Below are 111,179 nucleotides of genomic sequence, written 5' to 3'. Positions count from 1 at the left end.
CAGTAAGTTGGCACCATTACCCAAAAATCCACCGATATCCTGCTCACCAGTACGCAGTACATGGCCAGGCCCGTGCAGTGTAGCGGCGGGATGATAAAGGCCCGGAACAACACCACTGTTGCCACCCGCCCACATAGACAGATAACGTTCGATCAATCCGGCAAGTGGGCCTGTTACATCATCCCCTTCAGGACCACCGGACCAACGGGCATCCATCTCTTCTGCTGAGATATAATCCAGATCCACTTCCCGACGAGCATTCGCTAACTGTTGCGCAAAATCACGCACATTCAACCCAATTTGGGCTGCAATTGCTGCACGGTCTTGCAACAACCATTCCTGACGCACTGCGCCATCAGAGCAGATACGATCCGCCCAGGTGCGTACCCAAACCGTTTTACCACTCGGCCTGCCGAAAAAACCTTCACCCTGATGTTGAATACACGCCAGTGTGCGTTGCGCTGCATAGTACTCAGACTGTGGTGTATGACAGCACAAGATATCTTCCGTTAACACGGTACGCTGGGGGAAACTGTGCATAGCTTCCAGCGTCAGTCGCATAAACTGTGAAAGATCGTTCAACTGCTTTTCCGGGGTGTGAAAAATCACCGGTGTGGCATAGAAATCAGCGAGTTGACCAATGTCTTTCTGTTCCCAAACCACATGGGTCAGCATCAGAATAAATTGCTGAATAGAATCAAACTGAGGGCTAAAGCCCGGCAACCTGGTCATTGAACCTCCTGCGGTTGGAACAGAGACAACCCGTCTATTTCGACCACACCAAAATGTGGACGTCTGGCTGAATGGCGAACCACGAGCGAACCAGGTACTACTATCTGTTTCGACTCAACATTTCCGCTTTCAATTTGTTTCATTAATAGTGCCACTGTCGCACTTACCATCGCATCAACAGGCTGTGAAGCGGAGGTCAACGCGTAAGATGGCCAACCGGACGGTCCGGTATCATCGTAACCGATTATTGACACGTCCTCAGGGATGCGAAGGCCAAATTTGTAGCGAGCAACATCCATCACCATCAGCGCCATATGGTCGTTGGCGGCAAAAATAGCATCCGGAGGCTGCGCCGAGGAAAAGAGTTCACAGGCTGAGAGTGTGGTTTTCTGCGCGTCATAATCGCCCTGCACCACCCGTATATCCTGGATACCTTTCTTCATCAGCGTACTGATAAATCCGCTTTGCCGGGCAACGTTAACGGATGAATTAGCCAGTCCGGCAACGTAGGCAAAACGTTGATGCTCACCAGCCATCAAAAATTCAGCTATCTGACAGGCTGCAGCTTCATTATCTGTATTAACGCTCGAAACAATACCGTTCTCTTCACTGCGGTTAAACAACACCACCGGGATCCCTGCAGCGGCACATTCTTCGGAGAGTTCAATCGACAGCGATACCGAAGCCAGAACAATACCGTCGACCCGGTACTGCATGATCTGGTCAAAAATCCTGTCCACATTGCCGTCACGATCACCGACAAACAGCAGTAAGTGATAATTCAGCTCATCCAGCTTCTGCGCCAGCGCTTCCAGAACCTGTGGGTAAAACTGATTGTCGAAATAGGACATCACCACACCAATAATTCGCGAACGGGCGGTATTCAGTGAGCGCGCGATGGCATTAGGCCGGTAACCCAGTTCACGCGCTACCTTCAACACTTTTTCACGAGTGGCTGGCGAGATGCTCGCACCTGGCGTGAAGGTTCGCGATACTGCCGATTGTGAAACACCTGCGAGTTGCGCAACCTGCTGCGACGTCACGGGTCCAAAAGTCTTACGTTTCATTGACGTTGTTCCTTATCAACATTCCCGCCATGACGCTTATGCTGTGTAAACAAAGCATTGCATTGATGCAACGGACCACAAAGGGTACGCCATTCCGGCGAATTGTCACCCTTGCAGGAATGCCTGTTTTTTATACTTACCTCATTTCTGCATGCGTATGCAACAACAAAAAACATTCTATTTGCATTTAAAAACTTTCCCTTTACAAAATTGAAACCTTTTCGTAGCTTTGTTTTTTGAATACGTATGCACAACAAACCCAAACACCGTCAATTCTACCGGCTACACAGGCTCTCAGCCAACGGAATGAACCGGTTAATGCCGTACTTGATTGGTTATAACCCATTAATACTTAAGAGGTTCCTCATCATGTTTCGTGCACTATTTAGTCGTTCCGAGGCCCGGCTTTTTTTTACGCTCAGCGTGCTGTTTTTCATCTGCATCCACAGTATTGACGCGTTTCTCGCCCCAATGCTGATAAGTGAAGGAATGCAACCGGAAATGGTGGGTATGATTATGGGTGCCAGTGGGCTGGCCACTTTGTTCGTTCGATTTCCGATTGGCATCCTTTCCGATGTGGTCAAGAGCCGCAAAATTTTTATCCAATTCAGTTTGCTGCTACCACTTGTGACATGGCCGATTGCGTATCTGGAACCCAATGCAGTCACTCTCTATCTGGCCAAAGCCGCGGATGGATTCACTGCCGCAACCTGGGTACTTTATAACGTTATGTTTATTCGCTACTTTGATCGAAAAGATGCTCCAGCCGCCGTTGCACTTCTCGCCTTGGCGGGACCGTTAGGCGTTTTTCTCGGCAATTGTATCGGCGGTATACTGATCCACTTTTTCGACAAGAATATTGGCTACTTTGTCTCTAGCATCGCAGCAGCGCTGGCACTGCTTCTCACCTTTCGCATCAAAGAGCTTCACGACACTGCCCAGCCCCCCACTTTAAAAGCGTGCATTACCAGAGCAAAAGACCAATTAGCTGACTCATCCGTCTGGCTAATCGGTGTGTTAGCGACCATAGTCATTCTGATCCCCTTTGCCACCCGCGATACGCTTACTCCCATTTATGCACAACAGCTTGGGGCAAAAGCCGGCATTCTTACCCTGCTCAGTAACCTGCATTTAATTTTCTACGCACTGGCAATCGCGTTATGCAGTTCGGTGTTCTATAAGCGCCTTGGGCTGACAAATACCGCCATCATTGGAATTTTTCTGCAGGTGATCTCCACCATCGGTGTTCCCTTTACCACCAATATCTACCTTATCTATATTCTGCAATCGGTTGGCGGCTTTTCGTTCGGCATGGCCTTCGCGGTGTTTATGTCACTCAGCGTGGTCAATACGGTTGAGGATGAACAATCCACACGAATGGGATTGTTTCAGACCATCTATTCCTGTGGCATGTTTGCCGGTCCAGTATTAATGGGGTTAATGCTGCAGCATGTTAATTTATCTTCCGGTTATTTTTTGATTGGCTCCCTATCCGTTGTTGCCTTATTGCTCACACCGATGGCTGTACGTAGTGTAAATCAGCGCCAGGCAAAAAAAAGTGAAACCATGACTGATAGCCCTGGCATAACTACTGTGCAGGATTTTGGTAATAAGATTTAAGCTAAAAGAAACTACTTAAACCCACATTGTTAACATTACTTGTTTATTCAGGTGGGGAATCTACGCCTTAAAAATTGAAAGAGGACACCATGACCCAATATTTAAAAACCAGTAAAACATTATCTGAGCGTCAGCAGGCCAATAAAAAGGTGAGTCTGGTAGTTGAAAATATACTTGCCGATATTGAGCAACGCGGTAACGCAGCGGTACGCGAATTATCCCTTAAATTTGATAACTATGACCGTCAGGATTATCGCCTGTCGCAGTCCGAAATCAATTCCTGTATCAAGCAACTGAGCCGTCAGGATATTAAAGATATCGAATTTGCCCAGCAGCAGGTGTTTAACTTCGCTACCGCGCAAAAAGCCTGTCTGTTAGATCTGGAAGTTGAAACCCGGCCTGGTGTCATTCTCGGCCATAAAAATATCCCTATCAATTCCGTGGGTTGTTATGTGCCCGGTGGAAAATATCCGTTACTGGCTTCCGCGCATATGTCGATCATCACTGCCAATGTCGCGGGCTGCTCGCGGATTATCAGTTGCGCACCGCCTTTTAATGGACAACCGGCCCCCGCAATCGTAGCAGCTCAAGCAATGGCTGGTGCAACAGAGATCTATGCCTTAGGCGGCATTCAGGCTATAGGGGCTATGGCTCTGGGGACAGATACAATTCAACCCGTCGATATGCTCGTCGGTCCGGGTAACGCGTTTGTTGCAGAGGCCAAACGGCAGCTTTTTGGTCGCGTGGGGATTGACCTTTTTGCCGGGCCAACGGAAACGCTGGTGATAGCCGATGACAGCGTGGACGCCGAGATGTGCGCTACTGACCTTTTGGGCCAAGCTGAGCATGGGGTCACCACTCCAGCGATTTTACTGACCAACTCTCTGAAGCTGGCACAGGAAACGCTACGTGAGATTGAGCGTCTACTCACAAAACTCCCCACAGCAGAGATAGCCCGTCAATCCTGGCATGATTATGGTGAAGTGATCGTTTGCGACAGCTATGAAGAGATGCTGCAGGAAGCAGAACGAATCGCCTCTGAACATGTGCAGGTAATGACTACCCGTGACGACTGGTTTCTCTCCAAAATGACTAACTACGGCGCACTGTTCCTTGGACCTCGCACAAATGTGGCGTACGGAGACAAAGTTATCGGCACTAACCACACCCTGCCTACACAGAAAGCAGCCCGCTATACCGGTGGGTTGTGGGTCGGTAAATTTATGAAAACCTGCACCTTTCAGAAAGTATTGAGCGATGAAGCTACGACGGAGATCGGTAGTTACTGTTCACGTCTGTGCCAGCTCGAAGGGTTTTATGGTCATGCTGAGCAGGCCAACCTTCGTGTACGACGCTATGGCAAACAGGACGTGCCCTACGCAGGCTCAGTAGCTGCTTTCAATGCCGATGGTACCCACTAATGATGGCACTTCCCCACTCCCCCAACTTTCGCCTGGATAATTGCCGGGCGCTGGTAACTGGCGGTTCCCGAGGTATCGGTTTTGCCTGCGCAATAGCCTTGGCTCGCGCCGGGGCCGAGATCTGGATAGTTGCCCGACAATCCGTGCAGCTTCAGGAAGCCGCACGGATTGCAGCAGAAGGTGGTCTCCACTTACACACCATCCAGCTCGATATTACCGATACCGCTCGCGTGGCAGAAACACTTGCCTCGCTGCCGGATATCGACATTCTGGTTAACAGCGCGGGTCTGGCACACCATCAACCGTTTCTCGATGTCAGTGAAGAAAATTTTGACGCAGTTATAGCACTCAACTTGCGAGCGACATTTTTTCTCAGTCAGCAAGTCGCTCGCCGGATGAAAATGCGTCGCATCACCGGCTCTATCATTCATATATCCTCGCAGATGGGACATGTTGGCGGCCCACAACGCAGTGTCTACTGCGCGTCAAAATTCGCGCTGGAAGGTCTGACTAAAACGATGGCGCTAGAGCTGGGAGAATCGGGTATTCGAGTCAATACACTATGCCCGACCTTTATCGAAACTGAACTGTCCCGTGCCAATCTGGCAGATCCTGAGTTCAACCGTTACGTGCTGGACAACATCTTACTCAAGCGGTTGGGCACGCTGGAAGATGTCATGGGTCCTGTCGTTTTCCTGGCTTCACAGGCATCAGCCTTGATCACCGGTACATCATTGCTGGTTGATGGCGGCTGGACAGCGACCTAGAGGGGACTATGAATACTTTCTCTTTGCTGGAAAACCACGACGCACCGCTGGTGTTGCTGGGTGGCACGCTTTGCAACCACCGCCTGTGGCAACCGGTGGTTGAGCAGCTCAATGTCAGCAATGTGATTAGCATCATCGTCACCGGAGCCGATTCAGCATCTGCGGTCGCCCGTCAGTTGCTCGCAACCCTGCCAGCGCGTTTTTGTCTGGTAGGGTTTTCTCTCGGAGCCATTGTAGCGCTACAAATGATGGCAGATGCACCACAGCGTCTCAGCGGGCTGGCGCTGCTTTCCGTCAATCCGTTCACCGATCCTCCCGCCAACGTAACAGGTCGGCGGGGTGCAGTACGGGAAGCCACCCGCCTAGGGATCAGCCACTGGCTGACCACCACGTTATGGCCTCGTTATGTCGCGCCACATCGGCAGTGTGATTTAGCGTTACACAGCACGATCGTAAACATGGCCGTGGAGAGTGGTATCGATACATTGATTCATCAGACCGAAATCGCCATTACTCGAGCAGACCACCGTGTCGTGTTGCCAATGTTCACGGCACCGTTGCTGATTATTAACGGCGCAAGCGACGCCATCTGTACCCCCGAGCATCATCAGGCTATAGCCAGTGCCGCGCCACACGCGCGCTGGATCACCCTGCCGGACAGTGGTCATTTTTTGCCGTTAGAAGCACCACAACAGGTCGCCATCGCCCTGCGAAACTGGATACAGGAGTCAAAATCATGAGAAAAAACCCGCTAAAAGCCGCCTTTCGTCAACAACAGCCGATCATCAACGGGTGGCTGGCCATTCCATCAGGTTACAGCGCCGAAATCACCGGACATCAGGGCTACGATTCGGTCACGGTCGATCTGCAACACGGCATGATCGATTTCGCCAGCGCATTATCTATGCTACAGGCGCTCTCCTCCACGCCAGCAACGCCACTGGCGCGTGTAAACAGCAACGAACCGGCGCAGATCATGCGCCTGCTCGACGCGGGCGCATGGGGAATTATCTGTCCCATGATATCCACAGCAGAGCAGGCGCAACAGTTCGTCTCTGCCTGTCGCTATCCACCAATGGGGACCCGCTCTTTTGGCCCGGCACGAGCACTGCTGTACGGTGGCAAAGATTACCCCGAATATGCTAATGAAGAGATCCTGACCCTGGCGATGATTGAGACCCGTGAAGGGTTAGATAATCTGGACGCTATTCTCGACACCGACGGGCTGGATGGCGTATTTATTGGCCCGAACGATCTCTCGTTAACACTCACAGGTCATGCCAGCGCTGAGTCGCAGCATCCAGATATGCTGGCTGCAGTGGAACTCGTGCTGGCCCGCAGTCATGCTCATAAGAAACTCGCCGGTATTTTCTGTACTTCTGGCCAGGCCGCAGCTAGCCGTCTGGCTCAGGGCTTTCAGTTCGTTACACCCGCCAACGACGTTATGCAGCTTGGACGCGCCGCCCGCGAAGCCGTTGCACTAGCGCGTGGCGAAACACCCACAGCCAGCGGTACATCCGGCTATTAATGGAGAATTGAGCATGCGCAATGTAATACTCACCCAGGAAGAAGCTCAGCGTCGCCTTGTTCGCCCCGAAGACCGGGTTTCATGCAGCGTGGCTTTCATTGACTGTAAACTCCCGGGGTCAAACCTGAAGCAGAACTATTCGTTTATTGGTCCCGGCGTCACGCAGTCTGCATCCCAGATAGTCAATATACCCGAGGCCCACGGATTTAACATTGGTGCCGCGGCGATGCCCAAAGGGGTGACCAACAATTTGCACCTGCATTTTACCGCAGAGGTTTTTCTTATTCATAAAGGGAGCTGGTGTTTTAGATGGGGAGCCAATGGTGAACATACTGCGGAATTGACCGCTCCCGCCATTTTATCGATCCCTACGTGGATTTTTAGAGGTTTTACCAATGTCAGCAAGCAGGATACCTCCGGCATGGTGTTTACCGTTCTGGGCGGAGATAACACTGGCGGTATTATATGGCACCCTTCGGTTCTCCATGCAGCCCGTGAATACGGTATGTATCTGAGCCGTGACAATATGCTTATCGATGTCAATGCGGGTGATTTGCTACCCGCTGAGGCTGATCTGCTACAGCCATTGGGACCGGAATATATCGCTGCATTACGCGATTACTCCGAACAGGAGATGCGCAGTCGAGCGGTAACAGGGGAACAACGGAAATGGTCGTACGACGCTCTGTTGGATGCCGTTTTACCTGATCACGGTGCACAATTAGCGCCGGTGATCGGGTTTGGTATATCGCAGGATCGTAACAGTACTCCCCCCATTGTTAATCCACATGGATTTTCCGTAGAGTGGTTACGCATTAAAGACCAGCAGCACGTCGGTCTGCACTATTGCCCGGATATTCAGGTGTTGATGGTGTTTCAAGGAACGCTGGAAGTTACCTATAACCGGCCAGGTGAAGAAGTGATGATTATTGCCGAGGAAGGTTCAGTGGTTTCAGTGCCAGCGGGTTGCTGGCGCCGATATCGGGCTATTGACGGCGAAATGGACGCAACGTTGACGACTCGTGGCGATCATCGCAAACAGATCTATTGGGACGCTGAAATTATTGACCAGGCGCGACAGCTGGATCGCTGTATTGACCCTGATGGCTATACCACTATTGCCAGTATTTTACCTGCTACGGCACAGCGTGCCGGTCAGGCAACCGCACGCGAGATGTAAAATATTGCTTAAGTCAGCTTGGTTAAATAAATCAGGTTTGATACCCAGGCTGTCTGAGATGTCATTGTCTCAGGCAGCCTTACACTTTCGGCCCCCTGTATTGAACAAAATTACCCTACTGCCCGCTAACCCGGCATCAGGCCGATAAAGCTGGTTTTCTTGCGCGGCCCGGTCATCAGCGCTTCCAGTTTTTCCACGCATTGCAGATAGTGCGGCGTCTTTTTGTGGGCAGCGACGGCCTGCTCATCCCGGTAGGCTTCATAGATATAAAAACGCGTCGGGATGGTTTCATCCTGCAACACGTCAAAGCGCAGATTGCCCGGCTCTTCGATCGCTCCCAGATGATTAGCGCGGAAGACCTCAATAAACTCGTCTACTTTGTCCTGCTTAACGTTAATTTCTACCAGTGTGACGTGCATGGTGGCTCCTTGTTTACCCTTTCCCCGTCATACTTCAAGCTGCATCCTTGTTGGCTGCCTGCGTTTACCCCGGTCACGTACTACTGGTACGCTCTCGGGGATGCACTTTGTTACCGCCTCGATGCAACTCGAATTATTTAGGGTAGTGAAGGTCAATGTGCTTTCCAACCATAGGTTTATTCCCGCGGATTTACCCCCCGCAACGGCAATTTTGCAGCGCAGTTCACAAATCCTGCCGACCCCGCCGCTTCCGCCAGCAGTGCGCAGAGCACCGCATCTATAGTTAAGATCCCAATCCCAGAGAGTGTGAGCTATGGATAACTACTTGATGGCACTGGACGCAGGCACCGGCAGCATTCGCGCGGTCATCTTCGATCTGGCAGGTAATCAAATTGCTCAGGGCCAGGCAGAGTGGCGGCATCTGGCGGTACCGGGGGTGCCCGGCTCGATGGAGTTTGATCTGGCCCACAACTGGCAACTGACCTGCCAGTGCATCCGGCAGGCGCTGCAGAATGCCGGTATCTCTGGCCAGGCGATCCGCTCCGTGGCCTGTTGCTCGATGCGTGAGGGTATTGTGCTTTACGATCGCGACGGCGTGCCGATCTGGGCCTGCGCCAATGTTGATGCTCGCGCCAGCGAGGAAGTCAGCGAACTGAAAGAACTGCATAACCACAATTTCGAACGCGAGGTTTATCAGTATTCCGGGCAAACGCTGGCATTAAGCGCCATGCCGCGCCTGCTGTGGCTGGCGCATCACCGGCCGGACATCTACCGTCAGGCGGCGACGCTGACCATGATCAGCGACTGGCTGGCCAATATGCTGAGCGGCGAACTGGCGGTCGATCCTTCCAATGCCGGGACCACCGGCATGCTCGATTTGGTCAGCCGTGACTGGCGCCCGGCGTTGCTCGACATGGCCGGGTTGCGCGCCGATATGCTGTCACCGGTGAAAGAAACCGGCAGCCTGCTGGGACACATCACCGAACAGGCGGCACAACAAAGTGGCCTGTTACGCGGCACGCCGGTGGTAATGGGCGGCGGCGATGTGCAACTGGGCAGTCTCGGGTTGGGAGTAGTGCACGCCGGACAAACGGCGGTGCTGGGCGGCACCTTCTGGCAGCAAATCGTCAATTTGCCGGAACCGGCCACCGACCCGGAGATGAACATCCGCATCAATCCGCACGTGATCCCCGGCATGGCACAGGCCGAGTCGATCAGCTTCTTCACCGGATTAACCATGCGCTGGTTCCGCGATGCCTTCTGCGCCGAAGAAAAACTGATGGCGGAACGGCTGGGCGTGGATGCCTACAGCCTGCTGGAAGAGATGGCCGCACGAGTGCCGCCAGGGGCTTACGGAGTGATGCCGATATTTTCCGACGCCATGCATTTCAAGACCTGGTATCACGCCGCGCCTTCGTTTATCAACCTGTCTCTCGACCCGGAACGCTGCAATAAGCAGACCCTGTTCCGCGCATTGGAAGAGAACGCCGCCATTGTTTCCGCCTGCAACCTGGAGCAGATCGCCAGTTTCTCCGGCGTACAGGCGCGCTCGCTGGTATTTGCCGGCGGGGGCTCCAAGGGCAAGCTGTGGAGCCAAATCCTCAGCGATGTCACCGGCCTGACGGTGCGCGTACCGGTGGTGAAAGAAGCCACCGCGCTGGGCTGCGCCATTGCCGCCGGAGTGGGTGCCGGGTTGTATGAGTCGCTGGCACAAACCGGTGAAAGTCTGGTGCGCTGGGAGCGTGAGTACCAACCGGATATGGCCAATCATGAACTGTATCAGCGGCAAAAGGAGACCTGGCAGCAGGTCTATGCCGACCAGCTCACCCTGGTAGACCATGGCCTGACCACCTCGATGTGGAAAGCGCCGGGCCTGTGAGCCTCCCCGGGCGCACACCTGATGCGCCCGTCGCATAAGCTTATGCCGATTAAGCCTTTGGCCTGCCGGTTGGCCGCCAACCCCCGATTGACTTGCCCTGCCTGATTGTTCCCCCACAGAAACAGTGTAACTACCGCAAACGGATTTATCCGCCGCAAATGCCTGCGTAAATTGTGATCTCTGTCACTCCGCGCCCGCTGCGCGGTTTACACATTCACCTGGGATGAGCAGTACTATGCTGAATAATAATGATAAACCTGCACCATCAGCCTGGCTGGCGATTTTCTCGCTGACGGTTGCCTGCTTTGTGATGGTCACTACCGAGTTTCTGCCGATCGGCCTGCTGACCAATATCGCCCCGTCGCTGGATGTCAGTACCGGCAGAGCCGGCCTGATGGTGACCGTGCCTGGTATCATCGCGGCGATCGCTGCACCGGCACTGAGCCTGGCAGCCGGTCGACTCGACCGTCGCCTGCTGATGCTGGCGCTGAGCGTGCTGTTGGCCATCTCCAACCTGGTCTCCGCATTGGCGGTTAACTTCCCCATGATGCTGCTTGGGCGGGTACTGCTGGGCATCTGCGTCGGCGGTTTTTGGGCCTTTGCCGCCAACTATGGCCGTCATCTGGTGCCGGAAGCCAGTCAGGGTCGCGCCACCGCGCTGATCCTCAGCGGCATTTCGGTCGGTGCCGTATGCGGCGTCCCCGCTGGGGCATTGATTGGTGACCTGTTCGGCTGGCGCGCGGCCTTCTTTGGCAGCGCGGTGCTGGCGGTTGGGGTGCTATTGGCCCAACTGCGGTTGTTGACGTCGGTCCCTCCCACTCGTCCGGTCACCGCACGCGACCTGCTGTTACCCCTGCGTCTGCCGATGGCACGTACCGGGCTGATTGCCATCGTGTTGCTGTTTATCGGTCACTTTGCCGCCTACACCTATCTGAAGCCGCTGCTGCAGCAGGTGTTCGTCCTCAGCCCCTCGGCGATTTCGTTGCAGCTGCTGGCCTACGGCGCCATTGGTCTGCTCGGTACCTTCCTCGGTGAACGGCTGGCCGAACGTAGCCTGCGCGCCACCTTTATTCTGATCACCGCCATGTTGGCTGCCATCCTGATCGTCTCGCCGTTCCTCAGTGGCATCGCCGGTGCCACGCTGATGGTGATGGTATGGGGGCTGGCATTTGGCGCCGTACCGGTCTGCGCCACCAACTGGATGTTCGCCGCCGTCCCGCAGGCACCGGAGGCCGGTCAGGCACTGCTGGTCTGCGTGATCCAGATTGCGCTGGCTTCCGGCGCGTTGTTGGGTGGCGAAGTGGTCGACTGGCAGGGCGTCAGCAGCGCCATGCTGTTTGGCGGTGCGCTCACCCTCTCCGCCGCGCTGGTTTTCGGCCTGACCTTGCGTTCCGGCATGATTGGCGTTAAACAGTCATAATCATTATTCATCCGCAGAAACACACCCCGGCCTCTGCCGGGGTTTTGCACTGAGAGCGCTATGGATCATCATTTACTCGCTATTCGGGTGTTTAACCGCGTGGTCGAAACCGGTGGCTTCACCCGCGCCGCAGATTCACTGCGGATGCCCAAGGCCACCGTCACCAAGCTGATCCAGAACCTGGAAGATCATCTGCAAACCAAGCTGTTCCAGCGTACCACCCGCAGCGTGTCGGTCACTGCCGAGGGCGAATGCTATTACCAGCGCACGGTCAAGTGGCTGGCGGAGCTGGAACAGATGGAAGGCAGCATGACCGAGTCGCAGAGTGCGCCACAAGGCGTGCTGCGCATTGACGCCGGTGGCTCAACGGCGCGGCAGTTGCTGGTACCGGCGCTGCCGGACTTTATCGCGCGTTACCCGCAAATTCAGATCGACCTGGGGGTGGGCGACCGTCTGATCGATCTGATTAACGACAGCGCCGACTGCGTGATCCGCAGCGGGCCACTGGCCGATTCCACTCTGATTGCCCGCCGGTTGTTCGAGCTTGAATGGGTGACCTGCGCCACCCCGGCCTATCTGGCGCGCCACGGTACGCCGCAACACCCTTGCGATCTGGAGCTGGGTTTTCCACTGGCACATTACCGCCATGCGCTGAACGATCGCATCCAGCCGCTGCACTTTGTCGATCGGGGCAAGGAGATTGATATTCAGCATCGCTATCACGTCAGCGTCAACGAGGGTAATGCGCTGCTGGCGACGGCACTGGCCGGGTTGGGCATTATTCAAACCTTCCGCTTTATGGCCCAGCCGCATCTGGACAACGGCGAACTGGTCAGCCTGCTGCACGACTGGCAACCGCCCTCGGAACAGATGTACGTGGTCTATCCCTCCAACCGCCATCTAAGCGCCAAAATGCGCGTGTTTATCGATTGGGCGGTCGAGACCTTCAAATAAGCGAAATCTGCCGCTATAGTTGGCTGCTATTGGGCAAAAAACGAATCGAATTATGCGTATTGAACCACTGTCTGCGTATCGCCAACGCATTGATGAACTGGCCGCATTATTGCATCTGGAGTGGCAGGATTTCCCGCCGTGGAGCTGTCGCGAAAAAATCAGCCGACGTCTTGAACAGCGTTGCGAACCGCAGCATCCCGGCATGGCGCTGTTGGCTCTGTCGCCGCAACAAGAGATCCTCGGCACTGCCAGTCTGATCGTTTACGAACTGGCGGATAGGCCGGAGCGAAAATTCTGGATGGGTGAAGTCTTTACTCACCCCCAGCACCGTGGGCAAGGGGTGGCTCGCCGCCTGATCGATCACTGCGTCGCCCACTGCCGCCAGCAACAGATCGCCGAGTTGTATCTCTACACTCCCGATCAACAGTTGCTGTATCAAAAACTGGGCTGGCAACCGGTTGAGTTGCGGGAAGTGTGCGGCGAAGAAGTGACGGTGATGTGCCGCACGCTGTAATCCGGCGCGTTGTGGTATTATTTAACGCATTATTGTTATCACCCGACGGGCACACACCATGGCATATATTCCAAAAAACTACGCGAGGCTGGAGACCGGCTACCGCGAAAAAGCACTGAAAATCTTCCCCTGGGTCTGCGGGCGTTGCTCGCGCGAGTTTGTTTATTCCAATCTGCGCGAACTGACGGTCCACCATATCGATCACGACCACAGCAACAACCCGGAAGATGGCAGCAACTGGGAAATGCTGTGCCTGTATTGCCACGACCACGAACACTCCAAATATACCGAAGCCGATCAATATGGCTCTACGGTAGTGGCCGGTGAGGACGCGCAAAAAGACGTTGGGCTCGCGACCCATAACCCGTTCGCCAACCTGAAATCGATGTTGAAAAAGTAGCCATTACCGAACAGCCATCATTGGCAACCTAATAACTTATTAAGTTGCCAAATTATAAAAATCTCCTCCGCATAACCACTTCCCAGAGCATTCCTACTTACCCGCCTACTAAGTTACCAGCAAAATAAGCAGCAAAGTTAACCGCATACTGGCTTGGCAAGCCGTCGCCGTTGGTGCATATTGTTCAAGCGTTGTTGTTGTTAACCTGTTTAATTATCAATCCAATAAGCATATTAACTTAATAAGTTACCAGCTTAATAACTTGAGAGATGGCAGCATGATTGTTTTGATTGGCTCGCAAAAAGGTGGCGTAGGGAAATCGACCAAGGCGGTCAATATCGCCGGATATTTGATCCTCAAGCTGGGAAAAACCGCCATCATCGTTGATGCTGACGATCAGAAATCAATCATGACCTGGTATAACGACCGCCAGAATGTAGAAGGCTTGCCGCATATCCCGGTGGTCGCCGCCTCAGGCAAAATCAAAGAGACCCTGCTGGAGCTGGATCGTCATTACGACTATGTGATTGTCGATACCGCCGGCCGCGACAGCGCCGAGCTGCGTTCCGGCCTGCTGGCCGCCGATCTGTTCCTCTCCCCACTGCGCCCTTCCCAGATGGATCTCGATACCGTCGGCTATCTGTCGGAAATGTTCGCCACCGCGCAGGAATATAACGAGAAGGTGAAAGGCTACATCGTGCTGAACATGTGCCCGACCAATATCTTTATTAATGAAGCTAACGAAGCGGCGCAGGTGTTGAGCGAGTACCCGGAGTTGACGCTGGTCAGCAACCGTCTGTGCGACCGCAAGATTTACCGCGATGCCTGGGGCGAGGCCATCACCGTGCATGAGGCGAATAACCTAAAAGCGCAGGCGGAGATTGAAAGCCTGGTGAAAGAGGTGATCCTGTGAAAAAGCGTACCCCTACCCAGCGCATGTCAGAAGACGAATTTATCAACAGCGCCACTTCACACACCCTGCATGTTCCCGCCCCGGAAGCCAAACCGCAGGGCCGCAAACGCACTTACAAAGCCATTTCAGTCAGCCTGACCGATAACCACGTCGACGCGATCGATGAAATCATTGTGCAGGCGGCACGTAACGGCGTGGTGCGCATCACCCGTTCCGATATCATCAAGCTGGCGATCGACGGGCTGGCAGAAAAGAGTGAAGAGCACCTGCTGCAACTGCTGAAGAAGATGTAATTAGCTTCACAACCTGCCAGCTTAATAAGCTACTCGCCTGGCAGGTTGATAATCCAACTACCACTGCCGGGGAAACGGCATATCGCGATAGGTTTTTCCGGTCGCCTTATGCAGGGCACTGGCTATCGCCGGTGCGACCACCGCAGTGGAAACCTCGCCGCATCCCTGTGGCTCACGCGAACTGTCGAGCACCACGACTTCCACCTTGGGCATCTCGGCAATAGTTATCAGCGGATAACTATCAAAATTCCCCTCTACTACGCCACCCCGCTCAAAATGCAATTCACTTTTCAAACAGGTGGTCAGGGCAAAACCAATGCCGCCCTCAACGTTAGCGCGAACCAAATTAGGGTTAATCACCTTACCGCAGTCAATACCACACACCGCGCGGATCAATTGCAGTTGCCCTTGATTAATCCTCAGTTCGACCACCAGGCACACGTAAGTGGTAAAAGCGTTGTTTCGACCTAGCCAGATATTACAAGACATGCCGCGATAGGTTCCCGTCGGCAGATCCTGCTGCCAACCCGCCGCCGTCGCAGTGGCGTCCAGCACCCGCCGTGCTTCAGGGCTACCCTGCAGCAATTTTCGTCGATACTGATATTCATCTATGTTGGCTTTATAGCTCAGTTCGCTGATGAAGCTTTCCATGAAAAACAGGCTGGCCACGCTTCCCACACCGCGCAAATAACTCAGTGATACCGGCTGCTCGACAATACCGGCCTCCACTTTCAGGTTAGGGATCTGATACGGCGTGCTATAGACACACTCCACCATGCTTTCATCCCAGCCGCCCGCCTCATGCACCGTTTCGCGCCGCATCTGCCAGAACAGCGACTGGCCGGCATAACGCGCCCACAAAGCCTGCGGATAGCCGTTTTCATCCAGCAGAGCCTGGTAATGACTGATACAACCGGGGCGATAGTATTCATGACGGATGTCTATCTCGCGTGGGTAAATAACCTTAACCGGCCTCCCCACCGCTTTGGAGGCGGCAGTGGCGTGCATCACTGCATCCGGCAGGTATTTACGCCCAAAGCTGCCGCCCAGATAGGTGGTGTTAACCACCACATCGGCAGGCTTCAAGCCAAACATTTTCGCCAAGACACTGCGCACCATGTCCTGCCCCTGGAATGGCCCCCAGGTTTCAATGCGGCCCGCCGTATAATGACTGATGGCATTGCAGGGCTCCATGGTGGCATGTGCCAGATAGGGCGCGCTGTAATGCGCCTGATGCAACCGCGTGCTGCCAACAGCCTGCTGAATCAACGCCGCAGCCTGACCGCGATCTACCGCCTGCGCCAGCTCGCCACCGTCGAGCATGGCCTGATTCTCCGCGGCGATTTTATCGCTGGAAAGCGCCGTCCCCTCCCCCGGCTGATACTCAACCTCCAGCAAATCCGCCGCTTTCTTGGCCTGCCAGTAGCTTTCAGCCACCACGATCACCGTATTCAGGGACATATCATGGTCCAGGCCAACCATGTTATTCATTGACCACTGCCGGGTCAGCACCAGATCGATAACCCCCGGAATACCGCGTATCTGCTGTTCGTTACGTATGGCGATAATTTTTCCACTGAGATCCGGTACCATCCAGGGGACGCCGACCAACATTCCCGGCAACTCAATATCGATGCCGTAAATTGCACTGCCGTCGACCTTCTCCGGCGTATCAACCCGTAACAACGGCTTGCCGATAATGCCCTGTTTTTCCTGCTCCTGGTTCTTCAATGTCGGAGTGGGATTCAGCGGCAGCTCCGCCGCATAATGCAGCAGATCGCCATAGGCTACCCGCCGCTGGCCAACATCATCCACTACCCAGCTTTTTTCCGTACGGCACTGCTCCGGCCGTAAAGCCAGATGTTTGGCACCGGCATGCAGGAAAAAATCTCTGGCCTGCGCGCCCGCCAGCCGGGTGCGTTGGTAAAACTTGGTCATTGAGGTTGAGGCCGCGACAAACTGCGCAAAAGACTCTCCCCCTGCAACCTGACGGTAGGCATCACGACCGGTGACAAACTTCACCGTCACCTGCGCCCAATCTGCATCCATTTCTGCCGCCACAACCTCCGCCAGACCGGTGTATATCCCCTGACCAACCTCGCACTGCGACACGCCGATGACGATTTGGCCGTTGCGATCGATCCAAATCCAATCGTTCAACTCATATTGGCTGTCTGGTGGCGTGGTATTTTGAGAAACCACTGCCGCGATACTGCGTAGCGATATCGGCAGGAGCAGAGCACCAACGGCCAGTGCGCCCCCTTTGACCAAGGTACGTCGGCTGATCGTCATGGTTATTTCTCCCCATTACTGACGCGATGTACCGCCGAACGAATACGATGGTAGGTGGCGCAACGGCACAGGTTGGTCAGGCCATCATCGATCTGACGATCGCTGGGATGTGGATTTGCCGCCAGCAGCGCGCTGACCGCCATGATCATGCCGGATTGACAGTAACCGCACTGCGGCACATCTTCGGCAATCCAGGCTTGCTGCACCGGATGGCTGCGATCGGCGGACAATCCTTCAATGGTGGTCACCTTGCGATTCACAACCAACTGCAGCGGGTAGCAGCAAGAACGCACCGCCTGACCGTCGACATGGACCGTGCAGGCACCACAGGCACCGATACCGCAGCCAAACTTGGTGCCGGTCAGCTTAAAATGCTCGCGGATCACCCACAGCAGCGGCGTATCCGGCTCACCGTCAAACTCGACCTCACGGCCGTTCAGATTGAACTTCATACCACCCTCTCTTAGGTTGCGGAGCGAAAAATATCAGCGTGTGCGGCGGCGACGCGCCTGAATCAGCCAGCCCAGAGCCAGCAATACCAACAACAGCCCGCCCCAGAGCAGATAAGGCAACAGCCAGATCAACAGGGGTATCTCTCCACCCGCCCGCAGTTGCGCCACCTGTGCCGGTGTCACCCTGACGGCAGGGTTGCCAAACTGCTGCAACACATAATTACCCAACTCAGCGACCTGTCGATCGTCAAGGCTGTCGGCGAAGCCCGGCATCCAGGTCTGTATATTTTCGCCCTGCCGCTTGACCCCATGCAGAATGACCATCACCAGGTTATTGGCCTGTTCACTGCCGACGGTAGAGTTATGGCGCAAAGCGGGAAAGTGCCCGTCGTAAGCACCTTTGGCGTCAAGACGATGACAACTGGCGCAAGAGATGGCATACAGCGCAGCGCCTGAAGCGCTATCCACTCCACCGCCCTGATACTGATAGGCAGCTTTGGTAGCGCGAACAGTGGTTATCGGCGGGGTTTGTTTTAGCCAATCCGCGATGGCGGTAAGATCGTCATCGCTCAGGAACCTCAGGCTATGCTCCACCGCTTCCGCCATACCACCCGCCGCCTGCGCTTTGTCATTACGTCCGGTGCGCAGGTATTGCACCAGTTCCGTTTGGCTCCACCCGCCGATGCCACTGACGGGATCCGAGGTAATATTCGGTGCTATCCAGCCGCCAACCTCAGCGCCAGCCAGGTAGCGGTCGCCCCGCTCCGCCATCATCCAGTTGCGCGGACTGTGGCAGGCGGAACAGTGTCCCAACACGTCGACCAGATAACGACCGCGCTCATTCGCTCCCGCAGCATGGGTGGGCGTATTCTTCAGGAATAGCCAGTTCCAGCCGAGGATCGCGTAGCGCCAGGAGAAGGGAAAATCCAGTTGAGTGGCTGGCACCGCACGTTCAACCGGAGTGACTCCGACCATAAAATAGCGGTACAAGGCGTGTAGATCGGCATCGCTCAGCCCCTGATAAGCGCTATAGGGCATCGCGGGATACAGCGGTTGACCATCACGGCGAATGCCCTGAGTCAATGCGCGTCGAAAATCCTGTTCGTTATAATTGCCAATCCCGGTCTCTTTGGCCGGTGTGATATTGCTGGCGATGATTTTTCCCATCGGTGAAGCAATCGCATAACCACCGACATAGGGCGCATCGTGTTCAGCACTGCCGCGATGGCAGGCAGCACAGTCGGCGGCAACGGCCAGATATTTGCCCCGGGCGATAATCTGTGGATCCTCAGCGCCGGCAAATGCCGAGACGGCAAAAATGCCCAGTGCAAATGCACACAGCCCCAGCACGACTTGCCGGCGGCCGATCACGATCCGCCGTCCGGGTTAATCTCGTTTGCCTGCTCGCTCGCCAGCAATGCGAACTCCTCCGGCAACAGGTTTTCCTGATCGAGCATGGCGATTGCGTTATGTTTAATGCCAAACAACACGCGGTAAAACGCCTCCAGATCGCTGGTGGAAACCCCTTTGAGCAGCAATTGGCGTGCCTGTTGGCTGGAGTGATCCAACTGCTCCAGCATCTCCTGCCCGGCCGCGGTCATTCTCACCCCTTTGGCGCGTTTGTCCTCCGTCAGTGCAATGCGCGCAATTAACTGATTCTTTTCCAGAAATAACAGCGCGCGGGACATGGTTGAGACCTCGGCATTCAGGTGCAGCGAGATGTCTTTCAGGGTACAACCGTCACCGAGATCGGCGATGGCGCTCAGCGCCAGCCAATGCGGGCGTGTCAGATTGGTCATTTTCACCGACTGATCCATGGCGGTACGCCACAGGCGGTTGGTGACGTCCAGATGAATCCCCAGCGCAGCAGGAAGTTTACGCGGTTTTGACATGCTTGATGGCCTCTGGAAATTTATTTGCTTGTGCAAGCAAATAATAGATCGAACTCACCGGCAGGATCAAGCCGGTGACAGAGATTTAATTAAAGTGATTTAAATACATGATGATAGTGGTGTTCTGGCTGAGTTTATAAGGACAAAAAGCCCTGCTGCCGCAGTATCTCCTGCCCCTGTTCCGCCAGAATAAACCCGGCTAAAGGCTGCGCTCGCGCATCCAGCAGGCACAGGCTGTAATCGGCTTCAATCGCCAACGGTGGCGGTAACTGCCGCACCGCCAGTTTAGGGAATTCCGCCAAGGCTGTGCCATAGCTGGCATACCCGAGGAAGATATCCGCCTGTCCGCTGTTAAGCAAATACTCCGCCGCCAGTCGATGCGGCGGCAACGGTGCGGAGTCGGGCCCACCGACCAATGCCAAAGCCCGCTGCTGCAAGGCGACGCCCTGCCCCGGTGCCAACAGCTCAATACGCTCGAACAACTGCTGCGCATAGTCGCCAGAAGGATCAGCGCCCGGCGTTGATGTCGCCACCCGCCAACGCGAGTCCAGCAACACCTCCAGCAATGGCCGTTCGGTTAAGCCGGCAATATTACGCACAGTGGCGCACAGCCGGTTGCGAGCAAAAGGCTCAACCCGTGACGACAGTTGCAAACTTACCAATCGCTGCGGGTGCGCCAGGTTGGCCGAGGCGAAAATATGCGGGCGCTCCCCGGCTTCAATTCGCTGGCGCAGCAGACCCGCCGGGCCAAATACCGCCTCCACCGCCTCACCGGTTTGTGCCTGAAAGGCAGCCAACAAGGGACCGAATGCGCCACGCAGGCTACCGGCGGCGAACAACAAGATATTACTCACTTTCACGCTCCCGTTGGCTGCGGTACAGGGGAACCAGCGTTTCAAACTGACGCCCGTCGATCTGCAAGGCTACCCGTTCAATCGCCAAATCAAACAGCGGCGACAGGCTCTCGGCCGTCAGCACCTCAGCGCAGGAGCCCAGCTGATGCTGTCCTGCCGCCCCCAGCAACAGGGCGCGATCGGCCACCGCATGTGCATGATTGGGCTGATGGGTAGAAAACATCACCGCCATCTGTCGTTCCCGTGCCAAATGTGAGATCAGGCTCAGCACCCGGTCCTGATGGTGCAAATCCAACGCCGAGGTCGGCTCGTCCAGCATCAACACCTCACAGCTCATCGCCAACGCACGGGCTATCAATACCAGTTGCCGCTGCCCGCCGGACAGGCTGCCAAATTCGCGATCGGCAAAGCCCAGCATATCCAGCGACTGTAGCGCCTCTTTCGCCAGTCGGTGATCCTGCGCCGAGGGGGAGCGGAACAAACCCACGTAACGCGCGCGCCCCATCAGCACGATATCCAACACCCGATAAGCAAAGGGGGCAGCGAACTGCTGCGGGACAAAACCTATGCCGTTACCCCGTTCCACCGCGCCTTGCTGCAATGGTAAGGTACCGAGCAGCAGTTGCATCAGGGTGCTTTTACCGCGTCCGTTGGGGCCGAGCACCGCCAGCACCTCACCGCGCCGTAACTGTAAATTCAATTGATGAAACAGTGGTTTCTGGCCGGGCCAGCTAAAACCCAGCCCCTTCACCCGCAACAATGTCTCAGCCATGCCAGCCTCTCAGTTGCGCGCGGCGCAACAGCAACGCAAACAGCGGCGCACCAATCAGCGCCGTCAGGATGCCCAATGGAATTTCGCTGCTGCTTAAGGTGCGTGCCAAATCGTCAATCAACACCATATACAGCGCACCCAGACACATTGAGGCAGGCAACAGACGACGATGATCCGGGCCGACCAGCAGGCGGGCAACGTGGGGGATCACCAGCCCTACCCAACCGATGCTGCCGCTCACCGCCACCTGTGCAGCGACGATGGCGGCACACAGCGTCAGGATCAGCCAGCGGGTCCCTTCGACATTGATGCCCAGCGCGGCGGCATCCTCATCCCCCAGCGACAACAGATTAATACGCCAGCGTAATGCCAGCAGCAGCCCGCCGCCCAACAGCAGTGGCAAGAACAGCATCAACAGTTTGTTATCGTCGGCGGTAGCAAAGCTGCCCAGCAGCCAGAACACGATGCTCGGCAGCTTTTCTTCGGTATCGGCCAGATATTGCAGCAGGCTGACGCAGGCGGAGAAAAAACCGCTGAGGATCACCCCGGCCAGCACCAGTGACAGAATATTGCGTCGGGCAATGGCGCTGGTGATGGCGAAAATCAGCAGTAACGCCGCCATGCCGAACACAAAGGCAGACAGCAGCAGCGCCGCCATTGGCAGGCTGAGCAAAATGGCCAGCGTACCGCCAAAAGCCGCACCGGAGGAGACACCGATAATGTGCGGATCCACCAGCGGGTTGCGAAATACCCCCTGTAGCGCCGCACCACATAAGGCCAGTGCCGCCCCGGCACCCATCGCCAGCAACACCCGGGGTACACGCACCCCGAGGATCACCTGACGTTGGATCTCATCAATACCGCCGTGCGGGCCAGTCAAGGGCTCCAGCAGGATTAGCAGGCTGTGGGCCGCCGACACCGGATAGCGACCGATGCCCAACGATAACAACGCACAAAGCAACGTCAGCAGGATCAGCCAGCCCAGCCTCATTGCCCACTCTGACAGCAGCTACTGCGGTAATACTGCCGGTAGTAGGCGTCCACCCGCTGTTGCAGATTAACGTCGCTGAAACGCTGCGGATAAAGCTTTTTCGCCATCCACAGTTCGCCCAGCGCCAGCGCTTCCGGCATCGGGTAGCCCCAGGCCTTGGCGTATTCCGGCATCAGATAGACCCGTTTATTTTTCACCGCATCAATCCCCTGCCACTGCGGCGAGCTGAGGATTTGCATCACCACCTCGGGATAGCGTTCCTGCACGAAGATCACCGCCGGGTTCCACTTCAGCACGTCCTCAATCGACACCTGTTTAAAACCGTTAATGTCCTTCGCCGCCACGTTGAGAGCCCCGGCGTGCTGCATCATCAGGCCGGTGTATTTGCCCGAACCGTAAGTGGTTAAGTCCGGGTTGGCCATATAGACCCGTACTCGCTGGTCCTCCGGCAGGTCGCGCAGCCGGTCTGCCACCAGCGTCCGCTGCTGAAATACGTCCTGGATCAGCGCCTCGGCCTGTGGCTGGTGGCCCATGACCGTGCCGATCAAGCGAATGCCATCCTGCAGGCCCAGGTTATAGGCCTGATCTTCATCTTTCAGCTGCGGGTTCATTTTTCCGGCCTGATCCGCCGACTCACGACGCAGTGAAATCGCCACCACCGGAATACCGGCCCGTTCAATCTGGGTAATCATTTCCGGTGGTGCATAGTTGGCAACGAACACCACCTGCGGATGCAATCGGAGCAGGCTTTCGATGTTCACCGAGGTGAGATCGCCCGGCATCGGCATGTTTGCCAGCCCAGGTGCCAAGCGCAGATAATTCGGCCCCAGTTGCTTCTTCCAACTGCTGAGCACCCCAACCACCTGTGGCAGAGCGTCGAGTTGCACCAGCAGGTTCAGCGTCTGATGTTGCAGCACCACGGCGCGGGTGATGGTATCGGGTAGCCTGACCTGTCTGTTGAGTTGGTCAGTAACCTGGCGATCTGCCTGCGCAGCGCAAGAGAACAGAATAAAAAGCAACAGTAGGCGCGGGAAGCGTTTGAACATGAGGGGGATTCCGGTTGATTATCGTTATATATAAAATGATATAGCGATAGCCATGGCGAAACAATCAGCGGGATCAACGATTGAGAAAATAGCCGGGGAATTAAACAAAACAGGTGGGTGTTAAACATCAACAAAACCCTCTCCCACCGCAGCGAGAGAGGGCCAGGAGTGATTACTTCAACGTAAAGCTCTGTGCCTGTACCTCGTCGGAATCCAGGCCGACAAATACATTAAACTTGCCCGGTTCCGCGCCCCATTTCAGGCTGGCGTTATAGAACTTGAGATCCTCTTCGGTGATCGGCAACTCCACCTTCTGCGCCTGACCGGCTTTCAGCATTACCTTTTTGAAGTTACGCAGCTCTTTCACCGGGCGGCTGACCGAAGCCGTCACGTCCTGCAGATATAACTGCACCACGGTGGCGCCATCATATTTACCGGTGTTTTTCAGCGTGACGCTGGCGGTGATTTTGCCGTTGCGCGCCATCGTCGGGCTGGAGAGTTTCAGATCCGACAGGCTAAAGCGGGTATAGCTCAGACCGTAGCCAAAGGGATACAGCGGGCCGTTCGGTGAGTCAAAGTAACGGGAGGTGTACTTGCCCGGGTTTTCCTTGCCGAATGGACGGCCGGTATTCAGATGGTTGTAGTACATCGGGATCTGCCCGACCGAGCGTGGGAAGGTCATCGGCAATTTGCCCGACGGGTTGTAGTCCCCGAATAACACGTCGGCCACCGCATGGCCACCCTCGGTGCCGCTGTACCAGGTTTCCAGCATCGCATCCGCCTGCTGGCTTTCCCAGCTCAGCGCCAGCGGTCGGCCGTTCATCAGCACCAGCACCAGCGGTTTACCGGTGGCCTTCAACGCCGCGATCAGATCACGCTGGCTTTGCGGAATGGTAATGTCGGCACGGCTTGAAGCTTCGTGCGCCATCCCCTGTGATTCACCCACCACCGCCACCACCACATCGGCTTTCTTCGCCGCCTGCACCGCCTCGTCAATCATCTGCTGTGGCGGGCGGGTATCAAACACCACCGCCGGCTCATACTCGTTCAGATAGTCGATAATGCTCTTGTCCTGAGTGACGTTGGCCCCCTTGGCATAGAGGATCTTCGCCTTGTCGCCCACCGCCTGCTCCAGCCCCTGACGGAGAGTCACTGACTGTTTGATCACCCCGGCCGCCGACCAACTGCCCATCACGTCACGCTGACTGTCGGCCATCGGCCCGACCAGCGCTATGGTGCTCTGCTTGCTCAACGGCAGCGTCTGCTTGTCATTCTTCAGCAACACCAAGGTTTTACGCGCAATCACGCGCGCTTCAGCACGGTGCAAACGGCTTTCGGCATTGGTGTCCTGCGGATCGGAGCCGACCGGGCCAAGGTGGGTATAAGGGTCTTTGAACAGGCCCATATCATATTTGGTGTTCAGCACGTCGCGGCAGGCGCGATCGATGTCGCTTTCCGATACCAGCCCGTCTTTGACCAGCCCCGGCAGGTATTGGTCGTAATACTCGTCGCTCATGCTCATGTCGACGCCGGAAGTGATTGCCAGCCGCACCGCATCGCGCGCGTCTGCAGCCACGCCGTGTTTGATCAGCTCTTTAATCGCGCCGTGGTCACTGATAGTGATGCCCTTGAAGCCCCACTGATCGCGCAGCAGGTCTTTCAACAGCCACGGGTTGGCGGTAGCCGGAATGCCGTTTATCGAGTTGAGCGACACCATCACCCCGCCGCTGCCGGCGTCCACCGCCGCCTTATACGGTGGCAGGTAGTCCTGGTACATTCTTAGCGGGCTCATATCGACGGTGTTGTAATCGCGGCCGCCTTCGGTGGCCCCGTACAGTGCGAAGTGCTTCACGCTGGCCATGATGGAACCGGGTTTGGACGGGTCACCGTTTTGGTAGGCATCCACCATCACTTTGGCAATTTTGGACACCAGCCAGGTATCTTCCCCGAAACCTTCCGAGACCCGGCCCCAGCGCGGATCGCGAGTGATATCAACCATCGGCGAGAACGTCATGTTCAGGCCGTCGTCGCTGGCTTCCTGCGCCGATACCCGGCCGCTGAGCGCGATGGCTTCGAGGTCAAAACTGGCCGCAAGCCCCAGGCTGATTGGGAACACGGTGCGTTGACCGTGCACCACATCGTAGGCGAAGAATAACGGGATTTTCAGGCGGCTGAGCTGCATGGCCTGATCCTGCATGGCGCGGATATCCGGCCGGGTAACGGTATTGAAGATGGCGCCAATCTGCCCCTTGCTGATGCCGTCGCGGATCGCCTCTTTCGGATTATCCGGCCCGACGCTGATTAGGCGCAACTGGCCAATTTTTTCGGCCAGCGTCATCTGTTTCATCAGGTTGGTTACGAAGGCATCGCGCTGCTGGGCATTAACGCCCTGGATCACGGCGCTTTCCTGCGCAAAAACCGGGCTGATAGCCAGACCGGACAACATACTCACCACACAAAGCCATTTCATATTATTTGATCTCAGGCATGTTCCCGCCGCAGGCGGCGACGGAGATGATTTATCAACGTGAAAAGGCAGTGTGCCATACTCCTTTTCAGCGCAGAAATAATTTGTAATGTTAAAAGTTACAAGCTGTTAGCGAAGGCCGATCGATAGTTTTGCAGCCTGGCGCGGCTTTGTTCCGCTTCATCACTGAGGAAATTGACCAGTTCGGTTAATGCCTGCGGCACCACCGCCCGTTCAGGATAGACCAAATAGTAAGCCGCACCGCTGACCACGCTGAGCGGGAACGGTGTGACCACACGCCGCGCCTGAATATCTTCTTCCAGCAGGCACAGATCGCCGATGGCAATACCAAAGCCTTGCAGCGCGGCGCTCATCGCCAGATCGAGCGTATCGAAATGCTGCGCCTTGCCGGATGGCAATGCCTCGAACCCCGCCGCCTTCAGCCACAGCAACCAGTCGCGGCGATCGCGCGTGGGATGCAACAGGGTTTTCTCCGCCAGATCGGCTGGCGTGGGTGGGCGTGACAAATCGGGCAAATAAGATGGCGTGCAGACCGGCGTCAGGATTTCATCGAACAGATGATGAACCCGCAATTTTTTGGCCTGTGGCTGGCCGAACACCACCGCGGCATCAAAATGTTCTGCGCCAAAATCCAGCCCGTGCGATACCGAAGCGGTTAGCTCAATATGCATTTCCGGCCGTTCATTTTGCAGCCGGATAATACGCGGCAGCACCCAACGCATGGCACAGGTCGGGCATTTGATGCGCAAGGTACCCGGCTGCGCCCCGACCCGCGCCAGTGCCTCATCCAACTGTCCGAGCGCCTGCTGCACCGGAGCCAGCAGCATCGCGCCCTGTGGAGTCAGCGTCAGGCCGCGCGCCCGGCGGCTAAACAAAGGGTAGCCCAGATGCTGCTCCAGCCCGAGGATCTGTCGGCTGACCGCGCCCTGCGTCAGGTGCAGGCTCTGGGCGGCATGGGTGAAATTAAGCCGTTGCGCCACCACCACAAAGGTTTTCAACACGTCTAGGGAAGGTAAGGACATTGACATAACGGCCTCTCAAGCCATGATTTGGATGCATGGCGAGTATGACAAACTTTCCCTTGTTGGCCTACCCTCAGTGATGCTTAATCAAACCATACTTCCCCTGTTTCCCCTGGAGCCACTCATGCAGAGCGCCTGCTCACACCGCTCGAAGTTGCCGGACGTCGGCACCACGATTTTCACCGTTATCGGCCAGCTCAGCGCCGAACATCAGGCCCTGAATCTGTCGCAGGGGGCACCGAACTTCGCCTGTGAACCTCAATTGGTTGAAGCGGTGGCGCAAGCCATGCGCGCAGGTCATAACCAATACGCACCGATGAGCGGCGTGGCGGCATTACGTACCGCGCTGGCAGACAAATTTGAACGATTGTATGGCGCGCGCTATGACGCCGACGAAGAAATCACGGTCATTGCCAGCGCCAGCGAAGGATTGTATTCCGCCATCAGCGCGCTGGTGCATCCGGGCGATGAGGTGATTTATTTCGAACCGGCGTTCGACAGCTATGCGCCGATCGTACGCTTGCAAGGCGCAACACCGGTAGCGATCAAACTGTCGCTACAGGACCTGCATATTGACTGGGACGAAGTCGCCGCCGCCATCAACAGCAAAACGCGGATGATCATCGTTAACAGCCCGCACAACCCGACCGGCAGCATATTCGGCGAACATGATATTGAACGCCTGACCGCCCTGACGCGCAATACCGATATCGTCATTCTGTCCGACGAGGTCTACGAACACGTGGTGTTCGACGGTGATATTCACCACAGCATGGCACGCCACCCTCAGTTGGCTGAACGCAGCGTGATCGTTTCGTCGTTTGGCAAAACCTACCACGTGACCGGCTGGCGCGTCGGTTACTGCATGGCACCGGCGGCGCTGATGGACGAAATCCGCAAGGTGCACCAGTTTATGGTGTTTTCCGCCGATACGCCGATGCAGTACGCCTTCGCCGAAGCGCTGGGCAACCCGCAAAGTTATCTGGGACTGGCGGCCTTCTATCAGCAGAAACGTGATTTATTGGCGAGCGCGCTGCAGGATTCACGCTTTGAATTACTGCCCAGCCGTGGCAGTTTCTTTATGCTGGCCCGCTTTAGCGGTTTCAGCAGCGAAAGTGACAATGACTTTGCGGTGCGTCTGATCCGTGAGGCCAAGGTCGCGACTATCCCGCTGTCGGCGTTTTACAGCGACGGCACTGATACCGGCATCATCCGACTGAGTTTTTCAAAAGATAATGAGACCCTGCTGGAAGGCGCTCGCCGCCTGTGTCAGGTATAACGCATTCATTTTTTTGCTTTGACCATGGGAAAAAGGCTCCGACTATGAAATCACTGAAAACGTGGATCGCCGCAGGCTGCCTGCTGGCCGCCGGTTCCACGCTGGCGGCGGAAAATACCCTGCGCTTCGGCCTGGAAGCGCTGTATCCCCCATTCGAATCCAAATCCGCCAGCGGTAAGCTGGAAGGCTTTGATATCGATCTGGGCAACGCGGTGTGTGCCGCCGCCCAGTTAAAATGCAGTTGGGTCGAGACTTCGTTCGACAGCCTGATCCCGGCGCTGAAGGCCCGTAAGTTCGACGCCATCAACTCGGCGATGAACGTCACCGACCAGCGTCGCCAGGCAATCGACTTTACCGATTCAATCTATCAGGTGCCAAACCGCCTGATCGCCAAGGCTGACAGCGGCCTGCTGCCAAACGCCACCTCATTGGCGGGCAAGCACGTCGGCGTACTGCAGGGTTCGATTCAGGAAACTTACGCCAAGGCCCACTGGGCACCTCAGGGGGTGGACGTGGTGTCCTATCAGGATCAGAACCAGGCTTATCTCGACCTGACGGCCGGGCGTCTCGACGCGACGCTGGTCATGGCACCGTCGGGCCAAAGCGGTTTTCTGGCGCATCCGGACGGTAAGGGCTTCGCCTTTGTCGGCGATGCAGTCAGCGACGACAAGATCCTCGGTGAGGGCATTGCCTTCGGCCTGCGTAAGGGTGATGACGCCCTGAAGAAAAAGCTGAATGAGGCGATCGTCAAAGTGAAACAGCAAGGCACCGTGAGTGAGCTGGCGAAGAAGTATTTTGGCGATATTGATGTGACAGTGAAGTAAGAAATCAGCTTCAAAAAAGAGCTGAGTGGTTAACTCAGCTCTTGATTAAGTTCCCGCCATTTCCCTATGGACGACGAGTCAGTTGCTTGATGACAACGATAATTTGCAAACAGACAAGAACTGTCTGTAACGTCAATAGAACCAGACTTGCAGTTATCACTTTACACACTCCTTGTGACGGAGGGTGCGCACTTCACCGTAATTGCTCTTGGGTAGCCCCTTACGGTGAGTACCCGTTGGATGACAAGTACATGCAGCACACCTTTGGGTGGGAGCAAACCGGACAGCACCACCCGTATCCAGTTGGGACCAATGGAAATCGTTTGTGATTCACCACCCGTCTTGCACTACTCCGACACACCTGTCATCGTCATTGATTATAAAGCAGGTTGCACAATTTGTAATCAAACAAAACACCGGGTACACTGAAAAGCGGATGACAAGTACATGCAGTACTGCTCTCTTTCAGAGCCGAAAATAGAAGAACCAGGCCACCAACCTGGTTCTTTTTTTATGCCCGTTTACCGATCAAACACCGAGCTGTTCAGCGCACGGTCCTGCTGATGACGCTCCAGCGCCAGTTCAATCAGGCGGGTGATCAGTTGGCTGTAGCTGACGCCACTGGCGGCCCACAGTTTGGGATACATGCTGATATTGGTGAAACCCGGCAGCGTGTTGATTTCGTTGATTACCACGTTGTTGTCTGGCGTCAGGAACACGTCGACACGCGCCAGACCGAAACACTCGAGCGCCCGGAATGCTTTCAGCGCTACATCGCGGATTTTATCACTCACTTCCGGCGTAATCGCCGCTGGCACTATCACCTGAGCACCCTGCTCATTGATGTATTTGGTGTCGTAGGAATAGAAGGCGTCGCTCAGTACGATTTCGCCACACAGGCTGGCCTGAGGTTCATCGTTACCCAATACCGCGCACTCGATCTCACGGCCGACAATCGCCGATTCCACCAGCACTTTATGATCGAAGCTGAACGCCAGCGCCACCGCAGCCTCATAGCCGGCGCGATCCTGCACCTTGCTGACCCCCACCGAAGACCCCTGGTTAGCCGGTTTCACAAACAGCGGCAGACCCAGGCGTTCACTGAGTTGTTCAAAACTGTATTTAGCGCGGTTGTTGCGCGTCAGCGTCACAAAAGGCGCCACCGCCAACCCGGCATCACGCAACAGGCGTTTGGTGACGTCTTTGTCCATGCTAACCGCTGAACCCAGCACGCCGGCACCGACAAACGGCAGGTTGGCCATCCGCAACAGTCCCTGCAACGAACCGTCTTCCCCCAGCGTGCCATGCACAATGGGGAACACCACATCGAGCTGGCCCAGCGCACCGGCGTTGCCTGACTCGATCAGTTGCTGCTTTTCCTGGCCGGGGATCAGCGCCACATTTTTATTTGAGCGGTTCAAGGCAATCAGCGCCGGGTTTTCCGCATTCAGCAGGTAATTGGACGCATCGTTAATGTGCCATTGCCCCTGCTTGTCGATCCCCAGCAGCGTGACGTCAAACTTGTCTTTGTCGATTGCATCCACAATGTTTTTTGCCGACTGCAGCGAAACCTCATGCTCCGCCGATTTGCCGCCAAAGATCACCCCAACACGTAATTTGCTCACGCCCTAAATCCTTCTGAAAAATCAGTGCAAAAAAGTCGTTTATCACAATAAACGCATTGCCCGACGGCGGCAATCCTTGTGATCCGGAATCTTCCTATGCCACAGAAAGCAAAATTCGCACCATCCAAACCATATACACTTCGTATATAAATCGCTTATGGAGCAGCCTATGGGCATAGTAAAAATTTCAGACGCGCTGCATGACGATCTGCGCCTCGCCAGTTTGACGATGACGCGCTCGATCAACGCGCAGGCGGAATACTGGATCAAAATCGGCATGTTGGCGGAGTTCCATCCGGAACTGACCTACCCGCAACTGGTAAAAAAAATGATGAAAGATAATGCACTGACCTTGAAGGAGATTATCGGGTGAAAGAGATTGTGATCAAAACGTCGGAAGAGATTGCCAAAATGCGTCACTCTGGCGCCCTGCTGGCGCAGGTGTTTGCTATGCTCGATAAGGTGATTGTCGAGGGCATCTCCACCATGGAGATCAACGACCGCGCCGAGGCCTTTATCGTCAATGAGCTGAAATCGCGCCCGGCCAGCAAAGGGCAGTACGATTTTCCTTATGTGCTCAATACGTCGATTGACGACGTGATCTGCCACGGCATTCCGTCGGTCAGCAAAATTCTGCGTTCCGGCATGATCGTTAACGTCGACATCACGCTGGAAAACGACGGCTACATCGCCGACTCCAGCAAGATGTACTGCATCGGCCAGACCACACCGCTGGCCAAGCGGTTGGTGAATAACGTGTATGAATCGCTGTGGCAAGGCATCCGGGTGGTTAAGCCAGGGGCGACGCTGGGCGACATCGGCCATGCGATTCAGCAGCACGCCGAACAGGCCGGCTACAGCATCGTGCGTGAATACTGCGGTCACGGCATCGGCCGGGATATGCACGAAGAGCCGGCGGTACTGCACTTTGGCCAGCCGGGTACCGGCATGGTGCTGCAGGAAGGCATGGTGTTTACCATCGAACCCATGATTAACCAGGGCGACCACCGGATTAAGCAAAAGAAAGACGGTTGGACGGTGGTGACCCGCGACAAAAAGCTGTCTGCCCAATGGGAGCACACCGTAGCAGTCACCGCCGACGGCGTGGAAATCCTGACGCTGCGTGAAGAAGAGCGCCAGGCCGGTTACGCAGATCGCTACTAAGTTAATAAGCTATTAGGCTGGCAAGTTAATAAACCATTAAATGATTACCCTACCAATTTCAGGTTGCCGCCAACAACGCGCGGCTTGAAAGACGACGGGTACCACAGGGAGATCGGCATGACGCAGTCCACCAGCGCGACCCACCAGGCGTTTCTCAATCAGCTCAAAAGTATCGTCGGCGGCCCGCAGTTGCTGACCGGCGAACGTAGCACCGAACGTTATCGCAAAGGCTTCCGCTCTGGGGTTGGTCAGGCGCTGGCAGTGGTGTTCCCGACGCGCCTGTTGCAACTGTGGCAACTGCTGGAGGCCTGCGTCGCCGCCGACAAAATTGTCATCATGCAGGCGGCGAACACCGGTCTGACCGAGGGTTCAACGCCCAGCGGCAATGACTACGACCGTGATGTCGTCATTATCAGCACCCTGCGGCTCGATCACGTGCAGGTGCTGGACAACGGCAAACAGGTGGTCGGTTTCCCAGGCAGTACCCTCAATCAGTTGGAAAAACTCCTGAAGCCCTATGGGCGCGAGCCACACTCTGTAATCGGTTCCTCCTGCATCGGCGCTTCGGTGATCGGTGGCGTGTGCAACAACTCCGGCGGCTCGCTGGTCAAACGCGGGCCGGCCTATACCGAAATGGCGCTGTACGCCCAGTTGGGTGAAGACGGCCAACTGCGGCTGGTGAACCATTTGGGGATTAAACTTGGCGATACGCCGGAGGAGATCCTCACCCGATTGGAAAAAGGTGACTACCGCCCGGAAGATGTCGAGCACGGCGAGCTGCGTGCTTCCGACAACGAATATGCCAGCCGGGTGCGCGACGTCGATGCCGATACTCCATCCCGATTCAATGCCGATAAACGCCGTCTGTTCGAAGCCTCCGGCTGTGCCGGCAAGCTGGCGGTATTTGCCGTGCGGCTGGACACCTTTGAGAAAGAAGGTAAAGAGCAGGTGTTTTATATCGGCACCAACAACACCGCCGTCTTAACCGAACTGCGTCGTCATATGCTCAGCCAATTCGACAACCTGCCGGTGGCCGGCGAGTACATGCACCGGGATATTTTTGATATCGCCGAAGTGTACGGCAAAGATACCTTTATGATGATCGACAAACTGGGCACCGATCAGATGCCCAGTTTCTTCACCCTGAAAGGCCGCATGGACGCCAGCCTCAACAAGCTGCCGCTGCTGCCGCACAACCTGACCGATCGGCTGATGCAGGGGCTTAGCCATCTGGCCCCCAGCCACCTGCCGAAACGGATGAAAGAGTACCGCGAACGTTTTGAACATCACCTGCTGCTGAAAATGGCCGGTCCGGGCGTTGAAGAAGCGCAGCAGTACCTGAACCAGTACTTTGCCCAGGCCGATGGCGAGTTCTTCGCCTGCACCCCGGACGAAGGCAAAAAAGCCTTCCTGCACCGTTTTGCCGCCGCCGGTGCTGCCGTGCGTTACCATGCGGTGCATGCCGATAAAGTTGAAGATATTCTGGCGCTGGATATCGCGCTGCGCCGCAACGACACCGACTGGTTCGAAACCCTGCCGCCGGAAATCGATAGCCAACTGGTGCACAAGCTGTATTACGGCCACTTTATGTGCCACGTGTTCCATCAGGATTATGTGGTGAAAAAAGGCGTCGACAGCCATGCGCTGAAAGAGAAAATGCTGGCGATCCTCGACCAGCGCGGCGCGGAGTACCCGGCGGAACATAACGTCGGCCACCTCTACCCGGCCAAGCCCGATCTACAGGCGTTCTACCGCTCTGCCGACCCGACCAACAGCTTTAACCCGGGCCTGGGCAAAACCAGCAAGCGCAAACACTGGGCCGACAATAACCAGTAATGTTATTTCTTTCAGCCAGTGCCCCCGTCATTCGGGGGCCAGGCCACTGGCCGGATACTTTGTTAGTTTTATGTTGCACAGCCCACTGGATTTCACTATCTTGGAATAGTTAATCACTCCCTGCGTTCAGGAATATCAATGACTCAGTTTGCGCACATGAAAGATCCTGCGAACACGTGCCTTCCGGCCGTCGTTCTGCTGTGCGCATCCTCTGCCCCACCCGCCGTTTTCTCTGTCGTCTCTGCGGTTGCTGCTTACCCGCCACGCTCTGTGGTTGTGCGCTAAGCCAAACCGAATTCTCACCTCCAGCTTTAATTGATTTACGTTCAGGCGAAGACCGCCGTGCGTACTGGAGTTTGTTACTTTCACGACAGGTGAAAACCAAATGCGATTTATTTCCCAATGGGCCAACGCCGGCCTGGCAACGCTATTCGTCCTGCTCTGGAGCAGCGGCGCTATTTTCTCTCGCTGGGGACTGGAGCATGCCTCCGCCTTTGCCTTTTTGTTCTTCCGTTGTGCTATCGCGCTGGCGCTGCTATTGGCGATCGGCCTGTGGCAACGGCAATGCCTGCCCGTGCCCGGCACCCGCCGCCGCGTGGCGCTGATCGGGCTGCTGATGATCGGCAGTTACCAGATATGTTATCTGCTGGCGCTGGAACAAGGCATTACTCCCGGCGTATTGGCGACGCTGCTTGGCGTTCAGCCGATCCTCACTCAGTTCATTACCGAACGCCGCTGTTCCGGGCTGCGCGGCCTTGGGCTGCTGCTGGCGATGGCCGGGTTAACGCTGGTGGTGTATCAAAGCCTGATGATTGCGCATTTTTCGCTGCTCGGCATGCTGTGTGCCTTTGTCGCGCTGGGTTGCATGACCGCCGGTACGCTGCTGCAAAAAGGCCTGGCCCAAGCGCCGCTGGCCGTGTTGCCGTTGCAGTATGCCGTCGGGTTGCTGATGTGTACGCTGGTGTTACCCTTTGAACCGCTGCGGGTCGATTGGAGTGCGGCATTTATCGTACCGCTGCTGTGGATGGCGGTGGTGATTTCGGTGTTGGCGACCTTTTTGCTGTACCGACTGATCCAACGCGGCAATCTGGTGCAGGTCACCAGCCTGTTTTACCTGATCCCGGCGGTAACCGCCCTGCTCGACTACCTGCTGCTCGGCCACGCGCTGGCTGCCGTTAGCATGCTGGGAATGGCGGCGATTCTGCTTGGCGTGATGCTGGTATTTCGCCAATCCTGAATAGCAAAAGCCCCTCACGCCAGACCGGCGTGAGGGGCTTTATCAAAACAGATTTCAGAACAACCAGGAACCATACCCCCACAGCAGTACCGTGACCCCAAGCAGCAGCTCAAGCAACAGGATACCGATGGCAAAGGTGGAGCTGGAGAAGATAAACCCTTCCTTACTGTCGATATTCAGGAAGTGCGGGATGCCCAGATTCAGCAGATAGCCCGAATAGCACAGGCCAATCACGCCAACAAACAGACACAGCCACACGACGGGATAAAGCGCCACAATACCGCTGAGGAACATCGGGGTTGCGATATAACCGGCAAACACCATGCAGCGATGCAGACTAGGGCGCACTTCATAACGCCTTGCCATCCAGTGGATCACTTTCCCCATAATGGCTACACCCGCCAGCATCAACAGGTAAAAAGCGACCGCGGTATAGGATGCGGTGAACATATCGAGCCGGATAGCCTGTCCTTCGCCGGAGAGCCAGCCCAGTTGGGTGGTGCCGATAAAGGCACAGACTACCGGGATCAACGCCAGCAACAGCACATGGTGGGTGTAAAGGTGCGAGACGCTTTCGTTCTCGCTTTTAATGTGTTCGAACTCGGTGCTTGGATGCGCCAGAAGTCCCCAAACATGACTAACCATGAGACACCTCCTTCATCGCCGTAGGTCGCGATCGGCGAACGAATTTACCCCTCTGACGGATTGCTAACCGTACGAGGATTGCGGCCACGGGGCTCTCTCCCCTGTACTAATTATAGTCTTTCGCTGAAAAAGCGTTCGGAAAGCACAGACGTGGCGACAGTTTGTTTTATAATTCCCCCCTGCGTCACTGCCGTGAGGAATGTCATGTCATCCGCCATTCGTGTTCTTCAGGCCGGTATTGTCGATGTCGACGCCGGTCAAAATGTCACCGTCGTTCAGCCCTGTAATCTGTATGGCTGTAGACTTGGCGATGGGGTATTTGTCGGTCCCTTTGTCGAGATCCAGAAAAACGTCAGCATTGGCGCCCGCAGCAAAATCCAGTCGCACAGTTTCATCTGTGAATATGTCACTATTGGCACGGATTGCTTTATCGGCCACAACGTCACCTTCGCCAACGATCTGTTTAAAGATGGCGCCCCCAATGCCGACTCAACGAGCTGGGGTCGTACGCAGATTGGCGATCACGTTTCCATCGGCTCCGGTGCCACGGTTCTGTCGGTGAACATCTGCAGTGGTGCGGTGATCGGTGCCGGTGCGGTGGTCACCAAAAATATCACCCGTAAAGGGATCTATGCCGGGAACCCGGCGCGTTTGCTGAGGGAGCTTGCCCCATGAGCCAGGCGATCCAGATTGCCCCGGTCACCCGTTTACCCGACGGCTACCTGACCGGCTGTGACTTTAGCTTTCATATCGCCCACTACGCCCAGCCGGTGTTCGACGCGCCGATCGACAACTGGCCGCTGCTGCCGGTTACCCCCTTTCGCAAGAACTACCCGCTGGCCCCGTTCGTCAATGACGAAAGCGAAACCTTTCTGGCCCGCCATCGCGGCGAGCCGGTTGGCCACATCACGCTGAGCAATAACTGGAACGGTTACGCGCTGATTGAGGAAATTGTGGTCAGCGCTCACGTACGCCGTTTGGGTGTCGCCACCGCACTGCTGGAAACTGCGCGGCAATGGGCGCAACGTCAGGAAACCGCCGGGTTGATGCTGGAAACGCAGAATACCAATCTGCCCGCCTGCCGCTGCTACCAAAGCTTTGGGTTTATCCTCGGCGGCATCGACCACCTGTTGTATCGCGCCCAGCCGGACATCGCCGATCACGAGATCGCCCTGTTCTGGTACCTGCCGTTTAACAGTGAAATCGGTTATTAAGCGTTAGCCAAACGTTGAGGCTATGTTTAACTATTAACCACCCTGGCCATGGTGAGAACTGTTATCATTTGTATGATAACGTGCCGAAACCATTGGAGGGTAAAATGTACAAGGTTGTTTCATTGATATTGGCTATTGCGCTTAGCGGCTGTACCGATAAAATTCAGGTTGGGCAAACGCCTGAACCCATCACTACCCCACCAGCAGATCTCAAGGCCAGCATGGATAACCACACGTTAAACAAACTCAATCAGCTTCTCGCCCTGCGCGCCGCCGCGCCGACAGAGCAGCAGCAGGATAGCGGTCGCATGATCGATCTGCTGTCCCGGCCCTTCCTCGGTACGCCCTACGTTGCCAATATGCTGGTTGGCTCACAGGATACGCCGGAAAAACTGGTGATCGACTTCCGCGGCCTGGACTGTTTTACCTATATTGATTATGTCGATGCCCTGCGCCAGGCAGAGAACCAGGCAGATTTTGTCCAGCGACTGATTAACATCCGCTACGCCAACGGCGATATCAACTTCCAGCATCGCAAACATTTCTTCAGCGATTGGTCGCATCAGGCAAAAACCAACGCAACGGACATCACCGCCACGCTTAGCCCACACACCGTAACGTTGGTGAAAAACCTGAACCAAAAAGCGGATGGCAGCAGCTATCTGCCGGGTCTGAAAAACGTTCAGCGCAGCATTACCTATCTGCCCAGCGATTTTATCGACGACAAGGTGCTGGCCCAGTTGCACACCGGCGATTACATCGGCATTTACACCCATCTGCCAGGGCTGGACGTCACCCATACCGGCATCTATATGATGACCGAAAACGGCCCGGTGCTGCGTAACGCCTCTTCGCGCAAAGAAAATATGCAGGTGGTGGACTCGCCCTTTATGGATTACGTGCAGGCCACGCCGGGCATCGTGGTACTGCGCGCAAAATAAAAGTGCGCGATAAAACTTCCTGTTATTAGCTAGAAGCCTTTGTGCTGAGCAAGCATTTGACTTCCCCACAGGTTCAGGCTTAGCTAACAGCACAAAACCAACTGATTTAATTGTTTTTTTCAGGGAGAAGTCGATGACTCAAAGCTGGCGTTTCACCCCTCTGCTGGCGGCTTTCGCCGCCGTACTGGCGCTGCAAGGCTGTGAGCAAAAAACCGATCAGAATCATATCAAGGTCGGGGTAATCAACGGTGCAGAGCAGGACGTGGCGGAGGTTGCCAAACAGGTAGCGAAACAGAAGTACGGGCTGGAGGTTGAACTGGTTGGTTTCAGTGGTTCGCTGCTGCCCAACGACGCCACCGACAAAGGCGAGCTGGATGCCAACGTCTTCCAGCATCGGCCGTTCCTCGAACAGCAGAATAAAGATCACGGCTACAAGCTGGTCGCGGTGGGCAATACCTTCGTGTTCCCGATGGCTGGCTATTCGAAAAAAATCAAATCGCTGAAAGAGCTGCAGGACGGCGCGGTAATTGCCATCCCGCTGGATCCCACCAACCTCGGCCGTGCGCTGCTGCTGCTGGAAAAAACCGGTCTGATTACGCTCAAACAGGGTAAAGGACTGCTGCCGACTTCGCTGGATATTAGCGCCAACCCGCATAACTACAAGATTATGGAACTGGAGGGAGCGCAGTTGCCGCAGGTGCTGGACGATCCCAAAGTCACCGTGGCCGTCATCAGCACTACCTACATCAACCAGACCGGCCTGACGCCAACCAAAGACGGCATCTTCATCGAAGACAAGAACTCGCCGTACACCAATATCATCGTGACGCGTGAAGACAACAAGGATGCGCCGAACGTACAAAACTTCATCAAGGCCTACGAGTCGGATGAAGTGGCCAAAGCCGCCGAGAAAATCTTTAACGGCGGTGCCGTAAAAGGCTGGTAACTCAGCAGGTTGTTTGCGAGCTCTTGCGTAGGAGCTCGCATTTTTAATCTTCTCATCCCATAGACTCCTACCAATCCCTTTCTCCGGCCTGGCAACAGACTCATTATTACCATTCAGTTCGGTCAGATAGTTTTTGCGTAACAAGGAGAGTTTATATGCCCATCAATTTTGCCCCTAAGGTCGGGGAAATACTCGAATGCAATTATGGCAATTATCCTGTACCCGTTGTCCCTACCCACTTGCCCCATTTTTATAATGGTCACATTCCACCTGAAATGGTGAAAAATCGACTTATCGTGGTACTCAATGGAAAAATCAACGGTAACGCCTGCATTATTGTACCGCTGTCGACCACCAAAGATATCAGCAAGCTTAGCCGGGGTATGCATATTGAGATTGCCGATGAAGTCATTGAAGACATGCGATTCTTTCATCCACAAACACGTTGGGCCAAAGGAGATCTGGTGCAACAGGTGAGCCGCCAACGTCTTAACAGGGCACGTAAGGAACGAGGATTTCTCATCCAATGCTTGCATCGAGAACTGGTTGCCGAGATACAACGAGCGGTAATCAAATCAATTAATGCTCGAAACATGCTGCTGGCATAACGCTCAATCTGTTGACAAAACAAGCAAACCAGATAAGATTACTGCCGTAGCCGAAAAGGCCCTTATGTTATACCTTCCCTTTAAGGGACCCGCAAAGCCCAGCCATACCGCTGGGCTTTTGCCATTCTGAGATACCGCAACTTCCCCCGAAAATATCCTCATCCCGCCTATTGACCCTCACGTCACGTCAGGCTTTAGTATTCCTGCACGCACAAGGGAGGAGCACACTCATGCTATTAAAAGTTGGCGAACTGGCCCGCCGTTCCGGCATCACCGTCAGGACGCTGCATTATTACGACAACATTGGTTTGCTGGTTCCTTCTGCGCGTTCCGACGCCGGGTATCGCTTATATAATCGGGCTGACATCACCCGCCTGCACCATATTCAGGCGCTGCGCCGCATGGGCGTGACGCTGGCGGAAGTCGGGGCAATTTTGGCTCGTTCAGGCATGGCACTGACCACGGTGATTGAGCAGCAAATTACCATGTTGGAGCAGCAACTGGTGCAGACCGCCGCGCTACGCGATCGTCTGCAGCATATGCATGCGCAGCTCACCGCCGGGGATGAACCGGAACTGAACGACTGGCTGACTACGTTGGAGTTAATGACCATGTACGATAAATATTTTACCGCAGACGAGCTGGCGCAACTGCCCTTCTATCAGGCCGATCCGCTACGCAATCAGGAATGGGGCGAACTGGTCAGCAGTATCCGTCAGTTGATGGACCGCGGGGTGGCACCGCAAGCACTGCAGGCCCAGGCACTGGCCCGACGTTGGATGCTGATGCTGGAACGCGATACTGCGGGCAACCCGGCGTTCCTCACCCGGCTTAACGCCATGCATGCCGATGAACCCTCAATGCGCGAACAAACCGGTATCACCCCGGCGATGACTGACTATGTGACCCGGGCATTTGCCGAAACCAAGCTTTCGATTTACCAAAAATACCTGTCGGCAGAAGAATATGCCTATGTACGTCAACACTACTTTACCCGCCTGCAGGAATGGCCGGCGTTGATCGCCCAATTCCATCAGGCACTGAATGAGGGTGTGCCAGCAGAGTCCGGACAGGCAAGACAACTGGCGGCGCAATGGCTTGAGCTGTTCCAGTCCTATGCCGGTACCGATCCTGCCACCCAAATGAAAATTCGCCAAGCTATGGAGCGGGAGCCAACGCTCACCGAGGGCACCTGGCTGACCCCGCCGTTGCTGCGTTATTTGCAGCAGGCGGTGGCACAGTTAATGCGCGGTTAAACCTACTCAGCTCAGGTTATCCACCAGCCGGGTGATACCCGCGACACCCGCGTAGCAGTCCAGCAAAAACGCCGTCACCGCGGCGATACCCGGTGCATGGCGAATGTCGTCATGCACCGTTAGCCAGATTTCACGTTGTAACGACTGCGCGGCTGCCAGAGGTGCAAGCCCCAATTCTTGCCCGACAAAATGCGGCAACAGCACGATACCTGCACCGGCTGCCGCAGCCGCGGCCTGGATCATCAGATCGTTACTGCGCATAACCAGCGGCCGCTCTCCGGCTTGATCCTGCAGCCACTTCTGCTGCACAGAGGCCGCCCGCTCATCGTGATAACCGATAAACCCCCGCTCCGCTTCCGGCGTCACCCGCAGATAGTTCGCATTGGCATACAAGCCAAACTCGACGGTACCAATTTTTCGCGTGACCAGGTCGCTTTCGCTGACGCGGCTAAGCCGAATGGCAATGTCCGCCTCACCACGCAGCAACGAAACGTTGGCCGTCTCCGCCAGCAGGATGAGTTGTAAATCCGGATAACGCCGCTGCAATTGGGCAATTCGCGGCGCGATCAGCTTGAGCCCCATCACCGGTGGCACACTTAGCGTCACCTCGCCCGCGACGCCCTGTTGCCCATTAAGCGCGCTGCGGCTGATGGCAAAAGCGTTAAGCGTCATGCTGTCCCCCTGTGCCGCGATGCGTTGTCCATCGACGGTCAGCAAGTAGCTACGCGGACGGCGATCAACCAGTTTTAATGCCAGTGCCATCTCCAGGCTGGCGATTCGCCGGGCAACGGTGGCGTGATCAACCTTCAAACTGCGGGCCGCACCCGACAGCGATTTTTCACGGGCGAACACCATGAAATAGTGCAGATCTTCCCAATTGAACATGGGTGTTTTCTCACATCAACAGTGAACATATAGGGAGTATTACCGCGAAGGTTTAAGGCGCAAGCTATTTTCTGTTTATTTCGCCACCACAGGAAATCATGATGAAAAACTCGCTGCCGCTGGCCTATCTGGGCGTGATTATCGCCACCTTCTTCTGGGGCACCAACTTTAACGCCGGTGCCTATATCATCGCCCACCAGCCGCCGATCACCGCGTCGATTGAGCGTTTCAGCCTGGCGACGCTGGCACTCTTGCTGTTCTTCGGCCTGCGTGGGCAACTACGCCTCAGCACGTTGAAAAACAACTGGCCGGCTTATCTGGGGCTGGGTGTGCTGGGCTTTACGCTATTCAACCTGTGCACTTTTTTCGGCCTGCAATCCACCACGCCGATCAACGGTGCACTGATCCTGGCCACTACGCCGCTGTGGACGCTGGTATTCGGCGTGATCTGGGAGAATGAAAAACTGAACGGTTCGCGTATTGCCGGTCTGTTAGCCGGTTTTATTGGCGTGGTATTGGTGATTACCAAAGGCCAGATCCAAACGCTGTTGCGGCTGGAAATCAGCCCCGGTGACGGCATTATTTTACTCGGCAGCCTGGCCTGGGCGTTGAATATGGTGGGCACCCGCCGACTGGTGCACAACGCCACCGCCATCGAAACCACCAGCTACTCGATGCTGTTCGGTACCCTGGCCCTGCTACCGCTGGGGTTTATCTTCGAAAACCCGCTGCAAAGCCTGGCCACCGCCAGCCTCAGCGTACACCTGGCCGTGGTTTATCTGGCGCTATGCGGTTCGCTGTTGGCCTATCTGTTGTGGTTCAACGGACTGGAAAAAATAGGTTCGGTTCGCACTGCGATTTTCTTTAATCTGGCGCCGGTTTTCACTATGTTGGTGGCGACACTCACCGGTACTGCCCCCAACGTCTGGCAACTGGCCGGCGCAGCCTGGGTGATCCTCGGCGTACTGTTAGCCTCCGGCGTATTAATGCGCCTGACACAACGACGATCGGCTAGCGAGCAACCATAGGTTTCTCTTATCTTCAGCATAAGAAAGCCCAATTTACCTTGTCGACGTGGGCGGCGCATAATGCGCTTATCTTCTTATTTTTCAAGGTAAACAGGAACACTATGCCCCATACCACCCCGCTGATGCTTGTCGATGCCACACCAGACGACATGGTCACCGTGCAGCAAATTTACACCCATCATGTGTTGTACGGTGCCGCATCGTTTGAAGAAGAGCCGCCAACGCTGGAAGAAATGCAACAGCGGCTCAGTAAGGTGCAAGAAGCCGGGCTCCCCTGGTTGGTGGCCAAACGCGATAATCGGGTGGTGGGATACTGTTATGCCACCCCTTATCGGCCGCGCCCGGCTTACCGGTTTACCGTGGAGGAGTCGGTGTATGTCGCCGACGGGCAGCAAGGTCAGGGTATCGGCAAAGCCTTATTGGCAGAACTGATCGCCCGCTGCGAGTCAGGTCCCTGGCGCCAAATGTTAGCGACCGTCGGCAATGCCAAACACAATCAGGGTTCGTTGGCTCTGCATCAGACTCTGGGGTTTTGCAGCGTGGGCACGCTAAAGGCGGTGGGTTTTAAATTGGGCGAGTGGCGCGACACTCATATCATGCAGCGCACGCTGGATGCCGGTGATGTCAACCGGCCCTGATTGCCAGCGCAACAGGCAATCTGCGAAATATCAACTACAGTAAATAATGATTTCATTAGGTTAGCGAAAGCTCGCGCCATCATTCAAACCTATAGGGAGAGAACAATGAAAATTATTCTGTGGATTGTCGCCATTATCTTTATCGTGGGCCTGCTCACCATCACCGGTGTCTTTAAGCTGATCTTCTAAAATGCCCCGCGCCAGCCGGCGCGGGATTTATTCAGGCTTTCAAACGCCCCCGGATCGCGCCCAGCGCCGAAACCACCAGCAGCACCACGCCCCCAGCAATCAGGCCAAACACCACGTTGAGCAATGCAGGGATCACGCCTTGCAGGATCTGGCCGAAGGTCGGCACCACGGTGGCGTACGACGCCCAGTCCTCAAATAAATGGTGCACCGGCGGCAACCCGTGGGTCAGAATGCCGCCCCCGACCATAAACATGGCGATGGTGCCGACGATTGACAGCGTTTTCATCAGATAAGGAGCTGCACTGACAATGCCGTTGCCGATAGAACGCACCAGCGCACTGCTTTTGCGGCTCAGATACAGCCCCAGATCGTCGAGTTTGACGATACCGGCCACGATACCGTAAACCCCCGCCGTCATCACAATCGCGATACCACACAGCACGATCACCTGCTGGCTGAAGGTCGCCCCCGCCACGGTACCCAACGTAATGGCGATAATCTCGGCGGACAGCACGAAGTCGGTACGTATTGCCCCTTTAACTTTGCGTTGTTCGTAGGCTGCCACATCCTCATTGGCATCCAGCGCCTCTTTTTTCTCTTCACCACCCGTTTGCTTGCTGTGGGTCAGGCTGTGGAACACCTTCTCAAAGCCCTCGTAGCACAGATAAGCACCACCCACCATCAGCAACGGTGTAATGGCCCAGGGGGCGAATGCACTGATCAGCAATGCCAGCGGCACCAGAATTGCCTTGTTGATAAACGACCCTTTGGCCACGCTCCACACCACCGGCAGCTCGCGATCGGCCTTTACCCCGGTAACCTGTTGCGCATTCAATGCCAGATCATCCCCCAATACCCCGGCGGTTTTTTTCGCCGCCATTTTGGTCATTAGCGAAACATCATCCAGCAGTGAGGCAATATCATCGATTAAAGTCAGTAAGCTACTTCCAGCCAAAGCGGTTCATCCTTTTTAAATTCATCAGTTGTCACCTGTTTAGCATAGCGGTAACTGTGCCCAAATAGCCATCAGCATGGTCGGAGTGAAGGTATTATATTGCAATGATGGAGTAAAATTGAGGCATCAAAACAACGTCACCGGGGCAAGGCTCTGCCCCGGCAGACACAGGTTATCTTCTTTTACGCACCAGTTGCGGCCGTCGCGTCAGGTACTCCAGAGGAATACTCCACACGTGCACCAACCGTGTGAAGGGGAACAGCAGGAATAAGGTCATGCCCAGCACCAAATGAATCCGATAAATCGGTGCAACACCTTGCAGGAACTCTGAGGCACCGAAACGGAATGTCACCACATGCTGCGCCCAGTTCACCAGCTTCAACATCTCGCTACCGTCAGGATGCTGAGCCGAAAACGGTATTGTGCCCAACCCTAAAGAAACCTGGATCAGCAGCAATACCAGAATCAAAATATCCGCGCCGCTGGAAATCGCCCGTACGCGTGGATTAAACAGCCGGCGATACAGTAACATCAGGCCGCCAATCAGCATCAGTGCGCCACAGGCACCGCCCATAAACATCGCCATCTGTTGTTTCACCGGCATCGGCAACCAGGATTCATACACCCAGTGTGGTGTCAGCATACCAAAAGCGTGGCCAGCCAATACCCCAAGCACGCCTACGTGGAACAGGTTGGAGGCTACCCGCATCCAACGCTTATCCATAATCTGGCTAGAACCGGCACGCCAACTGTATTGACCGTAGTCATACCGCAACAGGCTACCAAGCAGAAACACCGTGCCGGCGATATACGGATAGATATCGAAAAAAAATACATCAAGGAAATGCGCCATCACTCACTCCCCTCTGGTTTGTGGCGCGGCAGCGCCAACGTCAAGATATTGCGGAGCCACAGAACCGGAGAAGCGACGCTGATGATGCTTCGCCTCTTCAGCGCTACAGCCGCCCTGCTCAACCATAAACCGCACCTGCTCTTCCTCCCATACCGCGTCCAGCGCCGCCGGCGTATCGTCACGCGCTTCTTCACGCACTTTAGGCATTAGATTTTTACTGCGTGCCTGACTGCCGGAAAGCTGAGTCAGCAGATCAAACAGTTGACCATAGCGGCTTTCCCGTTCGTGCAAGCGTGCGCCGAGCAGAGCCAGGATCGGCGCAATGCTTTCCAACCATTCCAGCGCTTCTTTCTCGGCCCCCATTGACAAGAAATCGAGAAACAACGGCAAATGGTCGGGTAATTCATAGGTATCCAACTGCAAGCCGGCCTGACGATATTGTTCAAGCAGGTTGATCATCGCCTGACCACGATCGCGCGATTCGCCGTGTACATGTTCAAACAATAACAGCGAGGTTGAACGACCACGGTCAAACAGACCGGTATATTCTGCCTGTGCGTCCAGCAGACGCCCGTTACAGCGCCAGTGGATCACGTCGGCCAACAAAGCTTGTTGTTGTGGTGACAATTCGCTGGCCTCGGGTAACGCCGCCAACAATTCATATTTCCCTTGCCACAATGCCTCATCGGGATATTCCAGCAGGCGCGAAATAATGCGGAGTGAAATCATAATTTCTGCCCCCCGGTTTTCGCCCCAACATCAATGGCATCGATACGTTTGGAGTTAAACAGATCAAACTTGCTGTCGCTGCCGTGACAACCATCGCCAAAGGTAAAGCCGCAGCCATTACGCTCGGGGAAGGCGTCGCGTGCCAGTTCGCGATGGCTGGTCGGGATCACGAAACGGTCTTCGTAATTGGCGATGGCCAGATAGCGGTACATCTCCTGTACCTGCGCTTCGGTCAGACCCACTTCATCCAGAGCGCTGGTATCATGTACCCCCTCCACCGTTTCCATACGCTTGTAGTGACGCATCGCCAAAATACGTTTCAGCGAACGTGCCACCGGTGCGGTATCGCCGGCGGTAAACAGGTTGGCTAAATATTGCAGCGGAATGCGCAATGCATCGATGTCCGGCAACACACCTTTGTGAGGCAAAACACCGGCGTCAGACGCCGACTGAATAGGCGACAATGGCGGCACATACCACACCATCGGTAAGGTGCGATATTCCGGATGCAGCGGTAGCGCCAGTTTCCAGTCCATAGCCAGTTTGTACACCGGCGAACGCTGAGCGGCATCGATCACGTTCATTGGCACACCGTCCTTGAGCGCCTGCTCAATCACCATTGGGTCATTCGGGTTCAGGAATACTCCCAACTGGCGTTCATACAGATCCTGATCGTTTTCCACCGAGGCCGCCTGTTCAATGGCGTCAGCGTCATAAAGCACTACGCCCAGATAGCGGATGCGGCCAACGCAGGTTTCGGAACAGATGGTCGGTAAACCGGCTTCAAGGCGCGGATAACATAAAATGCATTTTTCCGACTTGCCGCTTTTCCAGTTGAAGTAGATTTTTTTATACGGACAACCGCTGACACACATTCGCCAGCCGCGACATTTGTCTTCGTCGATCAACACAATGCCGTCTTCTTCCCGCTTGTAAATTGCGCCACTTGGACAGCTCGACACGCAAGCTGGGTTAAGACAATGCTCACACAGTCGCGGCAGATACATCATGAAGGTACTTTCAAACTGGCCGTACATCTCCTTTTGCACGTTTTCAAAGTTCTTATCTTGCGAACGCTTGGCAAACTCGCCCCCCAGATCGTCCTCCCAGTTGGCGCTGCCGGTGATTTTGTTCATCCGTTTGCCGGTCAGCAATGAGCGCGGCCGTGCCACCGGCTGCACTTTGCCATCTGCGGCGGTGTGCAGGTGCTGGTAATCAAAGTCGAAGGGTTCGTAATAGTCATCAATCTGTGGCATATGCGGGTTGGCAAAAATATTCGCCAATACGGCAAAGCGCCCGCCCTGACGAGGCTTCAGGCGGCCATTGATCTTGCGGATCCAGCCACCTTTCCATTTGTCCTGGTCCTCCCAATTCAGCGGATATCCCAGACCCGGTTTGGTTTCAACGTTATTGAACCAGGCGTATTCGGTGCCTTCGCGGCTGGTCCAAACATTTTTACAGGTTACCGAACAGGTATGGCAGCCAATACATTTGTCGAGATTCATCACCATACCGACTTGCGAACGAATTTTCATTTTTCCACTCCCCGGCCGCCGGCCACTGCTGCCGGTTGCTCGCTGTCATGCCCTTCGTTGTCCAGCCAGTCAATGCGCCGCATTTTACGCACGATAACGAACTCGTCGCGGTTCGAGCCGACCGTACCGTAATAGTTGAAGCCGTAAGCTAATTGGGCGTAACCCCCGATCATATGGGTAGGTTTAGGGCTGACACGGGTCACGGAGTTGTGAATACCGCCACGCTGGCCAGTGATTTCCGAACCGGGGACGTTGATGGTACGTTCCTGCGCGTGATACATCATGACCATACCGGCCTGCACCCGCTGGCTGACCACCGCACGGGCCGATAAAGCACCGTTGACGTTGAATGCTTCGATCCAGTCATTGTCTTCAATGCCCAGTTCTTTAGCATCGGTTTCGCTGATCCATACCAGTGGCCCACCTCGCGCCAGCGTCAACATCAACAAGTTGTCGCTGTAGGTCGAGTGGATGCCCCATTTCTGGTGCGGCGTCAGGAAGTTCAGCGCTTTTTCCGGGTTGCCGTTGGGGCGTTGATTAAACATCGGTCGCGTGGTGCGAGTGTCGATAGGCGGTCGATACACCAGCAAGCTCTCACCAAAAGCACGCATCCACGGATGATCCTGATAAAGCTGTTGACGACCGCTAAGCGTTCGCCACGGGATTAGCTCATGCACGTTGGTATAGCTGGCGTTATACGACACATGATCGTCTTCTAAACCGGACCAGGTCGGGCTGGAGATAATTTTACGCGGTTGCGTCTGTAGATCGCTGAAGCGAATTTTGACATCCTGCTTCCCCAGCGCCAGATGAGTATGATCACGGCCGGTCAGCTCTCCCAGCGCACGCCAGGCTTTTACTGCCACTTCACCGTTGGTTTCCGGCGCCAACATCAACACCACTTCTGCCGCCTGCTTCGCCGTATTGATCACCGGCCGACCGTCGGCATGACCTCCGCTGTGACAACGGTTGAGTTTACCGAGCAGGTCTATTTCCTCCTGGGTGTCCCAGTTGATGCCTTTACTGCCGTTGCCAAGCTTATCCAGCAGCGGCCCCAGCGAAGTAAAACGTGCGTAGGTATTCGGATAGTCGCGCTGTACTACTGCTATCGAGGGGGCGGTTTTCCCCGGGATCAGCTCACATTCACCTTGCTTCCAGTCGAGCACCTCAAGCGGCTGCGCCAGTTCGCCCGGCGAGTCATGCAGAATGGGCACCAATACCACATCGGTTTCTTCACCCAGATGGCCAACGCAGACTTTTGAAAAACTCGCCGCCAGACCTTTATAGATTTCCCAGTCGCTGCGCGACTCCCAGCACGGGTCCACTGCGGCGGAGAGCGGATGAATAAACGGATGCATGTCCGAGGTATTCATGTCGTCCTTCTCATACCAGGTGGCGGTTGGCAGGATAATGTCGGAATACAGGCAAGTCGTCGACATGCGAAAATCCAGCGTCACGACCAGATCCAGCTTGCCTTCACGCGCCTGATCGAGCCATTCCACCTCTTGCGGTTTTTGCTGCCCTTGCTGTCCGAGATCAACCTGCTGGATACCATGTTCGGTACCCAGCAAATACTTGAGCATATATTCATGCCCTTTACCGGAAGAGCCCAATAAATTCGAACGCCAAATAAACAGGTTTTTTGGGCTATTTTGCGGATCGTCCGGTTGCTCTGCGGCGAAGCGCAGGCTGCCGGATTTCAACCCGTCCACCACAAATTCCTGCGGTGTTTTTCCTTGCTGTTCAGCCTGTTTGGCAATATTCAACGGGTTGACGTTCAATTGCGGAGCGGAAGGCAACCAACCCATCCGTTCGGCTCGCACATTAAAATCAATCAGGCTGCCACCGAAACGGGATTTATCAGCCATCGGTGACAGCAGGTCCTCAGTATTGAGCGTTTCATAGCGCCATTGGCTGGAATGGTTGTAGAAGAATGAGGTGGTATTCATCTGACGTGGTGGACGGCTCCAGTCCAACCCGAATGCCAAGGGTAGCCAGCCGGTTTGCGGCCGGAGTTTTTCCTGCCCAACATAGTGCGCCCAACCACCTCCGGTCTGGCCAACACAGCCGCAGAAGACCAACAGGTTAATCAATCCGCGGTAATTCATGTCCATGTGATACCAGTGATTAATACCGGCACCGACGATAATCATCGAACGTCCGTGTGTTTTGTCGGCGTTGTCGGCAAACTCGCGAGCGATGCGAATAATATTGGCGCGCGGTACGCCGGTGATTTGCTCCGCCCACGCGGGTGTGTAAGCTTTGACTTCGTTATAATCTGTGGCGGTCAGCGAGTTATCTGCCTGTGTCGTTCCCCAGTCACGGGCAAGACCGTAATTAGCGATCATCAGGTCATAAACGCTGGCGACGTATGCCTGTGACCCCTCTGCCAGCGTAATTTGTTTCGCCGGGACCGGATGATGCAATACATCCTGCAATGCCACCGGGCGAAACTGTTCACTTTCCAATCCACCGAAGTACGGGAAGCCGACCGATACCACCGCATCCTGCTGACCCAGCAAACTCAGTTGCAGTTTGACCTCGCGCTGTGACTGCCCGGCGGTCTGGGTTAAGTTCCATTTACCCTTCTCACCCCAGCGGAAACCGATTGATCCCAACGGTGCCACCAGATCGCCGCTAAGTTGGTCAATCGCCACCGTTTTCCATTTCGGATTGTTGCTTTCCCCCAGTTCATCGACCAAATCCGCAGCGCGCAGCTGACGCCCGGCAGCATAGCTGCCGTCTTCACGCAGCTCCAGCAACACCAGCATAGGTAAATCACTGTATCTTGAGACATAATCGGTAAAGTACTGGCTAGGTTTTTGTAGATAAAACTCTTTCAGAATCACATGACCCATCGCCAGGGCAATTGCGCTGTCGGTTCCTTGCTTCGGTGCCAGCCATTGGTCGCAAAGCTTGACAATCTCCGCATAGTCCGGAGTGATCGCGACCGTTTTGGTCCCTTTGTAGCGTACCTCGGTGAAAAAATGCGCATCTGGCGTGCGGGTTTGCGGCACGTTGGAACCCCAGGCGATCAAGTAAGACGAATTATACCAATCTGCCGATTCCGGCACGTCGGTTTGCTCGCCCCAGGTCATCGGCGAAGCCGGTGGCAAATCGCAGTACCAGTCATAAAAACTCAGGCAAGTGCCGCCAATCAGTGACAGATAACGGGCACCGGATGCGTAGGAAACCATCGACATCGCCGGAATAGGCGAGAAACCAGTAACCCGGTCCGGGCCGAAGGTTTTGGCGGTGTAAACATTGGCAGCGGCGATAAGTTCATTCATTTCATCCCAACTGACGCGCACCAGCCCACCACGCCCCCGAGCCTGTTTGTAACGCTGGGACTTTTGCGGATCGCTGACGATTGCAGCCCAAGCGTCAACCGGATCATCGTGAACTTGACGGGCTTCACGCCACAACTCAAGCAAGTGCAGGCGCACCAACGGGTGCTTCAACCGGTTGGCGCTGTATAAATACCATGAATAGCTGGCACCACGCGGGCAGCCACGCGGTTCATGATTAGGTAAGTCGGGTCGGGTTTCAGGATAGTCAGTTTGCTGTGTTTCCCACGTAACCAATCCGTTTTTGACATAGATCTTCCAACTGCATGAACCGGTGCAATTGACGCCATGAGTTGATCGGACAATCTTGTCATACTGCCATCGCTGACGATAGCTATCCTCCCAATCCCGATTAGTATCAAGCGTTTGTCCGAAATCATCCGAAAACGTGTCACCCAGTTCCTTGAAATAACGGAACCGGTCAAGAAATTTGCTCATCGACATTCTCCATCAAGCCGCCAGCCGAAACCGTCGTTGTAGGTGAATAATTTTTTTTATATTTAAATCAATAAATTGAATGCTAATTATGAAGTAAAGTGCCGCAGCAGGCTGTTGCAGCACTTTTTTCAGGATAGACAAAAACCATGACATTGCCGTGGAAGAGGACAAGAAATAAAAATCGGATTAAGAAACGTATTTGCGAATGCGGAAACCCTCGACCAGACTAATGGCAGCGATCTTGCACATTGAGGAGCCACGGTCATGTCGCCATTGCCAAACACTGAAAAACATACCGAAAAAGGTGTTTTATCTAGCTGGAATCCCGAAGATCTCCAATTTTGGCAGCATACTGGCCACAGTATTGCGCGACGTAACCTCTGGATTTCCATCCCCAGTCTCCTGCTGGCTTTCTGCGTCTGGATGCTGTTCAGCGCCATCACCATCAACCTGAATCGCATCGGCTTTAAATTTACCACCGATGAACTGTTCATGCTGACCGCGTTGCCTTCCCTGGCCGGTGCCTTCATGCGCGTGCCCTACTCGTTCGTCATTCCGATTTTCGGTGGCCGCCGCTGGACCGCTTTCAGTACGTTAATTTTGGTGATCCCATGTTTGTGGTTGGGCTTTGCGGTACAAAACCCTGCCACACCGTATTGGGTATTTGTGATTATTTCATTGATGTGTGGAGTAGCTGGAGCTAACTTCGCCTCCAGTATGGCCAATATTAGCTTCTTCTTTCCGAAAAACCGTCAGGGCGGCGCATTGGGGTTGAATGGGGGTCTGGGCAATCTGGGCGTCAGCGTCATGCAGTTGGTGGCACCGTTGGTGATAACCAGCGCTATTTTCGGCGCTTTCACCGGCGGTGGTCAGGTCACGCCGGAAGGCGAAACGTTGTGGATACAAAACGCGGCGTTTATCTGGGTGATCCCGCTGGCAATTTTTGCCGTTGCTGCCTGGTTTGGCATGAATGACATCGCAGCAGCCAAAGCCTCATTGGGTGACCAGTTGCCGGTGTTAAAACGCCTGCATATGTGGGTGATGGCGCTGCTGTATTTGGCAACATTCGGTTCATTTATCGGCTTCTCGGCTGGCTTTGCCATGCTGTCAAAAACCCAGTTTCCTGACGTAGTGATTACGCATTATGCCTTTTGGGGACCGATGATAGGCGCGCTGGCGCGACCTGTGGGCGGAGTGCTGGCCGACCGATTCGGTGGTGCACGCGTTACCGTACTGAACTTCTTCATGATGAGCGTATTTGCTGGACTGATCTTTCTGACCTTGCCGGGCAGTAACGGCAGCGGCTCGTTCCTGGCTTTCTTCGTGGTCTTTTTGGGGTTATTCCTGACGGCAGGCTTGGGGAGCGGATCAACCTTCCAGATGATCTCGATTATCTTCCGTTATGACACCACCCGACGTGTGAAGGCCAACGGCGGGAGCGACGAAGAAGCTGCGCGTGAAGCAGCGACCGACTCTGCCGCCGCGCTCGGCTTTATCTCGGCAATTGGGGCAGTCGGTGGTTTCTTCATTCCTAAAGCATTCGGTACTTCACTGGCGCTGACCGGTGCGGCAGACAGCGCAATGAGAGTGTTTTTGGTGTTTTATATTATATGTACGCTAGTAACCTGGTGGTTCTACGTACGCACTAAAATCGATAACAGAAAATAATCTGCTCAGTGTCACGCAGCCTAAGCATGCGTGGCACTGAGCTATCGGTTAGCGCTTGCTGTTAACCACCTGACCGAACCCTTGTCCTTCCAGTTCAATCTCCGGCGCAGCGAAGAAATCCAGATTGAAATAGGTTTCCAGCGTCAATAATTCAATACGGTGCCAATATTCCGGCGGGCTGACGCCAAACTGGCCGGCGGAGATAATCACTTCAATCTCCGGCTGGCTGTCATGCTCTGATTTAAAACCAATATATTTCACCGCGCCACGCATCACCGAAAGCCGTCCATAGACCCCTTTCTTGGTGTTGTGGTGGGTTAACAACGCTTTTGGCACGCTGTCCTTGTCCCAGAACGGAGTTGAACGGGTGTGTTTATAATCGGCTGGAATACGGTATTTCATAATTAATTTTCCCGGTAAATATGGGTGAAGTCGCATCTCTGCGGTCTGGATTAACTGTTTAACGCCTTCAGCAAGCTGAAAGCCTGTTTCATATGATCTTCGCTAACGATAAATGCGCGCAATTGCTGTTGCTGTTGTTTATAACGTTTTGATAACTGCTCATAACGTAATAGCCAGCAAAGGACATGCCAGTTTTTATGTCATTGTTTTAAAACACATTTAAAACAGATAATGTCAAAATGACATCATAATCACATTGTCACCATGACACCACGATGTCAAAATGACAATACACCAGCGACGAAAAACAAATCCGGGCTTAATAGGGGATGACGAGTTATTTAAACCTGACTTCACCTTCATATTTGACGATATTTATACAGGCAATAAACTTCAAAACGCAGTATTTGGCTAATATAGGTTTTACTTTAAATACGCTATATTAGCCCTAAGCATTTATAATTATCCCCCCACATCTCCAGCCGGCACGTTCAATTGCCAGGACAAACCAAAGCGATCGTTTAACCAACCGAAACGCGCGCTGAAGCCATAGTCATCAATCGGCATCAACACTTCACCACCCTCAGCCAGACGGGCGAAAACCCGCTCCAGCTCCGCGTCGGTGGCGAAATTAACGAAAAGTGACACCGCCGGAGTAAAGCCAAAATCATGGCTGACCGGACTATCAGTGAACACCAGGTTGTGCCGCTCAAAGTCGATGGTCGCATGCCTGACCCGTCGTGGCCCATCATCGCTCTCATCATAATGCTGCAACTGTTGAACCTTGAAACCGGCGAATAACTCGCTATAAAGATCAATAGCCTGCTGGGCCTGGCCCTGAAACATGACAAAAGTAGAAACTTTGCTCATAGGATGCCGTCCTCATGCACGATAGGGTATTTATTAATGATAGCGGATGGATTAGCAACGCGAATCTACCCAAGGTAATGGGAGATATCGCTGACGGCAAGGATAAGGCGGCATCAGGGAGAAATAACGGCCCGCGGAGACTCCGCAGGCCGCAGAACGGGTTATTCGCTTTCGTTCTTCGCCAGACGGGCGTCTTTCTGACGACGATAGTCACGGGCAGCGGCCGGGATCGGCGTCACCTTACCAGTTTCGATCCAGGTGCGCAGACGGTTGGCATCGGCAAAGTGGGTGTACTTGCCGAAGGCGTCCAACACTACCAGCGAGACTGAGCGACTGCCAATCATGGTACGCATGACCAGGCAATGCCCTGCTTCATTAGTGAAGCCGGTTTTGGTCAACTGGATGTTCCATTTCGGGTTGTACACCAGATGGTTGGTGTTACGAAACGGCAGCGTATAGTTCGGATCCTTGAAGCTGGCCATACGTTCGGTGGTGGTACTGAGTTGGCCAATCAGCGGATATTGCTTGGTAGCAATCAGCAGCTTGGTCAGGTCACGTGCGGTCGAGACGTTATGAATCGACAGTCCGGTCGGCTCCACGTAACGCGTGTTGGTCATGCCCAGCGATCTGGCTTTGGCATTCATCGCCTTGATAAAGGCGCCGTAACCGCCCGGATAATGGTGTGCCAGACTGGCAGCGGCGCGGTTTTCTGACGACATCAGCGCCAATAACAGCATGTCTTTGCGGCTGATTTCGCTGTTCAGACGTACGCGTGAATAAACCCCTTTCATTTCCGGCGTCTGATGAATATCCACCGACAGCATTTCATCCATCGGCAAATGGGCATCCAGCGTCACCATCGCGGTCATCACCTTGGTGATCGAGGCGATCGGCACCACTTCATCCGGGTTGCGCGCATACATCACATTGTGGGTCTGCATATCCACGACCATGGCGCTGCCGGAAGCCAACTCAGGCTGGCTGGCCCGAACGGCGGCGTTATTTTCGCTGGCCAGCGCGCGCGGCGCGATGCCTGCTCCTGCCTGCAATGCGAGCAGGGTTAGTACCAAAACACGTATTTTCACATGTATTACTCTGTGACGAAGAAGATGAAGGTCTTATTTGGCCGAATTATATGTGAGGGATCTGCAGTTGGCACTGGGATTATGCCAGTCGATTTGTGACAAATTCTGTCGGAAGGAAAATTGTTTAAACCGCGAGCGCTCTGGGATTAGCGCCCGCGAGGAAAAAGTTACAGTGCCGGTTGCCAGGCCGACTGAGGCAACAGGTATAAACCGGGTCCCTGACTGGCACCCTCACCCACAATATGACCAATGCCCGCCGCCATCACCGCCAGCGTCACATCAAAGGCATTCAGGCTGTCGCCGTAGCCCGCCGTCAGGTTGAACATCGAGCCATTGGCCAGCAAATAGAGCGTTTTCTCTTCCAGTTGGTAGGCGTTTACAAACGGCATAGGCTCGCTGTGTGGCAGGCTTTGCAGGAAGCCAACGTCAATTTCCGCCGTCACATGGCCGACGTTGAGAATGAACACCCCATCTTTCGCCTGCTGCAGATGCCGTGCCGACAGCACGTTTTTCGCCCCGGTCGCCGTGGCAATCACATCGGCCTGGCTAACTGCAGTGGCCAGTTCGACCACCGCCCAACCGTCATAACGTGCCTGCAACGCCCGAGCCGGATCGATTTCCGCCACGATCACCTGTCCGCCGTAGGCTTTCGCCGCCGCCGCAACGCCCTGCCCAACCAAACCATAACCGATCACCAGTACACATTTTTCATGCAGCGTTAAATGGGTGGTCTGGAAGAAGGTATGCCAGGCGGTCAAACCGACCATGTGCCGATTATGCAGCCCTTCTTTCACCGGTAAGTCATCCCAGTTGAAGATCGGATAGCGCGGCGCCATGCCGTTCAGTCGGCTGATACCGGAACCGGTGGCTTCCAGCCCGGCGATAATCTGCGGGCCGTCGGTTGACTGGTGTAAACGGGTAGTCAAATCTGCCCCCATTTCACACAGGTGAGTCGGCGCCCAGGCCAGTGCGCGGTCGAAGGATTCGGACCAGTCGGCATCGCTCATGTCCCGCCAGGCGTGGGCCTCGGCACCGCGGCGCTCCAGCCAGGCAACCACGTCATCCTGTACCGTGGTCGGGTTGCAGGTAGTCAGATAGATTGCCGCCCCCTTGTCCAGCAGGCCCGCCACCAGCGGCGCCATTTTCAGATCCAGATGCATATTGCACGCCAGCCGCACGCCGTTTAAATCCGGCAACGCAGCTACCGCCGCCCGGGTGCGTGGCATATGGCGCATCGCCCAGTCCAGTTCGCTCTCAAAATCCTGATACATCTGTTGCTCCTCTACTGCGCCGCGCCACCTGGGCACGGCAGAATGATTTAACCGGCGCGGCTCAGGCGCTTTATCGCCTGCGGCGACAGACCAAAGACGCGAATAAATGCCCGCCGCATCCGCTCCGGATCGCTAAACCCGACGGCACGGGCGATAACCTCCAGCGCTTCGCTGCCTTCTTCTATGCGCATTCTGGCGGCCTCAACCCGCAGTTGCTCGATCACCTTGGCCGGCGTTTGGCCGGTTTCGGCACGGAATAGCCGGCCGAATTGGCGTTCACTCAGGCAAGCTGCGTCGGCCAGATCGGCCACCGTCAACGGCTGATGCAGGTGTTCGCGAGCATAAGACAGCGCACTGCGGATACGGTCTGAAGACGGATTCAACTCCAGCAACAGCGAATATTGCGACTGCCCTCCCGGGCGGCGGTGATACACCACCAGTTGTCGCGCCACGTTGGCTGCCAGTTCGCTACCGAGATCTTCTTCCACCATCGCCAACGCCAGATCGATACCGGCGGTAATGCCCGCCGAGGTCCATATCGCACCGTCGCGGATATAAATGCGATTACTGTCGACGCGAATACGCGGATAGCCCTGCTGCAACCGGGCGGCATGGTACCAATGGGTGGTAGCCCGTTTACCGTCCAACAAGCCTGCAGCAGCCAGAATAAATGCGCCGGTGCACACGCTGGCCATACGTCGCGCCTGCAGGCTTTGCCGGTGCAGGAACGCCAGCAGTGCCGCAGACTGTGTGGCCACCACATTACCGCTGCCACCGGCAATCAACAACGTATCAAAGCGCCCCTGATTAAACGCCTGTGTGAGTACTTCCACACCTGACGAGCTCGTCACGCTGCCGCCGTGCTCTGATAGTGGCAGGCAGCGGTAAGCCGGGGTCGCAGTAAACTGATTGGCGTTATCAAACGCCGCCAGTGGCCCGGCAAAATCCAGCAGGTTAAAACCGGGGAAGACCACAAAGCCGATATTTTTCATCATGGCGCTTTTTGAGGGTTATCCGTCATATCAGCCAAAAACAGGACGCTTATTATTACCCAAGTCAAATGACAAAACTGAGGCGAATATCATGTCTGAATCGTTAGTGATTGTTTTTCCGATCTATCAGGGTGTCACCCAGCTCGACTTCACCGGCCCACTGCAGTTTCTGCGCCACATGCCGGGCGCAGAGATTGTCGTTGCCTCGGTCGGTGGCGCAGATATCAGTGCCGAAGGATTGCACTTTACGCAGTTGCAGAAACTGGAAGAGGTCACGCACTGCGACGTGCTGTGCGTGCCGGGCGGTGCCGGTTGCACCCAGGCGCTGCAGAATGACGAATTTATGCGTCAGATCCGCCGTCTGGGGCCTGATGCCCGCTATTTGACGTCGGTGTGTACCGGCTCGCTGATCCTGGCCGCCGCCGGCTTACTGCAGGGCAAACGTGCCGCCTGTCACTGGTCAATGCGCGACAGCCTGGCACTGTTTGGCGCCATCCCCAGCCAGGCTCGGGTTGAGCGCGACGGTAACATTATCAGCGGCGGCGGTGTGACGGCAGGCATCGACTTCGCTCTGGCATTGATCGCTGAACTGCAGGATGAGGAAACCGCGCAAATGATCCAACTGTATCTGGAATATGCCCCGGCCCCGCCATTCCCCGGAGGAACACCGGAGCTGGCACCGGCCAATATTCTGGCGCGAGTACAGGCGCAGATGGCCGACACTCTGCCACAACGCCAGGCGCTGGTGGCGCAGATTGCCGCCCGCGGCTAGCACACAGGGCGTATACTTAGCCTTATGTGTTAGAGACATAGGGGATAGGAATGGCGGATTTAGCCCACTACATTACGGATTACGGCTACTGGGCACTGTTTATCGGCTGTCTGGCTGAGGGCGAAACCATCACGCTGCTGGGCGGTATTGCGGCGCATCAGGGGCTGCTGCATCTGCCTTGGGTAATCGCGGTGGTGGCGTTGGGTGGCACGCTGGGGGATCAGATATTATTTTTCCTCGGTCGCCGCTTCGGCGGGCAGGTAATTTCGCGCATGAAGAGCCAGGAAAAGCGCATCGAACGCGCCAGAAAGCTGATTGCTCGCCACCCTATGCTGTTCGTGATTGGCGTGCGTTTTATGTACGGCTTCCGCATTATCGGCCCGGTGCTGATCGGGGCCAGCAAGCTGCCGCCGTCGCGCTTTGTACCGCTGAATATTCTGGGCGCTATCCTGTGGGCGACGATTTTTGTGTTGCTGGGCTATTTCGGCGGTGAAGCGATCGCCCGCTTTATCTCGGGTTTCGACAAACGGCTAACCAGCGTGCTGTTTTGCGCGCTGGTGATTGCCGCTATTTTGTTGCTACGGTTTTGGTGGCGCCGCCGCCATGCCGACTAAGGTTATACCCAAAATAATTGCGTTATCGGTTTAGCATCAGCTTCAAACCGAGCAAGGCCAGCACACCACCGCCCAGCCGATCGAACCAGGCTTTAAAACGCAGATAGGTGCGGCGTGGGCGTGGTGACGACAGAACAAAGGCCACAAAGGCGTACCACAGCACATCGATGGTCAGTGCGATCACCGGCAATACGAGGTACATCACCGGGGATATTTTATGGCTAAGCAACGCGGCAAACACGCTACCGAACACAATGGCGGTGTTGGGGTTGCCCAACTGAGTCAGCAGGCCGGTAGTAAACGCCTTGCGGAACCCCAGGTGCTGCTCACCGACCGCTTCCACATTCAGCGGCTGCCGAGCCCCACGCAGCATTTTACAGGCCAGATAGATAAGGTAAGCCCCACCCAACACCTTTAGCGTGGTGTAGAGCCACGGCAGTGCCAACAACAACGACTGCAGCCCCAGCAGAGCGATCAAGGCAAAGATAAAGCAGCCGACGCCCATGCCCAGCGCTACCGCCATACCGTCGCGGCGCGAAGAGGCTACGGCGGTACGCGCCACCAGAATAAAGCTTTGCCCCGGGCTCATCGCTCCCAGCGTAATCGCACCGCTAATGCTCAATACCGATAATGCCGTTTCGCTCAACATGCTTTCTGCCTCCATAAAAATCCCATTGCTCAAAGTAGCGCAGCGATGAAAATAAAAGCAATGCAGCCGCGGGGATTATTCCACTTGCGGCATATCTTGCATCAGCGCCACCAGCTCACGGGCGGCCTTCTCCAGTGGCCGGTTTTTCAGCCAGATCAGGTGGATCGGCAGGCGCAGTTCATTTTTGGTATTTTTGAATTTCAGCCGAACCAGCCGTTGCTGGGCCAGTAACGGTGCGGTCAACGACAGCGGGAAATTGCCCCAGCCCAGACCGGCTTCCACCATGCTCAGCGCCATCGGCAAACTGTCAGTACGCCAGTAAGATTCCGCCACTCGTGGCCGCAGATCGGCAATCGGCAGATCGCGGCTGGCCACCATAATTTGCCGCACGTTAACCAGGTCTTCGAGAAACAGCTCGTTCGCCGTGCCGCTCAGCGCCGGGTGCCGTGGCGAGAGCGTGGCAACCAGCGATTCCGCGCCGACAAAGTGAAACTGCTCCTGGCTGTTGATATTGAGCCCACCGAACGCCAGAGCAACGCCTATTCTGCCCTGATGCAACATGTGCAACACATCATCCTGCGGGGCAGTCAATACTTCGATGTTCAGCAACGGATGGCGGTCTGCCAGGGTTTTGACTGCGGCCAGCAGGCCACGGCTGTTGATGTCCGAGGCGATACCGATCGACAAAGTGCTTTCCAGCCCCTGGGACAACTCGATGGCGTGGTTTTGCAACTGTTTAAGCTGATCGGCAATCAGCCGCGCATGCGGCGCCAGTGCCAATGCCAGCGGGGTAGGTACCGGTTCGCGGTGCGAACGATCGAAAAGCAGAGAGCCCAGTTCTGCCTCCATGTTGGCAATCCCCATGCTGACGGCCGAAGGTACACGCCGCAGTGAGCGGGCCGCAGCGGAAAACGAACCGCGATCCAGTACCGCCAAAAACAGCTCTATATTATCGCTGGAAAAGTTCATTGCATTACCTGTCAGTAAAACTGACAGCTCCTGACTTTTTCTATCAATATGATTGACGGTATCTTACTCGTCAGACGGCAAAAGGTCATCCGACCCTAAAGCCAAAAAATCAGTCAGGAGATGAGTAATGCAAGGCGTTAAACGCAAACTGGTGTATGTCACCGCCTATGAAATTATCGGCATGGCGATCTCCGCACTCGGATTGGCGCTGCTTTCCGGCAGTGCACCCAGCAGCACCGGGCCGCTGGCGGTGATCATCACCACCATCGCCGTAAGCTGGAATTTCATCTATAACTCGCTGTTTGAGCTGTGGGAAAGCCGTCAGGCCTCGCGCACCCGGACGCTCAAGCGTCGCATTATCCATGCGGTGGGCTTCCAACTGACGCTGGTGGTGTACCTGATCCCACTGATCGCCTGGTGGATGGGGATTACGCTGTGGCAGGCGCTGCTGCTGGATATGGCGCTGATCGTAATTATCCCGTGCTACACCTTCGTGTTTAACTGGGCATTCGACAAAATATTCGGCCTGCCAAGTTCTGCCCTGCCGGTTGGTGAGTCCGCTTAAAGATCGACCAAGAATAACCCTCGCCTGTGGACAATATCGCCGCAGGCAGGGTGAAGCTTATTATCCCCCTTTATTCTCGTCGCGAATAAATAAGCCAAATTCCATGTAGTTTGCGCGGTAATTATTATTCTGTGATTTTAATCACTTTTTATTCCTCGTTATTTCCGTCTTGATAAATTCAATCATCTTGTTGAATAATATATTCTTTTATATATTTAACAAAAAATAAACACAATTGGTCACGATTTATACGCAGGATTTTTTGCCACCTTTACAGAGAAAAGGTAGCATGCTCCGCCGTTATTTCACTGCGGCTGCTCAGATAATATACGCCATGAATTTCATCGCTAAAGATCGCAAGGCGACGGGTATTAAAGCGCGGAATGATGCCATGACCTCATTCTCACTACGATTGGCAATAGCAATCGTTTGCTCTGGCAGCAGAGCAGGGTAACTCCATAGACAGGTAAACAGGACGGATGATGCAATCACAAAAAAAAACGGCGCATGACCAACATGCAGCCAGAAGACGATGGTTAGACTCCCATGAATCCGGTTATCACAAAAGCATGGGCAACCGGCAGATACAGATGATCGCCATCGGCGGTTCAATAGGTACCGGCCTGTTCCTCGGTACCGGCGGTCGGCTGGAAATGGCAGGGCCAGCGCTGGCGCTGGTCTATTTGGTGTGCGGGATTTTCTCGTTCTTTATTCTGCGCGCGCTGGGCGAGTTGGTGCTGCACCGCCCCACCAGTGGCAGCTTTGTTTCTTACGCCCGTGAGTTCCTCGGCGAAAAAGCCTCTTACGTCGCCGGTTGGATGTACTTCCTCAACTGGGCGATGACGGGTATCGTCGACATCACCGCGGTAGCGCTGTATATGCACTATTGGGGGACCTTCGCCGATGTGCCGCAGTGGCTATTCGCACTCTGCGCCCTCGGGGTGGTCGCCACCATGAACATGATCGGCGTGAAGTGGTTTGCCGAAATGGAGTTCTGGTTCGCACTGATCAAAGTCGTCGCCATTGCGCTGTTCCTGGTGGTCGGCGTGGTGTTTCTCGGCACCGGCACCCCGGTGGCAGGCAACACTACCGGCCTGCATCTGATTACCGAAAACGGCGGCATGTTCCCGCATGGCCTGCTGCCTGCGCTGGTGTTGGTACAAGGGGTTATCTTCGCCTTCGCCGGGATTGAGCTGATCGGTACCGCCGCCGGTGAGTGCAAAGACCCGGCCAAAATGATGCCGAAGGCTATCAACAGCGTTATCTGGCGCATCGGTCTGTTCTACGTTGGATCGGTAGTCCTGTTGGTGCTGCTGCTGCCGTGGAACGCCTACCAGGCAGGCCAAAGCCCGTTCGTGACCTTCTTCAGCAAGCTGGGCGTGCCTTATATCGGCACCATTATGAATATCGTGGTGCTGACCGCGGCGCTCTCCAGCCTGAATTCAGGCCTGTACTCCACCGGCCGCATCCTGCGTTCGCTGTCGATGGGCGGCTCTGCACCTAAATTCATGGCTAACATGAGCAGCCAACAGGTGCCCTACGCCGGTATCCTGGTGACCTGCGGCATTTATGTGATCGGCGTTTTGCTGAATTATCTGGTGCCTTCGCGGGTGTTTGAGATCGTGCTGAACATCGCCTCGCTGGGTATTATCGCCTCGTGGGCGTTTATCATCGTCTGCCAGATGCGCCTGCGCAAAGCCGTGCGTGAAGGCCGCGCAAAACCGGTCTCCTTCAAAATGCCCGGCGCGCCAGTGACCTCCTGGCTGACGCTGGCATTCCTGCTGGCGGTGGTGGTCATGATGGCGTTCGACTATCCGAACGGCACCTGGACTATCGCCACCATTCCGGTGCTGGCAGTGTTGCTGACGCTGGGCTGGTTCGGCCTGCGCAAGCGCGCACAGGAAGTCAAACGGGAACAACAGGCGCACGAAGAAGCCCACCACTAAGTTTTTAGACTGCCGACAAAGCCCGTTATTAGGGAGAGCGTGCCGAAGGGGTCGTAGCAGCTTCAGCTGCCGACCAATTTGCCGGGAGCAAATTGGAACGACTTCAAGTCGGCCCGTAGGGTGGGGCACATGGATGTGCCCCATAATGGCCCCTCGGTGCGCTAGGCCCGGGTATCTCGGGTTCAAAGACAACGTTTTCATCAAATTCACTGCCCCGACCGGGGCAGTTTTTTTATCTCTCACAGCCGGCCGTAAAAGGTCATTCTGGCGCTTTCCGACAGCGCAATATCCGGTTGCGCGTTGTAAGCCAGCACCACCAGCATGCGGGTAATGTCACCGTCGGTCGGCGTAACCCGATGCATGGCGTTACGGCCACGGAACAGCACCAAATCCCCCTCTTCCATCGCCAACGGCTTAACCGCACGTTCACCGTCCAACACCTGCGACACGCCGGCGTAGTTCATCTCGCCCCTATCGGCATCTCGCAGGTTTTCCACATATTCAAAACGCCCGCCAGCCTGCGGTTTCTGGATCAACAGCGTGATGGCAAACGATGAGTTGTCAAAATGCCAACCCAGCTCCTGCCCGCGATGGGCGTAGTGCAGGTTGATCGAAGACAAGCTATCGGCGTAGGGATACAGGCGCTGTTCCGCCAGCACGGCGCAGAGGAAATCACGAAATGGTTGCGCGTCGTACAACGTACGCAGCGGTGACTGCTCTGGGATCTCCTCGTCGGTAATACAGCCCTTGGACGACACCACCAGCCGGTTGCGTGCATGATCGGGCGGCAATGTTTCGTCCTGCGGCTTCAGGTAGACGTTATGCTTGCTGGCCGCATAAAACGCCGCATGGCTATGCTCGGCCCCCTCCAGACGAATGGTCGCCAGGGCCGCCGCGGTCAGAAAACCCGGCAGCACCAGCGCCCCCGCCGTATCCAGCGTGGCTTTACAACGAGCCTGAAAGGCGACGTCATCAATCGGGTTTGCGGATAAATCAACGATATGGGCAAGTGGCTGCATCAGAGGCTCCTGTTGGCATCGCGGCCGGATAACCCACTGTAGCGAATGTCAGATTGCCGTAATAACAAAAATACGTTAAGGATAAGTTAACCAATTCTTAGCGATAGCCACCATGAGCCCTCCTTCCCGCAGCCGCCTGCCCAAACTGAGCGCCATTCTGGCGTTTGAAACCGCTGCCCGTACCGGCAGCCTGGCGCTGACGGCCGCAGCCGTCAGCCAGCAGATCCGCCAGCTTGAGCAACACCTGGGTATTGTGCTGTTTATCCGCGCCAAAAGCGGCGTGACGCTAACCGAACAGGGAACGGACTACCTGGCCTACGTACAGCAGGCATTTGAAACACTGCGGGTGGCGCAGCAACATGTCGATCGCCAACGTGGCAAAGAAGAACTGACGTTATTTGCCCTGCCGGCGCTGGCGTCAAAATGGCTGAATCCGGCCATCGGCGGCTGGCTGGCCCAGCATCCGCAGGTGGATCTTCGACTGCACGCCACCCATGCCGAAGTAGATTTCGCCAGCTCGGCGGCGGACTTTGCACTGTGTTTTGGCGATCAGGACTATCCACTGCTGGAAAAAGTGCGGCTGTTTCAGGATTGCGTGCAGCCGGTTTGCAGCCCGCAGGTGCAGACCAGCGGCGACTGGACTCACCAGCCACTGATCCACGTGGATTGGGGGAAAGAAAGCCAGTTCCTGCCGGGCTGGCATGAATGGTTCAGCGCCGCCGGGTTACCACCGCCGCAGCGGCGTGGCCTGACCTATAACCTGACCTCACTGGCAATTGATGCCGCAGTTGAAGGCCACGGCATTTTGCTCGGCCAACGGCGCCTGATCCAGCGCGAACTGGCCAAGGGCACACTGGTGCCTCTGGCAGAGCCTGTGCTACCGCTCAGCAAACCTTACTACGTGGTGTATCCGCAACGCACGCTGGACAAACCCAAAGCGGTTGAGTTTTTGGCATGGCTGCAGAGCATCACGCCTACGGATAGCGAACACTAAGCATTGCCACAGCGATTACCCGGCCTTGGACATCATCTCGCCCAGCAGCAGGTTGGTCGCGCGCGGCAGATAAACCTCGTTGCCGGCACCGGGGGTCAGGGTCAGCTCCCCAATGTAGATTTGCTCGCGGGTGAGATAGAAATCGACGCGGCAATAGTCCAGATCCGCCGAGACGGCTTTCGCCACTTGTACCATTTCATCCCAGAATGCCGGTTTTTCATTCAGCGTATTGAGTTGCGGGATATCCGCTTGAGTAAAGAAGCAGTGGTGTGCGTGCTCTTCCAAAAACTCCAGTGAAGTCGGTTCAGGCCCGCCTCGCAGCAATTCGACAAACAAATAAGACTGTTTTCCGTTAAACACATGCACTTTATAGTCAATCAATTCACCTTCCGATTCTATATCTAACAACTCCTCGACAATAATTTGCTGCGGGATATTCGCGTAGTGTTTTTCACGAAATCTTTTCCAATAGGTTATTTCAGACCATCCACTAAGAATCTTCGCAATATCTCTATAGCTGACCTGATCTTTATCTTTGACTATTTTCACCTGTTGAGAGGCATTATTAGTTTTGATAACAAACGATTGGGGTAACGAAAGGTAATCCTGCTCGGTGAAATTATCGGTAACCATAATGATGGGGGTTAGGTACTTTTCTGATACCCGCTGGGAAATATACTCCCTGACCGCAACCTTATCTGCTAACCTACTGAAATCACTGTGCGGATAGCGCATTCGTTGATAGATTTTCTCTGAGAATTTCTTCGGGCTTTTGAAGTTGACCAAAGAGCCATGGGCAAGATAATGGCTGACTTGATAATAAATAAAATCGGGCGCGGCCCGATAGAGTCGTTTTGCGAATTTTCTCATTCTTCTCTTTCTTCCATGAACATAGCATAGGGATAAATGCTTCTGACATTCCGGTTATAGCATCTTAATTATAAAACCCTGTGGGCCTATCCTTACAGAGGGCAAGGAGATAATCGGACAAATCCTATTATAAGATGCAACAGGGAAAGTACCAGTGAAATTAAAATTCATAGATATCAATATCGTGAAAAATGCGTTCTGGATGATATCCGAAAAAATGGTGTCTATCCTGGGGGTCATTTTCATCACCGCCTATATGGCGAAATATATTGGCCCGGAAAGCTTTGGCAAAATTACCTTTGCCACCGCGATTTTCGCCATTACCCAGACGCTGGCGCTGCTGGGCTCCGATACCGTGCTGTTCAAGCGGATTAGCCGCAACCCAGGCTCCGGAACCGCATTGATGTTTTCCACCAACCGGCTGCGACAGGGCTGCTTTGTGCTGTTCTCAGCGGCAATATTGATTTACACCGGACTACGCGAAGATTTCATTACCTTCTACTTTTGCGCCGCCACCTTTGTCGCCAGCTTCTTCTCGCTCAGAGACGTGTTCACCATTTATCATGATGCCCGGCTGGAGTCGCGCTTCAATACGCTGGCCAACGTGGCCGGGCTGGGCAGTGCGCTGCTGGTGCGTTATCTGATCGTCTATTTTGATCTGCACCTGTATTACCTGGCGATCCCGATCGTGATGGTTTATTTGATCCCCTACCTGATCCGCCATCACATCTATCACCGCCGCAATCCGCGCTTTATTGCACCAAGGCGAGTTCGGCGCAAATACGTGCGCTATCTGCTTGCCAGCGGTCTGCCATTGGCGGTGTCCAATGTCTCCATCGCCATTTATACCCGGCTGGCTCAGTTATTTTTGATGTGGTTTGTCTCCGCCGAAGCGCTGGGGATTTACTCCGTAGCCATCACCCTGGCGACCGCCTGGATGTTTGTCACTGATGCCGTCATTACCTCGTTTTTCGCCAAAATATTTGCTTATCAGCGCGATGACGCGGTACGCACCGCCGCCAAACTGAATGGGTTGGTGTTGGCGATCTCCGCCGCGATCGTGGCAAGTATTCTTTTACTCGGCAAACCGGTGATCGTATTGCTGTACGGGGAGCAATATTTAGCGGCTTACCCGGCGATGGGAGTGTTGGCGGTAGCCACCCTGCTTTCCGCCCTGGGCACCCTGGCCTACAAATACATTGTGATTTTCTCCGGCTACGGCTTTCTGTCGAAGAAGATGTTTCTGGTGTTTATCATTAATATCCCACTGTCCTATTTCCTGATCCGCCAATACGGCATGATGGGTGCCGCCTACAGCACGCTATTGACCGAACTGCTGTCGTTGACCGTCCTCAATTACTTCTTCCGCCGTGGCACGGTGTTGCAGATGCACCTGCGCTCGCTGAATCCTTTGACCTATATCAGACGTGCCCCCCAGGGCGGTTAGCTGTACTGGCTACCCCGTTAATGCTGCTTTGAGATGCAGCACCAAGGCCCCCGCCAGTACCGTCAACACCCCCAGCCACTGTATGGCGGAAAGCCGCTCGCGCAACAGCAAAGCCGCCAATAGCGCGGCGATGCCACCGGACAAGGTACTGAGCACCGTCACAATGGCCAACGACCCACTGCCGACCCCCACAGCAAATGCGCTAAAGCCCCCCAAATTGAGCAAGCTGGCGACCAGCAGCAGGCCACCCTGCCGCCAGTTCGGCCGCGCCACCAAAGCTCGCCGGTCAGCATTCAACACCAGCAGGGCCGTCAGCCCTACGGCATAACCGAGCCACAGACTGACACTCGGCCCCAGCACGGGCAGCGTGTATTGCCCTTGCAGCCAGAAGCCAATGCCGTAACAGAGCGCCGCCAGCAGCGCGAAGGCTATCGCCGGTAAAGAAGATGGGGATCTGCCGGGCTGGCGGCCCAGACTCACGGCGGTCAGCATCACCCCCATCAGGCACAGAGCCAGTCCAATCAACGTCAGCGCGCCAAGCCGTTCACCACTGATCCACGACAGCAGCGTGGTGACCGCACCATAGCTGGTGACCAAAGGCGCCACCATCGCCGCCTTGCCGATAGCAAAAGCCTGCGACAGCGCCAGTGACCCGCCCACCGTCAGGCCAGCGGCCAACAATGCCAGTCCCAAAACGTTGGCGGAGGCCTCAAAGACAGGCCCACTGGTTGCCAGCAGTAGCAGGGTAAAAATCGCAAACCCGATCGCTTGCGAAAAAAATACCGCCCTGCGCACCCCCACCGCTCGGGCGTTAATGCCGACCAAAAAATCCGTGCCGCCCCAGCACAGCGCGGCGGCCAGTCCCATCAGTATGTCCACTCAATCCTCCCGTGCGTTCTTTGCCTCAAAAGTAAGCAAAAAATCACTTGTGGAACATCGATAGATTGGCAATATGGTTGAATGAAACTCAAGCTGAACGCTCAACCTCGCTTGCCCTCCCTGAAAGCCTTGCATACTTTCGAGGTGGCGGCGCGCTGCGCCAGTTTTACCGAGGCAGCGGAAGAGTTGAACGTCACGCTGGGGGCGGTCAGCCGCCAGATACGTCACCTGGAGAATGAACTGGGCGTTGAGCTGTTTCATCGCAAGGGTAACGCGGTAGAGCTCAACGATACCGGCAAACGGCTGGCTATCGACGTAACCCGCGCACTGACGCTACTGCAAAAAGCCAGCGATCGCGTCCGACCGGAACAACAGCAAACGCTGAGGCTGACCTGCACGCTGGGGATCGCCAGCCATTGGCTGGCAGCACGCCTGCCGGCATTACGCCGTGCAGATCCTGATGTTTCGCTGGTGCTGGACGCCAACGAAAGCCTGCGCGATCTGGCCAATGGCGAAGCCGACATCGCCATCCGTTACAGCCCAACGGCCACCCCGCCGCCGCACTCCCGCGAGTTACTCAGCGATGCCTTCGCGCCGCTGGCCAGTCCAGCCTTTCTCTCCGCGCATCCTGAGCTCGTCACCCCCGCTGATTTGGCATTATCGCAGTTGATTCATTCCCCGTGGAAAGATGGGCAGAAAATGGGCGTTGCCGGTTGGCAAGACTGGTTCGCGGCCTTTGGTGAAGGTGTTACGGCACCACGGGGTATCCTCACCTTTAACAGCGTCGGGCATGCATTGCAGGAAGCCATAGAAGGCCAGGGCATTGTGCTCGGCAGCCTGGCCGTGGCGCAGGATGCTCTGACCAGCGGCAAGCTGGTACGGCTGTTTGACGAGGGCCGACAACTGCCCGCGACCCACCAATATCGCCTGTGCTGGGCGGACAGCGCCTTCGTTAGCGCCACCACCCGCCGCTGGGTGAATCTGTTGCTGCAGGCGGCAGGCAAGCCTTCTGCGTTCTGACATAGCACTTATTGCCCTCACAACTTTGCCAAACCCAACTATTTTATGTTCAATTTTTCTGCTGTGAGACAAAACGTGGACAGACAACGCTACCTGCAACACATTGGATTCGCAGGCATCCCCAAACCCGACCTCCTGACGCTGCAACAGTTACACCGTGGCCATATGCTGAAGGTTCCCTTTGAGAACCTGAGCATTATTTATCACCAGGGTATCCATCTGGAGGAGGAAGCGCTGTTCAGTAAAATTGTCGAACATAACCGCGGCGGCTTTTGCTATGAGTTGAACCGGTTGTTTGCCCTGCTGTTGAAGGACATCGGCTTTGACGTGCATTTTATTTCCGGCGAGATCCGCGCCCGCGATGGCAGTTTCGGACCGCCGTTCGACCATATGGCGCTGATGGTGGCGCTGGATCAACCCTATCTGGTGGACGTCGGGTTTGGTGATTCATTTCTGACACCGCTAAAGGTCAGCACAGCCGAGCAACAGCCACAAAGCACCGGCACCTTCCACCTGGAACAGGAAGGCGATATTTACTATCTGGAGCGCCGCAACGGCGATCAGCGTTCGCACGCCAAAACGCTCTATCGCTTCAGCCTGCAAAAACGCCAGTTGGCCGAATTTTCCGACATGTGCCACTACCACAGCACCTCACCGCTGTCGCATTTCACCCAGAAGCTGGTGTGTTCCCACGCCACGGAAAATGGCCGGGTAACCCTCAGCGAGAACAAACTGATTATCACCGAAGATCATCACCGCCGGGAGTCAACGCTGCATTCGGAACAGGAACGCCGCGAAGCGCTGATGCACTACTTCCAGATCGATCTGGACAACTGAACCTGTCAGATTGGCTATACTTTAGCCCGATGGAAGCAGTCAATCGAGAGGAAGCAAGATGAAAAAGAAGATCCTGGTCGTACTCACCAGCATTGCCAAATACCCCAGTATCGATCGCGCCACCGGCCTGTGGCTGGGTGAAGCGGTGCACTTTGTGAAGAAAGTTGAAGCTGCCGGCTATCAGGTTGACTATGTTAGCCCGTCAGGCGGTTATACCCCGATCGATCCCCACAGCCTGGCCATGGCCGACGCCACCGACTGGGAGTGGTATCAGAACAAATCCTTTATGAACCGGCTGGGCGCCACACTGAAACCTTCACAGGTGAATGCCGCCGATTATGGCGTGATTTACTATGCCGGCGGCCACGGCGTGATCTGGGACTTCCTGGATAATCAGGCATTACAAACCCTCAGCCAGTCGATATATGAAAGCGGCGGCGTGGTCTCCTCCGTGTGTCACGGGGCTATTGGGCTGCTGAATATCAAGCTGGCCAACGGCGACTACCTGATTAACGGCAAAAAGGTCACGGGTTTCAGTAATGAAGAGGAACAGCTGGCCGAATTGGATAAGTTAGTGCCCTATCTGACCGAAACCGAGCTGAAAAAACGCGGTGCCCTTTACCAAAAAGCGGCCGAACCCTGGGCTGCATTCGCATTGAGCGATCAACGGGTGGCAACCGGACAAAACCCGGCGTCGGGTGCTGCGGTGGCAGATGAAGTGCTTAAGTTGCTGGCAGGTTAACTCAACGGGGAGCATGGCTCCCCGGTTTATTCCTTAACGACAAATCACCCGGGCAATATCTTTCGAATTGTTCAGCGCGCGAATCTCACTGAACAGCTCGGTCGCTTCGTCATATTCTTTACGCAAATAACCCAACCACTGTTTGATCCGCGCCACATGGTACAGGCCGGTATCGCCCTGTTTCTCCAGATGAACGTATTTTTGCAGCAGCTGCACCACCTGTGGCCATGGCATGCGGGGTTCGTTGTACTTCACTACCCGGCTCAGGTTCGGCACGTTAAGTGCGCCACGCCCCAGCATCACCGCATCGCAGCCGGTGGTTTGCAGGCAGTCTTGCGCGCTCTGGTAGTCCCAGATTTCACCGTTGGCGATCACCGGAATGGTCAGCCGCTGACGGATCTCACCAATCGCCGCCCAGTTAATACGCTCCGCCTTGTAACCGTCCTCTTTGGTACGGCCGTGTACCGCCAATTCTGTAGCACCGGCTTGTTGCACTGCATCGGCAATTTCAAAACTGCGGCTGTCGCTATCCCAGCCCAGCCGTATTTTTACCGTCACCGGCAAATGGGCAGGCACCGCTGCACGCATGGCTTTGGCGCCCTGGTAAATCAGCTCCGGATCTTTCAGCAACGTCGCCCCACCGCCGCTGCCATTGACCAGCTTGGACGGGCAGCCACAGTTGAGATCAACACCGTAGGATCCCAGTTCAACCGCGCGGGCAGCGTTTTCCGCCAGCCAGTGTGGGTACTGGCCCAGCAGTTGAATGCGCACCAGGGTGCCAGACGGCGTACGGCTGGCGTGATGCAGTTCGGGACACAGGCGATAGAAGGATTTGGCAGGCAGCAGTTGGTCGACCACGCGCAGGAATTCGGTGATGCACAGGTCGTAGTCGTTCACTTCGGTGAGCAGTTCACGCACCAAAGAATCGAGAACGCCCTCCATCGGAGCCAATAATACGCGCATGATTACCCCTGCTGAAAAAGACGCGCAATGATACGGGGGAATACCCGCAGCAGACAAGCGTCTCGGGGGAATAAAACCGCGCTACCCCAATTGGCGCAGGGGCTCACCGGCGATAAAAGCCTCGATGTTTTCGATCGCTTCGCGGAAATAGACCTGATAGTTGCTGTCAGCCACATAACCCAGATGCGGCGTGGCCAGCAGGTTGGGCAGGTGGCGGAAGATATCGTCGGCCGGCAGCGGCTCGATCTCGAATACGTCCAACCCGGCACCGGCAATCTGCCCCTGCTGCAAAGCGTCAATCAAGGCGCTGCGATCGACAATGGCCGCACGCGAGGTATTGATCAGATAAGCGGTTTTCTTCATCGCCTGCAGCTCTGGCTGCCCCACCAACCCACGGCTGCGCTCACTCAACACCAGATGAACGGAAACAAAGTCGCTCTGCTCAAACAGCGCCTGTTTTGACTCAGCTCGCGTCACACCCACCTCACCGGCCCTCTCCGCCGTCAGGTTCTGGCTCCAGGCCAACACTCGCATACCAAACGCCTGCGCCACCACTGCCATTTTACTGCCAATTTTGCCCAATCCCAGCAGGCCCAGCGTTTTCCCTTGCAGAGTCACGCCAACCGCCTGCTGCCAGGGCCCATTGTGTCGCAGGCCGTGATTCTCCGGTACCAGATGTTTGGCTAACCCGAGCAACAGGGCCCAGCTCAGTTCCATCGGCGCGGCAGAGCCACTGGCGGTACCGCTGACAATAATTCCATGTTTGGCAGCTGCAGCCAGATCAATAGAAGCATTACGCATGCCTGAGGTGATCAACAGTTTCAATTTGGGCAAGCGGGCCAGCAGCGTCGCGGTCATCGGTGTGCGTTCGCGCATGGCGACCACAATGTCACAGTCTTGCAGATGTACTGCCAACTCCGCTTCATCGCTAAAATGTTGGCTAAAAGAGAACACTTCAACCCGATCGGCTATCACCGACCAGTCCGCCATGGCGAGCGCGACCTGCTGATAATCATCAAGAATGGCACATTTTAGCTTCATTTCCGGCTCCGGGGATCAAGGGCAGTCAGTCGGCACGCACGTCAACCAGCACCGGGCAATCCGCATTTTCAATCACCAGGGCGCTGTGCGATCCATTCAACAAACGTCTAAAAGGAGAAAGGTGACGGCGCCCCATAATGATCATCGTCGCGTTCAGTGTTTTGGCCTGGGCGACGATAGTTTCTGCCGGCTCACCGGCCACCACTCGGCCACGCGCATTGACGCCGGCATCCTGCAGCTTGACCAGCGCCTGTCGCACCACGGTGGCGGCGGCATTCTGTTCATCCTGCGCATAGCCGAAATCTGCCGGATCTTCACCCGCTTCAATTTCATACGGACCCGCCATGGAATAACTGAGGTCCACACAGCACAGCACTACGACCGCGGCCTGCTGCGCCAACGCCTGATCAGCAGCCAGTGAAATGACTTTGCGCGCATTGGCGGAGTTATCAATTGCGACCAACAGTGTTTTCATTGCCTTCTCCGGTTAATCTCGCGACGCCACCTTGCCAATCTCATCGATCAGCGCGTCTTTACATTTAAGGATCTCTTCGCGGAAGCGAGCTTCATTCTTGGCCAAACGGGTGCTGGGCACTAACAGACTGATGGAGAAGCGCCCCAGAATGGTGTCGATAGCCACCGCCATGGTAGAGACGCCTTCCAACGTTTCTTCCCGATCGTAGGCCAGACCGGTACGACGTATTTCAGTGAGGTGTTCCAGTAAAGCAGGAAAATCTCGCACCGTCAGATCGGTTACCGCCCTATAAGCCTCACCCAGTAAATCACGGGCCGCATCATCGCTATTCAACGCCAGCAACGCTCGTCCGCCGGAGGTGCTGTACAGCGGCAGGTTCATACCAATACGCGGCACCACTCGCAGCTCACGGTCTGCCACAATGTAATGCACTACCGCCAGTTGCAAACCGCTGGCGCGTCCCAGCGAAACCGTCTCACCGGTGGCATCACATAAAGCCTGCAACCTGGGCGTCGCAATGGCCACCATTTCGGTATGCACACTGGCAATCAGCCGCAGCAAAGACGGCCCCAGGCGCACACCACCGACTCCGCCCCGCACCAATTGCACAGAGTCCAACGCGTTGACAATACGTTGCACGGTGGAACGCGGCAGATCGACCGCCAGCGCTATTTCTCCCAGGCTCATGCCATTCGGCTTTGCACCCAGAGCTTCGAGGATTTTCGCCGCGCGGGTGATGACCTGAATACCGCCGGCCCTTTCATCATCACAACATGTTGAGGATTCAGACATAGGGGTTCTTTTCCTTACTTTTGGCCACACTGTAACATTTTTTTCTGCCAGACGGCATGCTGTACCACATTGCAATACAGCGCATCACAATGTAGCATGCGTCACAATGTATCGCCATGCAATACAGTGCATCGCAAGTTTCGTTTCTGGAGTCATACTATGAATGCTCAGCCTGCGCCTCCTGCCGCCGCGCCGCATCCTTTCACTCTGCGTCTGGCTGTGGGGTTGGTGGGTGTGCTGATTGCCGCCCTGACCTCTGGACTCAATGATCGCATCAGCGATCTGGCACTGGCGGATATCCGCGCGGCTATCGGTATCAGTTTCGACCAGGGGAGCTGGATCACCTCGGCCTATCAGGCGGCGGAAGTGTCGGCCATGATGGTTGCCCCCTGGTTTGCCGTGACCTTTTCGCTACGCCGTTTCGCCCTGGTGATGATCGGCGGTTTTGCCGCCGTCGGGGTACTCCAGCCGTTAACCGCTGATCCCACGCTGTTTATTGCGCTGCGGGTGGTGCAAGGCCTGTTTGGCGGCGCATTGCCGCCGCTGCTGATGACGGTGGCGCTGCGTTTTCTGCCCCCCACCATCAAACTTTACGGGCTGGCCGCCTATGCGCTGACCGCCACCTTTGGCCCCAATGTCGCGGCACCGCTGGCGGCTCTGTGGACCGACAGTCTGGGTTGGCAGTTTGTCTTTTGGCAGGCGATCCCGCTGTGTCTGATCGCTTCTTTACTGATCGGCTGGGGGCTGCCGCAGGATCCCTTGCGCCTGGAACGTTTCCGTCAGATCGATCTGTTTGGCATGCTCACCGGGTGCAGCGGCATTGCGCTGTTGATCCTTTCGCTGACACAGGGAGAACGGCTCGACTGGTTCAATTCGCCGCTAATTAGTCTGATGTTGCCGGTGTCTATCGCGCTGCTGGTGACGTTTTTGATCAACGAATGGTTCCATCCGCTGCCGCTGCTAAAACTGCAATTACTGCAGCGCATCAATCTTTCTTATAGCCTGCTGACGCTGGCTGGCGTGCTGTTGCTGGCGCTGTCAGGCTCAATGCTGCCGTCGTTCTACTTTTCACAGGTAGAGGGTTTTCGCACCGTACAATTTGCACCGCTGGCGTTGGCCGTCGGCTTGCCGCAGTTGGTGATCGCCCCTTTAATCGCCACCCTGTTGAATCTGCGCTGGATAGACGCCCGCTGGGTACTGACCCTCGGGGCCGCGCTAATCGCCGGCTCCTGCCTGCTGGGAATGCAACTGACCGACGACTGGGCACGACAAAATTTCTGGTTGATGCAAGGCATGCAGGCGTTTGGCCAACCGATGATGATTTTGCCGGTTTTACTGATGTCCACCAGCGTAATAATGGCACCGGAAGGTCCCTTCGCCTCGGCCATGTTTAACACCGTGCGCGGTTTTTCTGCCGTAGCGGCAGGCAGCCTGGTCGAGAATTTTATTAGCCATCGGGAAAAATTTCACTCGCAGGTGCTGGTTGACCGGCTGGGCAATCGCCCGTGGCTGATGACGGCAGAGAGCTCAGAACACGCCAGCGGGGCTATGCCGCTGTTACCGGACGGCTCGGTCAGTTCAGCGGAAAATCTCGGGCATTTTTCGACGCTGGTAAAACATCAGGCGGTGATCCTCAGCATCAGTGATGCCTATCTGCTGATTATTGGCTGCGCGCTGCTGTTGGTGCTGCTGACCGCCTGGTTGCCGAAACGAGTCTATCCGCCGCAAACGCTTTTACCTCTAGTTCCAAAAACATCAGGATCATAACCATGAGCTTCACACCTGCAAAACGAACCTTAACCCTGGCGTTGCTGCTGTTAATCCTGCTGGCTATCGCTTTCTTTGTCCGTTCCTCTCTCAATCGCCATCATTTTCGTACCGATGACGCGGTAGTCAGTGCCGATTACACGCTGGTGGCCCCCAAGATTTCCGGCTATATCCGCAGCGTCAACGTCAGTGATAATCAGCAGGTGAAAGCCGGTGAAGTGCTGGCGACCCTCGACGATCGGGATTATCGCGTGGCGCTGGAAACGGCACAGGCCAACCTGCAGATCAGCCAGGCCAAGCTGGCCAGCATTCAGGCGCAGCTGGATCAACAGCAGGCCAATATTGCCCAGCAGGAAGCCGGCGTCAGTGCCAGTCAGGCCACGTTGAACTATGCCGGGCAAAATGCCGACCGCTATCGCCGACTGCTAAAAACCGGCACCGCCACCGCCGATGAACAGCAAAAATCCGCTTCCATAATGCAGACCGCCGCCGCACAGCTAAAGCAAAATCAGGCGGCAGTGGTTTCTGCGCGCAAGGAAGTTGGCGTGTTGCAGGCCAGTCGGAAACAGGCCGAAGCGAATATTGCCGCCTCGCAGGCCAGCGTTGATCAGGCACGCCTGAATCTTTCCTATACCCAGATTATCGCGCCCATTGCCGGCACTGTCGGTCAGCGTGCGGTGCGTCAGGGGGCCTGGGTCTCTGCCGGTACGCGCCTGCTGGCGGTGGTGCCGCTACAGCAAAGCTATGTGATCGCCAACTTCCTGGAAACCCAACTGGCCAACGTGTCTGCCGGCCAGCCGGTCTCGATCAGCGTGGATGCCCTGCCCGGCGTGACGCTACGCGGCCACGTTGACAGTATCGCCCCGGCTACCGGCTCGACCTTTGCCGCCATCAGCGCCGATAACGCCACCGGCAACTACACCAAAGTGGTGCAACGTCTGCCGGTGAAAATTCTGCTGGAGCCAAATCAGCCGGAGCTGGCGCGACTGCGCGTCGGCATGTCGGTGGTGCCGGAACTTGAGATGCGCTGATTTTTGCCAATAAAAAAGGCCACCTTGAAGGTGGCCTTTTAGCAGCGGACAACAGAGCAATTTACTCAGCCGGGCGGCTGCGCGGACGGCGCGAAGGTGCACCTGAACGCGGCTTGGCATCACCCTGCGGACGAGCACTGCCGCCACCGCGGTTTTCACGCTGACCGCCATTGCCGCCACCGTTGCCACTGCGCTGGCCGCCACCGTTACCGGAACGCTGACCACCGCCGTTACCACGTGGCGCACCGCGACCACCGCCAGCCTGACGGCCGTTGATGATTGGCTCTGCCTTGATGCTTGGATCCGGCTCATAGCCTGGCAGGGCAATACGCGGGATTTCACGTTTCAGCAGGCGTTCGATATCACGCAGCAGTTTGTGTTCATCCACACACACCAGCGAGATCGCCTCACCGGTACGCTCAGCACGACCGGTACGGCCGATGCGGTGCACGTAGTCTTCCGGCACGTTAGGCAACTCGTAGTTCACCACGTGTGGCAACTGGTCGATGTCCAGACCGCGTGCCGCGATGTCGGTAGCTACCAATACGCGAATTTTGCCGTCTTTAAAGTCGGCCAATGCACGGGTACGAGCGCCCTGGCTTTTATTGCCGTGGATCGCTGCGGCAGTGATGCCGTCTTTGTTCAGTTGTTCAGCCAGGTGGTTAGCGCCGTGCTTGGTGCGGTTAAACACCAATACTTGCTTCCAGTCACCTTCGCCGATCATCTGGGACAGCAGTTCCCGCTTACGCTTCTTATCAACGAAGTGCACGCTTTGCTCGATCTGCTCAGACGCGGTGTTACGGCGCGCCACTTCAACCGATGCCGGGTTGTGCAACAGTTTGTTGGCCAGCCCTTTGATATCGTCGGAGAAGGTAGCAGAGAACAGCAGGTTCTGACGCTTGGCAGGCAGCTTGGCCAGCACGCGGCGGATATCATGGATAAAGCCCATATCCAGCATGCGGTCAGCTTCGTCCAGCACCAGAATTTCAATTTTGGACAGGTCAACCGCGCGCTGGTGTTCCAGATCCAGCAGACGACCCGGTGTTGCCACCAGTATGTCGACGCCGCCGCGCAGTTTCATCATCTGCGGGTTGATGCTCACGCCACCAAATACCACCAGCGAACGCAGGCGCAGGTATTTGCTGTAGGATTCGACGTTTTCGCCGATCTGCGCAGCCAGTTCACGGGTCGGCGTCAGGATCAACGCACGTACCGGACGGCGACCTTTGACCGCATGATCATGCTTACTCAGCAGCTGTAGCAGCGGCAGGGTAAAGCCAGCGGTTTTACCGGTACCGGTCTGGGCGCTGGCCATCAGGTCACGACCTTCCAATACGACAGGAATAGCCTGGCGCTGAATTGGCGTAGGTTCGCGATAGCCCTGTTCTTCAACAGCGCGCAGAATTTCAGCACTTAAGCCGAGGGTTTCAAATGACATAAAGAGAAAAACTCCAGATCCCCCCTAACCTAACAGTGTTCGGTGCAGTTTCCTGGGAGGATTATCAGACGGGACATTAAGCATGACCACGAGGGATTGGCACAAACTGCAGTGCACCAAGCGGGCGATTGTAGCAGAACTCGAACAAGAAAAGGCAAATTAAGTGACTCAGAGCACAATATGCCGAGAATTCAGCCTAATCTGAAAAAATGTCCTTAAATAAATCGCGGTTACTGATTGCATTTCGTGCAATCTGGCATAAAGTTAATCATATGATTGATTAACTTTTTCAGGCGCCATCAATGCCAAATAATCAGACTGCCAGCCGGGCACGGGGTGAGCAGGCACGCCAGCAGTTGATCGCCGCCGCCATCGAGATGTTTGGTGAATACGGCATTCAGGGCGCCACCACCCGCGATATCGCCCAGCGCGCCGGACACAACATCGCCGCCATCACCTATTACTTCAATTCCAAAGAAGGCCTTTATCTGGCCGTTGCACAGTGGATTGCCGATTTTATCCAGCAGGCTTTTCGCCCGCTGGCCGAAGAAATTGACCACTTCTGGCAACTGCCGGAAACCGAACGTCCGCCGGAGCGCTACCTCGAACACCTGAAACGCGGCCTGCTGGCGTTCAGCGACCTGATAACTCAGCCACAGACGCTAAACCTGAGCAAAATCATGTCGCGCGAGCAGCTCTCCCCCACCGACGCTTATCCGCTGATCCACCAGCAGGTGGTAGCACCGCTGCATAACAAGCTTTGCCGCCTGCTGGCGGCCTACACCGGCATCGACCCGCAATCGACCAAAATCGTGCTGCATACTCACGCGCTGATCGGCGAAGTGCTGTCGTTCCGCGTGGCGCGCGAAACCGTCCGCCGACAGGCTGGCTGGCAGCAGATCGGCGCCGCCGAAGCGGAACAAATCAGCGAGGTGCTGGCTGAACACATCGAACTTCTGGTTAATGGGCTGCGCCAACGCTATGGCGCGTAAATTCAGGCAGGGAGAATTATGAATAAGAAACGCAGTGCCTTCATTGTGGTGGTTATTGTGCTGATCGCCGCGGCCGCGTACGGAGTTTGGTATTACCAGCAGCATCGGGCCCAACCGCTGACGCTGTACGGTAACGTGGATATTCGTACGGTGAATTTGGGCTTCCGCGTCGATGGGCGCCTGGCGTCGCTGACGGTGGATGAAGGCGATACCCTTCAACCGGGGCAATTGCTCGGCAAACTGGACGATGCGCCCTACATCAACGCGCTACAGCAAGCGCAGGCTAACGTCGGCAGTGCCAAAGCCAAACTGGCGTTGCTGATGGCCGGTTACCGCGCCGAAGAGATTGCCCAGGTACGTTCGGAAATGGCGCAGCGCCTTTCCGCCTTCAGCTATGCCGACAGCTTCCTGAAACGTCAACAGGGACTGTGGGCGAAAAATGCCACCTCCGCCGACGCACTGGAAGATGCCCGCACCTCACGCAATCAGGCACAGGCCAACCTTCAGGCGTCGAAAGACAAACTGTCGCAGTACCTGAGCGGTAATCGTCCGCAGGAGATTGAAGAGGCCAAAGCCAACCTGGCGCAAAGCGAAGCCGCACTGGCGCAGGCACAGCTTAACCTGCACGACACCAGCCTGATTTCCCCCTCGGCCGGCACGGTGCTGACCCGCGCGGTCGAGCCGGGCACCATGCTCGGCGCCGGTGGCACGGTATTTACCCTGTCGCTAACCCGCCCGGTGTGGGTGCGCGCCTATGTCAATGAAACCAGCCTGGGCAAAGCAACGCCGGGCACCGAACTGGAAATTTATACCGACGGTCGGCCAGGCAAGCCCTATCACGGCAAAATCGGTTTTGTGTCACCTACCGCTGAGTTCACCCCGAAAAGCGTCGAAACCCCGGACCTGCGTACCGATCTGGTGTACCGGCTGCGGGTGATCGTCACCGACGCCGATGACGCACTGCGCCAGGGGATGCCGGTCACCGTTCGCTTTGCCCAACCTTGAGGGGGCGGTGATGGAACAGGTTATTGAGCTGGAAGCACTGGAAAAACGCTTTCCGTCATTGGAAAAACCGGCGGTTGCCAGCCTGACAACCCGGCTGACCAGCGGCGCCGTCACCGGGCTGGTTGGCCCGGACGGTGCCGGGAAAACCACCCTGCTGCGTATGCTGGCCGGGTTGCTGAAACCCAGCAGCGGCACGCTGCGCGTCGCCGGGTTGGATCCGATCGCCCAGGATCGTCAGTTGCACGCCATCCTCGGCTACATGCCGCAAAAGTTCGGCCTGTATGAAGATCTGACGGTGATGGAAAACCTGACGCTGTACGCCGATCTGCGCGGCGTCACCGGCGATCTCCGCAAGCAAACCTTCGATCGGCTGCTGACATTTACCGATCTCACCCGCTTTACCAGCCGGCTGGCGGGCAAACTTTCCGGCGGCATGAAACAGAAGCTCGGACTGGCCTGTACGCTGGTCGGGCAACCGCAGGTGCTGTTGCTGGATGAGCCCGGCGTCGGCGTCGATCCGATCTCACGTCGCGAACTGTGGCGCATGGTGCATGAACTGGCCAACGACGGCATGCTGATCCTGTGGAGCACCTCTTATCTGGATGAAGCCGAACAGTGCCGCGAAGTGCTGCTGCTCAACGAGGGCGAGTTGCTGTTCAGCGGCGCGCCGAAAGATCTTACCCAACGGATGGCCGGGCGCACGGTGCTGATCGCGCCGCCAGCCGGTAGCCACCGTGCCCTGCTGCAACGGGCGATCTGCCTGCCGACGGTCACCGACGGCGTGATCCAGGGCAAGTACCTGCGGCTGATCCTCAAGCAAGGCGAAGATCATCGGCAGGTCCTGCAAGCATTGGATCTGCCTGATGCCGAGCTGAGCGAAGCGGATCCTCGCTTTGAAGATGCGTTTATCGATCTGCTCGGCGGCGGGCCAAACAGCAAATCGGCGCTGGCGGAGATCATGCCGACCGTCGAGGGAGAAAGCACGGAAACGGTGATCGAAGCGCAAGGGCTGACCAAGAAATTCGGCGACTTTGCCGCCACCGATCACGTGGACTTCAAAGTACAGCGCGGTGAGATTTTCGGCCTGCTTGGCCCGAACGGTGCCGGTAAATCCACCACCTTTAAAATGATGTGCGGGTTGCTGGTGCCGACCGAAGGCAAGGCCCTGGTGCTGGGCATGGATCTGAAAACCAGCTCCGGCAAGGCACGCCAGCATTTGGGGTATATGGCGCAGAAATTCTCGCTGTACGGCAACCTGACGGTGGCGCAAAACCTGAAGTTCTTTTCCGGCGTTTATGGCCTGAGCGGCAAGGCGCAGCGCGATAAAATCAGTGAAATGTCCAGCGCCTTCAACTTTGGCCCGATCCTCAATCAGACGCCCGACTCCCTGCCGCTTGGCTTCAAACAGCGGCTGGCGCTGGCCTGTGCGCTCATGCACGAGCCGGATATTTTGTTTCTCGATGAACCGACCTCCGGCGTCGATCCACTGACCCGTCGCGAGTTCTGGCTGCATATTAACGGCATGGTAGATAAAGGCGTGACGGTGATGGTGACCACCCACTTTATGGACGAGGCAGAATACTGCGACCGCATCGGGCTGGTGTATCGCGGCAAGATCATCGCCGCCGGCACGCCGGACGATCTCAAACACCAGGTCGCCAGCAGCGATAATCCCAATCCTTCCATGGAACAGGCGTTTATCGAGCTGGTGCAGGGTTATGATCAGGAGGAGCAGCCATGAGCCCCAAAATAGCCATGAGCGAAAAAAACGCCGCCCGCGATGACAGTGGTTTTTCCTGGCGGCGGCTGCGCGCGCTGTGCCTGAAAGAGACACGGCAAATCCTGCGCGATCCGAGCAGCGGGCTGATCGCCTTTGTCATTCCATTGATGCTGCTGTTTATCTTCGGCTACGGCATCAACCTGGACTCCAGCAAGCTGCGGCTGGGCATTCTGATGGAACAGCAGAGCGAAGAAGCGCGTGACCTGGCCAATGCCTTTGCCGGTTCGCCCTATATCGAGCCGACCATCAGCGACAACCGCCAGCAATTGATCCAACTGATGCAGGCCGGGCGCATTCGTGGGCTGGTGGTGATCCCCAATGATTTTGCCCAACGCATGGCGCGACCGCACGACAGCGCACCGATACAAATTATTACCGACGGCAGCGAGCCGAACACCGCCAACTTTGTCCAGGGCTATACCCAGGGAGTGTGGCAAGTCTGGCAGCAACAGCGTGCCACCGATAATGGGCGTGAGGAAAAACCGTTAATCGATGTACAGATGCGCTATTGGTTTAACCCGGCGGCCATCAGTCGGCACTACATTATTCCCGGCGCCATCACCATTATCATGACGGTGATCGGCGCTATCCTCACCTCACTGGTGATCGCCCGTGAGTGGGAGCGCGGCACCATGGAGGCGCTGCTTTCCACCCAGGTAACGCGCACAGAGCTGCTGTTGTCGAAGCTGGTGCCCTACTATTTTCTCGGCATGATCGCCATGGTGCTATGTATGGCGGTGTCGGTATGGGTGCTCGGCGTGCCCTATCGCGGCTCGCTGCTGATTTTATTCGTCATCAGCAGCCTGTTCCTTGCCAGTACGCTCGGCATGGGGCTGCTGATTTCAACCATTACCCGCAACCAGTTCAACGCGGCAATGGTGGCGCTGAACGCGGCCTTTCTGCCTTCGATCATGCTGTCCGGCTTTATCTTCCAGATCGACAGCATGCCGGCCATCGTGCGCGCCGTGACCTACATCATTCCGGCACGCTATTTCGTCAGCACGCTGCAAACGCTGTTCCTGGCGGGCAACGTCGGTACGGTGTTGATGATTAACCTGCTGTTCCTGATCGCTTCAGCGGTGGTGTTTATCGGCCTGACGGCCTGGAAAACCCAGCGGCGGCTGGATTAAGGGGAATAAGATGTTTCATCGTCTCTGGACGTTAATCATAAAGGAAATGCAGTCGCTGCTGCGCGATCCGCAGACCCGTGCCATCCTGATTATGCCGGTTATCCTGCAGGTGCTGCTGTTCCCGTTCGCCGCCACGCTGGAGGTGACCAACGCCACCATCGCGGTCTATAGCGAAGACAGCGGTCATGCCTCGGTCGAGCTGACCCAGCGCTTCGCCAAAGCCAAGGCCTTCTCGCATGTGTTGCTGTTGCGCAGCCCGCAGGAAATACAAACCACCATCGATAACCAAAAGGCCCTGCTGCTGATCCGCTTCCCGGCCCAATTCTCGCGTGATATCGCCAACGGCAATACGGCCCCGCTGCAATTGTTGCTCGATGGGCGCAACTCCAACAGCGCGCAGATCGCCGCCAACTATGTTCAGCAAATTGTGCAGGACTATCAGAATGAACTGATCGGCGGTCGCGCCAAGCCGAACAACAGCGAGCTGGTGGTGCGCAACTGGTATAACCCGAATCTGGATTACAAATGGTTTGTAGTGCCTTCACTGATCGCCATGATCACCACCATTGGCGTGCTGATTGTTACTTCATTGTCGGTAGCACGAGAACGCGAACAGGGCACGCTGGAGCAGTTGCTGGTGTCGCCGTTGACCACCTGGCAGATTTTTATCGGTAAAGCAGTACCGGCGCTGATCGTCGCGACCTTCCAGGCCAGCATCGTGTTGCTGATTGGCATCTTTATCTATCAGATCCCGTTCGCCGGTTCGCTGCTGCTGTTCTACGGCACCATGCTGGTTTACGGGTTGTCTTTGGTGGGGTTCGGTCTGCTGATCTCGTCGCTGTGCGCCACCCAGCAACAGGCATTTATCGGCGTGTTCGTGTTTATGATGCCGGCGATCCTGCTTTCCGGCTATGTCTCACCGGTGGAGAACATGCCGGTGTGGCTGCAAAACCTCACCTGGGCCAATCCCATCCGCCACTTTACCGACATCACCAAACAGATCTACCTGAAGGACGCCAGTTTCAGCATCATCTGGCACAGCCTGTGGCCGCTGCTGGCGATCACCGCCACCACCGGCAGCGCCGCCTATGCCATGTTCCGCCGCAAAATTGCATAAAAAAAGGGCTCAGCATGCTGAGCCCCTACAAGTCATATTGATTCTTATCTGCGGTTGCCGAAAATGCGCAGTAACATCAGGAACAGGTTGATGAAATCAAGGTACAGCGTCAGCGCGCCGACGATGGCGTACTTGCGGAAGCTGTCTTTGTCATCGGCGTTCAACTGCTCGCCCATCGCTTTCAGTTTTTGGGTGTCATACGCCGTCAGGCCGACAAACACCACCACACCGATATAGGTAATCGCCCACATCAACGCAGTGCTTTTCAGCCAGATATTGACCAGCGAAGCCAGTACGATACCGATCAGCGCCATAAACAGCATGCTGCCGAAACCGCTCAAATCACGCTTGGTGGTATAACCGTACAGGCTCATAGCACCGAACATGCCGGCGGTCACCACAAAGGTACTGGCGATCGAGCTGTAGGTATAGGCGATGAAAATACTGGAAAGCGTCAACCCGGTTAGCGCCGAATAGAGCATAAACAGCGCGGTGGCTACCGTACCGTTCAGCCGGTTGACCATGCCGGAAATCACGAACACCAGCCCTAACTGCACGATAATCAGGCCGAAGAAGGTGATCTGGCTGGAGAAGATAAAGTTAAGGATCGCGGGCGTGTTGGCCGCATACCAGGACACAAACGCCGTCAACAGCATGCCACAGGTCATCCAGCCATAAACCTGCGCCATATAAGCCTGAATGCCGCTGTTGGCACGTTCGACGATTGAACCATTAGAGCGTGGATATCGGTCCATGACGGTTACCTTTTGCGTGTGGAACAAGATTTCAGACCCTCACAACGGCGGGGTCTACCTGCTATAAGCCTACCACAGAAAACCTAACCTGAAAGTTGCAAAGGTATTGATATATTTCTGCTGTTTACCGATTATTTAGCCGCTTTATGCCAGCGTTGTGCCGCCTGATGATCGCTGTCACGCGCATCGACCCAGCGGTCGCCCTGCCCAACTGCCTCGCGTTTCCAGAACGGTGCGCGGGTTTTAAGGTAGTCCATGATAAATTCGCTGGCCTCAAACGCCATGCTGCGGTGGGCGCTGGTCACGCCGACAAACACAATCTCATCACCAGGGAATAACTCACCGACGCGGTGGATCACCGTTGCACGCTGCAATGGCCAGCGGCTGCGTGCTTCATCCACGATCTCCGCCAGCGCTTTTTCGGTCATGCCTGGGTAGTGTTCCAGCGTCAGCGCACTGACGTTATCGCCCAGATTATGGTTACGCACCTTGCCGGTAAAGGTCACCACGGCACCATCGTCGTCGCACTGTGCCAGCCACTGGTATTCGTCGCCGACGTTGAACGGCGCTTCACCCACGCGGATACGGGTATTTTCCACCATTAACCTCCGGTTACCGGTGGAAAGAAAGCGACTTCGTCACCGGCGCGCAACGGATGCTCTGCCGCCACCAGCGACTGATTCACCGCGGTCAACAGCTTGCCGGACTCCAATGCCAACGCCCAACGATCGCCGCGTGCGGACAATGCCTTACGCAGCGCCTCAACCGTGGGGTAGTCCGCCGGCATTGACAGATCACCGGTGCCGACCAGTTCACGCACCTGCGCAAAAAACAGAATATTAATCATAGCTCCACCTTAAAATCACCGGATTTACCGCCGCTTTTCGCCAGCAGCCGCACCGGGCCGATCACCATGTCTTTCTGTACCGCCTTGCACATGTCGTAAATGGTCAATGCGGCCACCGACGCGGCGGTCAAGGCTTCCATTTCGACACCGGTCTTGCCGGTCAACCGGCAGCAGGTTTCAATCCGCACCCGGCTGTGTTCCGGCTGCGCCTCCAACTGCACTTCTACCTTGCTCAGCATCAGCGGGTGGCACAGTGGGATCAGCTCCCAGGTGCGTTTCGCCGCCTGAATACCGGCAATACGCGCCGTGGCGAACACATCACCCTTGTGGTGGCTGCCCTCGATGATCATCGCCAGCGTGGTCGGCAGCATTTCAACGAAGGCCTCGGCACGCGCCTCGCGTACCGTCTCTGCCTTGGCGGAAACGTCGACCATATGGGCTTCGCCCGCGGCATTAATGTGGGTTAGCTGCGTCATAGTTTTTATTTCTTCAGGTGTGGCAGAAAGTTACACGGGCGGTGGCGCGCGTCCAACTGCTCTTCAATAATGCGTTCCCAGCCGGTGCGACAGGCGCGGGTCGAACCCGGCATGGCAAAAATCACCGTCTGGTTGGCCATACCGGCCAGCGCACGCGACTGGATAGTGGCGGTGCCAATCTCTTCATAGGACACCATGCGGAACAGTTCACCGAACCCTTCAACTTCACGATCGAACAGCGGCAGCAGCGCTTCCGGAGTGTTGTCCCTGGCGGTAAAGCCGGTGCCGCCGGTGATCAGCACGGCCTGAACCTGTTCGTCAGCAATCCACGCGGAGACTCGCGCGCGGATTTGATAAATATCGTCTTTGACAATGGCGCGGTCCACCACCTGATGCCCGGCTTCAAGCGCGGCTTCCTGCAGATACTGGCCCGAGGTGTCTTCTGCTTCACCGCGACTGTCCGAAACGGTCAGAATGGCGATATGCGCCGGAATGAATTCGCTGCTGGCATGACTCATTGCTTGCTCCCGTGCAATTTAGAAAAATTTAGCCGCCGATAAACGACAGGTTCTGCGTGATGCCGCTGTTGCCCTGGTGCAGGAAATGAGTCTGCTTTTTGGTCCGCAGCCCGCCCTGAATGCGATCCTTCAATTCCTCAAGCTGGCCGTCATCCGCCAGCAGATCGCGCAGGCTAATGCCCTGCTCACCGAACAGGCACAGATGCAGATTACCGATGGCGGAAACCCGCAGCCGGTTGCAGCTGGCACAGAAATCTTTTTCATACGGCATGATTAAACCCACTTCGCCCTGGTAATCCGGGTGGCTGAACACCTGCGCCGGACCGTCACTGCGGCCGCGCGGCTGCAACTGCCAACCCTGCTGTTCCAGTTGCGAACGGATCACTTCGCCAGACACGTGGTGTTTGCGGAACAGATCGCCGCCCTCGCCGGTTTCCATCAGTTCGATAAAGCGCAGTTGGATCGGACGGTCTTTTATCCAGTGCAGGAAAGCGCCCAGCTGCTGGTGGTTAACGTCACGCATCAGCACCGCGTTGACCTTTACCTTGCTGAATCCAGCGGTAAAGGCGGCGTCGATGCCCTCCATCACCTGGCGGAATTTGTCCTGACCGGTAATGGCGTGAAATTGACGGGGGTCCAGACTGTCGACGCTAACGTTGATCGCCGTCAGCCCGGCATCACGCCAGGCCATGACGTCGCGAGCCAGACGATAACCATTGGTGGTCACGGCAAGTTGGCGAACGGCAGGGTTTTCACGCACGGCGGCGATGATCTCGGTAAAATCGCGACGCAGCGAAGGTTCACCGCCCGTCAGGCGCACCTTTTCGGTGCCCAGCTCGGCGAATGCGCGGCTGACACGGCGGATCTCATCCAGCGACAAGAAGGTTTTCGGACTGCCGTTAGGGCGATAGCCATCCGGCAGACAGTAGGTGCAACGAAAGTTACACACGTCGGTGATCGACAGGCGCAAGTAATAGAACTTGCGCTCATAAGCATCAATGAGTTGCGGCACCATAACACCTTCCAAAGTCGGGAGATGCGAGCGTTTCCGCCCTGCACCTTGGTGGCTGACTTCGCCACGGCCCAAGCGCCATATTGTTCACCAGAACAACGTAGGCCCAGAGGCTAGGAGTTTTGGTCTCAGTTCCCGCTGCCTGAGTAGCCGGAACGAAACCGTGGTTTTCATCAGAATTCTAGCGCTAAACAAAGGCGATAGCCAACGCCCAATTTCGCTATATAATTGTGTATACAGCGTTTTTAGGCGATTCCAAATCTGGTAAACCATGATAAACGCCCTTTACGCAGACGAATTGACCGGAATCACGCAAATCACACTCTTTTTCGCGTTTTTACGCCAAATCCGCTACTTTATGCGGGCAGTTAAGCCCCTTTGTAAGGAAATTTATGCGTAATCGTACCCTGGCCGATCTCGATCGGGTGGTGGCATTAGGTGGTGGTCATGGTCTTGGCCGCGTGATGTCTTCCCTGTCGTCTTTAGGATCCCGTTTAACCGGTATTGTCACCACCACCGACAACGGCGGTTCCACTGGCCGTATCCGCCGTTCAGAAGGCGGCATTGCCTGGGGCGATACCCGTAACTGCCTGAATCAGCTGATTACCGAACCGAGCGTAGCCTCCGCCATGTTCGAGTACCGCTTTAGCGGCAATGGAGAACTCTCGGGGCATAACCTCGGCAACCTGATGCTGAAGGCGTTGGATCACCTCAGTGTACGTCCACTGGAGGCGATCAATCTGGTACGCAGTTTGCTGAAGGTGGACGCGGCGTTGATCCCGATGTCCGAGCAACCGGTGGATCTGATGGCGCATGACCATGAAGGCAATCATGTTTACGGTGAAGTGAATGTCGATCAACTGACCGATATGCCGCAGGAACTGATGCTGTCACCGCACGTCCATGCTACGCGAGAGGCGCTGGACGCCATCGCACAGGCCGATGTGATCCTGATCGGGCCAGGCAGCTTCCTGACCAGCCTGATGCCACTGCTGCTGCTGGATGACCTTACACAGGCGTTACGTCGCAGCAGCGCCAATATGATTTATATCGGCAATCTGGGCCGCGAACTGAGCGTTGCGGCGGCTGCCCTGACGCTAAAGAACAAGCTGGAGCTGATGGAAGAGAAAATTGGCCGTCAGATGATCGACGCGTTGATTGTTGGCCCGGCGGTAGATACCCATGAAGTACAGGATCGGGTGGTGATTAAACAACCGCTGGAAGCGACGGATGTCCCTTACCGTCACGACCGTCAGTTGCTGCGTCAGGCGCTGGATCAGGCTTTGATCGAGTTGGGTGCCCGCGGCTAAAGCGTTACTCGCCGCCACGCAGCCATGGATTATCGCTGGCGGCCTTATCGACCATATCGATATAAAGATCTTCCACCTGCTTGCGTGCCCACGGCGTGCGGCGCAGAAACTTCAGGCTGGACTTGATGCTGGGATCGCTGCTGAAGCAGTTGATGCGAATGCGTTCGGCCAGCCCTGACCAGCCGTAGTTCTCCACCAGTTTATTCAAAAGTTGTTCCAGAGTGACGCCGTGCATCGGGTCTTTGGACTGGTGTTCGGTCATGGTCTGCGGCTCGTAGTAGTCAATTGGCCGCACACCATAATCAGCTTTGGCGGAGGCGACAAGGAGTTTATGTTTGGCAGCGCCGCACTCTGCGGCGTGCCAACCGGTCATGAAATAGCGATAAACTGCTCACGCAGCTGGTGGATCTCATCGCGCAAGCCCGCTGCCTGCTCGAACTCCAGGTTCTGGGCGTGGGTATACATCTGCGCTTCCAGCTCGCGGATTTTCTGATCCAGCGCTTTTGGCGTGAGGTGCTGGTACTGCGCGGCGTTTTCTGCCGCCTTGCCCTTACCTCGGCCCTTGCCACGGTTACCCGGTTTGCCCAACTGCAGAATATCGGAAATTTTCTTGTTCAGGCCCTGCGGAACAATGCCGTTTTCTTCGTTGAACATCTGCTGTTTGGCGCGGCGTCGTTCGGTCTCGCTAATCGCCCTGGCCATCGAGTCGGTAATTCTGTCACCGTAGAGGATCGCTTTACCGTTGAGGTTACGCGCCGCACGGCCGATGGTCTGGATTAACGAACGTTCGGAACGCAGGAAGCCTTCTTTATCCGCGTCCAGGATCGCCACCAGCGACACCTCAGGCATGTCCAACCCCTCACGCAACAGGTTGATGCCCACCAGCACGTCAAACTCGCCCAGGCGCAGGTCACGAATGATTTCGACCCGTTCCACAGTATCGATGTCCGAATGCAGATAGCGCACACGCTCGCCGTGCTCTTCCAGGTATTCGGTCAGGTCTTCTGCCATGCGTTTGGTCAGGGTGGTAACCAGCACCCGCTCGTTGACCGCCACCCGCTTGCGGATTTCGGAAAGCAGGTCATCCACCTGAGTGGTCACCGGCCGCACTTCTATTTGCGGATCCAGCAGCCCGGTAGGCCGCACCACCTGATCGATAATATCGTCGCCGGACTTCTCCAGCTCATATTTGCCCGGCGTGGCAGATACATAAATGGTCTGCGGCGCCAGCGCTTCGAACTCTTCAAAACGCATCGGGCGGTTGTCCAGCGCTGACGGCAGGCGGAAACCGTATTCCACCAGCGTTTCCTTGCGTGAACGGTCACCCTTGTACATGCCGCCGATTTGCGGAATGGTCACGTGAGATTCATCGACCACCAGCAGGCCATCCGCCGGTAAATAATCAAACAGCGTTGGCGGTGGCTCGCCTTCTCCACGCCCGGACAGGTAGCGCGAGTAGTTTTCAATGCCGGAGCAGTAACCCAATTCGTTCATCATCTCCAGATCAAACTGGGTACGTTGCGTCAGGCGCTGTTCTTCCAGCAGCTTGTTGTTGGCCAGCAACACCTTGCGCCGCTCGGCCAGATCCACCTTGATCTCTTCCATCGCCTGCAGGATCCGCTCACGCGGCGTCACGTAGTGCGACTTCGGGTAAATGGTAAAACGCTGGACCACCTGTTCGATCTGGCCGGTCAAAGGATCAAACAGCGAAAGCCGCTCGACTTCCTCATCAAACAGCTCGATGCGCAGCGCCAACTCGTCTGACTCCGCCGGGAAGATGTCGATCACCTCACCGCGCACGCGGAAGGTCGCGCGCTGGAAGGCCTGATCATTGCGGGCATATTGCAGTTCCGCCAAACGACGCAGGATCGAACGCTGATCGATGATCATACCTTTGGTCAGGTGCAGCATCATTTTCAGATAGAGATCGGGATCGCCCAGACCGTAGATCGCCGACACCGACGCCACCACGATCACATCGCGGCGTTCCAGCAGCGCTTTAGTCGCGGAAAGGCGCATCTGCTCGATGTGTTCGTTCACCGAAGCGTCTTTTTCAATAAAGGTGTCGGAACTGGGGACGTAGGCTTCCGGCTGATAGTAGTCGTAGTAAGAAACAAAATACTCGACCGCATTCTCGGGAAAGAACTCTTTCATCTCGCCGTACAGCTGCGCCGCCAGCGTTTTGTTAGGTGCCAGCACCATGGTCGGCCGGTTAAGATCGGCGATCACATTGGCGACGGTAAATGTCTTGCCCGAACCGGTAACGCCCAGCAGCGTCTGGTGGGCCAGACCGTTTTCCAGGCCCTCTTCCAGCTTGCTGATGGCTTGTGGCTGATCGCCGGCCGGTTTGAAATCGGAATGCAGTTTGAAAACTTTACTCATATACCCTTCGTCTTTCAAATTGCCGCGTTGCTACCGGCTGTCGTAGTGAGCGGGCGCAGCATGCAGCGCCCCTACCTGGAGATGTGCGCGCTCAGGCGGCCATAGAGCTAATGCTCGATGAATGGCCTCTAATTATGGAAAGCCCCGGCGATTTTCGCCAGTCACTATGATACTGGATATAAAACCAGCTTCAAGCGATTCGTTGCTTCAGCGTGCGCCAAACCAAGCCGAATGCACCGTCAGGGTTACAGCCGCGTGACATTTTTATTGTCAATAACAGATTTATCCCCAAAATCCGTCACGAATTAACTTATTGATAGCACTGCGGCCAAAAATCATACATAGAGACTTCATCAATACATTAGCCGCTTGATTTTAGTTAATTTATTGATAATTAATGATTTTATAAAAAAGACGAGATTGCGGACAAAGCGAACAGAACCCGCGTCCGCTCTCGCTTTAAACCGGTTTTCTAAATCTAATGCACAAGGTTATCCACAGGAATAGTGGATAACTCTCACCGCCCCGCCCCGGCCGGGAGTTGCAGAAAGAACGCTTTTTGCCGTTTCTGTTCGCCAAGAGGGCTTTTTTAGTTATTTTTTCACAATAATATCGCTTTTGTTATGCCGATTAATGCTAAAAAGGCCCATTGCCAAAAACGGATTTATCTCATTGTTGCCATCATCTGTTGCATCTTGCTACAACCGGCGAAATAGTTTGCACCATAACTTTTCTTCGCAGCACTGGAAGAGTGCAAAAATCGTCCGGGTTAACTTTCCCCCTTATTTTCACTCGGCCCGCCAGGCCCGTCCTGTCCCGGAAAACCGTTAACAAGACAATAACAATCCCCTTTTTTAACGGTTTAATAAAGTTGGCCCAGGGGTTGCATTACCCTTTTACGCCAAAAGCTCGGTCGGGATAAATATCCGGTCTGTAATGGCAGAATTATCCGCCATCAGTTAAGGGCCATACAGATGTAAAACGCCTGACATTTGCCGGATAAAGACGAGATGGCGCTAGAAAACTCACAGTAACGACCATTTTCACCTAAGTACCACAGGTTTTAGCTGAACCTAAACTACCTCGTTAAAGGTAGTCATTCAGCATTTTGTTCTGGACATTACGACACTCGGGAAAGAAACCGCTAATGCGGAAACTGCAGTAAGGAGTGGATAACACAGGGAAGTAGAGGTTCGATTGCCGTACCTGCACCGGTCGCTATTGGGCGCCGCCAGGTGAGATCGATGCGGTTTGTTAAATAAAACCGCGTTACGCCAGCGCCCCGACGGGCGTACATCCACGAGTGGAATACGGGTCTTTGAGGAGAATGCCGGATGTTGAGTTTAAGGTCAGTGAATCAGTTTTACGGGCAAACCCATACCCTGTGGGACATCAATCTGGAGCTGCCACGCGGCCAGTGCACGGTGCTTATCGGCCGTAACGGCGTGGGCAAAACCACGCTGGTGAACTGCATTATGGGCCATTTGCCGGTAGTCAGTGGCAGCATGACCTGGCAGTTGGCGGACGAACCACCGCAAAGCCTGCTCCAGCAGCCAGTGGAAAGCCGCACGGCCCTGGGGATCAGCTACGTGCCGCAAGGGCGACAAATCTTTTCGCAACTCAGCGTGGAGGAAAACTTACAGGTAGCACTAATGGCCGGTCGCGACAGGACTCGCCGCATTCCCCCCTTGATTTACAGCCTGTTCCCCAATCTGCGGGAAATGCGCAGCCGCCGGGCCGGCGATTTAGGCGACGGTGAACAGCAGCAACTGGCGATTGGTCGCGCCCTGGTACTGGAGCCGGAATTGCTGATCCTCGATGAGCCCACCAACGGCGTGCAGCCCACCATCGCTGCCGATATCGGCAACGTGATCCGCAAACTTAACCGCGAGCTGGGCATGACTATCCTGCTGGTGGAGCACAAGCTGCCGTTTGTCCGTCGCGTGGCGGACCGTTTCTGCCTGATGGATCAGGGGCGCAGCGTAGCCGATGGCACGCTGGAACAGTTGGACGAGGAGTTGATTAATGCCTATCTGGCAGTGTGACTGGCAGGGGTGCAAAGTATTGCACCCCGCTCTCATGGCTTATCTCATACCAACGCCTTGAGCACCGTACCACTCATTGCTCATTGTGTTGTATCAGCGAAGACAGAGCTCCGTTTGTTGGAAATGACCAAATGCTCCCTCCATATTCAACGGGTTTTCACATCCGATTAACTTGAATTGAGGGTTAGATAATGGCCGATAACAATGCAGGATTTATTCAATATAGCGATCTGCTCGATAAAACCTGGACCTTGAAAGAGCGACTCGACGTAGCAGGCATTTATGTCAAATCACGCGATGAGCTGATCAAGGCTCAAACCTTCATCAGGGACACATTAAAAAGACCGGCTATTGTAAAGTTCACCGCCCCCTTTGAGGTGTGGACCGCCCCCAAGACCGATATCGATGTCGGCTTCGTTTATATCGACGGCAACGGTGTAAAGATCACCACCAATATCCCCAACGGGACTGAAAACGACCACAACTACTTCCTGCGCTGCTATACCACTACCGCGGCCTTGGATATCAACATCCCTATTCGACCAGCACCTATTTTGAAAGACTTCACCGTCAGAGGAATTGGCTCTACAGTTAAAACATCAAGTACTGAGACTGAGACTGAGACTGAGACTGAGACTAAGTATAACTATATTGATGGTATTCGCTTCTATTCGCCTGAAGGCCCTTTGGGTAATTTTTCCGTTAATAATGTTTATATTTCCGGTTTTTATTACGGCATGTATTTTGGCACCAACGCGTATATTGGGCATCACTATGCCTGTGAGATCATCCGCTGCTTTGAATGCTTGCATATGCCGCAAGCGAAAAAACCCACGAATGTGCAACCGACTCAAACCGGTGATGAAAATCCCACCGCTCAGAACTTTGGCGAAGGGATAAACTTCTTCGGTGGTACCATCGGTAACTCTAAGGGGTTAGCTATCGGCAATCAGAACCCAAACGGCGCATTTCGTTTCTTCGGCACATCAATAGACTATGCGGGTGCGATTGCGAAAGTCGAGGCCGGAAGCATTGAGTTCCATGGCTGTCATATCGAGTTCAGTAATAAAACTAACCCGGTCAATGATATCCCCTTCCGCTGTAGCGCCAACCAGAATGCGTCATTACTTATTCAGGGTGGGGAAATCATTGCTCTGAATGGGCTTGCGTCTCAAGACTACTGTTTTTACGCCGAGGCTGGTAGCAGCGGAATTATCGTAGACAACGTTAAGTTCTATGGAGTAAGAACCGCGACCGGCCGTTATTTTGGTGGTACCGGTGACTTTGTGATTAAAAATAGCCGGCTCGATGGCGGTGGTGGAGGCAAAGGCATTCAAACTTTGACCACCGCTAATAATAACAAGCTCAAAGACGGTAATTTCTCATTTACTACCAAGCCGATAGGTTGGGAAGTTTCCGGTGGCAACGTCAGCAATCCCTTCACCTCGGACGTCATTACCCTCACCATTGAATCCGGTGCGGGCGTTAACGGCAGCAATGCGCTAAAAGTGACCAAACTGGGGAATACCAACTCTAGTGCCGGTGTGCGGGTAGTGGTTCCGGTATCGCAATATGAACAATTGGGCGCTTGTTTTAACCTGAAAACGCTGAATGGCGGCTCCGGCAATTTATTCGCCACGTTGAGCTATGCCTGTATTCAGGAGGTGGAAAGCAACGGCGTATCGATCATCGCTAAATCAGATGTGGCCGCCTGGGATGGGACTCTCAATGCCAGTGATTATGCCGAGTTTAAGGAATACCGTTTTAACGCCAACCGACGAAAAGTGCCGGTTTGGGCAACCCATGTCATCTTGTCTTTCAATTTGTATGCTTTAGCGAAAAATGGGGTGCTTTACTTCGATAATGCCTGCATCACCGCCATGTAAAACGGTAAGTCAGCTTTCCTCCGTCCACGGTGGATCCGTGGACGGAAGGCTTAACGCTCAATGGGATAAAACGCTCAAATCCAGATAGTGCCCCAAAGCCTGCCGTTCGGGTTCGGCCAGATGGGGGATCTCTCCCAGCAATGGCGCTGGCAGCATACGGCGCAGCGTGGTCAGATATTCCTGATGGCGACGGCCCGGCGCACTGACGTCGTTGGCGACCCAGCCTACCAACGACAACCCCGCCTGTTGGATCGCCTGCGCGGTCAGCAGCGCATGGTTAATACACCCCAGCTTGATGCCCACCACCAAAATCACCGGCAGTTGCTCCTGCTGCACCCAATCGGCAAAGGTATGCTGCTCAGAAAGGGGCGTAAACCAGCCCCCGGCCCCCTCGATCAACACCCAGTCGGCACGTTGCTCCAAATGGCGTAACCCGGCGGAAAGCTGCACCAGTTCGATTGGCCTCCCTTCGTCGGCGCTGACAATGTGCGGTGAGGTCGGTTCGGCGAAAACGTAAGGGTTTACTTGCTGGTAGTTCAGCGCCACCGCGCTGTTCGCCTGCAACGCCAGCGCGTCACCGTTACGCAGCCCCTCGGCGGTCATCTCACTGCCGGAAGCCACCGGTTTGTAACCGGCGGTGCGGTAACCCGCCAGATTAGCGGCCTGCAACAAGGCACTGCTGGCCACGGTTTTGCCCACTTCGGTATCGGTGCCGGTGACAAACCAACGCTTAATCACGATAAATCACTCCATAAACCAGATGATAACTGAGTGGGAACTGCCCGCGATCGCAGGGATAGGCCGCCTGTAAAGCGGCGAGCCGCCGACGGGATAGCAGCCCTGCCTCGCGCCCCTGATGCAAATGGGTCGCGCCGATCCCCTTGAGCGATCGCATCAACGCCATCACGTCCGGGTAATTCAGGGTTTGCCACTCCGCCTCCAGACCGTGACGGTAACCGGCGCAGGCGGCGCCAATTTGTTCCAGTGGCAGAAAATCGTTCACATGGCGTTCGCCGTCTACCTGCTGCCAGGCATCGCCCAGTTCGCCCAGCGATCCTTCCGCCAGGGTAGAAAACAGGATCACACCGCCGGGCCGGGTGACCCGGTAGAGCTCCGCCAGTGCCCGTGGTAAATCACTGCACCATTGCACCACCAGACTGCTGAAACAGATATCCACGGCAGCGTCGGGTAAGGGGATATTTTCGATATCCCCCAGCAGGTAATGATCTGCCGCCTGTTGCTGGCGGGCGAAGGCCAGCATGCCCGGTGCCAGATCGAGCGCCGTGACCTGCTTACCGAGTTCGCGCCAGCGACGGCTAAAGTGGCCAGTGCCACAGCCTGCATCAAGCAGTTGTTCGCCACTGTGTGCCAGCCCGATCCCCAGCAAGCGCTCACCAACATCACGTTGCAGCACCGCTGCCGCGTCATAGCTGCCTGCCGCCCGGCTGAAGGCCGAGGCTACCGCTTGCTTATTGACCGATTCAAACGCTGACGTCATGCAATACCTCCAGCAGACGATCGATATCCTGCGGCTGATGCGCCGCCGTCAGGGTAATACGCAGACGCGCCCCGCCCGGTGGCACCGTTGGCGGACGAATAGCGCTCACCCACAGCCCCTGTTCGCGCAGACTTTGCGCCAGATCGAGCGCTCGCTGGTTATCCCCCACCAGCAAAGGCTGTATGGCGGTAACCGACTCCGTCAGGCTGAGCGACAACTGGGCTGCCCCCTGGCGGAAACGCTGAATATTATCCTGCAGCCGGGCACGCAATTCGTCGCCCTGTTGAATGCAATGCAACGCCGCCTGCAATGCGCAAGCCTGCGCCGGTGGCATCGCGGTGCTGTAAATCAGATGGCGGGCAAACTGCAGCAGATATTCGGCCGTGGACTCATCACACAGCACCGCCGCACCGCTGAGGCCAAAGGCTTTGCCAAAGGTGGCCACCAGCAGTTCGGGCCGGACGCCCTGCTGCCAGCAACTGCCGCGTCCCTGTTCGCCATGAACGCCGATACCGTGCGCGTCATCAACCATCAGCCAGGCACCGGCCTCGCGGGTCAAACGATGCAGTTCCGCCAGCGGCGCGCTGTCGCCGTCCATGCTGAAGACCCCTTCGGTCACCGCCAACATCTGGCCAGTGCAGGGTTTTGCCAACAGGCCAGCCAGCGACTGCGGCTGATTATGGCGAAAACGACGTAACTGAGCCGGAGAGTGGGCGGCGGCCTCCAGCAAAGAGGCATGGCTAAGCCGGTCGGCTAAAATGCGATCCTCTGCCTGCATCAGGGCTGCCAGCAGCGCCTGATTGGCGGCATAGCCGGAAATAAACAGCAGCGCACGCGGGTAACCCAGCCAGTCCGCCAGTTGCTGCTCCAGCACCTGATGTGCGCTACAAAAGCCGGTAACGTGGCCAGAGCCACCACTGCCGACACCATACTGCTGCGCGCCCTGCTGCCAGGCGGCGATCACCCGCGCATCCTGGCTCAGGCCCAGGTAGTCATTGCCAGAGAAATTCAGGTAATGCTCGTTGTTAAGCTGGATATGGCGGCCATTGCCGCCCTGATTCACCTGGCGACGGCGATAAGCGGCGCTCTGCTGCCGCTCCTCCAGCGCCTGTTCAATGCGTTGTTGCCAGCTCATTACAGTGCCGCGTTGTAAAACTCAGCGGTATCGGCCTGCATCAGCTGTGCAGCCAGCGCCTGTTGCTGCTGATTGTCGCCGTGCTCGGTTTCGGTCTGCTGCGGGTTCAGGCCCAGTTTGCGGAACAGTTGCAGGTCTTTGTCCTCTTCCGGGTTTGGCGTCGTCAGCAGCTTGCAGCCATAGAAGATGGAGTTGGCACCGGCCATAAAACACATCGCCTGCGTTTGCTCGTTCATCTGTTCACGACCGGCAGAAAGACGCACGTAAGAAGCCGGCATCATGATGCGCGCCACCGCAATGGTGCGGATGAAATCAAACGGGTCAACGTCTTCGTTATCCGCCAGCGGTGTCCCCTTGACCTTCACCAGCATGTTGATCGGCACGCTCTCCGGCGGCGTCGGCAAATTAGCCAACTGCACCAGCAGCCCCGCGCGGTCACGCACCGTTTCACCCAGCCCGACAATGCCGCCGGAACAGACTTTAATGCCCGCGCCGCGCACCTTGCCCAGGGTGTCCAGACGTTCCTGATAGCTGCGGGTGGTGATGATGTTGCCGTAGAATTCCGGCGAGGTGTCCAGGTTATGGTTGTAGTAATCCAGCCCGGCATCCGCCAGCCGTTCCGCCTGCGTACCGTCCAGCGTGCCCAGCGTCATGCAGGTTTCCATGCCCATCGCCTTCACCCCTTGCACCATCTGCTGCAGGTAAGGCATATCGCGCTCGTGCGGGTTTTTCCACGCCGCTCCCATACAGAAACGGGTCGATCCATTCGCCTTGGCCTTACGCGCCGATTCCAGCACCTGCTCCACCTGCATCAGCCGCTCCGACTCCAGGCCGGTTTTGTAGCGCGAACTTTGCGGACAGTACTTGCAGTCTTCCGGACAGGCGCCAGTCTTGATTGATAACAGCGTGCTCACCTGCACCTGGCGCGGGTCAAAGTGCTGGCGATGAACCGTCTGGGCTTCAAACAACAGTTCAAGCAGGGGTTTATCAAACAGGGTCTGGGCAAGACCCACTGTCCAGTGAATGCGATCGGCCATCACGGCGTCTCCAAAAATGAAAAAAGTGTCGTCAGTTTAGATATTGTGGATATACTGTCAACCATTACGAACATCATTTGGTTTACAAGTATGTCTGTCACTGCCTCCGACCTTGAATTCGACCAGCGCCATATCTGGCACCCTTACACTTCAATGAGTCACCCACTGCCCTGTTACCCGGTAGAGGCCGCCAGCGGCGTTGAACTGCAGTTGGCCGATGGCCGACGCCTGGTTGACGGTATGTCGTCCTGGTGGGCAGCCATTCACGGCTATAACCACCCGCAGCTGAACCTGGCTGCCACGCAACAGCTGGAAAAAATGTCGCACGTAATGTTCGGCGGCATTACCCATCCTGCGGCTATTGCCCTGTGCCGCAGCCTGGTGGCCATGACGCCGGAAGCATTGCAATGCGTGTTCCTGGCGGATTCCGGCTCGGTGGCGGTGGAGGTGTCGCTGAAGATGGCGCTGCAATACTGGCAGGCGCGCGGGGAACGGCGGCAACGCATTTTGACCCTGCGTCACGGCTATCATGGCGATACCTTCGGTGCGATGTCGGTGTGCGATCCGGACAACTCAATGCACAGCCTGTATCAGGGTTATCTGGCACCACACCTGTTCGCTACCGCGCCGCAGTGCGGTTTCGATCAGGTCTGGGATGAAAATGATATCGCGCCGTTTGCCGCCCTGCTGGAACAGCATGCCGGGGAAGTGGCGGCAGTGATCCTCGAACCGGTGGTTCAGGGTGCCGGTGGCATGCGTATTTACCATCCGACCTATCTCAAGCGGGTGCGTGAGCTGTGTGACCGCCATCAGGTGCTGTTGATTGCCGACGAAATAGCCACCGGCTTCGGCCGCACCGGCAAGCTGTTCGCCTGTGAACATGCTGACGTGGTGCCGGATATCCTGTGCCTGGGCAAGGCGCTGACCGGCGGCTATATGACGCTGTCCGCCACCCTGACCACCCGTCACGTGGCGGAGACCATCAGCAACGGCGCTGCGGGCTGCTTTATGCACGGGCCTACCTTTATGGGCAACCCGCTGGCCTGCGCAGTGGCCAACGCCAGCCTGTCACTGTTGGCAGAAAACCGCTGGCAGCAGCAGGTCGCCGCTATCGAAAGCCAATTGAAACAGCAGTTATTGCCGCTGAAGGCGCTGCCAAAAGTGGCGGATGTGCGGGTGCTGGGGGCGATTGGCGTGGTGGAAATGCGAGAATCTGTCGACGTGGCGCAGCTACAGCGTGGCTTTGTCGAGCGTGGCGTGTGGATCCGGCCCTTCGGCAAACTGATTTATTTAATGCCGCCGTACATCATTGAACCTGAACAGCTCAGCCGCTTGACCGACGCAGTGACGGCCGCGGTACAGTAATCGATCACCAATGCTGGTCCAGATAACGGGCCAGCAACACCAGACACCCCACCCACAGCAGAATAATCATCACCGCGGCCATACGGCCGGTAGGATTATCGATGCGCCGCTGCGCTTTCTCCCGAAACTCCGCCATCAGCGGTTTGGGGATCAGCCACACTGCCAGCATGATGCCCAGCGGCACGATGATCACATCATCCAGGTAGCCCAGCACCGGGATAAAGTCCGGGATCAGATCTATCGGTGATACTGCGTAGCCCGCGACCAGCAGAGCGACCAATTTGGCATACCAGGGCGTCCGCCGGTCACGGGCTGCCAGCCAGAGTGCATAAATGTCGCGCTTGATGCCCTTGGCCCAGCGGCGCAGCCAGCCAAACCACGGCGTGCGTTTTTTTAATGAAATCATGGTTACTTTATATCGAGCTGTGAATGATTGATTTCGCGAATGTAGCCCCGCGGTTAATTATGGTAACCCATAGGTGAGGCGACTGGCGAGGTACAATGCTGCTTGTGTTGTTCCGGCAAAACAGTCTAGCTTAAGGCTCTGCTTTTACCGACAACAGGGAGTCACCATGACTTTTCGTTTGTACAGCAATGAGTTGCAAGACGGCGCAAAAATGCCGGAACGTCAGGTGTTTAACGGCATGGGCTATCACGGCGATAACCTGTCGCCACACCTCGCCTGGGATGGCGTACCGGAGGGCACTAAAAGCTTCGTGATTTCGGTTTACGATCCCGATGCCCCAACCGGCTCCGGCTGGTGGCACTGGGTGGTAGCCAATATTCCGGCGGCAACGCGCGAACTGCCCGCTGGCGCCGGCTCCGATAAAGGGGGTTTACCGGCCGGTGCTATCCAGACCCGTACCGATTTTGGTTCCGCCGGTTACGGCGGCGCTGCCCCACCGCAGGGCGAAAGTCACCACTATCATTTCACAGTGCATGCGCTGGACGTGGAAAGCATCGAGGTGGATGAAGGCTCCAGCGGCGCGCTGGTCGGTTTTAACGTGCACTTCCATAGCCTCGGCAGTGCCAAGCTGACGGTGAAGTACAGCTGATTTTTGGCAAATAAAGGGGCGAATGTATTCGCCCCCTACAATTTACTTCGCTAACACGCTTACCCACATCGGCCCTTTCCCTACTGGGTAACGCGCCAGCGTGGTCAGCTTGCCGCTGGCCTGATCAATCTCGTATACCCCGATATGATCGGACTTCTGGCCGGACGAAATCACGAAGCGACCGCTGTGGTCGATATTGAAGCCGCGCGGCTGCTCTTCGGTCGGATGGTAGCCGACCACTGACAGGCTGCTGCCGTCCTCGGACACGCTGAAAATAGTCAGGATGCTGGCGGTGCGGTCACTGGTGTACAGGAAACGGCCGTTCGGCGTGATGTGGATATCCGCCGCCCAGCGGGTACCGGTGAAATCGGCCGGCATGATGTCCAGCGTTTGCACCAGGGTATATTTACCGCCGTTTTCGCTGATGGCTAACACGTCTACCGTGCCATCCAGCTCGTTCACGCAGTAAGCATATTTGTCGTTATGGTGGAATGCCATATGACGCGGACCGGCACCAGTAGCGGTCGCCACGGCTTCCTGGCTGTGTGGCGTCAGTTCGCCTTGCAAGTCCAGATTAAACAGGCGGATGCGATCTTCTTTCAGGCAAGGCACCAGCAACAGCTGATTGGTCGGGTCGATATTGGCCGAGTGCGGCGCGGTCAAGCCGTCGATCTGCTGGATAGGCGCGACCACTACGCCATCATGGCCGATCGGGCTGACGCTGGCGCAGTTGCCGCTGTAAGAAGCGGAGAACAGATAACGCCCCTGCAAATCGGTAGAAATATGGGTTGGGCTGCCTGGCAGCGGCGCCATACCGGCCTGTTGCAGTGTGCCATCCGCCTCAATGCGGTAGCTGACAATGCCGAAAGCCGGACGCACACCGACGTACAGATGCGTTCTGTCCGGGTGGATCGCCATCGGTTGGACCTGGCCCGGCGCTTCAACGCTCTGCAGCAGTGTTAACGCCCCCGTGTCGCTTAACTGCCACACGTGAATTTGCTGGCTTTCCGGGCTGGCGACATAAACGATTTGCTTCATGAATTCTCCTTGAATAGGGTAAAAGAGAAACCGGTTTCAGGTTTTTCGGTTTCCCCTAGCTTACCTCACCACTGTGACATAACAACCCCGCGATGCAGATGAAATCTGTGCGGTTTTATCCGTTGCTTATCCGGTGTACCATCGGTTTAATTTTGTTGCTAACTATAATGAGATCCCTATGAGCTACCGCGTCATTGCCCTCGATTTGGATGGCACCTTGCTGGACAACCAAAAACGCATTTTACCGCAGTCGCTGGCTGCCCTGGCCCAGGCACGCGCCGCCGGTATCAAAGTGGTGGTGGTCACCGGTCGCCATCATGTGGCGATCCACCCGTTCTATCAGGCGCTGGAGATAGATACCCCGGCAATCTGCTGTAACGGCACCTATCTGTATGACTTCCAGCAGAAGAAAGTGCTGGCCGCCGATCCGCTGGAAAAAGATCAGGCCAAGCTGGTGCTGCAGATGCTGAAACAAAGCGACATTCATGGCCTGATGTACGTAGACGACGCCATGCTGTATCAGGATGCGAGCGGCCACGTCACCCGTTCATTGGCCTGGGCAGAAACCCTGCCGCCGGCACAGCGCCCAACCTTGCTGCAGGTCAACAGCCTGGTTCAGGCCGCCGACGAAGCGAAGTCGATCTGGAAGTTCGCCACCTCGCACGCCGATATCCCCGCGCTGCGCAGCTTCGCCGAAACGGTGGAAAAGGAACTCGGACTGGCCTGTGAATGGTCGTGGCACGATCAGGTCGACATCGCCAAAGGCGGCAACAGCAAAGGGAAACGCCTGCAACAATGGGTGGAGTCTCAGGGCTTGAGTATGGATCAGGTGGTGGCCTTCGGGGATAACTACAACGATCTCAGCATGCTGGAAGCGGTAGGTCTGGGTGTAGCGATGGGCAACGCCGATGACGCCATCAAACAACGCGCCGATTTGGTGATCGCCGATCACCTGCAGCCAGGCATTGCCGAGGTGATCCGCACCCGCGTGCTGGGCCAGTAATACTATTGCCCTCCCCCGCTGGGAGGGCGCTATTCAACGCGCCTCGCGGCTGATCGACACGCTTTTGACCTGCGCATACAACCACTGCCCCGGTCGGATCGCCAGTTCGTCACGCGCCCACGGCGTAATACGCGCCCAGAGTATGCTTTCTCCCACCGCCAGTTTCACCTCTACCTGCCCGTCAACCTCCAGACACTCGCTCACCTTGGCCGGCAAAACGTTACGGATACTGCTGTTGACCGGCGGTTGTAATATCAGCGAGACATCGGCGGCGTTGATGCGGATACGCAGTTGGGCGCCCAGTGGAGCATCGACACCGCTGACCCACAGCCGTTGGTCACCCAACGCCAACGCCGTCATCGCATAGTGCGTATGGTGTTCAATCACGCTGACACGTAACACGCTGCTCTGATCCTCACGCTGCAACCAGGGCCGCAGCGCACTACTGGCCCACACTTCTTCCAGCCCACCGAAGGCCCGCACCTGGCCGTTATCCAGCACCATAACCTGCTCCGCCAGGCGCAGGATTTCATCCATGCTGTGGCTGACGTAGAGGATCGGCGTATTGACGTCCTGTGCCAGCCGCTCCAGGTAGGGCAACAGCTCGCGCTTGCGCGGCAAGTCCAGCGACGCCAGAGGTTCGTCCATCAACAACAGTTCCGGCGCGGTCAACAAGGCACGGCCAATCGCCACCCGCTGTTTCTCACCGCCAGACAGCGTCAACGGCAGGCGATTAAGCAACGGGCCGATACCCAGCAGTTCAACAATATTGTCGAATTGGGCTCGCATGCCAGCCGCCATGCCGTACTGCAGGTTGCCTCGCACCCGATAATGCGGGAACAGGCGCGCATCCTGAAACACATAACCAATACGACGTTTTTCCGGCGGCAAGCACAGGCCGCGATCGGTATCCACCAGCGTACGGCCGTTGAGGACAATTCGGCCCTGTTGCAAGCGCGTCAGGCCGCCGATAGCGTTGATTAATGAGGTTTTACCGGCCCCGGACAGACCAAAGATAGCGGTGATGCCCTGAGCGGGCAGATCGGCGCACACCTTAAGGTTAAGGTCGCCAAGGCGTTGGCTAAAATCCAGCTCCAGCATTTACACGCCCATCCGTTTACGGCCCCAGCGGGCCAGCCACTCGGAAACCATCAGTGAAACCAGAGACAGCACAATGGCAATCACGCACAGGCGCGCTGCGGCGGCTTCTGCCCCCGGCGTTTCAATCAGGGTATACATCGCCAGCGGGATGGTACGCGTCTCGCCAGGGATATTGGAAACAAAGGTAATGGTGGCACCGAACTCGCCCAATGAACGGGCAAAGGCCAGCACCACACCGACAATCACACCGGGTAACGACAGCGGCAGCGTGATGGTGAAAAACACCCGCCACGGGTTGGCACCCAGCGTACGGGCGGCCTGCTCCAGACGGGTATCTACCGCCTCCAGCGCCAGCCGGATGGCACGAACCATCAGCGGGAACGCCACCACTGCGGAAGCCAATGCCGCACCGCGCCAGCTAAAACTGAAGCTGAAACCGAACCAGTCATACAGCCATTCGCCGATCACGCCGCGCCGCCCCATGGCGATCAGCAATATATAGCCGACCACCACCGGCGGCAGTACCAGCGGCAGGTGAATAATGCTGTCCAGCAGCGACTTGCCGGGGAAGCGGCAGCGCACCAACACCCAGGCCATCAGAATGCCAAAGGGTAAGCTGCACACCACCGCCAGGGCGGACACTTTCAGGCTCAGCTCAACCGCCTGCCACTCGTACTCACTCAAAATCATTTACGGGGGGAGAATCCATACTGTTTGAAAATGGCAGCCGCTTCCGGGCTCTTCAGGTAGCTGTAGAACGCGCTGACGGCCGGTGTTTGATGACCTTTCACAATGGCCATCGGGTATTCAACCGGTTTGTGACTGTCTTCCGGGAAGATCGCCACCACGCTGACTTTATCACTGGCTACCGCGTCCGAGCCATAAACAATGCCCAGCGGAGCTTCACCACGTTCCACCAGCGCCATCGCGCTGCGTACGTTGTTGGCCCGCGCCAATTTTGGTTCCAGTGCAGTCCAGGCACCCAGGTTTTGCAGCGCTTCCTTGGCATAAATACCGGCCGGTACGTGGTCCGGATCGCCTACCGACAGACGGCCGCCATTCAGCAATTTCGCCCAGTCGGTCTGCTTATCGAGCGTGATTTTAGCCAGTTTGGCATCTTTGGCCGCGATCAGCACCAGCTCGTTACCCAGCAAGGTATAGCGGGTGTCTTTGACTATCTGCTGTTTGTCGATGGCATAATCCATCCACTGTTGATCGGCGGAGATAAACAGATCGGCCGGAGCACCCTGCTCAATCTGGCGTGCCAGCGTAGAAGAGGAGGCGAAGGAAGAAACCACCTGAACATCCTTGCCTTTCTGATACTGGGTCGCGATGTCCTGCAACGCGTTAGTCAGCGACGCCGCCGCAAAAACGGTGACTTTCTCTGCCGCAGAAGCCTGCATGATCATACCGGACGCCAATACAATACCGCCGACCCACTTGGTCCATTGCTGTTTCATTGTTTTCTCCGCAAGTTAACGTGCATTATCATTCTTCGTTATATAAAAAATAATATAACGTCACGCAGAAGCTTGTCATGCGGTTTATCGGCACAGTGGGAGATAACTTGAGAAACACCCGCCGAACGACGCCGGCGGGTATAGAGAAGGGGTGGTACTAGGTGCGGTTCTCTTTAGAATGACCCACTTTGGAGAAGACGTTGAACACTTCCCCCAAACCGTAGATCAAACCGAGAATGATGGCCATGACGATTGGCACCATCACTACGGCGAACAGCAAACTTTCCAATAATTCCAACATGGTAGCCTCACTTAACTGCCCATTGAGCGGTAATGAACACCGCCACGTAATCTTTACTTTAAACCAAAACACTCGCTAAAACGTGGTTATTTTAGAGACTGGGTGAAATTTGTAACCGGCCAAACGTGCCATTTGGCGCTTTGCCCACAAATCAGCGACAATAAGGTTTTTGCAGCCGACAGGACGCGTTATGCAGGCCGAAATTCTTCTTACTTTAAAACTCCAGCAAAAACTGTTCGCCGATCCACGCCGCATCGCGCTGCTTAAACAGGTCCGGCACACCGGCTCCATCAGCCAGGGGGCCAAACTGGCAGGCATCAGCTATAAAAGCGCCTGGGATGCAATTAACGAAATGAACCAGTTGGCGGAGCAAACGGTGGTGGAACGCGCCACCGGTGGCAAAGGCGGTGGCGGTGCTCAGGTGACCCACTACGGTGAGCGGCTGATCCAGCTTTACGATCTGCTGGGGCAAATCCAGCAAAAAGCCTTCGACGTGTTGCAACAGGACAACCTGCCGCTCGACAGCCTGCTGGCGGCCATCTCCCGCTTTTCACTGCAAACCAGTGCCCGTAACCAGTTCTTCGGCACCGTGATCGAACGCGATCACCAGCAGGTGCAGCAACACCTGGATATTTTACTTAACGACGGCAAAACCCGCCTCAGTGCTGCTCTGACCCAACAGAGTGCCGATCGGCTGCAGCTCTCGCCCGGTAAGGAAGTGCTGGCATTGATTAAAGCGCCCTGGGTGAAGCTGAATACCGACCCGTCTTTGGCCGGAGCGGCAGATAACTCGCTGGCCGGCGTAGTGGCCAGCATCCAGCCAGGTGCCGATCACAGCGAAGTACTGATTACGCTGACCGGGGGTGAAACCCTGTGCGCCACCGTGACCAATCCGGAGTTGCAACAGCTTAAACTGCGCCCCGGCAGCGCGGTGTACGCCATGTTTAATGCCGACCGGGTGATTGTCGCCACGTTGTGTTAAACGCAACGTTACGTTGCATTTTTGCCGATTGACATCCCCTCGCAATGCGCCTATTTCTAAACAAAATAATTGCATAAAAAGGAACAGGTGATGTCGTCGTTGCACATTTCGCAAGGTTCGTTTCGCTTAAGCGATACCCGTACCCTGACGCTGGATGCGCTGGATATTCAGGCCGGCGACAGTTGGGCTTTTGTCGGCGCTAACGGCAGCGGCAAATCTGCACTGGCACGGGCACTGGCCGATGAACTGGTGCTGTTGAGCGGCGAGCGTCGCAGCGATTTCAGCCATGCAGTGCGTATCTCTTTCGAACAGTTGCAAAAACTGGTCAGCGACGAATGGCAACGCAACAATACCGACCTGCTCAGCCCCGGCGAAGAAGACACCGGTCGCACGGTAGCCGAGATTATTCAGGAAGAAGCCAGGGACCCCACTCGCTGTGCGCAACTGGCAGAGCAATTCGGTATTACCCCGCTGCTGTCACGCCGTTTCAAATACCTTTCTACCGGCGAAACACGTAAAACCCTGCTGTGCCGGGCGCTGATGCCGCAACCCGACTTGCTGATCCTCGATGAGCCTTTTGATGGACTGGACGTCAATTCGCGCGCGCAATTGGCTGCACTGCTGAGCAACCTCTCTGGACATGGCTATACGCTGGTGCTGGTTCTCAACCGTTTTGACGAGGTACCGGACTTTATCCGTCAGGTCGGCGTGTTGGCAGACTGCACGCTGGCTAGCCAGGGAACGCGGCAGCAAGTGATGGCGGATGCGCTGGTGGCACAACTGGCGCACAGTGAAAATCTGGATGGCCTGTCATTGCCGGAAACCGAAGATCCGGCGCAAAAAACCACGCTGCCGGCAGACCAACCACTGATTATCCTGCGCGATGGGGTGGTCAGTTATAACGACCGACCGATCCTCAATCATCTCGACTGGCAGGTTAATCCCGGTGAGCACTGGCAAATTGTCGGCCCGAACGGCGCCGGTAAATCCACCCTGCTCAGCCTGATCACCGGCGATCATCCTCAGGGCTACAGTAACGATCTCACCCTGTTCGGCCGCCGCCGTGGCAGCGGGGAAACCATTTGGGATATCAAACGCCATATCGGCTACGTCAGCAGCAGCCTGCACCTGGACTACCGTGTCAGCGCCAGCGTACGCACGGTCATCCTTTCCGGCTTCTTCGACTCGATCGGCATTTATCAGGCGGTATCCGATCGCCAGCGGCAATTGGCCGACCAATGGCTGGCACTGCTGGGGCTGGGTGGCTCAAACAGCGAGGCACCGTTCCACAGCCTGTCCTGGGGTCAGCAACGGCTGGCATTGATTGCCCGCGCACTGGTCAAGCACCCGGCACTGCTGATCCTCGACGAACCGCTGCAGGGGCTGGATCCGCTCAATCGCCAACTGGTGCGCCGCTTTGTCGACGTGTTGATCGGCCAGGGAACAACCCAGTTGTTGTTTGTCTCACACCATGCGGAAGACGCCCCGCAGAGTATTACCCACCGTTTGAGCTTTGTCCCTGACGGCGACGACTACCGTTATCAGCTCGATACGCTGCTCTAAAAACGTCGCTAATCCCGCGGATGGGTGGTCCCGCCACTCATCCGATGACATATCCGGCAACACTTCCTCGGTAACACATCACATTTGGCCTTTTATCATAAGGGGTAAAGGATTCGTTTCTGGAGACACTATGTCTGCCGCACTGATTATTATCGATCTTATTGACGATTTGATTGGCCCCAAAGGGCGTGCAAACCATTGCCGTGAACAGGTGATAGCGCAAAATCTGATTGCCAACACCAATGCCGCTGCGGCTTACGCCCGGGTACGCAAAATCCCGGTGATTTGGGTACGCGTGGGTTTTGCCGACGACTACCACGATATTCCCGCCCACTCTCCACTGTTCAACCATCTGAAACAGATTGGCGCGCTGCGTTTAAGCAGCCCCGGCTGCCAATGGGATAAGGATTTGCAGGTCTTACCGGCGGATTTTCAGTTCGAAAAAAACGGGGTTTGTGCTTTTGCCGGTAACAATTTGTTAGCCTGGCTGCAGCAGCATCGTTGCCACCATTTGTTGTTGGGTGGCGTCAGCACCCCGCTGGCGATTGAGAGCACTGCCAGACAGGCGCACGACGCCGGTTTCCAGGTCACGGTATTACAGGATCTGTGCGCCGCACCGACCCTGGAGATGCACCAGCAGAGTCTGGATATTCTGCAGAATCTGGCGGAAATCACCCGTTCATCGGTCTGGATGAAGGGCTGAAAGCATTATTTCCTCACTGCACCGACCTTTACTGTCATTTCACTGTGCTACTATCCGGAATAGTGCCCAATTCACCGATCATTCGCACACCGATAAAGCAATGATTGCCTTCGGTAATGGGCACCGTGTGCATATTTTAAAGGGACAGAGTTATGTGGGGCGTACTGGCTACGGCGTTATTCTTTTTGCCATTTAACCGGCTTATTGCCTGGTTGATTTTGGCCGCATCGGCAGGAATGGGGATGTACCACGGGGTACTGACTCCGCTCAGCCTGGCGTGTTTATTGGCGATTGCCGCCCTCGCGGGATTGCGGCACCATTTTCGTACACGGCGTAATCTGGCTGTTCCACTCGAAGTGCTGGTGGTCGCAAGCTGTGTGGCGCTATTCCTGCATTGGGTGCCAGGCTTCCATAACCAGCTGATGATTGACGGTGATAAAGCCGGCCCGTTGAGCGCGCCGTTCACCATGTATTACAACTTCGATAAGGCGCTGGTGCCCTTCCTGCTGTTTGCCTGTCTGCCAACGTTATTTAAACTCAATAAACCGGATAAAAGCGTTGGTACACCCGCCTGGATCGCGCTGATTATCAGCGTCCCGGCCTTGCTGTTACTGGCGGTGGCACTCGGTGGCCTGAAGATTGAACTGCATACCCCAGCCTGGATCCTGGCGTTTATCATGGCCAACCTGTTCTTTGTCTGTATGGCCGAAGAAGCCTTGTTCCGGGGTTATCTGCAGCAACGTCTCAGCCAATGGCTGGGTGCCTGGCCGGCATTGATTATCGCCGCGCTGATCTTTGGCGCTGCACACCTGGCCGGCGGTATGCTGATGGTGGCTTTCGCCACGCTAGCCGGGGTGATTTACGGTCTGGCGTGGATGTGGAGCGGCCGTCTTTGGGTGCCCATCCTGTTCCATTTCGGGCTTAATCTGACCCATCTGCTGCTGTTCACCTACCCGCTGTACCAACACCCCTGATCTTCTGAGCCGGCAGATAATTATCTGCCGGCTTGTTAGTGAAAGCGCTATCACTTCCTCCTGAGAGTTATTTCCCCCCCTTTCTGCTCCTGCTGTATTGACGGTTCTCCTGCTGGTGCCATGTTGTGTAAACGATTCCATTCTTTGCTCTGGATCACCTTTTTACTCTGGAGGGCATGCTATATTTTTGGCCATAGTTATCCATTTATATGAGTCAAAGGCAGGTTGGCGGCAAGTGAAAGCGATTACACAGCCGTATCGCCTCAGAAAAAGGAACCGTCATGACGGATTTTAATCCCATCGATCATCCCCATCGCCGCTTTAACCCGCTAACCGGCCAATGGGTATTGGTATCACCACACCGCGCCAAACGACCGTGGCAAGGCCAGCAGGAATCCGCACAGCCTGAAACGCTGCCGCAGCATGATCCGGACTGCTTCCTCTGCCCGGGGAATACCCGCGTCACCGGTGATAAAAACCCGGACTATCAGAATACCTTTGTG

At 55.8% G+C, this 111,179-nt stretch carries 109 protein-coding genes, 1 pseudogene and 1 riboswitch; of the genes and pseudogenes, 55 read left to right on the top strand and 55 right to left on the bottom strand.

The genetic code is table 11. The features are described 5' to 3' along the window. Positions 1-732 (bottom strand): ester cyclase (locus BEI65_RS23045; protein ID WP_099065233.1); only part of this gene is annotated, 732 nt, incomplete at its 3' end. Next, positions 729-1,799, bottom strand: a complete 1,071-nt coding sequence (locus tag BEI65_RS23040; protein ID WP_099065232.1) for a LacI family DNA-binding transcriptional regulator — start codon at positions 1,797-1,799, stop codon at positions 729-731. The genes BEI65_RS23045 and BEI65_RS23040, both read right to left, overlap by 4 nt. A 369-nt stretch (positions 1,800-2,168) precedes the next feature. Here BEI65_RS23040 and BEI65_RS23035 point away from each other — a divergent pair, with 369 nt between their 5' ends. The 6 genes from BEI65_RS23035 (at position 2,169) to BEI65_RS23010 (ending at position 8,315) form a co-directional block, all read left to right on the top strand. Further along, positions 2,169-3,419, top strand: a complete 1,251-nt coding sequence (locus tag BEI65_RS23035) for an MFS transporter (protein ID WP_099065248.1) — start codon at positions 2,169-2,171, stop codon at positions 3,417-3,419. 89 nt (positions 3,420-3,508) lie between these two features. Further along, a complete protein-coding gene (gene hisD, locus BEI65_RS23030; protein WP_099065231.1) occupies positions 3,509-4,840 on the top strand; it encodes a histidinol dehydrogenase in 1,332 nt (443 codons plus the stop codon). Continuing rightward, a complete protein-coding gene (locus BEI65_RS23025) occupies positions 4,840-5,607 on the top strand; it encodes an SDR family NAD(P)-dependent oxidoreductase (RefSeq protein ID WP_232519149.1) in 768 nt (255 codons plus the stop codon). Before hisD ends, BEI65_RS23025 begins: the two co-directional genes overlap by 1 nt. Before the next feature lie 8 nt (positions 5,608-5,615). Beyond that, positions 5,616-6,347 (top strand): alpha/beta fold hydrolase, encoded by a 732-nt coding sequence (locus tag BEI65_RS23020; protein WP_099065230.1) that lies wholly within the window; start codon positions 5,616-5,618, stop codon positions 6,345-6,347. Further along, positions 6,344-7,135 carry an HpcH/HpaI aldolase/citrate lyase family protein gene (locus BEI65_RS23015; protein ID WP_099065229.1) on the top strand — a complete coding sequence of 264 codons (792 nt, stop codon included), beginning with the start codon at positions 6,344-6,346 and terminating at the stop codon, positions 7,133-7,135. Before BEI65_RS23020 ends, BEI65_RS23015 begins: the two co-directional genes overlap by 4 nt. Before the next feature lie 13 nt (positions 7,136-7,148). Continuing rightward, on the top strand, positions 7,149-8,315 hold the full coding sequence (locus tag BEI65_RS23010) for a cupin (RefSeq protein ID WP_099065228.1): 1,167 nt from the start codon (positions 7,149-7,151) through the stop codon (positions 8,313-8,315). A 125-nt stretch (positions 8,316-8,440) separates the two neighbouring features. Here BEI65_RS23010 and lsrG read toward each other — a convergent pair whose 3' ends face one another. Next, positions 8,441-8,734: a (4S)-4-hydroxy-5-phosphonooxypentane-2,3-dione isomerase gene (lsrG, locus tag BEI65_RS23005; RefSeq protein ID WP_085115728.1), complete on the bottom strand. Its 294-nt coding sequence runs from the start codon at positions 8,732-8,734 to the stop codon at positions 8,441-8,443. Between the two features lie 313 nt (positions 8,735-9,047). Between lsrG and lsrK the strand changes: the two genes are divergently transcribed. The 7 genes from lsrK (at position 9,048) to BEI65_RS22970 (ending at position 15,107) form a co-directional block, all read left to right on the top strand. Further along, positions 9,048-10,613 carry an autoinducer-2 kinase gene (gene lsrK / locus BEI65_RS23000; protein WP_198404499.1) on the top strand — a complete coding sequence of 522 codons (1,566 nt, stop codon included), beginning with the start codon at positions 9,048-9,050 and terminating at the stop codon, positions 10,611-10,613. A gap of 235 nt (positions 10,614-10,848) precedes the next feature. Then, positions 10,849-12,033, top strand: coding sequence for an MFS transporter (locus BEI65_RS22995; RefSeq protein ID WP_012005814.1), 1,185 nt, complete (start codon positions 10,849-10,851; stop codon positions 12,031-12,033). A gap of 60 nt (positions 12,034-12,093) precedes the next feature. After that, entirely contained in the window at positions 12,094-12,987 is an 894-nt protein-coding gene (locus BEI65_RS22990; protein ID WP_099065227.1) for a LysR family transcriptional regulator, read from the top strand. 52 nt (positions 12,988-13,039) lie between these two features. Then, positions 13,040-13,501 (top strand): GNAT family N-acetyltransferase, encoded by a 462-nt coding sequence (locus BEI65_RS22985; RefSeq protein WP_099065226.1) that lies wholly within the window; start codon positions 13,040-13,042, stop codon positions 13,499-13,501. 58 nt (positions 13,502-13,559) lie between these two features. After that, entirely contained in the window at positions 13,560-13,901 is a 342-nt protein-coding gene (yajD, locus tag BEI65_RS22980) for an HNH nuclease YajD (protein ID WP_020825794.1), read from the top strand. 277 nt (positions 13,902-14,178) lie between these two features. Continuing rightward, entirely contained in the window at positions 14,179-14,814 is a 636-nt protein-coding gene (locus tag BEI65_RS22975) for an AAA family ATPase (protein ID WP_085115724.1), read from the top strand. Then, positions 14,811-15,107 carry a hypothetical protein gene (locus BEI65_RS22970; RefSeq protein WP_085115723.1) on the top strand — a complete coding sequence of 99 codons (297 nt, stop codon included), beginning with the start codon at positions 14,811-14,813 and terminating at the stop codon, positions 15,105-15,107. The genes BEI65_RS22975 and BEI65_RS22970 overlap by 4 nt, the downstream gene beginning before the upstream one ends. Positions 15,108-15,164: 57 nt before the next feature. On the opposite strand, the gene BEI65_RS22965 is transcribed toward BEI65_RS22970, so the two are convergent. From BEI65_RS22965 to BEI65_RS22920, 10 genes are all read right to left on the bottom strand, one after another. Further along, a complete protein-coding gene (locus BEI65_RS22965; protein ID WP_099065225.1) occupies positions 15,165-17,399 on the bottom strand; it encodes a xanthine dehydrogenase family protein molybdopterin-binding subunit in 2,235 nt (744 codons plus the stop codon). A gap of 2 nt (positions 17,400-17,401) precedes the next feature. After that, positions 17,402-17,851 (bottom strand): (2Fe-2S)-binding protein, encoded by a 450-nt coding sequence (locus tag BEI65_RS22960; protein ID WP_099065224.1) that lies wholly within the window; start codon positions 17,849-17,851, stop codon positions 17,402-17,404. A 33-nt stretch (positions 17,852-17,884) separates the two neighbouring features. Continuing rightward, the gene (locus tag BEI65_RS22955; RefSeq protein ID WP_232519148.1) at positions 17,885-19,222 is read right to left on the bottom strand and encodes a cytochrome c; all 1,338 of its coding nucleotides are present in this window, start codon (positions 19,220-19,222) and stop codon (positions 17,885-17,887) included. Beyond that, positions 19,219-19,743, bottom strand: coding sequence for a MarR family winged helix-turn-helix transcriptional regulator (locus BEI65_RS22950; RefSeq protein WP_099065223.1), 525 nt, complete (start codon positions 19,741-19,743; stop codon positions 19,219-19,221). Before BEI65_RS22950 ends, BEI65_RS22955 begins: the two co-directional genes overlap by 4 nt. 134 nt (positions 19,744-19,877) lie before the next feature. Continuing rightward, positions 19,878-20,597, bottom strand: a complete 720-nt coding sequence (locus BEI65_RS22945) for a substrate-binding domain-containing protein (protein ID WP_099065222.1) — start codon at positions 20,595-20,597, stop codon at positions 19,878-19,880. After that, positions 20,590-21,369, bottom strand: coding sequence for an ABC transporter ATP-binding protein (locus BEI65_RS22940; RefSeq protein ID WP_099065221.1), 780 nt, complete (start codon positions 21,367-21,369; stop codon positions 20,590-20,592). Before BEI65_RS22940 ends, BEI65_RS22945 begins: the two co-directional genes overlap by 8 nt. Then, positions 21,362-22,360 (bottom strand): iron ABC transporter permease, encoded by a 999-nt coding sequence (locus tag BEI65_RS22935; RefSeq protein ID WP_099065220.1) that lies wholly within the window; start codon positions 22,358-22,360, stop codon positions 21,362-21,364. Before BEI65_RS22935 ends, BEI65_RS22940 begins: the two co-directional genes overlap by 8 nt. Continuing rightward, on the bottom strand, positions 22,357-23,406 hold the full coding sequence (locus BEI65_RS22930) for an ABC transporter substrate-binding protein (protein ID WP_099065219.1): 1,050 nt from the start codon (positions 23,404-23,406) through the stop codon (positions 22,357-22,359). Before BEI65_RS22930 ends, BEI65_RS22935 begins: the two co-directional genes overlap by 4 nt. Before the next feature lie 172 nt (positions 23,407-23,578). Continuing rightward, positions 23,579-25,876: a beta-glucosidase BglX gene (gene bglX / locus BEI65_RS22925; RefSeq protein ID WP_099065218.1), complete on the bottom strand. Its 2,298-nt coding sequence runs from the start codon at positions 25,874-25,876 to the stop codon at positions 23,579-23,581. Between the two features lie 116 nt (positions 25,877-25,992). Further along, positions 25,993-26,922, bottom strand: a complete 930-nt coding sequence (locus BEI65_RS22920) for a LysR substrate-binding domain-containing protein (RefSeq protein WP_099065217.1) — start codon at positions 26,920-26,922, stop codon at positions 25,993-25,995. Between the two features lie 118 nt (positions 26,923-27,040). Between BEI65_RS22920 and BEI65_RS22915 the strand changes: the two genes are divergently transcribed. Both BEI65_RS22915 and BEI65_RS22910 read left to right on the top strand, forming a co-directional pair. Next, positions 27,041-28,195 carry a pyridoxal phosphate-dependent aminotransferase gene (locus BEI65_RS22915; protein ID WP_099065216.1) on the top strand — a complete coding sequence of 385 codons (1,155 nt, stop codon included), beginning with the start codon at positions 27,041-27,043 and terminating at the stop codon, positions 28,193-28,195. A 44-nt stretch (positions 28,196-28,239) separates the two neighbouring features. Next, positions 28,240-29,019, top strand: coding sequence for an ABC transporter substrate-binding protein (locus BEI65_RS22910; RefSeq protein ID WP_099065215.1), 780 nt, complete (start codon positions 28,240-28,242; stop codon positions 29,017-29,019). Positions 29,020-29,540: 521 nt separating this feature from the next. On the opposite strand, the gene ddlA is transcribed toward BEI65_RS22910, so the two are convergent. After that, positions 29,541-30,644: a D-alanine--D-alanine ligase gene (ddlA, locus tag BEI65_RS22905; RefSeq protein WP_099065214.1), complete on the bottom strand. Its 1,104-nt coding sequence runs from the start codon at positions 30,642-30,644 to the stop codon at positions 29,541-29,543. Between the two features lie 169 nt (positions 30,645-30,813). Between ddlA and BEI65_RS22900 the strand changes: the two genes are divergently transcribed. The 4 genes from BEI65_RS22900 to BEI65_RS22885 all read left to right on the top strand — a co-directional run bounded on the left by BEI65_RS22900 (position 30,814) and on the right by BEI65_RS22885 (position 34,881). After that, the gene (locus BEI65_RS22900; RefSeq protein WP_099065213.1) at positions 30,814-31,017 is read left to right on the top strand and encodes a ParD-like family protein; all 204 of its coding nucleotides are present in this window, start codon (positions 30,814-30,816) and stop codon (positions 31,015-31,017) included. Continuing rightward, positions 31,014-31,808 carry a type I methionyl aminopeptidase gene (gene map / locus BEI65_RS22895; RefSeq protein WP_099065212.1) on the top strand — a complete coding sequence of 265 codons (795 nt, stop codon included), beginning with the start codon at positions 31,014-31,016 and terminating at the stop codon, positions 31,806-31,808. The genes BEI65_RS22900 and map overlap by 4 nt, the downstream gene beginning before the upstream one ends. Before the next feature lie 117 nt (positions 31,809-31,925). After that, on the top strand, positions 31,926-33,644 hold the full coding sequence (dld, locus tag BEI65_RS22890; protein ID WP_099065211.1) for a D-lactate dehydrogenase: 1,719 nt from the start codon (positions 31,926-31,928) through the stop codon (positions 33,642-33,644). A 385-nt stretch (positions 33,645-34,029) separates the two neighbouring features. After that, on the top strand, positions 34,030-34,881 hold the full coding sequence (locus BEI65_RS22885) for a DMT family transporter (protein WP_099065210.1): 852 nt from the start codon (positions 34,030-34,032) through the stop codon (positions 34,879-34,881). A gap of 54 nt (positions 34,882-34,935) precedes the next feature. On the opposite strand, the gene BEI65_RS22880 is transcribed toward BEI65_RS22885, so the two are convergent. Further along, entirely contained in the window at positions 34,936-35,526 is a 591-nt protein-coding gene (locus BEI65_RS22880; protein ID WP_099065209.1) for a Yip1 family protein, read from the bottom strand. 204 nt (positions 35,527-35,730) lie between these two features. On the opposite strand from BEI65_RS22880, the gene BEI65_RS22875 reads away from it, so the two are divergent. The 6 genes from BEI65_RS22875 to BEI65_RS22850 all read left to right on the top strand — a co-directional run bounded on the left by BEI65_RS22875 (position 35,731) and on the right by BEI65_RS22850 (position 40,491). Beyond that, positions 35,731-36,201, top strand: a complete 471-nt coding sequence (locus BEI65_RS22875; RefSeq protein ID WP_099065208.1) for an acyltransferase — start codon at positions 35,731-35,733, stop codon at positions 36,199-36,201. Next, positions 36,198-36,740: a GNAT family N-acetyltransferase gene (locus BEI65_RS22870; protein ID WP_099065207.1), complete on the top strand. Its 543-nt coding sequence runs from the start codon at positions 36,198-36,200 to the stop codon at positions 36,738-36,740. The genes BEI65_RS22875 and BEI65_RS22870 overlap by 4 nt, the downstream gene beginning before the upstream one ends. Before the next feature lie 104 nt (positions 36,741-36,844). After that, positions 36,845-37,681, top strand: a complete 837-nt coding sequence (locus tag BEI65_RS22865) for a DUF1460 domain-containing protein (RefSeq protein ID WP_099065206.1) — start codon at positions 36,845-36,847, stop codon at positions 37,679-37,681. 133 nt (positions 37,682-37,814) lie between these two features. Beyond that, on the top strand, positions 37,815-38,627 hold the full coding sequence (locus BEI65_RS22860; RefSeq protein ID WP_099065205.1) for a MetQ/NlpA family lipoprotein: 813 nt from the start codon (positions 37,815-37,817) through the stop codon (positions 38,625-38,627). A 155-nt stretch (positions 38,628-38,782) separates the two neighbouring features. Next, a complete protein-coding gene (locus BEI65_RS22855; RefSeq protein WP_099065204.1) occupies positions 38,783-39,235 on the top strand; it encodes a type II toxin-antitoxin system PemK/MazF family toxin in 453 nt (150 codons plus the stop codon). Between the two features lie 230 nt (positions 39,236-39,465). Beyond that, a complete protein-coding gene (locus BEI65_RS22850) occupies positions 39,466-40,491 on the top strand; it encodes a MerR family transcriptional regulator (protein WP_099065203.1) in 1,026 nt (341 codons plus the stop codon). A 6-nt stretch (positions 40,492-40,497) separates the two neighbouring features. Here BEI65_RS22850 and BEI65_RS22845 read toward each other — a convergent pair whose 3' ends face one another. Further along, positions 40,498-41,376 (bottom strand): LysR family transcriptional regulator, encoded by an 879-nt coding sequence (locus BEI65_RS22845; RefSeq protein WP_099065202.1) that lies wholly within the window; start codon positions 41,374-41,376, stop codon positions 40,498-40,500. Between the two features lie 98 nt (positions 41,377-41,474). On the opposite strand from BEI65_RS22845, the gene BEI65_RS22840 reads away from it, so the two are divergent. Together BEI65_RS22840 and BEI65_RS22835 are read left to right on the top strand one after the other, a co-directional pair. Continuing rightward, positions 41,475-42,404, top strand: coding sequence for a DMT family transporter (locus BEI65_RS22840; RefSeq protein WP_232519147.1), 930 nt, complete (start codon positions 41,475-41,477; stop codon positions 42,402-42,404). A gap of 101 nt (positions 42,405-42,505) precedes the next feature. After that, positions 42,506-43,042 (top strand): GNAT family N-acetyltransferase, encoded by a 537-nt coding sequence (locus BEI65_RS22835; protein ID WP_099065200.1) that lies wholly within the window; start codon positions 42,506-42,508, stop codon positions 43,040-43,042. Positions 43,043-43,262: 220 nt separating this feature from the next. Here the strand turns inward: BEI65_RS22835 and BEI65_RS22830 are convergent, their stop codons facing one another. The 5 genes from BEI65_RS22830 to BEI65_RS22810 form a co-directional block, all read right to left on the bottom strand. Beyond that, positions 43,263-44,186 (bottom strand): DUF808 domain-containing protein, encoded by a 924-nt coding sequence (locus tag BEI65_RS22830; RefSeq protein WP_099065199.1) that lies wholly within the window; start codon positions 44,184-44,186, stop codon positions 43,263-43,265. Between the two features lie 172 nt (positions 44,187-44,358). Continuing rightward, a complete protein-coding gene (gene narI, locus BEI65_RS22825; RefSeq protein ID WP_099065198.1) occupies positions 44,359-45,039 on the bottom strand; it encodes a respiratory nitrate reductase subunit gamma in 681 nt (226 codons plus the stop codon). 3 nt (positions 45,040-45,042) lie between these two features. After that, positions 45,043-45,768, bottom strand: a complete 726-nt coding sequence (gene narJ / locus BEI65_RS22820) for a nitrate reductase molybdenum cofactor assembly chaperone (RefSeq protein WP_099065197.1) — start codon at positions 45,766-45,768, stop codon at positions 45,043-45,045. Further along, complete coding sequence (gene narH, locus BEI65_RS22815; RefSeq protein WP_099065196.1) at positions 45,765-47,303, bottom strand: nitrate reductase subunit beta; 1,539 nt, start codon at positions 47,301-47,303, stop codon at positions 45,765-45,767. Before narH ends, narJ begins: the two co-directional genes overlap by 4 nt. Next, positions 47,300-51,088 carry a nitrate reductase subunit alpha gene (locus tag BEI65_RS22810; RefSeq protein ID WP_099065195.1) on the bottom strand — a complete coding sequence of 1,263 codons (3,789 nt, stop codon included), beginning with the start codon at positions 51,086-51,088 and terminating at the stop codon, positions 47,300-47,302. Before BEI65_RS22810 ends, narH begins: the two co-directional genes overlap by 4 nt. A 264-nt stretch (positions 51,089-51,352) precedes the next feature. On the opposite strand from BEI65_RS22810, the gene BEI65_RS22805 reads away from it, so the two are divergent. After that, positions 51,353-52,756 carry a NarK family nitrate/nitrite MFS transporter gene (locus BEI65_RS22805; protein ID WP_099065194.1) on the top strand — a complete coding sequence of 468 codons (1,404 nt, stop codon included), beginning with the start codon at positions 51,353-51,355 and terminating at the stop codon, positions 52,754-52,756. 48 nt (positions 52,757-52,804) lie between these two features. Here the strand turns inward: BEI65_RS22805 and BEI65_RS22800 are convergent, their stop codons facing one another. From BEI65_RS22800 to BEI65_RS22780, 6 genes and pseudogenes are all read right to left on the bottom strand, one after another. Continuing rightward, the gene (locus BEI65_RS22800) at positions 52,805-53,158 is read right to left on the bottom strand and encodes a DUF1971 domain-containing protein (protein ID WP_099065193.1); all 354 of its coding nucleotides are present in this window, start codon (positions 53,156-53,158) and stop codon (positions 52,805-52,807) included. Positions 53,159-53,208: 50 nt separating this feature from the next. Continuing rightward, positions 53,209-53,304: pseudogene (locus BEI65_RS27035) on the bottom strand (hypothetical protein); the annotation flags it as partial. 316 nt (positions 53,305-53,620) lie between these two features. Then, complete coding sequence (locus BEI65_RS22795) at positions 53,621-54,028, bottom strand: VOC family protein (protein WP_099065192.1); 408 nt, start codon at positions 54,026-54,028, stop codon at positions 53,621-53,623. A gap of 161 nt (positions 54,029-54,189) precedes the next feature. After that, positions 54,190-55,119, bottom strand: coding sequence for a D-alanyl-D-alanine endopeptidase (pbpG, locus tag BEI65_RS22790; RefSeq protein WP_099065191.1), 930 nt, complete (start codon positions 55,117-55,119; stop codon positions 54,190-54,192). A 161-nt stretch (positions 55,120-55,280) separates the two neighbouring features. Further along, a complete protein-coding gene (locus BEI65_RS22785) occupies positions 55,281-56,384 on the bottom strand; it encodes an adenosylhomocysteinase (RefSeq protein WP_099065190.1) in 1,104 nt (367 codons plus the stop codon). Between the two features lie 47 nt (positions 56,385-56,431). Beyond that, positions 56,432-57,376, bottom strand: a complete 945-nt coding sequence (locus BEI65_RS22780; protein WP_099065244.1) for a GlxA family transcriptional regulator — start codon at positions 57,374-57,376, stop codon at positions 56,432-56,434. A 91-nt stretch (positions 57,377-57,467) separates the two neighbouring features. Between BEI65_RS22780 and BEI65_RS22775 the strand changes: the two genes are divergently transcribed. Next, on the top strand, positions 57,468-58,148 hold the full coding sequence (locus BEI65_RS22775; RefSeq protein WP_099065189.1) for a DJ-1/PfpI family protein: 681 nt from the start codon (positions 57,468-57,470) through the stop codon (positions 58,146-58,148). Positions 58,149-58,198: 50 nt separating this feature from the next. Then, a complete protein-coding gene (locus BEI65_RS22770; RefSeq protein ID WP_099065188.1) occupies positions 58,199-58,762 on the top strand; it encodes a DedA family protein in 564 nt (187 codons plus the stop codon). A gap of 22 nt (positions 58,763-58,784) precedes the next feature. Here the strand turns inward: BEI65_RS22770 and BEI65_RS22765 are convergent, their stop codons facing one another. Beyond that, positions 58,785-59,411: a LysE family translocator gene (locus tag BEI65_RS22765; RefSeq protein WP_085115741.1), complete on the bottom strand. Its 627-nt coding sequence runs from the start codon at positions 59,409-59,411 to the stop codon at positions 58,785-58,787. Between the two features lie 75 nt (positions 59,412-59,486). Continuing rightward, complete coding sequence (locus BEI65_RS22760) at positions 59,487-60,380, bottom strand: LysR family transcriptional regulator (protein ID WP_099065187.1); 894 nt, start codon at positions 60,378-60,380, stop codon at positions 59,487-59,489. A gap of 127 nt (positions 60,381-60,507) precedes the next feature. Here BEI65_RS22760 and BEI65_RS22755 point away from each other — a divergent pair, with 127 nt between their 5' ends. Beyond that, positions 60,508-60,945 carry a PACE efflux transporter gene (locus BEI65_RS22755; protein ID WP_085115695.1) on the top strand — a complete coding sequence of 146 codons (438 nt, stop codon included), beginning with the start codon at positions 60,508-60,510 and terminating at the stop codon, positions 60,943-60,945. Between the two features lie 482 nt (positions 60,946-61,427). Beyond that, positions 61,428-62,891: an L-asparagine permease gene (ansP, locus tag BEI65_RS22750; RefSeq protein WP_099065243.1), complete on the top strand. Its 1,464-nt coding sequence runs from the start codon at positions 61,428-61,430 to the stop codon at positions 62,889-62,891. A 239-nt stretch (positions 62,892-63,130) separates the two neighbouring features. Here ansP and BEI65_RS22740 read toward each other — a convergent pair whose 3' ends face one another. After that, positions 63,131-63,910 (bottom strand): 2OG-Fe(II) oxygenase, encoded by a 780-nt coding sequence (locus BEI65_RS22740; protein WP_099065186.1) that lies wholly within the window; start codon positions 63,908-63,910, stop codon positions 63,131-63,133. 112 nt (positions 63,911-64,022) lie between these two features. On the opposite strand from BEI65_RS22740, the gene BEI65_RS22735 reads away from it, so the two are divergent. Continuing rightward, positions 64,023-64,904, top strand: a complete 882-nt coding sequence (locus BEI65_RS22735) for a LysR substrate-binding domain-containing protein (protein WP_099065185.1) — start codon at positions 64,023-64,025, stop codon at positions 64,902-64,904. Between the two features lie 15 nt (positions 64,905-64,919). On the opposite strand, the gene BEI65_RS22730 is transcribed toward BEI65_RS22735, so the two are convergent. Further along, the gene (locus BEI65_RS22730) at positions 64,920-65,774 is read right to left on the bottom strand and encodes an ATP-grasp fold amidoligase family protein (protein ID WP_157765477.1); all 855 of its coding nucleotides are present in this window, start codon (positions 65,772-65,774) and stop codon (positions 64,920-64,922) included. Between the two features lie 154 nt (positions 65,775-65,928). Between BEI65_RS22730 and BEI65_RS22725 the strand changes: the two genes are divergently transcribed. Beyond that, positions 65,929-67,221 (top strand): oligosaccharide flippase family protein, encoded by a 1,293-nt coding sequence (locus BEI65_RS22725; RefSeq protein WP_099065184.1) that lies wholly within the window; start codon positions 65,929-65,931, stop codon positions 67,219-67,221. A gap of 9 nt (positions 67,222-67,230) precedes the next feature. On the opposite strand, the gene BEI65_RS22720 is transcribed toward BEI65_RS22725, so the two are convergent. After that, positions 67,231-68,100 (bottom strand): DMT family transporter, encoded by an 870-nt coding sequence (locus BEI65_RS22720; RefSeq protein WP_232519146.1) that lies wholly within the window; start codon positions 68,098-68,100, stop codon positions 67,231-67,233. Between the two features lie 81 nt (positions 68,101-68,181). Between BEI65_RS22720 and BEI65_RS22715 the strand changes: the two genes are divergently transcribed. The 3 genes from BEI65_RS22715 (at position 68,182) to BEI65_RS22705 (ending at position 70,699) form a co-directional block, all read left to right on the top strand. Beyond that, the gene (locus BEI65_RS22715) at positions 68,182-69,120 is read left to right on the top strand and encodes a LysR substrate-binding domain-containing protein (protein WP_099065182.1); all 939 of its coding nucleotides are present in this window, start codon (positions 68,182-68,184) and stop codon (positions 69,118-69,120) included. Positions 69,121-69,195: 75 nt separating this feature from the next. Next, positions 69,196-69,957, top strand: coding sequence for an arylamine N-acetyltransferase (locus BEI65_RS22710; protein ID WP_099065181.1), 762 nt, complete (start codon positions 69,196-69,198; stop codon positions 69,955-69,957). Between the two features lie 58 nt (positions 69,958-70,015). Next, positions 70,016-70,699, top strand: a complete 684-nt coding sequence (locus BEI65_RS22705; RefSeq protein ID WP_099065180.1) for a type 1 glutamine amidotransferase domain-containing protein — start codon at positions 70,016-70,018, stop codon at positions 70,697-70,699. Positions 70,700-70,732: 33 nt separating this feature from the next. On the opposite strand, the gene dusC is transcribed toward BEI65_RS22705, so the two are convergent. The 4 genes from dusC to BEI65_RS22685 all read right to left on the bottom strand — a co-directional run bounded on the left by dusC (position 70,733) and on the right by BEI65_RS22685 (position 73,970). After that, entirely contained in the window at positions 70,733-71,662 is a 930-nt protein-coding gene (gene dusC / locus BEI65_RS22700; protein ID WP_099065179.1) for a tRNA dihydrouridine(16) synthase DusC, read from the bottom strand. Positions 71,663-71,743: 81 nt separating this feature from the next. After that, positions 71,744-72,703: a D-2-hydroxyacid dehydrogenase family protein gene (locus tag BEI65_RS22695; RefSeq protein ID WP_099065178.1), complete on the bottom strand. Its 960-nt coding sequence runs from the start codon at positions 72,701-72,703 to the stop codon at positions 71,744-71,746. 25 nt (positions 72,704-72,728) lie between these two features. Further along, positions 72,729-73,178, bottom strand: a complete 450-nt coding sequence (locus tag BEI65_RS22690) for a universal stress protein (protein WP_099065177.1) — start codon at positions 73,176-73,178, stop codon at positions 72,729-72,731. Between the two features lie 12 nt (positions 73,179-73,190). After that, positions 73,191-73,970 (bottom strand): IclR family transcriptional regulator, encoded by a 780-nt coding sequence (locus BEI65_RS22685; protein ID WP_099065176.1) that lies wholly within the window; start codon positions 73,968-73,970, stop codon positions 73,191-73,193. A 159-nt stretch (positions 73,971-74,129) separates the two neighbouring features. On the opposite strand from BEI65_RS22685, the gene BEI65_RS22680 reads away from it, so the two are divergent. Beyond that, entirely contained in the window at positions 74,130-75,737 is a 1,608-nt protein-coding gene (locus tag BEI65_RS22680) for an MFS transporter (RefSeq protein WP_099065175.1), read from the top strand. A gap of 2 nt (positions 75,738-75,739) precedes the next feature. Beyond that, on the top strand, positions 75,740-76,768 hold the full coding sequence (locus BEI65_RS22675; protein ID WP_099065174.1) for an HlyD family secretion protein: 1,029 nt from the start codon (positions 75,740-75,742) through the stop codon (positions 76,766-76,768). A 61-nt stretch (positions 76,769-76,829) separates the two neighbouring features. On the opposite strand, the gene rhlE is transcribed toward BEI65_RS22675, so the two are convergent. Next, on the bottom strand, positions 76,830-78,206 hold the full coding sequence (gene rhlE / locus BEI65_RS22670; protein ID WP_099065173.1) for an ATP-dependent RNA helicase RhlE: 1,377 nt from the start codon (positions 78,204-78,206) through the stop codon (positions 76,830-76,832). A 302-nt stretch (positions 78,207-78,508) separates the two neighbouring features. On the opposite strand from rhlE, the gene cecR reads away from it, so the two are divergent. Genes cecR through BEI65_RS22645 form a run of 5 tightly spaced genes read left to right on the top strand, consistent with a single transcriptional unit; the run spans position 78,509 to position 84,230 of the window. Then, positions 78,509-79,198 (top strand): transcriptional regulator CecR, encoded by a 690-nt coding sequence (gene cecR / locus BEI65_RS22665; protein WP_099065172.1) that lies wholly within the window; start codon positions 78,509-78,511, stop codon positions 79,196-79,198. Positions 79,199-79,216: 18 nt separating this feature from the next. Beyond that, positions 79,217-80,203 (top strand): secretion protein HlyD, encoded by a 987-nt coding sequence (gene hlyD / locus BEI65_RS22660; protein WP_099065171.1) that lies wholly within the window; start codon positions 79,217-79,219, stop codon positions 80,201-80,203. A gap of 10 nt (positions 80,204-80,213) precedes the next feature. Continuing rightward, positions 80,214-81,944, top strand: coding sequence for an ATP-binding cassette domain-containing protein (locus BEI65_RS22655; protein WP_099065170.1), 1,731 nt, complete (start codon positions 80,214-80,216; stop codon positions 81,942-81,944). Continuing rightward, positions 81,941-83,113 carry an ABC transporter permease gene (locus tag BEI65_RS22650; RefSeq protein WP_232519145.1) on the top strand — a complete coding sequence of 391 codons (1,173 nt, stop codon included), beginning with the start codon at positions 81,941-81,943 and terminating at the stop codon, positions 83,111-83,113. Before BEI65_RS22655 ends, BEI65_RS22650 begins: the two co-directional genes overlap by 4 nt. A 10-nt stretch (positions 83,114-83,123) precedes the next feature. Then, a complete protein-coding gene (locus tag BEI65_RS22645) occupies positions 83,124-84,230 on the top strand; it encodes an ABC transporter permease (protein ID WP_085115677.1) in 1,107 nt (368 codons plus the stop codon). A 44-nt stretch (positions 84,231-84,274) separates the two neighbouring features. Here BEI65_RS22645 and BEI65_RS22640 read toward each other — a convergent pair whose 3' ends face one another. From BEI65_RS22640 to moaA, 6 genes are all read right to left on the bottom strand, one after another. Beyond that, positions 84,275-84,985: a Bax inhibitor-1/YccA family protein gene (locus tag BEI65_RS22640; RefSeq protein WP_099065169.1), complete on the bottom strand. Its 711-nt coding sequence runs from the start codon at positions 84,983-84,985 to the stop codon at positions 84,275-84,277. Between the two features lie 131 nt (positions 84,986-85,116). Continuing rightward, positions 85,117-85,584: a molybdopterin synthase catalytic subunit MoaE gene (gene moaE / locus BEI65_RS22635; protein WP_170924993.1), complete on the bottom strand. Its 468-nt coding sequence runs from the start codon at positions 85,582-85,584 to the stop codon at positions 85,117-85,119. Positions 85,585-85,586: 2 nt separating this feature from the next. Next, positions 85,587-85,832: a molybdopterin synthase sulfur carrier subunit gene (gene moaD, locus BEI65_RS22630; RefSeq protein WP_099065168.1), complete on the bottom strand. Its 246-nt coding sequence runs from the start codon at positions 85,830-85,832 to the stop codon at positions 85,587-85,589. Then, a complete protein-coding gene (gene moaC, locus BEI65_RS22625; RefSeq protein WP_012005756.1) occupies positions 85,829-86,308 on the bottom strand; it encodes a cyclic pyranopterin monophosphate synthase MoaC in 480 nt (159 codons plus the stop codon). Before moaC ends, moaD begins: the two co-directional genes overlap by 4 nt. A 5-nt stretch (positions 86,309-86,313) precedes the next feature. After that, positions 86,314-86,826 (bottom strand): molybdenum cofactor biosynthesis protein B, encoded by a 513-nt coding sequence (gene moaB / locus BEI65_RS22620; protein ID WP_085115674.1) that lies wholly within the window; start codon positions 86,824-86,826, stop codon positions 86,314-86,316. 28 nt (positions 86,827-86,854) lie between these two features. Beyond that, the gene (gene moaA, locus BEI65_RS22615; RefSeq protein WP_165366370.1) at positions 86,855-87,841 is read right to left on the bottom strand and encodes a GTP 3',8-cyclase MoaA; all 987 of its coding nucleotides are present in this window, start codon (positions 87,839-87,841) and stop codon (positions 86,855-86,857) included. After that, positions 87,828-87,970, bottom strand: a riboswitch (molybdenum cofactor riboswitch). Its footprint overlaps the gene before it by 14 nt. A 260-nt stretch (positions 87,971-88,230) precedes the next feature. On the opposite strand from moaA, the gene yvcK reads away from it, so the two are divergent. Continuing rightward, entirely contained in the window at positions 88,231-89,148 is a 918-nt protein-coding gene (gene yvcK, locus BEI65_RS22610; protein ID WP_099065167.1) for a uridine diphosphate-N-acetylglucosamine-binding protein YvcK, read from the top strand. 4 nt (positions 89,149-89,152) lie between these two features. Here yvcK and BEI65_RS22605 read toward each other — a convergent pair whose 3' ends face one another. Both BEI65_RS22605 and uvrB read right to left on the bottom strand, forming a co-directional pair. Beyond that, positions 89,153-89,410 (bottom strand): VF530 family DNA-binding protein, encoded by a 258-nt coding sequence (locus tag BEI65_RS22605; protein ID WP_085115739.1) that lies wholly within the window; start codon positions 89,408-89,410, stop codon positions 89,153-89,155. Between the two features lie 107 nt (positions 89,411-89,517). Further along, positions 89,518-91,530, bottom strand: a complete 2,013-nt coding sequence (gene uvrB, locus BEI65_RS22600) for an excinuclease ABC subunit UvrB (protein WP_099065166.1) — start codon at positions 91,528-91,530, stop codon at positions 89,518-89,520. A gap of 1,334 nt (positions 91,531-92,864) precedes the next feature. Between uvrB and BEI65_RS22595 the strand changes: the two genes are divergently transcribed. Together BEI65_RS22595 and BEI65_RS22590 are read left to right on the top strand one after the other, a co-directional pair. Continuing rightward, positions 92,865-93,575 carry an ATP-binding cassette domain-containing protein gene (locus BEI65_RS22595; RefSeq protein ID WP_085115670.1) on the top strand — a complete coding sequence of 237 codons (711 nt, stop codon included), beginning with the start codon at positions 92,865-92,867 and terminating at the stop codon, positions 93,573-93,575. Between the two features lie 191 nt (positions 93,576-93,766). Beyond that, positions 93,767-95,461, top strand: coding sequence for a hypothetical protein (locus tag BEI65_RS22590; protein ID WP_099065165.1), 1,695 nt, complete (start codon positions 93,767-93,769; stop codon positions 95,459-95,461). Positions 95,462-95,518: 57 nt separating this feature from the next. Here BEI65_RS22590 and bioD read toward each other — a convergent pair whose 3' ends face one another. From bioD to bioB, 4 genes are read right to left on the bottom strand one after another with little or no spacing between them, the layout of a single operon-like run. Next, positions 95,519-96,199: a dethiobiotin synthase gene (gene bioD / locus BEI65_RS22585; RefSeq protein ID WP_099065164.1), complete on the bottom strand. Its 681-nt coding sequence runs from the start codon at positions 96,197-96,199 to the stop codon at positions 95,519-95,521. Then, positions 96,192-96,959, bottom strand: coding sequence for a malonyl-ACP O-methyltransferase BioC (gene bioC / locus BEI65_RS22580; protein ID WP_099065163.1), 768 nt, complete (start codon positions 96,957-96,959; stop codon positions 96,192-96,194). Before bioC ends, bioD begins: the two co-directional genes overlap by 8 nt. Then, positions 96,943-98,094, bottom strand: a complete 1,152-nt coding sequence (bioF, locus tag BEI65_RS22575; protein WP_099065162.1) for an 8-amino-7-oxononanoate synthase — start codon at positions 98,092-98,094, stop codon at positions 96,943-96,945. Before bioF ends, bioC begins: the two co-directional genes overlap by 17 nt. Further along, the gene (gene bioB / locus BEI65_RS22570) at positions 98,094-99,131 is read right to left on the bottom strand and encodes a biotin synthase BioB (RefSeq protein ID WP_012005745.1); all 1,038 of its coding nucleotides are present in this window, start codon (positions 99,129-99,131) and stop codon (positions 98,094-98,096) included. The genes bioF and bioB overlap by 1 nt, the downstream gene beginning before the upstream one ends. 90 nt (positions 99,132-99,221) lie before the next feature. Here bioB and bioA point away from each other — a divergent pair, with 90 nt between their 5' ends. After that, positions 99,222-100,496, top strand: a complete 1,275-nt coding sequence (gene bioA / locus BEI65_RS22565; RefSeq protein WP_099065240.1) for an adenosylmethionine--8-amino-7-oxononanoate transaminase — start codon at positions 99,222-99,224, stop codon at positions 100,494-100,496. Between the two features lie 4 nt (positions 100,497-100,500). Here the strand turns inward: bioA and BEI65_RS27425 are convergent, their stop codons facing one another. Continuing rightward, on the bottom strand, positions 100,501-100,902 hold the full coding sequence (locus BEI65_RS27425; protein ID WP_099065161.1) for a YkvA family protein: 402 nt from the start codon (positions 100,900-100,902) through the stop codon (positions 100,501-100,503). 166 nt (positions 100,903-101,068) lie between these two features. Here BEI65_RS27425 and BEI65_RS22555 point away from each other — a divergent pair, with 166 nt between their 5' ends. After that, a complete protein-coding gene (locus BEI65_RS22555) occupies positions 101,069-101,551 on the top strand; it encodes a kinase inhibitor (protein WP_099065160.1) in 483 nt (160 codons plus the stop codon). Between the two features lie 42 nt (positions 101,552-101,593). Here the strand turns inward: BEI65_RS22555 and pgl are convergent, their stop codons facing one another. Continuing rightward, positions 101,594-102,589, bottom strand: coding sequence for a 6-phosphogluconolactonase (pgl, locus tag BEI65_RS22550; RefSeq protein ID WP_099065159.1), 996 nt, complete (start codon positions 102,587-102,589; stop codon positions 101,594-101,596). A 178-nt stretch (positions 102,590-102,767) separates the two neighbouring features. Here pgl and BEI65_RS22545 point away from each other — a divergent pair, with 178 nt between their 5' ends. Then, a complete protein-coding gene (locus tag BEI65_RS22545; protein ID WP_099065158.1) occupies positions 102,768-103,592 on the top strand; it encodes a pyridoxal phosphatase in 825 nt (274 codons plus the stop codon). 33 nt (positions 103,593-103,625) lie between these two features. Here the strand turns inward: BEI65_RS22545 and modC are convergent, their stop codons facing one another. The 4 genes from modC to BEI65_RS22525 form a co-directional block, all read right to left on the bottom strand. Then, entirely contained in the window at positions 103,626-104,693 is a 1,068-nt protein-coding gene (gene modC / locus BEI65_RS22540; protein WP_099065157.1) for a molybdenum ABC transporter ATP-binding protein ModC, read from the bottom strand. Further along, a complete protein-coding gene (modB, locus tag BEI65_RS22535) occupies positions 104,694-105,383 on the bottom strand; it encodes a molybdate ABC transporter permease subunit (RefSeq protein WP_099065156.1) in 690 nt (229 codons plus the stop codon). Further along, a complete protein-coding gene (gene modA / locus BEI65_RS22530) occupies positions 105,380-106,153 on the bottom strand; it encodes a molybdate ABC transporter substrate-binding protein (protein WP_099065155.1) in 774 nt (257 codons plus the stop codon). Before modA ends, modB begins: the two co-directional genes overlap by 4 nt. 157 nt (positions 106,154-106,310) lie before the next feature. Continuing rightward, a complete protein-coding gene (locus BEI65_RS22525) occupies positions 106,311-106,454 on the bottom strand; it encodes an AcrZ family multidrug efflux pump-associated protein (protein ID WP_085115649.1) in 144 nt (47 codons plus the stop codon). 190 nt (positions 106,455-106,644) lie between these two features. Between BEI65_RS22525 and modE the strand changes: the two genes are divergently transcribed. From modE to galT, 5 genes are all read left to right on the top strand, one after another. Continuing rightward, positions 106,645-107,436: a molybdenum-dependent transcriptional regulator gene (gene modE, locus BEI65_RS22520; RefSeq protein WP_099065154.1), complete on the top strand. Its 792-nt coding sequence runs from the start codon at positions 106,645-106,647 to the stop codon at positions 107,434-107,436. A gap of 90 nt (positions 107,437-107,526) precedes the next feature. Then, positions 107,527-108,999 carry a molybdate ABC transporter ATP-binding protein ModF gene (gene modF / locus BEI65_RS22515; protein WP_099065153.1) on the top strand — a complete coding sequence of 491 codons (1,473 nt, stop codon included), beginning with the start codon at positions 107,527-107,529 and terminating at the stop codon, positions 108,997-108,999. Between the two features lie 130 nt (positions 109,000-109,129). Continuing rightward, complete coding sequence (locus tag BEI65_RS22510) at positions 109,130-109,702, top strand: cysteine hydrolase family protein (protein WP_099065152.1); 573 nt, start codon at positions 109,130-109,132, stop codon at positions 109,700-109,702. Positions 109,703-109,854: 152 nt separating this feature from the next. After that, positions 109,855-110,676 (top strand): CPBP family intramembrane glutamic endopeptidase, encoded by an 822-nt coding sequence (locus BEI65_RS22505; protein ID WP_099065151.1) that lies wholly within the window; start codon positions 109,855-109,857, stop codon positions 110,674-110,676. A gap of 281 nt (positions 110,677-110,957) precedes the next feature. After that, the coding region (gene galT, locus BEI65_RS22500; protein WP_099065150.1) for a galactose-1-phosphate uridylyltransferase at positions 110,958-111,179 on the top strand (222 nt) is incomplete at its 3' end.

It is taken from the genome of Serratia sp. BW106, assembly GCF_002607755.1.
Classification (GTDB): domain Bacteria; phylum Pseudomonadota; class Gammaproteobacteria; order Enterobacterales; family Enterobacteriaceae; genus Serratia; species Serratia proteamaculans.
Note: the sequence above shows the minus strand (reverse complement) of the source record. Positions and strands in the feature narration are given on the sequence as shown.

Bases quoted from the DNA above. Each gene is read 5' to 3' on its own strand.
- BEI65_RS23040 (WP_099065232.1), bottom strand. From the start codon at position 1,799: ATGAAACGTAAGACTTTTGGACCCGTGACGTCGCAGCAGGTTGCGCAA.
- BEI65_RS23035 (WP_099065248.1), top strand. From the start codon at position 2,169: ATGTTTCGTGCACTATTTAGTCGTTCCGAGGCCCGGCTTTTTTTTACG.
- hisD (WP_099065231.1), top strand. From the start codon at position 3,509: ATGACCCAATATTTAAAAACCAGTAAAACATTATCTGAGCGTCAGCAG.
- BEI65_RS23025 (WP_232519149.1), top strand. From the start codon at position 4,840: ATGATGGCACTTCCCCACTCCCCCAACTTTCGCCTGGATAATTGCCGG.
- BEI65_RS23020 (WP_099065230.1), top strand. From the start codon at position 5,616: ATGAATACTTTCTCTTTGCTGGAAAACCACGACGCACCGCTGGTGTTG.
- BEI65_RS23015 (WP_099065229.1), top strand. From the start codon at position 6,344: ATGAGAAAAAACCCGCTAAAAGCCGCCTTTCGTCAACAACAGCCGATC.
- BEI65_RS23010 (WP_099065228.1), top strand. From the start codon at position 7,149: ATGCGCAATGTAATACTCACCCAGGAAGAAGCTCAGCGTCGCCTTGTT.
- lsrG (WP_085115728.1), bottom strand. From the start codon at position 8,734: ATGCACGTCACACTGGTAGAAATTAACGTTAAGCAGGACAAAGTAGAC.
- lsrK (WP_198404499.1), top strand. From the start codon at position 9,048: ATGGATAACTACTTGATGGCACTGGACGCAGGCACCGGCAGCATTCGC.
- BEI65_RS22995 (WP_012005814.1), top strand. From the start codon at position 10,849: ATGCTGAATAATAATGATAAACCTGCACCATCAGCCTGGCTGGCGATT.
- BEI65_RS22990 (WP_099065227.1), top strand. From the start codon at position 12,094: ATGGATCATCATTTACTCGCTATTCGGGTGTTTAACCGCGTGGTCGAA.
- BEI65_RS22985 (WP_099065226.1), top strand. From the start codon at position 13,040: ATGCGTATTGAACCACTGTCTGCGTATCGCCAACGCATTGATGAACTG.
- yajD (WP_020825794.1), top strand. From the start codon at position 13,560: ATGGCATATATTCCAAAAAACTACGCGAGGCTGGAGACCGGCTACCGC.
- BEI65_RS22975 (WP_085115724.1), top strand. From the start codon at position 14,179: ATGATTGTTTTGATTGGCTCGCAAAAAGGTGGCGTAGGGAAATCGACC.
- BEI65_RS22965 (WP_099065225.1), bottom strand. From the start codon at position 17,399: ATGACGATCAGCCGACGTACCTTGGTCAAAGGGGGCGCACTGGCCGTT.
- BEI65_RS22960 (WP_099065224.1), bottom strand. From the start codon at position 17,851: ATGAAGTTCAATCTGAACGGCCGTGAGGTCGAGTTTGACGGTGAGCCG.
- BEI65_RS22950 (WP_099065223.1), bottom strand. From the start codon at position 19,743: ATGTCAAAACCGCGTAAACTTCCTGCTGCGCTGGGGATTCATCTGGAC.
- BEI65_RS22940 (WP_099065221.1), bottom strand. From the start codon at position 21,369: ATGGCTGAGACATTGTTGCGGGTGAAGGGGCTGGGTTTTAGCTGGCCC.
- BEI65_RS22935 (WP_099065220.1), bottom strand. From the start codon at position 22,360: ATGAGGCTGGGCTGGCTGATCCTGCTGACGTTGCTTTGTGCGTTGTTA.
- BEI65_RS22930 (WP_099065219.1), bottom strand. From the start codon at position 23,406: ATGTTCAAACGCTTCCCGCGCCTACTGTTGCTTTTTATTCTGTTCTCT.
- bglX (WP_099065218.1), bottom strand. From the start codon at position 25,876: ATGAAATGGCTTTGTGTGGTGAGTATGTTGTCCGGTCTGGCTATCAGC.
- BEI65_RS22920 (WP_099065217.1), bottom strand. From the start codon at position 26,922: ATGTCAATGTCCTTACCTTCCCTAGACGTGTTGAAAACCTTTGTGGTG.
- BEI65_RS22915 (WP_099065216.1), top strand. From the start codon at position 27,041: ATGCAGAGCGCCTGCTCACACCGCTCGAAGTTGCCGGACGTCGGCACC.
- BEI65_RS22910 (WP_099065215.1), top strand. From the start codon at position 28,240: ATGAAATCACTGAAAACGTGGATCGCCGCAGGCTGCCTGCTGGCCGCC.
- BEI65_RS22900 (WP_099065213.1), top strand. From the start codon at position 30,814: ATGGGCATAGTAAAAATTTCAGACGCGCTGCATGACGATCTGCGCCTC.
- dld (WP_099065211.1), top strand. From the start codon at position 31,926: ATGACGCAGTCCACCAGCGCGACCCACCAGGCGTTTCTCAATCAGCTC.
- BEI65_RS22885 (WP_099065210.1), top strand. From the start codon at position 34,030: ATGCGATTTATTTCCCAATGGGCCAACGCCGGCCTGGCAACGCTATTC.
- BEI65_RS22880 (WP_099065209.1), bottom strand. From the start codon at position 35,526: ATGGTTAGTCATGTTTGGGGACTTCTGGCGCATCCAAGCACCGAGTTC.
- BEI65_RS22875 (WP_099065208.1), top strand. From the start codon at position 35,731: ATGTCATCCGCCATTCGTGTTCTTCAGGCCGGTATTGTCGATGTCGAC.
- BEI65_RS22870 (WP_099065207.1), top strand. From the start codon at position 36,198: ATGAGCCAGGCGATCCAGATTGCCCCGGTCACCCGTTTACCCGACGGC.
- BEI65_RS22865 (WP_099065206.1), top strand. From the start codon at position 36,845: ATGTACAAGGTTGTTTCATTGATATTGGCTATTGCGCTTAGCGGCTGT.
- BEI65_RS22860 (WP_099065205.1), top strand. From the start codon at position 37,815: ATGACTCAAAGCTGGCGTTTCACCCCTCTGCTGGCGGCTTTCGCCGCC.
- BEI65_RS22855 (WP_099065204.1), top strand. From the start codon at position 38,783: ATGCCCATCAATTTTGCCCCTAAGGTCGGGGAAATACTCGAATGCAAT.
- BEI65_RS22850 (WP_099065203.1), top strand. From the start codon at position 39,466: ATGCTATTAAAAGTTGGCGAACTGGCCCGCCGTTCCGGCATCACCGTC.
- BEI65_RS22845 (WP_099065202.1), bottom strand. From the start codon at position 41,376: ATGTTCAATTGGGAAGATCTGCACTATTTCATGGTGTTCGCCCGTGAA.
- BEI65_RS22840 (WP_232519147.1), top strand. From the start codon at position 41,475: ATGATGAAAAACTCGCTGCCGCTGGCCTATCTGGGCGTGATTATCGCC.
- BEI65_RS22835 (WP_099065200.1), top strand. From the start codon at position 42,506: ATGCCCCATACCACCCCGCTGATGCTTGTCGATGCCACACCAGACGAC.
- narI (WP_099065198.1), bottom strand. From the start codon at position 45,039: ATGGCGCATTTCCTTGATGTATTTTTTTTCGATATCTATCCGTATATC.
- narJ (WP_099065197.1), bottom strand. From the start codon at position 45,768: ATGATTTCACTCCGCATTATTTCGCGCCTGCTGGAATATCCCGATGAG.
- narH (WP_099065196.1), bottom strand. From the start codon at position 47,303: ATGAAAATTCGTTCGCAAGTCGGTATGGTGATGAATCTCGACAAATGT.
- BEI65_RS22810 (WP_099065195.1), bottom strand. From the start codon at position 51,088: ATGAGCAAATTTCTTGACCGGTTCCGTTATTTCAAGGAACTGGGTGAC.
- BEI65_RS22805 (WP_099065194.1), top strand. From the start codon at position 51,353: ATGTCGCCATTGCCAAACACTGAAAAACATACCGAAAAAGGTGTTTTA.
- BEI65_RS22800 (WP_099065193.1), bottom strand. From the start codon at position 53,158: ATGAAATACCGTATTCCAGCCGATTATAAACACACCCGTTCAACTCCG.
- BEI65_RS22795 (WP_099065192.1), bottom strand. From the start codon at position 54,028: ATGAGCAAAGTTTCTACTTTTGTCATGTTTCAGGGCCAGGCCCAGCAG.
- BEI65_RS22785 (WP_099065190.1), bottom strand. From the start codon at position 56,384: ATGTATCAGGATTTTGAGAGCGAACTGGACTGGGCGATGCGCCATATG.
- BEI65_RS22780 (WP_099065244.1), bottom strand. From the start codon at position 57,376: ATGAAAAATATCGGCTTTGTGGTCTTCCCCGGTTTTAACCTGCTGGAT.
- BEI65_RS22775 (WP_099065189.1), top strand. From the start codon at position 57,468: ATGTCTGAATCGTTAGTGATTGTTTTTCCGATCTATCAGGGTGTCACC.
- BEI65_RS22770 (WP_099065188.1), top strand. From the start codon at position 58,199: ATGGCGGATTTAGCCCACTACATTACGGATTACGGCTACTGGGCACTG.
- BEI65_RS22765 (WP_085115741.1), bottom strand. From the start codon at position 59,411: ATGTTGAGCGAAACGGCATTATCGGTATTGAGCATTAGCGGTGCGATT.
- BEI65_RS22760 (WP_099065187.1), bottom strand. From the start codon at position 60,380: ATGAACTTTTCCAGCGATAATATAGAGCTGTTTTTGGCGGTACTGGAT.
- BEI65_RS22755 (WP_085115695.1), top strand. From the start codon at position 60,508: ATGCAAGGCGTTAAACGCAAACTGGTGTATGTCACCGCCTATGAAATT.
- ansP (WP_099065243.1), top strand. From the start codon at position 61,428: ATGCAATCACAAAAAAAAACGGCGCATGACCAACATGCAGCCAGAAGA.
- BEI65_RS22740 (WP_099065186.1), bottom strand. From the start codon at position 63,910: ATGCAGCCACTTGCCCATATCGTTGATTTATCCGCAAACCCGATTGAT.
- BEI65_RS22735 (WP_099065185.1), top strand. From the start codon at position 64,023: ATGAGCCCTCCTTCCCGCAGCCGCCTGCCCAAACTGAGCGCCATTCTG.
- BEI65_RS22730 (WP_157765477.1), bottom strand. From the start codon at position 65,774: ATGAGAAAATTCGCAAAACGACTCTATCGGGCCGCGCCCGATTTTATT.
- BEI65_RS22715 (WP_099065182.1), top strand. From the start codon at position 68,182: ATGAAACTCAAGCTGAACGCTCAACCTCGCTTGCCCTCCCTGAAAGCC.
- BEI65_RS22705 (WP_099065180.1), top strand. From the start codon at position 70,016: ATGAAAAAGAAGATCCTGGTCGTACTCACCAGCATTGCCAAATACCCC.
- dusC (WP_099065179.1), bottom strand. From the start codon at position 71,662: ATGCGCGTATTATTGGCTCCGATGGAGGGCGTTCTCGATTCTTTGGTG.
- BEI65_RS22695 (WP_099065178.1), bottom strand. From the start codon at position 72,703: ATGAAGCTAAAATGTGCCATTCTTGATGATTATCAGCAGGTCGCGCTC.
- BEI65_RS22690 (WP_099065177.1), bottom strand. From the start codon at position 73,178: ATGAAAACACTGTTGGTCGCAATTGATAACTCCGCCAATGCGCGCAAA.
- BEI65_RS22685 (WP_099065176.1), bottom strand. From the start codon at position 73,970: ATGTCTGAATCCTCAACATGTTGTGATGATGAAAGGGCCGGCGGTATT.
- BEI65_RS22680 (WP_099065175.1), top strand. From the start codon at position 74,130: ATGAATGCTCAGCCTGCGCCTCCTGCCGCCGCGCCGCATCCTTTCACT.
- BEI65_RS22675 (WP_099065174.1), top strand. From the start codon at position 75,740: ATGAGCTTCACACCTGCAAAACGAACCTTAACCCTGGCGTTGCTGCTG.
- rhlE (WP_099065173.1), bottom strand. From the start codon at position 78,206: ATGTCATTTGAAACCCTCGGCTTAAGTGCTGAAATTCTGCGCGCTGTT.
- cecR (WP_099065172.1), top strand. From the start codon at position 78,509: ATGCCAAATAATCAGACTGCCAGCCGGGCACGGGGTGAGCAGGCACGC.
- hlyD (WP_099065171.1), top strand. From the start codon at position 79,217: ATGAATAAGAAACGCAGTGCCTTCATTGTGGTGGTTATTGTGCTGATC.
- BEI65_RS22655 (WP_099065170.1), top strand. From the start codon at position 80,214: ATGGAACAGGTTATTGAGCTGGAAGCACTGGAAAAACGCTTTCCGTCA.
- BEI65_RS22650 (WP_232519145.1), top strand. From the start codon at position 81,941: ATGAGCCCCAAAATAGCCATGAGCGAAAAAAACGCCGCCCGCGATGAC.
- BEI65_RS22645 (WP_085115677.1), top strand. From the start codon at position 83,124: ATGTTTCATCGTCTCTGGACGTTAATCATAAAGGAAATGCAGTCGCTG.
- BEI65_RS22640 (WP_099065169.1), bottom strand. From the start codon at position 84,985: ATGGACCGATATCCACGCTCTAATGGTTCAATCGTCGAACGTGCCAAC.
- moaD (WP_099065168.1), bottom strand. From the start codon at position 85,832: ATGATTAATATTCTGTTTTTTGCGCAGGTGCGTGAACTGGTCGGCACC.
- moaC (WP_012005756.1), bottom strand. From the start codon at position 86,308: ATGACGCAGCTAACCCACATTAATGCCGCGGGCGAAGCCCATATGGTC.
- moaB (WP_085115674.1), bottom strand. From the start codon at position 86,826: ATGAGTCATGCCAGCAGCGAATTCATTCCGGCGCATATCGCCATTCTG.
- moaA (WP_165366370.1), bottom strand. From the start codon at position 87,841: ATGGTGCCGCAACTCATTGATGCTTATGAGCGCAAGTTCTATTACTTG.
- yvcK (WP_099065167.1), top strand. From the start codon at position 88,231: ATGCGTAATCGTACCCTGGCCGATCTCGATCGGGTGGTGGCATTAGGT.
- BEI65_RS22605 (WP_085115739.1), bottom strand. From the start codon at position 89,410: ATGACCGAACACCAGTCCAAAGACCCGATGCACGGCGTCACTCTGGAA.
- uvrB (WP_099065166.1), bottom strand. From the start codon at position 91,530: ATGAGTAAAGTTTTCAAACTGCATTCCGATTTCAAACCGGCCGGCGAT.
- BEI65_RS22595 (WP_085115670.1), top strand. From the start codon at position 92,865: ATGTTGAGTTTAAGGTCAGTGAATCAGTTTTACGGGCAAACCCATACC.
- BEI65_RS22590 (WP_099065165.1), top strand. From the start codon at position 93,767: ATGGCCGATAACAATGCAGGATTTATTCAATATAGCGATCTGCTCGAT.
- bioC (WP_099065163.1), bottom strand. From the start codon at position 96,959: ATGACGTCAGCGTTTGAATCGGTCAATAAGCAAGCGGTAGCCTCGGCC.
- bioF (WP_099065162.1), bottom strand. From the start codon at position 98,094: ATGAGCTGGCAACAACGCATTGAACAGGCGCTGGAGGAGCGGCAGCAG.
- bioB (WP_012005745.1), bottom strand. From the start codon at position 99,131: ATGGCCGATCGCATTCACTGGACAGTGGGTCTTGCCCAGACCCTGTTT.
- bioA (WP_099065240.1), top strand. From the start codon at position 99,222: ATGTCTGTCACTGCCTCCGACCTTGAATTCGACCAGCGCCATATCTGG.
- BEI65_RS27425 (WP_099065161.1), bottom strand. From the start codon at position 100,902: ATGATTTCATTAAAAAAACGCACGCCGTGGTTTGGCTGGCTGCGCCGC.
- BEI65_RS22555 (WP_099065160.1), top strand. From the start codon at position 101,069: ATGACTTTTCGTTTGTACAGCAATGAGTTGCAAGACGGCGCAAAAATG.
- pgl (WP_099065159.1), bottom strand. From the start codon at position 102,589: ATGAAGCAAATCGTTTATGTCGCCAGCCCGGAAAGCCAGCAAATTCAC.
- BEI65_RS22545 (WP_099065158.1), top strand. From the start codon at position 102,768: ATGAGCTACCGCGTCATTGCCCTCGATTTGGATGGCACCTTGCTGGAC.
- modC (WP_099065157.1), bottom strand. From the start codon at position 104,693: ATGCTGGAGCTGGATTTTAGCCAACGCCTTGGCGACCTTAACCTTAAG.
- modB (WP_099065156.1), bottom strand. From the start codon at position 105,383: ATGATTTTGAGTGAGTACGAGTGGCAGGCGGTTGAGCTGAGCCTGAAA.
- modA (WP_099065155.1), bottom strand. From the start codon at position 106,153: ATGAAACAGCAATGGACCAAGTGGGTCGGCGGTATTGTATTGGCGTCC.
- BEI65_RS22525 (WP_085115649.1), bottom strand. From the start codon at position 106,454: ATGTTGGAATTATTGGAAAGTTTGCTGTTCGCCGTAGTGATGGTGCCA.
- modE (WP_099065154.1), top strand. From the start codon at position 106,645: ATGCAGGCCGAAATTCTTCTTACTTTAAAACTCCAGCAAAAACTGTTC.
- modF (WP_099065153.1), top strand. From the start codon at position 107,527: ATGTCGTCGTTGCACATTTCGCAAGGTTCGTTTCGCTTAAGCGATACC.
- BEI65_RS22510 (WP_099065152.1), top strand. From the start codon at position 109,130: ATGTCTGCCGCACTGATTATTATCGATCTTATTGACGATTTGATTGGC.
- BEI65_RS22505 (WP_099065151.1), top strand. From the start codon at position 109,855: ATGTGGGGCGTACTGGCTACGGCGTTATTCTTTTTGCCATTTAACCGG.